The 93,849-nt window shown below is 59.0% G+C and carries 90 protein-coding genes, 10 tRNA genes and 1 pseudogene; 73 read left to right on the forward strand and 28 right to left on the reverse strand.

Features of this window, described 5'->3' with window-relative positions:
* The 3 genes from KGA83_RS11295 to KGA83_RS11305 all read left to right on the forward strand — a co-directional run.
* A partial coding sequence (locus tag KGA83_RS11295; protein ID WP_223529744.1) for a nucleobase:cation symporter-2 family protein occupies window positions 1-1,203 on the forward strand: 1,203 nt, incomplete at its 5' end.
* A gap of 139 nt (window positions 1,204-1,342) precedes the next feature.
* Window positions 1,343-1,969: a TetR/AcrR family transcriptional regulator gene (locus KGA83_RS11300; protein WP_115947690.1), complete on the forward strand. Its 627-nt coding sequence runs from the start codon at window positions 1,343-1,345 to the stop codon at window positions 1,967-1,969.
* A gap of 199 nt (window positions 1,970-2,168) precedes the next feature.
* Complete coding sequence (locus KGA83_RS11305) at window positions 2,169-3,440, forward strand: OmpP1/FadL family transporter (protein WP_223529747.1); 1,272 nt, start codon at window positions 2,169-2,171, stop codon at window positions 3,438-3,440.
* An 89-nt stretch (window positions 3,441-3,529) separates the two neighbouring features.
* Here the strand turns inward: KGA83_RS11305 and KGA83_RS11310 are convergent, their stop codons facing one another.
* Window positions 3,530-4,990, reverse strand: coding sequence for an efflux transporter outer membrane subunit (locus KGA83_RS11310; protein ID WP_223529769.1), 1,461 nt, complete (start codon window positions 4,988-4,990; stop codon window positions 3,530-3,532).
* A 219-nt stretch (window positions 4,991-5,209) separates the two neighbouring features.
* Here KGA83_RS11310 and KGA83_RS11315 point away from each other — a divergent pair, with 219 nt between their 5' ends.
* The 7 genes from KGA83_RS11315 (at window position 5,210) to KGA83_RS11345 (ending at window position 13,361) form a co-directional block, all read left to right on the forward strand.
* Window positions 5,210-6,319, forward strand: coding sequence for an efflux RND transporter periplasmic adaptor subunit (locus tag KGA83_RS11315; protein WP_223529749.1), 1,110 nt, complete (start codon window positions 5,210-5,212; stop codon window positions 6,317-6,319).
* Complete coding sequence (locus KGA83_RS11320; protein ID WP_223529750.1) at window positions 6,316-9,459, forward strand: efflux RND transporter permease subunit; 3,144 nt, start codon at window positions 6,316-6,318, stop codon at window positions 9,457-9,459. The genes KGA83_RS11315 and KGA83_RS11320 overlap by 4 nt, the downstream gene beginning before the upstream one ends.
* 231 nt (window positions 9,460-9,690) lie before the next feature.
* On the forward strand, window positions 9,691-10,266 hold the full coding sequence (locus tag KGA83_RS11325) for a TetR/AcrR family transcriptional regulator (RefSeq protein WP_108217815.1): 576 nt from the start codon (window positions 9,691-9,693) through the stop codon (window positions 10,264-10,266).
* Window positions 10,267-10,622: 356 nt separating this feature from the next.
* Entirely contained in the window at window positions 10,623-11,177 is a 555-nt protein-coding gene (locus tag KGA83_RS11330; RefSeq protein WP_223529751.1) for an OsmC family protein, read from the forward strand.
* A gap of 98 nt (window positions 11,178-11,275) precedes the next feature.
* The gene (locus tag KGA83_RS11335) at window positions 11,276-12,049 is read left to right on the forward strand and encodes an SDR family NAD(P)-dependent oxidoreductase (RefSeq protein WP_115947695.1); all 774 of its coding nucleotides are present in this window, start codon (window positions 11,276-11,278) and stop codon (window positions 12,047-12,049) included.
* Window positions 12,050-12,269: 220 nt separating this feature from the next.
* Window positions 12,270-12,968, forward strand: coding sequence for a DsbA family oxidoreductase (locus tag KGA83_RS11340; protein ID WP_115947696.1), 699 nt, complete (start codon window positions 12,270-12,272; stop codon window positions 12,966-12,968).
* A 63-nt stretch (window positions 12,969-13,031) separates the two neighbouring features.
* Window positions 13,032-13,361, forward strand: a complete 330-nt coding sequence (locus tag KGA83_RS11345) for a thioredoxin family protein (RefSeq protein WP_108217811.1) — start codon at window positions 13,032-13,034, stop codon at window positions 13,359-13,361.
* A 108-nt stretch (window positions 13,362-13,469) separates the two neighbouring features.
* Here the strand turns inward: KGA83_RS11345 and KGA83_RS11350 are convergent, their stop codons facing one another.
* Window positions 13,470-14,006, reverse strand: a complete 537-nt coding sequence (locus tag KGA83_RS11350; RefSeq protein ID WP_108217810.1) for a helix-turn-helix domain-containing protein — start codon at window positions 14,004-14,006, stop codon at window positions 13,470-13,472.
* Between the two features lie 134 nt (window positions 14,007-14,140).
* On the opposite strand from KGA83_RS11350, the gene KGA83_RS11355 reads away from it, so the two are divergent.
* The 3 genes from KGA83_RS11355 to KGA83_RS11365 all read left to right on the forward strand — a co-directional run bounded on the left by KGA83_RS11355 (window position 14,141) and on the right by KGA83_RS11365 (window position 16,693).
* The gene (locus KGA83_RS11355; protein WP_223529753.1) at window positions 14,141-14,923 is read left to right on the forward strand and encodes an aldolase; all 783 of its coding nucleotides are present in this window, start codon (window positions 14,141-14,143) and stop codon (window positions 14,921-14,923) included.
* A gap of 41 nt (window positions 14,924-14,964) precedes the next feature.
* Window positions 14,965-15,852, forward strand: coding sequence for a dihydrodipicolinate synthase family protein (locus KGA83_RS11360; protein ID WP_223529754.1), 888 nt, complete (start codon window positions 14,965-14,967; stop codon window positions 15,850-15,852).
* 67 nt (window positions 15,853-15,919) lie between these two features.
* Window positions 15,920-16,693 carry a type 1 glutamine amidotransferase gene (locus KGA83_RS11365; protein WP_263292587.1) on the forward strand — a complete coding sequence of 258 codons (774 nt, stop codon included), beginning with the start codon at window positions 15,920-15,922 and terminating at the stop codon, window positions 16,691-16,693.
* A 105-nt stretch (window positions 16,694-16,798) separates the two neighbouring features.
* Here the strand turns inward: KGA83_RS11365 and KGA83_RS11370 are convergent, their stop codons facing one another.
* From KGA83_RS11370 to KGA83_RS11380, 3 genes are all read right to left on the reverse strand, one after another.
* The gene (locus tag KGA83_RS11370; RefSeq protein ID WP_115947699.1) at window positions 16,799-17,905 is read right to left on the reverse strand and encodes an alkene reductase; all 1,107 of its coding nucleotides are present in this window, start codon (window positions 17,903-17,905) and stop codon (window positions 16,799-16,801) included.
* A gap of 44 nt (window positions 17,906-17,949) precedes the next feature.
* Entirely contained in the window at window positions 17,950-18,282 is a 333-nt protein-coding gene (locus tag KGA83_RS11375) for a carboxymuconolactone decarboxylase family protein (RefSeq protein ID WP_223529756.1), read from the reverse strand.
* 545 nt (window positions 18,283-18,827) lie between these two features.
* Window positions 18,828-18,903 (reverse strand) — tRNA-Asn (locus KGA83_RS11380).
* A gap of 227 nt (window positions 18,904-19,130) precedes the next feature.
* Here KGA83_RS11380 and KGA83_RS11385 point away from each other — a divergent pair.
* Complete coding sequence (locus KGA83_RS11385) at window positions 19,131-19,361, forward strand: hypothetical protein (protein ID WP_116582050.1); 231 nt, start codon at window positions 19,131-19,133, stop codon at window positions 19,359-19,361.
* On the opposite strand, the gene KGA83_RS11390 is transcribed toward KGA83_RS11385, so the two are convergent.
* The 3 genes from KGA83_RS11390 to KGA83_RS11400 all read right to left on the reverse strand — a co-directional run bounded on the left by KGA83_RS11390 (window position 19,358) and on the right by KGA83_RS11400 (window position 21,333).
* On the reverse strand, window positions 19,358-19,567 hold the full coding sequence (locus KGA83_RS11390) for a hypothetical protein (protein ID WP_108230030.1): 210 nt from the start codon (window positions 19,565-19,567) through the stop codon (window positions 19,358-19,360). The two genes, KGA83_RS11385 and KGA83_RS11390, sit on opposite strands and share 4 nt — an antisense overlap.
* 232 nt (window positions 19,568-19,799) lie before the next feature.
* Window positions 19,800-20,996, reverse strand: a complete 1,197-nt coding sequence (locus KGA83_RS11395) for an amino acid aminotransferase (protein WP_108217801.1) — start codon at window positions 20,994-20,996, stop codon at window positions 19,800-19,802.
* Window positions 20,997-21,183: 187 nt separating this feature from the next.
* Window positions 21,184-21,333, reverse strand: coding sequence for a hypothetical protein (locus tag KGA83_RS11400; protein ID WP_158273955.1), 150 nt, complete (start codon window positions 21,331-21,333; stop codon window positions 21,184-21,186).
* Between KGA83_RS11400 and uvrB the strand changes: the two genes are divergently transcribed.
* Entirely contained in the window at window positions 21,332-23,347 is a 2,016-nt protein-coding gene (uvrB, locus tag KGA83_RS11405) for an excinuclease ABC subunit UvrB (RefSeq protein WP_115947703.1), read from the forward strand. The genes KGA83_RS11400 and uvrB overlap by 2 nt on opposite strands.
* Window positions 23,348-23,450: 103 nt before the next feature.
* Here the strand turns inward: uvrB and KGA83_RS11410 are convergent, their stop codons facing one another.
* Both KGA83_RS11410 and KGA83_RS11415 read right to left on the reverse strand, forming a co-directional pair.
* Window positions 23,451-24,941: an MDR family MFS transporter gene (locus KGA83_RS11410; protein WP_177413254.1), complete on the reverse strand. Its 1,491-nt coding sequence runs from the start codon at window positions 24,939-24,941 to the stop codon at window positions 23,451-23,453.
* A 49-nt stretch (window positions 24,942-24,990) separates the two neighbouring features.
* A complete protein-coding gene (locus KGA83_RS11415) occupies window positions 24,991-26,079 on the reverse strand; it encodes an HlyD family secretion protein (RefSeq protein ID WP_115947704.1) in 1,089 nt (362 codons plus the stop codon).
* A 219-nt stretch (window positions 26,080-26,298) separates the two neighbouring features.
* Between KGA83_RS11415 and gltX the strand changes: the two genes are divergently transcribed.
* The 10 genes from gltX to KGA83_RS11465 all read left to right on the forward strand — a co-directional run bounded on the left by gltX (window position 26,299) and on the right by KGA83_RS11465 (window position 32,357).
* Window positions 26,299-27,780 carry a glutamate--tRNA ligase gene (gltX, locus tag KGA83_RS11420; RefSeq protein ID WP_108217797.1) on the forward strand — a complete coding sequence of 494 codons (1,482 nt, stop codon included), beginning with the start codon at window positions 26,299-26,301 and terminating at the stop codon, window positions 27,778-27,780.
* 258 nt (window positions 27,781-28,038) lie between these two features.
* Window positions 28,039-28,114: transfer RNA gene (locus tag KGA83_RS11425), tRNA-Ala, on the forward strand.
* Window positions 28,115-28,193: 79 nt separating this feature from the next.
* Window positions 28,194-28,269: transfer RNA gene (locus KGA83_RS11430), tRNA-Glu, on the forward strand.
* Window positions 28,270-28,322: 53 nt separating this feature from the next.
* Window positions 28,323-28,398: transfer RNA gene (locus KGA83_RS11435), tRNA-Ala, on the forward strand.
* An 80-nt stretch (window positions 28,399-28,478) separates the two neighbouring features.
* A tRNA-Glu gene (locus KGA83_RS11440) sits at window positions 28,479-28,554 on the forward strand.
* Window positions 28,555-28,739: 185 nt separating this feature from the next.
* Window positions 28,740-29,279, forward strand: coding sequence for a TetR/AcrR family transcriptional regulator (locus KGA83_RS11445; RefSeq protein WP_108217796.1), 540 nt, complete (start codon window positions 28,740-28,742; stop codon window positions 29,277-29,279).
* Window positions 29,280-29,308: 29 nt separating this feature from the next.
* Window positions 29,309-30,142 carry an alpha/beta fold hydrolase gene (locus tag KGA83_RS11450; RefSeq protein WP_223529757.1) on the forward strand — a complete coding sequence of 278 codons (834 nt, stop codon included), beginning with the start codon at window positions 29,309-29,311 and terminating at the stop codon, window positions 30,140-30,142.
* A gap of 49 nt (window positions 30,143-30,191) precedes the next feature.
* On the forward strand, window positions 30,192-30,626 hold the full coding sequence (locus KGA83_RS11455) for an acyl-CoA thioesterase (RefSeq protein ID WP_223529759.1): 435 nt from the start codon (window positions 30,192-30,194) through the stop codon (window positions 30,624-30,626).
* Window positions 30,627-30,820: 194 nt separating this feature from the next.
* Window positions 30,821-31,780: a tRNA dihydrouridine synthase gene (locus KGA83_RS11460; protein WP_108217793.1), complete on the forward strand. Its 960-nt coding sequence runs from the start codon at window positions 30,821-30,823 to the stop codon at window positions 31,778-31,780.
* Window positions 31,781-31,910: 130 nt separating this feature from the next.
* The gene (locus KGA83_RS11465; protein WP_108217792.1) at window positions 31,911-32,357 is read left to right on the forward strand and encodes an Hsp20 family protein; all 447 of its coding nucleotides are present in this window, start codon (window positions 31,911-31,913) and stop codon (window positions 32,355-32,357) included.
* Window positions 32,358-32,471: 114 nt separating this feature from the next.
* Here the strand turns inward: KGA83_RS11465 and KGA83_RS11470 are convergent, their stop codons facing one another.
* The 6 genes from KGA83_RS11470 to KGA83_RS11495 form a co-directional block, all read right to left on the reverse strand.
* Window positions 32,472-33,086, reverse strand: coding sequence for a hypothetical protein (locus KGA83_RS11470; protein WP_223529760.1), 615 nt, complete (start codon window positions 33,084-33,086; stop codon window positions 32,472-32,474).
* The gene (locus KGA83_RS11475) at window positions 33,083-33,277 is read right to left on the reverse strand and encodes a hypothetical protein (RefSeq protein WP_223529761.1); all 195 of its coding nucleotides are present in this window, start codon (window positions 33,275-33,277) and stop codon (window positions 33,083-33,085) included. Before KGA83_RS11475 ends, KGA83_RS11470 begins: the two co-directional genes overlap by 4 nt.
* Complete coding sequence (locus KGA83_RS11480; protein ID WP_223529762.1) at window positions 33,274-33,891, reverse strand: hypothetical protein; 618 nt, start codon at window positions 33,889-33,891, stop codon at window positions 33,274-33,276. The genes KGA83_RS11475 and KGA83_RS11480 overlap by 4 nt, the downstream gene beginning before the upstream one ends.
* Complete coding sequence (locus KGA83_RS11485; RefSeq protein ID WP_115947709.1) at window positions 33,888-35,357, reverse strand: PAAR domain-containing protein; 1,470 nt, start codon at window positions 35,355-35,357, stop codon at window positions 33,888-33,890. Before KGA83_RS11485 ends, KGA83_RS11480 begins: the two co-directional genes overlap by 4 nt.
* Window positions 35,358-35,505: 148 nt before the next feature.
* The gene (locus KGA83_RS11490; protein WP_115947710.1) at window positions 35,506-38,784 is read right to left on the reverse strand and encodes a PAS domain S-box protein; all 3,279 of its coding nucleotides are present in this window, start codon (window positions 38,782-38,784) and stop codon (window positions 35,506-35,508) included.
* A gap of 67 nt (window positions 38,785-38,851) precedes the next feature.
* Entirely contained in the window at window positions 38,852-39,742 is an 891-nt protein-coding gene (locus KGA83_RS11495) for a LysR family transcriptional regulator (protein WP_046038174.1), read from the reverse strand.
* Window positions 39,743-39,890: 148 nt separating this feature from the next.
* Here KGA83_RS11495 and leuC point away from each other — a divergent pair, with 148 nt between their 5' ends.
* The 23 genes from leuC (at window position 39,891) to KGA83_RS11610 (ending at window position 65,000) form a co-directional block, all read left to right on the forward strand.
* Window positions 39,891-41,321 carry a 3-isopropylmalate dehydratase large subunit gene (gene leuC / locus KGA83_RS11500; protein ID WP_115947711.1) on the forward strand — a complete coding sequence of 477 codons (1,431 nt, stop codon included), beginning with the start codon at window positions 39,891-39,893 and terminating at the stop codon, window positions 41,319-41,321.
* A 2-nt stretch (window positions 41,322-41,323) separates the two neighbouring features.
* A complete protein-coding gene (gene leuD, locus KGA83_RS11505; protein ID WP_108217789.1) occupies window positions 41,324-41,968 on the forward strand; it encodes a 3-isopropylmalate dehydratase small subunit in 645 nt (214 codons plus the stop codon).
* Between the two features lie 156 nt (window positions 41,969-42,124).
* The gene (locus KGA83_RS11510) at window positions 42,125-42,892 is read left to right on the forward strand and encodes a class I SAM-dependent methyltransferase (protein WP_115947712.1); all 768 of its coding nucleotides are present in this window, start codon (window positions 42,125-42,127) and stop codon (window positions 42,890-42,892) included.
* A gap of 65 nt (window positions 42,893-42,957) precedes the next feature.
* Window positions 42,958-44,040, forward strand: coding sequence for a 3-isopropylmalate dehydrogenase (leuB, locus tag KGA83_RS11515; RefSeq protein ID WP_108217787.1), 1,083 nt, complete (start codon window positions 42,958-42,960; stop codon window positions 44,038-44,040).
* Window positions 44,041-44,106: 66 nt separating this feature from the next.
* Window positions 44,107-45,219 (forward strand): aspartate-semialdehyde dehydrogenase, encoded by a 1,113-nt coding sequence (gene asd, locus KGA83_RS11520; RefSeq protein ID WP_095052129.1) that lies wholly within the window; start codon window positions 44,107-44,109, stop codon window positions 45,217-45,219.
* Window positions 45,220-45,471: 252 nt separating this feature from the next.
* Window positions 45,472-46,482 (forward strand): aspartate-semialdehyde dehydrogenase, encoded by a 1,011-nt coding sequence (locus KGA83_RS11525; protein ID WP_108217785.1) that lies wholly within the window; start codon window positions 45,472-45,474, stop codon window positions 46,480-46,482.
* A gap of 128 nt (window positions 46,483-46,610) precedes the next feature.
* Window positions 46,611-49,184, forward strand: coding sequence for a FimV/HubP family polar landmark protein (locus KGA83_RS11530; protein ID WP_108217784.1), 2,574 nt, complete (start codon window positions 46,611-46,613; stop codon window positions 49,182-49,184).
* A 281-nt stretch (window positions 49,185-49,465) separates the two neighbouring features.
* Window positions 49,466-50,290 (forward strand): tRNA pseudouridine(38-40) synthase TruA, encoded by an 825-nt coding sequence (gene truA, locus KGA83_RS11535; RefSeq protein ID WP_108217783.1) that lies wholly within the window; start codon window positions 49,466-49,468, stop codon window positions 50,288-50,290.
* 63 nt (window positions 50,291-50,353) lie between these two features.
* On the forward strand, window positions 50,354-50,980 hold the full coding sequence (locus tag KGA83_RS11540; protein ID WP_115947714.1) for a phosphoribosylanthranilate isomerase: 627 nt from the start codon (window positions 50,354-50,356) through the stop codon (window positions 50,978-50,980).
* 217 nt (window positions 50,981-51,197) lie between these two features.
* A complete protein-coding gene (accD, locus tag KGA83_RS11545) occupies window positions 51,198-52,118 on the forward strand; it encodes an acetyl-CoA carboxylase, carboxyltransferase subunit beta (RefSeq protein WP_108217781.1) in 921 nt (306 codons plus the stop codon).
* On the forward strand, window positions 52,115-53,422 hold the full coding sequence (folC, locus tag KGA83_RS11550; protein ID WP_108217780.1) for a bifunctional tetrahydrofolate synthase/dihydrofolate synthase: 1,308 nt from the start codon (window positions 52,115-52,117) through the stop codon (window positions 53,420-53,422). The genes accD and folC overlap by 4 nt, the downstream gene beginning before the upstream one ends.
* Entirely contained in the window at window positions 53,406-54,065 is a 660-nt protein-coding gene (locus KGA83_RS11555; protein ID WP_108217779.1) for an SPOR domain-containing protein, read from the forward strand. The genes folC and KGA83_RS11555 overlap by 17 nt, the downstream gene beginning before the upstream one ends.
* 98 nt (window positions 54,066-54,163) lie before the next feature.
* Entirely contained in the window at window positions 54,164-54,724 is a 561-nt protein-coding gene (locus KGA83_RS11560) for a CvpA family protein (RefSeq protein ID WP_108217778.1), read from the forward strand.
* A gap of 41 nt (window positions 54,725-54,765) precedes the next feature.
* Window positions 54,766-56,271 (forward strand): amidophosphoribosyltransferase, encoded by a 1,506-nt coding sequence (gene purF / locus KGA83_RS11565; RefSeq protein WP_108217777.1) that lies wholly within the window; start codon window positions 54,766-54,768, stop codon window positions 56,269-56,271.
* A gap of 81 nt (window positions 56,272-56,352) precedes the next feature.
* Window positions 56,353-57,564, forward strand: a complete 1,212-nt coding sequence (locus KGA83_RS11570) for an O-succinylhomoserine sulfhydrylase (RefSeq protein WP_007995100.1) — start codon at window positions 56,353-56,355, stop codon at window positions 57,562-57,564.
* Window positions 57,561-58,337 carry an SDR family oxidoreductase gene (locus KGA83_RS11575; protein ID WP_108217776.1) on the forward strand — a complete coding sequence of 259 codons (777 nt, stop codon included), beginning with the start codon at window positions 57,561-57,563 and terminating at the stop codon, window positions 58,335-58,337. The genes KGA83_RS11570 and KGA83_RS11575 overlap by 4 nt, the downstream gene beginning before the upstream one ends.
* A gap of 253 nt (window positions 58,338-58,590) precedes the next feature.
* Window positions 58,591-58,666: transfer RNA gene (locus tag KGA83_RS11580), tRNA-Val, on the forward strand.
* 54 nt (window positions 58,667-58,720) lie between these two features.
* Window positions 58,721-58,797, forward strand: a tRNA-Asp gene (locus KGA83_RS11585).
* A 92-nt stretch (window positions 58,798-58,889) separates the two neighbouring features.
* Window positions 58,890-58,966, forward strand: a tRNA-Asp gene (locus tag KGA83_RS11590).
* Between the two features lie 459 nt (window positions 58,967-59,425).
* The gene (locus tag KGA83_RS11595) at window positions 59,426-62,257 is read left to right on the forward strand and encodes a xanthine dehydrogenase family protein molybdopterin-binding subunit (protein WP_223529763.1); all 2,832 of its coding nucleotides are present in this window, start codon (window positions 59,426-59,428) and stop codon (window positions 62,255-62,257) included.
* A complete protein-coding gene (locus KGA83_RS11600) occupies window positions 62,250-62,789 on the forward strand; it encodes a (2Fe-2S)-binding protein (protein WP_007982256.1) in 540 nt (179 codons plus the stop codon). The genes KGA83_RS11595 and KGA83_RS11600 overlap by 8 nt, the downstream gene beginning before the upstream one ends.
* Window positions 62,790-62,791: 2 nt before the next feature.
* Window positions 62,792-64,027, forward strand: a complete 1,236-nt coding sequence (locus KGA83_RS11605) for a c-type cytochrome (protein ID WP_223529764.1) — start codon at window positions 62,792-62,794, stop codon at window positions 64,025-64,027.
* A 1-nt stretch (window position 64,028) separates the two neighbouring features.
* Window positions 64,029-65,000, forward strand: a complete 972-nt coding sequence (locus KGA83_RS11610; protein WP_108217773.1) for an XdhC family protein — start codon at window positions 64,029-64,031, stop codon at window positions 64,998-65,000.
* A gap of 210 nt (window positions 65,001-65,210) precedes the next feature.
* Here KGA83_RS11610 and KGA83_RS11615 read toward each other — a convergent pair whose 3' ends face one another.
* Window positions 65,211-66,494 carry an NAD(P)/FAD-dependent oxidoreductase gene (locus KGA83_RS11615; RefSeq protein ID WP_108217771.1) on the reverse strand — a complete coding sequence of 428 codons (1,284 nt, stop codon included), beginning with the start codon at window positions 66,492-66,494 and terminating at the stop codon, window positions 65,211-65,213.
* A 184-nt stretch (window positions 66,495-66,678) separates the two neighbouring features.
* Between KGA83_RS11615 and KGA83_RS11620 the strand changes: the two genes are divergently transcribed.
* Window positions 66,679-66,755: transfer RNA gene (locus KGA83_RS11620), tRNA-Val, on the forward strand.
* A 430-nt stretch (window positions 66,756-67,185) separates the two neighbouring features.
* On the opposite strand, the gene KGA83_RS29820 is transcribed toward KGA83_RS11620, so the two are convergent.
* A complete protein-coding gene (locus KGA83_RS29820; protein WP_263292589.1) occupies window positions 67,186-67,314 on the reverse strand; it encodes a hypothetical protein in 129 nt (42 codons plus the stop codon).
* A gap of 737 nt (window positions 67,315-68,051) precedes the next feature.
* On the opposite strand from KGA83_RS29820, the gene KGA83_RS11625 reads away from it, so the two are divergent.
* Window positions 68,052-68,708, forward strand: a complete 657-nt coding sequence (locus tag KGA83_RS11625) for a trypsin-like peptidase domain-containing protein (RefSeq protein WP_108217770.1) — start codon at window positions 68,052-68,054, stop codon at window positions 68,706-68,708.
* Between the two features lie 223 nt (window positions 68,709-68,931).
* Here KGA83_RS11625 and KGA83_RS11630 read toward each other — a convergent pair whose 3' ends face one another.
* Window positions 68,932-69,138 carry a hypothetical protein gene (locus tag KGA83_RS11630; protein ID WP_108217769.1) on the reverse strand — a complete coding sequence of 69 codons (207 nt, stop codon included), beginning with the start codon at window positions 69,136-69,138 and terminating at the stop codon, window positions 68,932-68,934.
* 252 nt (window positions 69,139-69,390) lie between these two features.
* Here KGA83_RS11630 and KGA83_RS11635 point away from each other — a divergent pair, with 252 nt between their 5' ends.
* Window positions 69,391-69,585: a hypothetical protein gene (locus KGA83_RS11635; RefSeq protein ID WP_108217768.1), complete on the forward strand. Its 195-nt coding sequence runs from the start codon at window positions 69,391-69,393 to the stop codon at window positions 69,583-69,585.
* Window positions 69,586-69,660: 75 nt separating this feature from the next.
* Here KGA83_RS11635 and KGA83_RS11640 read toward each other — a convergent pair whose 3' ends face one another.
* Window positions 69,661-70,413 (reverse strand): carbonic anhydrase, encoded by a 753-nt coding sequence (locus KGA83_RS11640; RefSeq protein WP_108217767.1) that lies wholly within the window; start codon window positions 70,411-70,413, stop codon window positions 69,661-69,663.
* Window positions 70,414-70,616: 203 nt separating this feature from the next.
* Here KGA83_RS11640 and KGA83_RS11645 point away from each other — a divergent pair, with 203 nt between their 5' ends.
* Complete coding sequence (locus tag KGA83_RS11645) at window positions 70,617-71,072, forward strand: DUF2214 family protein (protein ID WP_108217766.1); 456 nt, start codon at window positions 70,617-70,619, stop codon at window positions 71,070-71,072.
* 184 nt (window positions 71,073-71,256) lie between these two features.
* Here the strand turns inward: KGA83_RS11645 and csrA are convergent, their stop codons facing one another.
* Window positions 71,257-71,448 (reverse strand): carbon storage regulator CsrA, encoded by a 192-nt coding sequence (gene csrA / locus KGA83_RS11650; protein ID WP_053161267.1) that lies wholly within the window; start codon window positions 71,446-71,448, stop codon window positions 71,257-71,259.
* Between the two features lie 250 nt (window positions 71,449-71,698).
* Here csrA and KGA83_RS11655 point away from each other — a divergent pair, with 250 nt between their 5' ends.
* The gene (locus tag KGA83_RS11655) at window positions 71,699-72,064 is read left to right on the forward strand and encodes a penicillin-binding protein activator LpoB (protein ID WP_108217765.1); all 366 of its coding nucleotides are present in this window, start codon (window positions 71,699-71,701) and stop codon (window positions 72,062-72,064) included.
* 86 nt (window positions 72,065-72,150) lie between these two features.
* On the opposite strand, the gene KGA83_RS11660 is transcribed toward KGA83_RS11655, so the two are convergent.
* The 3 genes from KGA83_RS11660 to KGA83_RS11670 all read right to left on the reverse strand — a co-directional run bounded on the left by KGA83_RS11660 (window position 72,151) and on the right by KGA83_RS11670 (window position 74,384).
* The gene (locus tag KGA83_RS11660) at window positions 72,151-72,840 is read right to left on the reverse strand and encodes an endonuclease (protein ID WP_108217764.1); all 690 of its coding nucleotides are present in this window, start codon (window positions 72,838-72,840) and stop codon (window positions 72,151-72,153) included.
* 4 nt (window positions 72,841-72,844) lie between these two features.
* Window positions 72,845-73,084 carry a DUF1654 domain-containing protein gene (locus KGA83_RS11665; protein ID WP_007975694.1) on the reverse strand — a complete coding sequence of 80 codons (240 nt, stop codon included), beginning with the start codon at window positions 73,082-73,084 and terminating at the stop codon, window positions 72,845-72,847.
* A 211-nt stretch (window positions 73,085-73,295) separates the two neighbouring features.
* Window positions 73,296-74,384 carry an asparaginase gene (locus tag KGA83_RS11670; protein WP_108217763.1) on the reverse strand — a complete coding sequence of 363 codons (1,089 nt, stop codon included), beginning with the start codon at window positions 74,382-74,384 and terminating at the stop codon, window positions 73,296-73,298.
* Window positions 74,385-74,731: 347 nt separating this feature from the next.
* On the opposite strand from KGA83_RS11670, the gene KGA83_RS11675 reads away from it, so the two are divergent.
* The 8 genes from KGA83_RS11675 (at window position 74,732) to KGA83_RS11710 (ending at window position 82,415) form a co-directional block, all read left to right on the forward strand.
* A complete protein-coding gene (locus KGA83_RS11675; protein WP_115947720.1) occupies window positions 74,732-75,193 on the forward strand; it encodes a hypothetical protein in 462 nt (153 codons plus the stop codon).
* A 192-nt stretch (window positions 75,194-75,385) separates the two neighbouring features.
* A complete protein-coding gene (locus tag KGA83_RS11680) occupies window positions 75,386-76,342 on the forward strand; it encodes a sugar ABC transporter substrate-binding protein (protein ID WP_108217761.1) in 957 nt (318 codons plus the stop codon).
* 55 nt (window positions 76,343-76,397) lie between these two features.
* Window positions 76,398-77,951 carry a sugar ABC transporter ATP-binding protein gene (locus KGA83_RS11685; protein WP_223529765.1) on the forward strand — a complete coding sequence of 518 codons (1,554 nt, stop codon included), beginning with the start codon at window positions 76,398-76,400 and terminating at the stop codon, window positions 77,949-77,951.
* On the forward strand, window positions 77,948-78,925 hold the full coding sequence (locus tag KGA83_RS11690) for an ABC transporter permease (RefSeq protein ID WP_108217759.1): 978 nt from the start codon (window positions 77,948-77,950) through the stop codon (window positions 78,923-78,925). Before KGA83_RS11685 ends, KGA83_RS11690 begins: the two co-directional genes overlap by 4 nt.
* A gap of 3 nt (window positions 78,926-78,928) precedes the next feature.
* Window positions 78,929-79,948: a LacI family DNA-binding transcriptional regulator gene (locus KGA83_RS11695; RefSeq protein ID WP_108217758.1), complete on the forward strand. Its 1,020-nt coding sequence runs from the start codon at window positions 78,929-78,931 to the stop codon at window positions 79,946-79,948.
* Between the two features lie 75 nt (window positions 79,949-80,023).
* Window positions 80,024-80,941, forward strand: coding sequence for a ribokinase (gene rbsK / locus KGA83_RS11700; protein WP_223529767.1), 918 nt, complete (start codon window positions 80,024-80,026; stop codon window positions 80,939-80,941).
* Window positions 80,938-81,342 carry a D-ribose pyranase gene (gene rbsD / locus KGA83_RS11705; protein WP_108217756.1) on the forward strand — a complete coding sequence of 135 codons (405 nt, stop codon included), beginning with the start codon at window positions 80,938-80,940 and terminating at the stop codon, window positions 81,340-81,342. The genes rbsK and rbsD overlap by 4 nt, the downstream gene beginning before the upstream one ends.
* A 65-nt stretch (window positions 81,343-81,407) precedes the next feature.
* Window positions 81,408-82,415, forward strand: coding sequence for a nucleoside hydrolase (locus KGA83_RS11710; RefSeq protein WP_223529772.1), 1,008 nt, complete (start codon window positions 81,408-81,410; stop codon window positions 82,413-82,415).
* Between the two features lie 50 nt (window positions 82,416-82,465).
* Here KGA83_RS11710 and KGA83_RS11715 read toward each other — a convergent pair whose 3' ends face one another.
* On the reverse strand, window positions 82,466-82,657 hold the full coding sequence (locus tag KGA83_RS11715) for a hypothetical protein (RefSeq protein WP_108217754.1): 192 nt from the start codon (window positions 82,655-82,657) through the stop codon (window positions 82,466-82,468).
* 132 nt (window positions 82,658-82,789) lie between these two features.
* Between KGA83_RS11715 and KGA83_RS11720 the strand changes: the two genes are divergently transcribed.
* Window positions 82,790-83,095 carry a hypothetical protein gene (locus tag KGA83_RS11720; RefSeq protein WP_108217753.1) on the forward strand — a complete coding sequence of 102 codons (306 nt, stop codon included), beginning with the start codon at window positions 82,790-82,792 and terminating at the stop codon, window positions 83,093-83,095.
* Window positions 83,096-83,260: 165 nt separating this feature from the next.
* Window positions 83,261-83,581, forward strand: coding sequence for an I78 family peptidase inhibitor (locus tag KGA83_RS11725; RefSeq protein ID WP_108217752.1), 321 nt, complete (start codon window positions 83,261-83,263; stop codon window positions 83,579-83,581).
* A 70-nt stretch (window positions 83,582-83,651) separates the two neighbouring features.
* On the opposite strand, the gene KGA83_RS11730 is transcribed toward KGA83_RS11725, so the two are convergent.
* Together KGA83_RS11730 and KGA83_RS11735 are read right to left on the reverse strand one after the other, a co-directional pair.
* Window positions 83,652-83,864 carry a cold-shock protein gene (locus KGA83_RS11730; RefSeq protein ID WP_003179963.1) on the reverse strand — a complete coding sequence of 71 codons (213 nt, stop codon included), beginning with the start codon at window positions 83,862-83,864 and terminating at the stop codon, window positions 83,652-83,654.
* A 291-nt stretch (window positions 83,865-84,155) separates the two neighbouring features.
* Window positions 84,156-84,458 carry a hypothetical protein gene (locus KGA83_RS11735; RefSeq protein ID WP_108217751.1) on the reverse strand — a complete coding sequence of 101 codons (303 nt, stop codon included), beginning with the start codon at window positions 84,456-84,458 and terminating at the stop codon, window positions 84,156-84,158.
* 374 nt (window positions 84,459-84,832) lie between these two features.
* Here KGA83_RS11735 and thrS point away from each other — a divergent pair, with 374 nt between their 5' ends.
* The 10 genes and pseudogenes from thrS to KGA83_RS11785 all read left to right on the forward strand — a co-directional run.
* Window positions 84,833-86,755, forward strand: a complete 1,923-nt coding sequence (gene thrS / locus KGA83_RS11740; protein ID WP_108217750.1) for a threonine--tRNA ligase — start codon at window positions 84,833-84,835, stop codon at window positions 86,753-86,755.
* Window positions 86,755-87,306: a translation initiation factor IF-3 gene (gene infC, locus KGA83_RS11745; RefSeq protein WP_172668659.1), complete on the forward strand. Its 552-nt coding sequence runs from the start codon at window positions 86,755-86,757 to the stop codon at window positions 87,304-87,306. Before thrS ends, infC begins: the two co-directional genes overlap by 1 nt.
* A 60-nt stretch (window positions 87,307-87,366) precedes the next feature.
* A complete protein-coding gene (gene rpmI / locus KGA83_RS11750; protein ID WP_002553160.1) occupies window positions 87,367-87,561 on the forward strand; it encodes a 50S ribosomal protein L35 in 195 nt (64 codons plus the stop codon).
* Between the two features lie 28 nt (window positions 87,562-87,589).
* Window positions 87,590-87,946 (forward strand): 50S ribosomal protein L20, encoded by a 357-nt coding sequence (gene rplT, locus KGA83_RS11755; protein WP_007905879.1) that lies wholly within the window; start codon window positions 87,590-87,592, stop codon window positions 87,944-87,946.
* Window positions 87,947-88,055: 109 nt separating this feature from the next.
* Window positions 88,056-89,072 (forward strand): phenylalanine--tRNA ligase subunit alpha, encoded by a 1,017-nt coding sequence (gene pheS / locus KGA83_RS11760; protein ID WP_007975711.1) that lies wholly within the window; start codon window positions 88,056-88,058, stop codon window positions 89,070-89,072.
* 26 nt (window positions 89,073-89,098) lie between these two features.
* Window positions 89,099-91,477, forward strand: coding sequence for a phenylalanine--tRNA ligase subunit beta (gene pheT, locus KGA83_RS11765; protein WP_108217749.1), 2,379 nt, complete (start codon window positions 89,099-89,101; stop codon window positions 91,475-91,477).
* A 3-nt stretch (window positions 91,478-91,480) separates the two neighbouring features.
* On the forward strand, window positions 91,481-91,783 hold the full coding sequence (ihfA, locus tag KGA83_RS11770) for an integration host factor subunit alpha (protein WP_002553164.1): 303 nt from the start codon (window positions 91,481-91,483) through the stop codon (window positions 91,781-91,783).
* The gene (locus tag KGA83_RS11775; RefSeq protein WP_003179985.1) at window positions 91,764-92,120 is read left to right on the forward strand and encodes a MerR family transcriptional regulator; all 357 of its coding nucleotides are present in this window, start codon (window positions 91,764-91,766) and stop codon (window positions 92,118-92,120) included. Before ihfA ends, KGA83_RS11775 begins: the two co-directional genes overlap by 20 nt.
* A gap of 89 nt (window positions 92,121-92,209) precedes the next feature.
* Window positions 92,210-92,286 (forward strand) — tRNA-Pro (locus KGA83_RS11780).
* Window positions 92,287-92,697: 411 nt separating this feature from the next.
* Window positions 92,698-92,997: pseudogene (locus KGA83_RS11785) on the forward strand (tyrosine-type recombinase/integrase); the annotation flags it as partial.
* Between the two features lie 119 nt (window positions 92,998-93,116).
* Here KGA83_RS11785 and KGA83_RS11790 read toward each other — a convergent pair.
* The gene (locus KGA83_RS11790; protein WP_056722256.1) at window positions 93,117-93,335 is read right to left on the reverse strand and encodes a hypothetical protein; all 219 of its coding nucleotides are present in this window, start codon (window positions 93,333-93,335) and stop codon (window positions 93,117-93,119) included.
* Window positions 93,336-93,849: the final 514 nt, after the last annotated feature.

Below are 93,849 nucleotides of genomic sequence, written 5' to 3' on the forward strand. Positions count from 1 at the left end.
GAGGGCGGGTTTCAGTCGGTGTTGGGGGCGGTGATAGCGGCGTCCCTGATCGGGTTGCTGATAACCCCGGTGTTCTCGCGTATCACCAGGTTCTTCCCGCCGCTGGTGACCGGCATCGTGATTACCACCATCGGCCTGACGCTGATGCCGGTGGCCGCGCGCTGGGCCATGGGCGGCAACAGCCACGCACCGGAATTCGGCAGCATGGCGAACATCGGCCTGGCGGCGGTAACGCTGGTGCTGGTGCTGCTGCTGAGCAAAATCGGCAGTGCGACCATTTCCCGCCTGTCGATTCTGCTGGCCATGGTGATCGGCACGATCATCGCGGTGTTCCTCGGCATGGCGGATTTCTCGTCCGTGACCCAGGGCCCGATGTTCGGCTTCCCGACGCCGTTCCACTTCGGCATGCCGACCTTCCACTTCGCTGCGATCCTGTCGATGTGCATCGTGGTGATGGTGACGCTGGTGGAGACTTCGGCGGACATTCTGGCCGTCGGTGAGATCATCGGCACCAAGGTCGATTCCAAGCGCCTGGGCAACGGTCTGCGCGCCGACATGCTGTCGAGCATGTTCGCGCCGATTTTCGGTTCCTTCACCCAGAGCGCTTTTGCCCAGAACGTCGGCCTGGTGGCGGTCACCGGCATCAAGAGTCGTTACGTGGTGGCCACTGGCGGTCTGTTCCTGGTGATCCTCGGCCTGCTGCCCTTCATGGGCCGGGTTATCGCCGCCGTGCCGACCTCTGTACTCGGTGGCGCCGGCATCGTGCTGTTCGGTACCGTCGCAGCCAGCGGCATTCGGACGCTGTCCAAGGTCGACTATCGCAACAACGTGAACCTGATCATCGTCGCGACCTCCATTGGCTTCGGCATGATCCCGATCGCGGCGCCGAACTTCTACGATCACTTCCCGAGCTGGTTCGCGACCATTTTCCATTCGGGCATCAGTTCTTCGGCGATCATGGCTATCGTGCTGAACCTGACCTTCAACCATCTCACCGCCGGTAACTCTGACCAGCAATCGGTATTTGCGGCCGGCACCGAGCGGGTGCTGCATTATCAGGATCTGGCGGCGTTGCGCGAAGGGGATTACTTCAGCGACGGTAAGCTGCACGATTGCGACGGCAAGGAGATTCCGGTGCTGGAATCGGAACACGGCGTGGCAGAGCCGCGGGCGGTGCATTCGAAAAGCAGTGAGCATGTCTAAAGGCTGGTAGATCAAAAGATCGCAGCCTGCGGCAGCTCCTACCATGGAGCTTTCGCAGGCTGCGATATGGTCGATTTGTGACTATAAAACTAATCGGTCACAAGTTGTCAGTCTTCGATAGGGTGAGTAAGCTGTACTCATGAATCAGCCATCGATATCTCCATCTTCGCCCAGCCCCCGTGGCCCTGCCGATCACGACATTCGAGACCAGATTGTCGCGGCGGCCAATGAACATTTCAGTCAGTACGGCTACGGCAAAACCACGGTTTCCGACCTGGCCAAGGCCATCGGGTTTTCAAAGGCCTACATCTACAAATTTTTTGATTCCAAGCAGGCGATCGGTGAAGCCATCTGCGCAAATTGTCTGGCAGAAATCGTCGCGACTGTGGAGCAGGCTATCAATGTGGAAGGCCTGTCGCCGACGGAGCGCTTTCGACGCTTGGTCAAGACGGTGATCGCCACAGGTGTGAATCTGTTCTTCAACGATCGAAAACTCTATGACATTGCAGCGTTCGCGGCGTCGGAAAGCTGGCCCAGTACGCAGGCTTATGACGCACAGATCAAACGCTTCGTGTCGCAAATAGTGCGAGAAGGGCGAGAGATTGGTGAATTTGAACGCAAGACTCCGCTGGACGAGACAGTAGAAGCGATACATCTCGCGCTGCGACCATTCGTCAACCCTTTGCTGCTGCAGTACAACCTCGATTTCGTCGAGCAAGCGCCCACGCTCACCTCCAGCCTCATCTTGCGTAGCCTCATGCCTTGACCTTCGGCTAAACGGTCACGGCATACCCGCGTCAGCACCAGATTATCAAAACGGCTTCTCACTTTGCCCTTCTTCCCATCCGTCGAAGGGCATTTTATTTATCTGCTTTGTGACTATTGACTGAATTGGTCACATGAATAAATATGGGGATCCGTCGCTTCTACTGCTTCATCTCAGTGATACCCATAGAGTTCAAACAATGAAAACAATATTGCTCAAGAGCCCATTGGGCCTTGCTGTCGTGCTCGCTTCCTCAAACGTTTTTGCCAGCGGCTTCGCTCTCAATGAACAAAGCATCAGCGGGATGGGATCCGGGTTTGCCGGTCGCTCCTCCTCCGCTGAAGATGCGAGCACGGTCTTCGGTAATCCCGCGGGAATGTCTCGCTTGAAAAGAGAGCAGATCAGCGTGGGGGCGGCGACGCTTTTCGCCAAGTCCGACATAAGCCAGACCCGCAGTACCTTCGGCGGCCAGGAAGACGGCGACATGGTGCCAACCACCACGGTACCTATGGGTTACTACGTCAAACCTGTCGATGAGCATTGGGCGTTTGGTGTGGGTTTTTATGTACCTTTCGGTCTGATGACTGACTATGGCAGCGGTTATGCCGGGCGTTACTACGCCAACAAAAGCGAGGTAACGACTTTTACGTTCCAGCCCACCATCAGCTATGCCTTTAACGACAAGGTTTCGATCGGGTTCGGTCCGACCATCAACCGTATCAGCGGTGAGATTTCCGGGATGGTGCCCAACCCACTCAGTCCTGGTCGCAACGACGGAAAACTCAAAAGCACTGGCGACGACACGGCCCTCGGTTTCAACGCCGGTATCCTGGTGCAGGCTACAGACCGAACCCGTTTGGGCATGACCTACCATTCCAAAGTCAGTTATCAACTGGATGCCAAGACCAAGGTCACTGACGGCATCTTTAGCGTGTTGGGGGTCAGCGGCCGGAGTTATGACGCTTCGCTGGATGTGAATACACCAGAGTCAGTGGATTTCTCGGTGACTCATCAGCTTGATAACGACTGGACCCTCTACTTGGGGAGCACCTGGACTCGCTGGAGTCGCTTCAAGGAGCTGACCATCGAGAACACAGGTTTACCCCCTGCGTTGAGCGGCGCGCTGGGCACCATTACCGAAGAACAGAATTGGCACGATACCTGGGCACACGCTATCGGTACGGCGTATCAACTGAACAACCAATGGGTACTTCGCGCAGGTTTTTCGGTTGATCAGTCGCCCACCAACAACACCAACCGGGGACCACGCATTCCTACAGGCGACCGGAAGGTTGTCAGCTTCGGTGCTGGCTGGACTCCGGCGGACAACGTCACGATCGATGTTGCTTATTCCTACCTGTGGGAGGAGAGCGTGCAGGTCAACGAAACCTCGCCGACCAGAGGTGCATACAGTGCCAAATACAAGAACAGTGCGAGCGGGCTCGGTACTTCTGTCAGTTACCGTTTCTAGTTGAGTGCTGTTACACGATGACTGTCCGGTCGGGAGCACGCGTTGCCTTCTGACCTTTAGGAGCACATCTGCTACGTCACCTGATCAGCTCATCGTGTCGCAACAGGCTGGGCTTCAGGCGGTTGCCAGCCACCACCCAGTGACTTGAACGCCGCAACCGCTGCTCGTGCCGATTCCGTTCGTGCTTGGGCTCGGGCATCAGAAGCCTGCAGCAGCGTCTCGTCAGCGTGCAGGACATCGATCAGGCTGGCCGTGCCTTGCTCATAGGCAATGAACGACGATTGGCGAGCCTGTGTCAGCGACGCCTCTCCAGCGGTGAGAATGGTTGCTTGAGCTTCCCGATTCACCAGTGAGGACAACGCGTTCTCGACATCCTCGGTGGCACGCAGCACTGACTGACGGTAAGCAGCCAGGGTTTCGGCTTCCTGTCCCTTGGCCTGGTCGATTTGGGCGTTTATGCGACCGAAGTCGAAGAGTCTCCAGCGCAGTCCCAATACGCCCGCCGACTGGCTGGCGCCGCCGGTAAAAAGGTTGCCTGCGGATACGGCCGTGGCACTGCCCAGCAATGCGCTAAGGGAGAATTTCGGGTAGTACTCGGCAATCGCCTCGCCGATGCGTGCGTTTGAGGCTGCAAGACGGCGCTCAGCCACAATGAGATCCGGCCTGCGGCGCAGCAAATCGGCCGGCGTTCCCATCGCCCTTATCTGCGGCGCTACAGGAATGCTCCCCGCACTTGCCAGTTGCGTGCGGTGAGTGCCTGGCGGTGTGCCGAGCATGACATCCAGCGCATTCATGGCAGCATCCAGACCGGTCTGCAGGACCGGCACTGTCGCTTGGACCTGCGATAGCTCCCCCTCGGTCTGGCGAACCTGATAATTGGCGGCGAGCCCCTTGCTGTAGAGCAATTGGACTTTCTCTAACAAATCCTGCTGCGTTTTGACTTGCCGATTCGCAATGTCCAGCCGGGACTGCAGTCCGCGGATAGTGATGTAGATATCAGCGGTCTGCGCGGCGATGGCCAGTCGTGTGGCAGCGACGCCCGCCCGGGAAGCCTGGTACTCGGCCAGAGCAGCCTCGCGTCCACGGCGCAATCCGCCAAAGACATCTGCCTCCCAGCTGGCATCGAGGTTGGCCTCGTAGGAACTTGCGTACCGATCATTGCCTGGCGTTGAGTTCAACACCTGGCCGAGCGGCGTCTCGATTGACTGGTAGGAGCGCGCGGCCTGTGCGCTGATGTTCCCTGAGGGGAGTAAAGCGGCATTTGCAGCACCTAGTCCGGCCCGCGCCTGCGTGACTCGGGCCGAAGCTTGCGCCAGGTCCAGATTCTGCTCGAGCGCCTTGGAGATGAAGTCGGATAGCACTGGATCACCAAAGCCTTCCCACCAGGCGACAAGGCTGGTCGGCGTTGCTCCACGCCGCTGTTCGACAGAAGGCTGACCCAAGTAACGATCCGAAAGCGGAGCGTCTGGACGATGGTAGTCCGGACCGACCGCGCAACCTGCCAATAAGCCGGTGCAGACCAAAAGAGCAATGGGGCGGAGGGGAGGCATTGAGAGTCCTTCAACAGAGGATGTTTGTGACCATATTACGCAATAGTCACACTCTGTCAATTGAAGTGATTTGAGCAAATTCTTGGCTTTGCTCAATGAAAATTGCGATTTCTGTGTTGAGCTTGAGAAGCTGGATGTTTCATGGCTGGTGACTATTGACACTTATGGTCACTCGATTGAGAATATGACGCTCGTCCTATTTTCAAGTGAAGGGAACCTATGCGCCGGCTTCGACCTTTCCCCATTGCCGCTTGCTTGTTGCCTCTCGTCCTGACGGCATGTGGCGACTCATCCACCGTTGAGGATCCACGCACGCATGCCCCATTGGTGAGGTCCGCTGCTGTTCAGGCTTCGTCCGACGTCTCGCGCTCTTTCACGGGTGTTGTGGTGGCCCGCGTCCAGGGCGACCTTGGCTTTCGGGTATCAGGCAAGGTGCTTGAGCGTCTGGTTGACACCGGTCAGACCGTTAAACGTGGTCAGCCACTCATGCGCCTTGACCCAATCGACCTGGGGTTGCAGGCGCGAGCACAGCAAGAGTCAGTCATAGCCGCTCGGGCCCGAGCCAGGCAGACAGCAGATGACGAGGCGCGATACCGCAGTCTGGTCGCCGCAGGCGCTATTTCCGCATCGGCCTATGACCAGATCAAAGCCGCAGCGGATACCGCAAAGGCGCAGCTTGGCGCCGCTGAAGCGCAGGCTGATGTAGCCCGCAATGCTTCTGGTTATGCGGAGCTGTTGGCGGATTCCGACGGCGTGGTGGTGGAGACGCTCGCCGAGCCCGGACAAGTCGTCAGCCCGGGACAGCCCGTGGTTCGGTTGGCGCGGGCAGGGCAGCGCGAAGCGATCGTGCACCTGCCCGAGACGTTGCGCCCCGCAGCAGGATCCACCGCGCAGGCGACGCTTTATGGCAATGCCGCGGATGCTGTTACAGCGAAGCTGAGGCTGCTTTCTGACTCGGCCGACCGAATGACACGTACCTTCGAGGCGCGGTATGTGCTTGAGGGCGCGCTGGCCAATGCACCGATAGGTTCGACCGTCACGCTTCGGATCGCTGAAGGCACCCCGCAAGGGCAGGGGCTGCAAGTACCGATCGCTGCCGTTTATGACCCAGGCCAAGGCGCTGGCGTGTGGGTCATCGCCGGTACGCCGGCGAAGGTGGCCTGGCGACCTGTCCAAGTCCTGGGCTTGAGCGACGACACAGTGCGAGTCGCGGGCGACCTCAAGGTCGGCGAACAGATCGTAGCGTTAGGCGCACATCTGCTGCGCGAAGGTGAAGAGGTGAGATTGTCTCAACAGGATGACGTCAAGTTTGCCGGGGGTCGTCCATGAGCGAGGGGCGCTTCAATCTTTCCGCGATCGCCGTTCGTGAGCGCTCTGTCACGGTGTTTCTGATCTTCCTGATTGCCGTTGCGGGCATCCTGGCGTTCTTTCAGCTGGGGCGTGCGGAAGATCCTCCGTTTACGGTCAAGCAGTTGACGGTCATTACCGCGTGGCCGGGCGCCACGGCGCAGGAGATGCAGGATCAGGTAGCAGAGCCACTTGAAAAACGCCTGCAAGAACTGAAATGGTACGACCGCACGGAAACCTACACCCGTCCTGGCCTTGCTTTCACGATGGTGTCACTGCTCGATAGTACGCCGCCCTCGCAAGTGCAGGAGGAGTTCTATCAGGCGCGTAAAAAACTCGACGACGAGGCCAGGAAGCTGCCGGCGGGTGTCATCGGGCCAATGGTCAACGACGAGTTTTCGGACGTGACATTTGCGCTTTTCGCCCTGAAAGCCAAAGGCGAGCCGCAGCGACTGTTGGTGCGTGATGCGGAGTCGTTGCGCCAACAACTGTTGCATGTGCCGGGCGTGAAGAAGGTCAACATTATTGGGGAGCAGCCCGAACGTATCTTTGTTTCCTTTTCCCATGATCGGTTGGCCACCTTGGGTGTATCTCCCCAGGACATCTTTGCCGCGCTGAATAATCAAAACGTGCTCACGCCCGCAGGTTCGATCGAAACCAATGGGCCACAGGTCTTTCTCCGGCTGGATGGCGCCTTCGATAAGGTGCAGAAGATTCGTGACACGCCCATTGCGGTTCAGGGGCGCACGCTCAAGCTCGCCGACGTGGCGACGATCGAACGTGGGTATGAAGATCCGGCAACCTTTCTCGTGCGCAATAACGGTGAAGAAGCCTTGTTGCTGGGGGTCGTGATGCGTGAGGGCTGGAACGGCCTTGACCTCGGCGAGGCGCTGGACGCGGAGACGGTCAAGATAAATGAAGGCATGCCATTGGGCATGACGCTCTCCAAGGTCACCGATCAATCTGTGAATATCGGTTCGGCCGTCGGCGAGTTCATGGTCAAATTCTTCGTCGCGCTGCTTGTGGTGATGCTTGTCTGCTTTCTCAGCATGGGCTGGCGGGTAGGCGTTGTGGTCGCTGCGGCTGTGCCGTTGACGTTGGCCGTGGTGTTTGTGGTGATGGCGGCCACTGGAAAGAACTTTGACCGTATTACCCTCGGCTCGTTGATTCTGGCGCTCGGACTGCTGGTGGACGACGCCATCATCGCTATCGAAATGATGGTGGTGAAAATGGAGGAGGGCTACGACCGCATCAAAGCCTCCGCGTACGCCTGGAGTCATACGGCCGCGCCGATGCTTTCCGGTACGCTGGTGACGGCTATCGGCTTCATGCCCAACGGCTTCGCGCAATCGACGGCCGGCGAGTACACCAGCAACATGTTCTGGATCGTGGGCATTGCCCTGATTGCCTCCTGGATGGTTGCGGTCGCTTTTACCCCGTACCTGGGGGTGAAGCTGATGCCGGACATCAAGAAAGTCGAGGGTGGTCACGCGGCCATCTACAACACCCCTGGCTACAACCGCTTCCGCCAGGTGTTGACGCGAGTCATCGCTCGCAAATGGCTGGTGGCCGGCACTGTCATCGCTGCGTTTGTCGTGGCGATCCTCGGCATGAGCCTGGTCAAGAAGCAGTTCTTCCCGACCTCTGACCGTCCCGAGGTATTGATTGAAGTGCAAATGCCTTATGGGGCCTCCATTGAGCAGACCAGCGCGACCACCGCCAGGATAGAGGCCTGGCTGCAAAGGCAGGATGAGGCAAAGATCGTCACGGCCTATATCGGGCAAGGCGCACCGCGCTTCTATCTGGCAATGGCGCCGGAACTCCCTGATCCGTCGTTCGCGAAGATTGTGGTGCTGACGGACAGCCAGGAGGCGCGCGAGGCCCTCAAGTTCCGTATCCGCGAAGCGACGGCTGAGGGACTTGCCCCGCAAGCGCGGGTCAGGGTGACCCAGCTTGTGTTTGGTCCGTACTCGCCATTCCCTGTTGCCTACCGGGTGATGGGACCTGATCCGTCAAAGTTGCGCGAGATTGCGGGCCAGGTACAGGACGTGTTGCAGTCGAGCCCGATGATGAGAACTGTCAACACCGATTGGGGGCCGCTGACGCCGACGCTGCATTTCGCTCTGGATCAGGATCGCCTGGAGGCGGTGGGGTTGACGTCGAATTCAGTCGCGCAGCAACTGCAGTTCCTGCTGGCCGGAGTACCGATCACCGCGGTTCGTGAGGACATTCGTTCGGTGCAGGTGGTGGGTCGCGCAGCGGGTGATATCCGGCTCGATCCCGCCAGGATAGAAGGCTTTACGCTGGTAGGTGCGGCGGGTCAGCGGATTCCGTTGTCTCAGGTGGGAGCGGTCGATGTGCGTATGGAGGATCCGGTCCTGCGGCGTCGTGACCGCACGCCGACCATCACCGTGCGTGGCGACATTGCCGAAGGCTTGCAGCCGCCAGATGTATCGAGCGTGATCATGAAGGAGCTACAGCCGGTCATCGACAAGCTGCCTGGCGGATACCGGATCGAGCAGGCGGGTGCAATCGAGGAGTCGGGCAAGGCCGGTAAAGCGATGTTGCCATTATTCCCGATCATGATTGCCATGACGCTGCTGGTCATCATTGTGCAGGTCCGTTCGATCTCGGCGATGATCATGGTGTTCCTCACCTCGCCACTGGGATTGATTGGCGTGGTGCCTACACTGCTCATCTTCCAGCAGCCGTTTGGTATCAACGCTCTGGTCGGTCTGATCGCGCTGTCGGGCATTTTGATGCGCAATACGCTGATTCTGATTGGGCAAATCCATCACAACGCGCAAGAAGGGCTGGACCCGTTTCACGCAGTGGTCGAAGCCACGGTACAACGTGCCCGCCCGGTACTGCTGACAGCGCTGGCGGCAATCCTGGCATTCATTCCGCTGACACACTCCGTCTTCTGGGGGACGCTGGCCTACACGCTGATCGGAGGCACCTTCGTCGGAACCATCATGACGCTGGTGTTCCTGCCAGCGATGTACGCCATCTGGTTCAAGATCCGTCCTGACCATACGGGTCAAACTGAAGCAGCGAATAAGCAGGCAAGCCTGGTGGACAGGGCGCCACCCCGTCCTCTCGCCGCTCACCAGACTCTGTAGGAGCAGCCGGTCGACGCTCGATTGCTCGCGATGGACTCAAGAGCGCCGCGTTTAGCCAGTAAATTCGCGCTATCGTTAACGACCATCGCGAGCAGGCTCGCTCCTACACGGAACAGCATTGCGCCAGAAGGCGGGTTTTTCGGGGGGGGGGCATAGGTGCGCAACCTGAGCGCTGTCTTATGAATAAGTACTAATTTATGATGCCGCATTGATAAATCTGGAAACGGCATCATGAGTACACGTTCCGACCTCCTGACCAGCGCTGAGATTCTGTTGCGTACCAAGGGCTACGCAGCCTTCAGTTATGCCGATCTGGCGGAAGACATCGGTATCAAGAAGGCGAGTATTCACCACCACTTTCCCACCAAGGAAAGTCTGGCGATTGCCATCGTTGAGAGTTATCTGTTCCGGTTCAAGATTCAGCTGGAATGCATCAATGATGAAAATACCGGCATTATCGATCGGCTCAATGCCTTCGCCTTGATGTTCGCACAAAGCAGTAAAAACGCGATGCTTCCACTCTGCGGCGCTCTGGCGGCGGAATTGCTGGCTTTGCCTGAAAGCCTGAAGGAATTGACGCGGGACTTTTTCGAAATCCATCTCAATTGGCTTCAGGCCAATATCGCACTGGGCCAAGCGGCAGGGGAACTCAAAGCCGAGCTGGACGGCGTGAAGGTTGCCAGGTTCATCTTGAATACGTTGGAAGGCGGCAGCTTTGTATCCTGGGCGCTGAACGACAATTACGAACAGTCTTCCGGATTTGATTTCATTTTAGATGGACTTCGGGTTACCGAAACGCATCACTGAGGTTCGACCGGCCTTTTTCTGCGTCATGAAACGACCGATTCTGCCCCTGCTGGCTCGGTCCGCTTTCCCGCCCCGTAAGTGGTTTCAACCACTTGGCTCACACTCTCTGAATTCTTTTTGCGCGCACTCAATCTGACGAGCGGACGCCTGGTCTCGCATTTGGGTTGCGGATACCTGCCCATGTCTAAACTTGCGGTGTGTGACCCGCAGATATCCCTGTTCAGAAAACGCTGTCGAAGCTGTTTTTTGGACGATGGGTTATAAGAAGAATAATCTGTTGATAGACAACCTACTAGTTGGTAGGCTTGTTTCTCTTTCGGGCCGAACGCCCGGTCCATCCGAAGAGGAACGAACACATGAGCAACAACCTGAATGGTATCGATGTCGCCGCACTCCAGCAGTTTGCCCAAGGCGTTGCTGAGGATGCGACCAAGCGCCACGCGAGCTTCAACGTCAAGACTCAGTGGCAAGGCCAGACTCGCTCTGTGGCCAAAGTCAATCGCTACAGTCTGGCCGGTGAAACCTATTCGCGGGATTTCGAAATCGTCGCCGATGAGCCTGATGAATTGCTGGGCCAAAACACTGCGCCTAACCCTCAAGAGCTGCTGATGGCCGCTCTCAACGCCTGCATGTCGGTCGGTTATGCCGCCAACGCCGCGATGATGAATATCAAGATTCACAGCCTGGAAATCGAAACGGACGGCACCCTCGACCTGCGAGGCTTTCTGGGCCTCGACGAGAGCGTCAACCCAGGTTACGACGAAGTGAATGTGGTGATTCGACTGCACACCGACGCCTCCCGTGAGCGCGTGGAAGAGCTGCACAACGTGGTGCTCAAAACCTCGGTCAACTACGCCAACTTCTCGAAAGCCATCCGCATGGTGCCAACCCTGGAAGTGCGTGAGGGCTGATTCGCTCGTTTCAAAGAGATTCAAATCTTGCGTGCACCAGCAGGCAGGCAACCGCCTTGGTGCCGACCCTGATCAGTTCTGGATAACCGGAGTCTGCAATGAACGATTTTTTCAAAGGTAAAAAACTGCTGGTTGTCGGTGGCACCAGTGGCATGGGCCTGGAAACGGCCCGCATGGTGCTCAAGGCAGGCGGCAGCGTGGTGCTCACCGGCAGCAAACAAGACAAGGCCGATGCGGTGCGTAACGAGCTGAGCCCGCTGGGCCCTGTGTCGGTGATTGTCGCCAACCTGATGACTGAAGAGGGCATGAATTTCGTTCGCAAGGAAATCAATGCCAACCATCGCGATATCAGCCTGATGGTGAACTCCGCCGGGATCTTTATTCCCAAGCCGTTCACCGAGCACGATGAGGCCGAGTACGACATGTACCTGTCTCTCAATCGTGCGACCTTCTTCATCACTCAGGCCGTGGTCAAGAACATGCTGGCCGCCAAGCTTGAAGGGGCAATTGTCAACGTCGGCTCCATCGGCGCACAGGCCGCATTGGCAGGTTCGCCGGCCTCTGCCTACTCCATGGCAAAGGCAGGTTTGCATGCGCTGACACGCAACCTGGCAATTGAGTTGGCTCACTCGGGAATTCGGGTCAACGCTGTCTCGCCAGGGATCGTTCACACCTCGATCTATGAGGGGTTCATGGACAAAGAGGCGATCCCGGAAGCGATGAAGTCGCTGAACGATTTCCACCCGTTGGGACGAGTCGGCGTTCCCGAAGATGTCGCCAACACCATCCTGTTCCTGCTGTCGGACAAGACGTCCTGGGTGACCGGCGCAATCTGGGACGTGGATGCTGGAATTATGGCTGTCCGGGCCTGATGGTAGGAGCGAGCTTGCTCGCGATGGTCGTTAACGATAACGCGTATTGACTGGCTAAACGCGGCGCTCTTGAGTCCATCGCGAGCAAGCTCGCTCCTACAACGTCCTTAACTGAACAACATTACCCATCGCGGGAGCCTTCACACCTTCACTCAGTACAGGTGAAAGCAGGCTGAACGCTGGTAACGCAATCTTGATTTCTTTGGGTACAGGACGAGTCATGCAAACTTCTTCGAAAAAATATGCAGTGGATATCTGGTCTGATTTTGTTTGCCCTTGGTGCTGGATAGCCAAGCGTCGATTCGAGCGGGCGCTCGATAAATTTGCTGAAAAAGACAATGTACAAATCAACGTCAGGGCCTATCGTCTGGCGGCGAATCACGCGCCAGAGCCTATGATCGCTGCCCTTGAACGCAAGCTCGGCAATCCGGATTCCGCTGTCGCGATGATGAACACCGTCAGTAAATATGGCCGGGTCGATGGGCTTGATTATCGCTTTGACAGCATGCTGTTTGGCGATACCGCAGACGCCCATGTACTGGTCAAGGCAGTTGCGGACGACGCCGTTAAAAAACGCTTGGTCGAGGCGCTGTATGAGCAAAGCACCTCCCATGGTCAGTCGCTGTTTGATCGTGGCAGCCTGGAGGCCATAGCCAGGGCTGTAGGTGTTTCGGACGCGTCAATCCAACGGGCGTGGTCATCCGCTGAATTGCACGTAGAGATGGAGGAGGACGAACATATCGCCGCGCAACTGGGTTCGGGCGTGCCTTTGTTTGTATTCGACAATGCCTTCTCATTGTCCGGTGCTCAGCCTGAGGCTGCTTTTCTTGAAGCGCTGAACAAGATGCAGGAGAAGTCGAAAGTCGAAGATGACGCATTCAGCAGTCAAGTCTGCGGTATGGATGGCTGCAAAATTTGATCGACAGAAGCGGTGCGGCACCGGGTTGTGCCGCCCTTCATCCATATTGAGAGCGAGATCCAGGTGAGCCGTATCGTTGAGTTGAGTGCTCGGCAGTTCGCCCGCTTTGTGGCCAAAGGCAGCAGCGTCGTGCTGTTTTCAGCGTCCTGGTGCAAGCCTTGTCAGGAGATGAAGCCGGTCTTTCATGCTTTGGAAGAAAAGCTTCACTCCCTGGCGGCTTTTGCAAAGATTGATGTGGCGGTGTCGCCGACGATCGCGCAAATGTACGGTATCCGGGCGGTGCCATCCCTGGCGGTGTTCCATGAGGGGCGGTTGCTGCGGGTCATGCCCGGATCCCGTTCAGTTGGAGCCATGAAAAAAGCCATTCTTGCGGAGTTGGAAGAGGCGATTTAACCGAACCTCTTATCTGCGCTGCTGGCAGATCAGGACGCTCTACGATGAAACCACTTATTTGAATGCCTTGAGGACGCGTGGCACCCGGATCTGATCGAACCCTGGCGCCTAATCCGAGCTATGTACGACTACGAGCAACTCTGCTTGCTCGTCAGAAACCGTGCGCAAACGGTGAGATTTCTGCGCATTGAAATGCAGGGCGTCACCTTCATCCAGGGTCTGCCGTTCGTTACCGAAATCGACCTCGACACGGCCACGAACCACGTAGATGAACTCCTCTCCCAAGTGTTCCTTGAAGGCGGACTGGCCAAACGAGCGTGGCGGATAGACCAGAAATGGTAACAACGCCCGATGACCAATATGGCGCGCCAGCGGTACGTGAGCCGCTGGTACACCACCTTCATTGGCCTCGCGCTGCTGGCGTCGCACCAGGCTGTAGCCTTCGGCGGGCACCGCTTCGGTGCTGAACAACTCTTCAGCCTGGGCATTCAATGCCTTGGCCAGCTTGAGCGCCACCGCAATGGAGGGCGAACTCACACCTCGCTCCACCTTCGACAGGTAGCTCTTGGTCAATCCGGTTTGCCCGGCCAGCTGCTCCAGGGTTATCCCCATCTTCTTACGCAAAATTCTCAGCTGTACCGCCATCCAACGCTGTTCCTTGAAAATAATGACACTTGGCTTGATTATGACACAAGGTGTCATTAGGATCACTCTGTGTCCTTGAGGGTCGTTGCAGCGACTCCTTGGCAACTTGAACTGTTTTCGACCAGGTGCTGACCGTGACCACGACCATGCAGACCCCGAAGGATCAACTCGTCACCCTCGCTGAGAAGCAAATGGTGACTGCGCTGATCGATAACGAATATACCCCGAGACAGAAGCTTGCACTCACCTGCCGAATTCTTTTTGACGGCGGCCATGATTCAGGGCTGGCCGGGCAGATCACCGCCCGTGCCGAAACGCCGGGCACCTATTATACCCAGCGCCTGGGCCTGGGCTTTGACGAGATTTGCGGGTCGAACCTGCTGGTGGTCGATGAAGACCTCAAAGTGCTTAAGGGTCAAGGCATGGCGAACCCTGCCAATCGCTTTCACAGCTGGCTCTACCGGGCCCGCCCGGACGTGAATTGCGTCATCCATACGCACCCACTGCACAGCGCCACGCTGTCGATGCTGGAAGTTCCGCTCGCGGTTTCCCATATGGACATCTGCCCGCTTTTCGACGACTGCGCCTTTCTCAAGGATTGGCCAGGTGTCCCGGTGGGCAATGAAGAAGGCGAGCTTATTTCCAAGGCTATCGGTGACAAGCGCGCCATCTTGCTCTCCCACCATGGCTTGCTGATTGCGGGTGGTTCGATTGAAGAGGCCTGCGTGCTGGCGCTGTTGTTCGAACGTGCGGCCAGGATGCAATTGTTGGCCATGAGCGCAGGGGAGATTCGCCCCATTCCTGAAGCGTTAGGCAAAGAAGCTCACGACTGGATCTCCACCCCGAAACGTCACGGTGCTGCATTCAACTACTACGCACGGCGCGCACTGCGTGCCCATGGCGACTGCCTGGCCTGACCATGCATCCACTCATTCATAGAAACGGCAAAGGTGCCTGTATGTCTACTTCTGTAATTCGCGGCGTTATCGGCTACACCATCACTCCATTCGCAGTCGACGGCTCACTGGATCTGGTCGCCTTGGGGCAATCCATCGATAGGCTGATCGCTTCCGGCGTGCATGCCATCGCCCCTCTGGGGAGTACCGGAGAGGGCGCTTATCTTTCCGATAGCGAATGGGAGTCGGTTGTCCGCTTCAGCCAGGAACAGATTGCTGGTCGAGTTGCGACTGTAGTCAGCGTTTCAGACCTGACCACTGCCCGTACCGTACAGCGTGCCCAACTGGCTGAATCTTGTGGTGCCACGGCTGTGATGGTGCTTCCGGTCTCTTACTGGAAGCTGACTGATACGGAAATCGTCGATCATTTCAAGGCTGTAGGTGCAGCCATCAACATCCCGATCATGCTCTACAACAACCCAGGCACCAGCGGCACTGACCTGTCGGTCGATCTGATCCTGCGCATTCTGAGCGAAGTGAAGAATGTCACCATGGTCAAGGAAAGCACTGGCGACATTCAACGCATGCACCGCCTGTTCAAGGCAACAGATGGCAAGGTGGCCTTCTACAACGGCTGCAACCCGTTGGCCCTGGAGGCCTTGGTTGCCGGTGCCACGGGTTGGTGTACCGCCGCCCCCAACCTCATTCCCGAGCTGAACCTGGCGCTCTGGGATGCCGTGCAGTGTGGAAAGCTGGAAGAAGCCCGTACGCTGTTTTATCGACAGTACGAAATGCTGGAATACATCACTCGTCGTGGCCTGCCGACCACTATCAAGGCAGGTTTGAAGATGCAGGGGCTTGACGTCGGCGGCCCCCGCCTTCCACTTCAGCCGCTCGATACTCAAGGTTGCATCTTCCTGAAAGGGCTGCTGGACGAGTTGGCATCGTAGTCGCTGGTCGACGCAGCGTATGAGGTGCTCGCTGCCTACAGGGCAGCGAGCGTTGTTATTTTGGTGATTGCGCAAGCGCGATCACCATAGACCTGAATATCTGGAAGCCGAGGGTAAAACGTTGAAAGTCCATTTCGTGATGCACGAGTCCTTCGAAGCACCCGGTGCATTTGAGGACTGGGTAAACGCTCGCGGTTATCAAGCCACCTATTCCCGCGTCTACCAACATGATGTCCTGCCAGATACCGCAGAATCGTTCGACCTTCTGGTGGTGTTGGGTGGCCCGCAAGATCCGGCGACTACGCTGGAGCAATGCCCGCATTTCAATGCCTTGGCCGAGCGGGAACTCATTGGCAAAGCCATCTCGGCCCGACGGGCTGTGGTTGGAGTTTGTCTGGGGTCGCAATTGATCGGGGAAGCACTGGGTGCCACGTTCAACCACAGCCCCGAAAAGGAAATTGGCAAATTCCCGATTTATTTAACCCAAGAGGGTTTGGCTAATCCGAAGTTTTCGCACTTCGGGGAAACCCTGGAAGTCGGCCATTGGCACAACGACATGCCGGGGCTCACCCTGGACGCCAGGGTGATTGCGTACAGCCAGGGCTGCCCGCGTCAAATCGTTGAATACACCCCACTGGTGTACGGCTTTCAATGCCATATGGAACTCACCAAAGACGTCGTGGAACTGCTGATCCAGGCATCGGAGGCGGAACTGATAACGCTCACTGACCGGCGTTTTGTTCAGCAACCCGCCGCGTTGCGGGCTAACGATTACGATGAGATGAACCAGCAGCTATTCGTATTTCTGGACAAGCTCGTTGCCGATTACCAGGCCGAGTAACGACTCAAGACAACGTCGCTGTTTGGGAGGCAGTGGCGTTTGTGTGCCAGCTACGACAGGCCGCTATATTGGGTCGTTCTCAGCCGGTCATGGCCGTGCAAATAATCAGGCTTTGGCTGCAACGTATTCCGGGTAGTCGGTGTAACCCTTGGCAATGCGATCGCTGACACCGTAGTAAGTCGCGCGGTCGCCCTCTGCCAGTGGCCAGCCGTTCTGCATGCGCTCCACCAGATCCGGGTTGGCGATGTAGGCAGTACCGAAGGCGATCAAGTCGAGTTCACCTTTAACCAGTTCCGACTCAGCGAGGGCTTGGTTAAACCCACCGGCGGCCATCAAGGTGCCCTTGTAGGCTTCACGGAATGCGGCGCCGAACCCCGGCGGCGTTTCAGCGGCGACGATGGTCGGTTGGTAGTTCAGGTGGACGTAGGCCAGCTCGCGTTCATTAAGCGCTGCCGCCATGCTCATCCAGGTTTGTGCTTCACCTTCGTACACACCAAAGTCATACAGGCGGCCAAACGGCGAGAACCGTACGCCAATCTTCGAGCCGCCGATTTCGGCAGAAATCGCGTCAATGGTTTCCAGCAGAAAGCGCTGGCGATTGGCGATCGAGCCACCGTACTGGTCGGTACGGGTGTTCAAGGCGCTGCTGAGGAACTGATCGAACAGGAACCCGTTGGCGGCCATGATTTCAACACCGTCAAAACCGGCCTCCATCGCCATACGCGCAGACTTCACAAAGTCAGCGATGACACGTTTCACTTCATCCGTTTCCAGCGCACGGGGCACGCTGGGTTGCACAGGACCGGATTCGCCAGGCTCGATCCAGGCATATACCGTGGTATCGACCGCCGGCTGAGTACCCGAAGAAACCGGAACCATGCCATGCACCGAAATATGGGACATACGGCCAACGTGCCATAACTGCGCGAAGATCTTCCCGCCCTTGGCGTGCACCGCGTCGGTGACCTGACGCCAGCCTGGCAAGTGTTCGTCGGCATAAATACCCGGGGTGTACAGGTAGCCACGGGCTTCGTCGGAAATCGGCAGGCCTTCGGTGATCAGCAGACCAGCAGAAGCACGCTGTGCGTAATACAGCGCGGTGAACTCGTCAGGGATGTTGTCTAGCGTCCGGGTGCGGGTCATGGGGGCCATGACGACCCGGTTTTTCAGCGCAGTACCGGACAGATCGTAAGGGGTGAGCAGCTTATTCATGATGAGTCTCGAAGTCGTTGACAGGTTGAAAGTCAGCGTTTGATTTACGACTTATCGAATGCGTCCAGCACATGTGTGCTGTACACCAACGCGGCACCGGCGTTCATGTTGATTGCCACGCCCAGTGCTTCGGCGACTTCTTCACTGGTGGCGCCAAGTTTCCTGGCTTCGGCGGCGTGGAAGGCGATGCAACCGTCGCAGCGGGTGGTCACGGCCACGGCGAGGGAGATCAGTTCCCGGGTCTTCGCGTCCAGGTGATTGGTCTTGCCACCGGCAGCGCCGAGCGCCGCCATGCCTTTCATTGTTTCCGGAGACAGGCCGTTTAGTTCTACCAGGCGAGTATTGATGTCTTTGCGGGTTTGCTTCCAATCTTGCATGGGATTCTCACAGGGATGGTGTTGATTGCAGTTATCTAAAACTTGCTAATAAACTACCATCCAGTTGGTAGGCAAACAAAGTGCTCGTGCTGATGTTCACTATCAACGCAATCGAAGGTATTGATAATTTGCTCCCGAATAATGGGGAAATCGCTTCATGGAGGTGACGATTGCTGGACTGTTGAGTGTTATCAGGGATCAAGGCCCCTGCGACCTGTGAGGGTTGTCCACTAACGCGGGACTTTCGGCTCCTTACGACCGGGAGCTTGGGCATCTCATGATCTGGCCTCCTGAACACTTCCGAAGACGTGGGCGGGTGGAGGCTGCGCAGGTTGGCGCAAGGAAATGGCCACGTTTGGATAGGTTGCTGCAGGGCAGTTGGGTAGGGGGAAGGCAATGATCTGAAGTGGGCATCGATCAAAGCGTCGCGGGTCGTACCATCGCCCACCGGGATTCCACGGAACGCCAAAACGAAAAAACCCGCCTGAGAAGGCGGGTTTTTCGGTGGTTTCAGAGATTTTGGAAGCCTTCTCTGGAACCTTGTATGGCTCCACGACCTGGACTCGAACCAGGGACCCAGTGATTAACAGTCACTTGCTCTACCAACTGAGCTATCGCGGAATGGCGCGTATCTTACTGATTCAAAAAGGGAAGTCAAGCATCTAATAACAATGGGAGCGAATCATCGGGACGGGCGGTGGTTTAGCGGCGATTGGCGGTTACCAGGATCGCCCCAGGGGTCTACCATGGCCGCCCGGAAGTGGTGACACGCGCTGCCGGCCATTCGCCGAAAAGGTATGCGCCATGAATCATTTGACCCTCACACCTCGACACCACGGGGTGCACCCATGAGCATCTCTCAGATCAGCCTGCCCAAAGGTGTCGGCCCCCACGCCGAAAAGTTGTTCGACGCCATCACTCAGGCCGGCACCGCTGAAGCATTGAACCGCGCTGGCGGCAAGGCGGAAGGTTTCGTCCTGGGGCTGGAAAGCACCAAGGCGATCAAGAGTCAGATCGCCGAATCGCTGTATGTCGCCTATGACGACGCTGCCAGCCAGCGTGCGAGCGAACTGGCTTAACCGCCGAAGGTAATCGTGGCAACCATCAGCTTGGCGTAGAGCGCCGTGGCACCCAATTGCACCAGCCACAGGGCCAGGCCGCCGAGAAACACACCGGCGGCCACTTGCATCACCAGGTTGTTGCCGCGTTTTGTCGGGGCGCGGGGGGTGAAGTGATCCAGGTCATCCAGGTCATCGCGGTCAGCGCGAAGGTCATCGTTTTTCATGTGGGTTCTCGAAACATCCGGGTGAAGACAACCTGTAGGAGCTGGCTTGCCAGCGAAGAGGCCATAACGGTCAACATTGCTGTTGGTGGATCGACCGCCATCGCCGGCAAGCCGGCTCCTACAGGGTAGATGTGTGCAGTTTAGAGGGGTGGGACAAGGCTTTGAGATTTATCTGCGACAAATAAAAAACGGGAAGCCCCATGGCTTCCCGTTTTTCGTATCACGACGCGATTCAGATCACCTGAACGATGGCATCCGTAACGGCCTTGATGTTGCTCTGGTTCAGCGCGGCCACGCAGATGCGGCCGGTGTCCAGGGCGTAGATGCCGAACTCGTTGCGCAAGCGGTGAACCTGCTCAACGCTCAAGCCGGAGTACGAGAACATGCCGCACTGACGACCGACGAAGCTGAAGTCGCGCTGAGGCGCTTTTTGTGCCAGCAGATCGACCATCTGGGTGCGCATGCCACGAATGCGCAGACGCATTTCGGCCAGTTCGGCCTCCCATTGGGCGCGCAGTTCCGGGCTGTTCAGCACTGCAGCGACAACGCTGGCACCGTGGGTCGGCGGGTTGGAGTAGTTGGTGCGGATCACGCGTTTGACTTGCGACAGCACGCGCGCGCTTTCTTCTTTCGATTCGCTGACGATCGACAGGGCACCTACGCGCTCGCCGTACAGCGAGAACGATTTGGAGAACGAGCTGGAAGCGAAGAAGGTCAGGCCCGACTCGGCGAACAGACGCACGGCAGCGGCGTCCTCGTCGATGCCATCGCCGAAACCTTGATACGCCATGTCGAGGAATGGCACGTGGCCTTTGGCTTTAACGACTTCCAGGACGTTTTTCCAGTCGGCCGGGCTCAGGTCCACGCCAGTCGGGTTATGGCAGCAGGCGTGCAGCACGATGATCGAGCCGTTTGGCAGCGCCTTCAGGTCTTCCAGCATGCCGGTGCGATTCACGTCGTGGGTCGCGGCGTCGTAGTAGCGGTAGTTCTGCACCGGGAAACCCGCGGTTTCGAACAGCGCGCGGTGGTTTTCCCAGCTCGGATCGCTGATTGCCACAACGGCGTTCGGCAGCAGTTGCTTGAGGAAGTCGGCACCGATTTTCAGAGCACCCGTACCGCCAACGGCCTGGGTGGTGATGACGCGGCCAGCGGCGATCAGCGGCGAGTCATTGCCGAACAGCAATTTCTGCACGGCGTGGTCGTAGGCGGCGATACCGTCGATTGGCAGGTAGCCACGGGAAACGTGTTGAGCGGCGCGAATGGTTTCGGCTTCGACAACGGCGCGCAGGAGTGGAATTTTCCCCTCCTCGTTGCAGTAAACACCGACTCCCAGGTTGACCTTGTTGGTACGGGTATCGGCGTTGAATGCTTCGTTGAGGCCCAGGATTGGATCGCGTGGTGCCATTTCGACAGCGGAGAACAGGCTCATTTTTGCGGCGGCTCTGAATGGAGAGTGGAGGGACGTGTCGCGCTCCAGCCGAATGCACTAGAGCGGTGCACAAACGGGGAGCTAGTATAGAGGCCATCCGCGAGTGATGGCGACAGACGAATCGGCTTTTCGGTTAAGTTTTTCCGATTATTTTTCGACCGTTAGTCGAATGCCAGCGTCAAAGACTTCAAGGGATGTAGGACGTTTGCCTTGAAAGCGCGGGCAATCGGCTCCACATTGAGCACAATCCAGTATTTTCCTCGGGCGACATCGGTCGTTTGCGGTCTTTCTCGTTCGTGCCGGTTTTGCCGGCAAGAGTGATCCAGAGGTTTTTCATGTCTGAATTCCAGCTAGTCACCCGTTTCGAGCCCGCCGGCGATCAGCCGGAAGCCATCCGCCTGATGGTCGAGGGCATCGAAGCCGGGCTGGCGCACCAGACGCTGCTCGGTGTGACCGGCTCGGGCAAGACCTTCAGCATCGCCAACGTGATCGCCCAGGTGCAGCGCCCGACCCTGGTGCTGGCGCCGAACAAGACCCTGGCGGCGCAGTTGTACGGTGAGTTCAAGGCGTTCTTCCCGAACAACGCGGTGGAGTATTTCGTTTCCTACTACGACTACTACCAGCCGGAAGCCTACGTGCCGTCCTCGGACACCTTCATTGAGAAGGATGCGTCGATCAACGACCACATCGAACAGATGCGTCTGTCGGCGACCAAGGCATTGCTGGAGCGCAAGGACGCGATCATCGTCACCACGGTGTCTTGCATCTACGGTCTGGGCAGCCCGGAAACCTATTTGAAAATGGTGTTGCACGTGGATCGCGGCGACCGGCTTGACCAGCGTGAATTGCTGCGACGCCTGGCCGACCTGCAATACACCCGCAACGACATGGACTTTGCCCGCGCGACCTTCCGCGTGCGTGGCGATGTGATCGATATCCACCCGGCGGAATCCGATTTCGAAGCGATCCGCATCGAGCTCTTCGACGATGAAGTGGAAAGCCTTTCGGCGTTCGATCCGCTCACCGGCGAAGTCATTCGCAAACTGCCGCGCTTCACCTTCTACCCCAAGAGCCACTACGTGACGCCACGGGAAACCCTGATGGGCGCGGTCGAAGGGATCAAGGTCGAGTTGCAGGAGCGCCTGGAATACTTGCGTTCCAACAACAAACTGGTGGAAGCCCAACGCCTGGAGCAGCGCACCCGTTTCGACCTGGAGATGATCCTCGAACTGGGTTACTGCAACGGCATCGAAAACTACTCGCGCTATCTGTCCGGCCGCGAAGCCGGCGCGGCGCCACCAACCCTTTACGATTACCTGCCGGCCGATGCCTTGCTGGTGATCGACGAATCCCACGTCAGCGTTCCGCAGGTTGGCGCCATGTACAAGGGCGACCGCTCGCGTAAAGAGACGCTGGTGGAATACGGTTTCCGCCTGCCTTCGGCCCTGGACAACCGGCCGATGCGTTTTGACGAATGGGAAAGCATCAGCCCGCAGACGATTTTCGTCTCGGCGACGCCGGGGAACTACGAAGCCGAACACGCCGGGCGCGTCATTGACATGGTGGTGCGCCCGACCGGGCTGGTGGACCCACAAATCGAGATCCGCCCGGCACTGACCCAGGTCGATGACTTGCTGTCGGAAATCACCAAGCGCGTCGCAGTCGAGGAGCGGGTGCTGGTCACTACGCTGACCAAGCGCATGGCCGAAGACTTGACCGATTACCTGGCCGACCACGGCGTGCGCGTGCGTTATCTGCACTCGGACATCGACACCGTGGAGCGGGTCGAGATCATCCGCGACCTGCGTCTCGGTACTTTCGATGTGCTGGTGGGCATCAACCTGTTGCGTGAAGGTCTGGACATGCCGGAAGTCTCGCTGGTAGCGATCCTCGACGCCGACAAGGAAGGCTTCCTGCGGTCCGAGCGCTCGCTGATCCAGACCATTGGCCGGGCGGCACGTAACCTCAATGGCCGGGCGATTCTCTATGCCGACCGCATTACCGGTTCCATGGAGCGGGCGATCGGTGAAACCGAGCGTCGTCGCGACAAGCAGATCGCCTTCAACCTGGCCAATGGCATCACGCCCAAAGGCGTGTTCAAGGACGTTGCCGACATCATGGAAGGCGCCACCGTGCCCGGTTCGCGCAGCAAGAAGCGCAAAGGCATGGCCAAGGCTGCCGAGGAAAACGCCAGGTACGAAGCGGAATTGCGCTCGCCGGGCGAGATCGCCAAGCGTATCAAAGCCCTGGAAGAGAAAATGTATCAGCTTGCCCGGGACCTGGAGTTCGAAGCGGCGGCGCAGATGCGTGACGAGATTACCAAGTTGCGCGAGCGGTTGATCACTGTTTGATTTGTAGTGTCTGAACTGGCCTCATCGCGAGCAGGCTCGCTCCTACAGGGTTCAATGTGATCCCTGTAGGAGTGAGCCTGCTCGCGATTGGGGCAACTCGGTCTCAGTGCGCTTCCCCAGCCTTCAACCCCACCGGCAACTTCCTGGTCAGCAACACCGCCAGCATGCTGATCCCCAGCGCAATCCCGACAAAATGAAACGCATCGTTATAGGCCATGATCGACGCCTGTTGATGCGCAATTTCGCTGAGTTTGCCCAGTGCCGCCGTTTCACTGCCCAGTCGGTCGGTCAACGAGGCAATGCGCTCGGCCACCTGCGGATTGCTCGGCACGATCGATTCACGCAGGTAGTCAAAGTAAACCTTGGTCCGCGCATCCAGTAGCGTGGCGAGCAGGGCGATGCCGATGGCGCCGCCGAGGTTGCGCAGGATGTTGAACAGGCTCGATGCCGATCCCGCATCCTGGGGCAGGATGTAGGCAGTAGCGATCAGCGAGATGGTGACCATGATCAGCGGCTGGCCCAGGGCGCGGATGATCTGGATCTGATTGAACTGCGGCCCGGCAAAGTCCGGGTTCAGCACGCCCGACGAGAAACTCGCCAACCCGAACAGCCCGAAGCCCAGCGTGCATAGCCATTTCGGCGAGACGAACTTCATCAGCTTGGGCACCAGCGGGATCAGAAACAGCTGCGGCACGCCCATCCACATGATCACTTCGCCAATCTGCAGGGCGTTGTAGTTCTGGATCTGCGCCAGGTACAGCGGCAGCAGGTAGATCGAACCGTACAGCCCGACCCCCATTCCGACGCTGGAAATGCTGGATAAACCGAAGTTGCGGTTGCCGAGGATGCCAAGGTTGATCAGCGGATTGGGTTTGGAAAACTGTACGATCACAAAGGTGATCAGGCTGACCAGCGCGATGCTGCCCAGGGTCACGATCAGGTTCGACTCCAGCCAGTCCTTGCGATGGCCTTCCTCCAGAAACACTTGCAAGCAACCAAGCCCGACGCCAAGGGTGAGAATGCCGGTGTAGTCGGTGCTTTTCAGCAATTCCCAGTGCGCTTCTTTCTTCTCCAGGCCGTACATCAGGCCGGCGATCATGATCAGGCCGGGCGGGATGTTGATGTAGAAGATGTATTCCCAGCCCCAGTTTTCCGTCAGCCAGCCGCCGAGGGTCGGACCGATGGAGGGGGCGAAGGTGGCGGTCATGGCGAACATGGCCATGCCCTTGGCGCGGTGGTGTTCCGGGAGTTTGATCAGGGTCAGGGTGAACGCCAGCGGAATCAGCGCGCCGCCGGTAAAGCCCTGCAAGGCGCGAAACATGATCATGCTTTCCAGGCTCCAGGCCATGGAGCAGAGCAGGGAGGCCGCTAGAAACCCGAGGGACACCCACACGGCCAGGCGTCGCGCCGACAGCAACTGCACGAGCCAGGCGGTGAGCGGAATCATGATGATTTCCGCCACCAGGTACGAGGTGGAAATCCACGAGCCTTCTTCCAGGGTCGCCGACAGCGCACCCTGGATGTCCTTGAGCGAGGAGTTGGTGATCTGGATGTCGAGCACCGCCATAAAGGCGCCGAGCATCACGCTCATCACCGCGATCCAGTCCCGCCGGGTCGGTTCGCCGACCGGGCGGATCAGTTGATCACCGGCCATTGTCAGTGGCGTCTTTGCTGCTCACTTTGCTGGTGACATCTTCAGGGGCGTCCTTGATGTTCACCTTGGCGGTCACCGACATGCCCGGACGAATCTTGCCGCGCAGCGGGTTGTCCGCGGCGAAGGTCAGTTTTACCGGAATCCGCTGCACGACCTTGGTGAAGTTGCCCGTGGCATTGTCCGGCGGCAACAGGCTGAACTGCGCGCCCGAGGCGGCGAACAGGCTGTCGACCCGGGCTTCGATCGGAGTGTCGCTGTAGGCGTCGAAGGTCAGCTCGGCTTTCTGGCCGGGCTGCATGTGGCCGATCTGGGTTTCCTTGAAATTGGCCTGAATCCAGATGTCTTCGTCCGGCACGATCGACAACAGGTAAGCGCCGGCCTGCACGTATTGGCCGTTGCGTGCAGCGCGCTGGCCGATCAGGCCGCTGATGGGCGCATGGATTTCGCTGCGGGTGAGGTTCAGCTCGGCCTGGGCCCGATCGGTTTCGGCGTTGGCAATCTGTGCGTCGAGACGTTTGATCTCGGCGGTCAGTGCATTGACCTGCTGGCGCTGACTTTGCGCGTCGGCCTGGGCCTTGGCCAGTTGCGAGCGGGCGATGTGGGATTCGGCGGAGAGGGTGGTCACCCGCTCTTCCGAGACATAGCCGGGTTTGCGCAAGGTCTCGGCGCGAGTCAGGTCGATCTGCGAGCGACCCAGGCTGGCCTGGCTGGACGCGACTTGTGCTTCGCTGGCGGCAATCAGGCTGGCCTGCTGGGTCAGTTTGCTCTGGGCTTGCAGGCGCTCGGCCTGGCGAGTGGCCAGGACGGCATTGGCGCGGTCGACAGCGAGGCGGAAGTCGTCGCCTTCGAGTTTGACCAGCAACTGGCCTTTCTCGACATGCTGGTTGTCCTGCACCAGCACTTGGTCGATGCGCGCGCCCAATTGGCTCGACACACGGGTGATCTCGCCCTGGACATAAGCGTTGTCGGTGCTTTCATAAAAGCGCCCCTTGAAGAACCAGTGGGCAAACAGGCCCCCCGCAATCAACAGGACCATCAGCAGGAAGGTGAAGAGGCGACGCTTGAGTTGGGCAGGCATGAGGAAAACTGTAGTCGAGAAATTGTAAGAGAAGTTATCGGCAGGTGAATCTGGCATACAGCCGATAAACGGTAAATGCCGTCGGCCGATATCCGCGGCATACGGGCGTTACAGCCGCAACCTTGGCTTAAATGCCCTGTTCGCTGGAGCCGGGCGGGTGTCGCCTGTTACCATTCGCGCCTTGTTTGAACTTTGCTTTTTTTCTTTTCGAGACATGCCATGACCACCGTCCGCACTCGCATCGCGCCATCGCCTACCGGGGATCCCCACGTAGGTACCGCTTACATCGCCTTGTTCAACTACTGCTTTGCCAAGCAGCACGGCGGTGAGTTCATCCTGCGGATCGAAGACACCGACCAACTGCGTTCGACCCGCGAGTCCGAACAGCAGATTTTCGACGCCTTGCGCTGGCTCGGCATCGAATGGAGCGAAGGCCCTGACGTCGGCGGCCCGCACGGTCCATACCGTCAAAGCGAGCGCGGCGATATTTATCAGAAGTATTGCCAGCAACTGGTCGACCTGGGCCATGCGTTCCCGTGCTTCTGCACCGCCGAAGAACTGGACCAGATGCGCGCCGAGCAGATGGCCCGTGGCGAAACCCCGCGCTACGACGGCCGCGCGCTGCTGCTGTCCAAGGAAGAAGTCGCCCGTCGCCTGGCGGCTGGTGAGCCGCACGTTATCCGCATGAAGGTGCCGAGCGAAGGCGTCTGCGTGGTGCCGGACATGCTGCGTGGCGACGTTGAAATCCCGTGGGACCGCATGGACATGCAAGTCCTGATGAAGACCGACGGCCTGCCGACGTACTTCCTGGCCAACGTGGTCGACGATCACCTGATGGGCATCACCCATGTATTGCGCGGCGAAGAGTGGCTGCCATCGGCGCCGAAGCTGATCCTGCTTTACGAGTACTTCGGCTGGGAACAACCGGAGCTGTGCTACATGCCGCTGCTGCGTAACCCGGACAAGAGCAAGCTGTCCAAGCGCAAGAACCCGACTTCGGTGACGTTCTACGAGCGCATGGGCTTCATGCCCGAAGCGATGCTCAACTACCTGGGGCGCATGGGCTGGTCGATGCCGGACGAGCGCGAGAAGTTCTCGTTGCAGGAAATGGTCGACAACTTCGATCTGAAGCGCGTGTCCCTCGGCGGGCCGATCTTCGATATCGAGAAACTGTCCTGGCTCAACGGTCAGTGGCTGCGTGACCTGCCGGTGGAAGAGTTCGCCGCCCGCGTGCAGAAGTGGGCGTTCAATTCCGAATACATGATGAAGATCGCACCGCACGTGCAGGGCCGCGTCGAAACCTTCAGCCAGGTGGCACCGCTGGCCGGGTTCTTCTTTGCCGGTGGCGTGAACCCCGATGTCAAACTGTTCGAATCGAAGAAGCTGTCGGGCGATCAGGTCCGCCAGTTGATGCAGTTGATCCTGTGGAAACTCGAAAGCCTGCGTCAGTGGGAGAAGGACAGCATCACCGCGACCATTCAAGCGGTGGTCGAGTCCCTGGAGTTGAAGTTGCGTGATGCCATGCCGCTGATGTTCGCTGCGATCACTGGCCAGGCCAGCTCGGTGTCGGTGCTCGATGCGATGGAAATCCTCGGGCCGGACCTGACCCGTTTCCGTCTGCGCCAGGCGATCGATCTGCTGGGCGGCGTGTCGAAGAAAGAAAACAAGGAGTGGGAAAAGCTGTTGGGCGCTATCGCCTAAGAGCATTTGACCTTGTGTAGGAGCTGTCGCAGGCTGCGATCTTTTGACGTTGGCTTTCAGAAGCAAGATCAAAAGATCGCAGCCTGCGGCAGCTCCTACAGGTCCGCGTTCTGCGAAAACCTCCCGATTTTTCGGGGCGAGGGCGGTAAGTGATTGTTATGTCGGCAAAAAACTTTAAATTTTTTGAAAAATAAGTTTGACAGACTTTCGATACGCCCTTAAGATTCGCCCCGTCCTCAGCGATGACATCAACGATGAGGGGCTATAGCTCAGCTGGGAGAGCGCTTGCATGGCATGCAAGAGGTCGACGGTTCGATCCCGTCTAGCTCCACCAATTTACACTTCAAGGTCTGGCCACACCGGCCTTGGAGCGATCAACACTCAGCGTTGATCAGTTGTACAGAAGGGTTTGCGTCCCCTTCGTCTAGTGGCCTAGGACACCGCCCTTTCACGGCGGTAACAGGGGTTCGAGTCCCCTAGGGGACGCCAGTTTTACAGAAGCGATGTTGCAAGATGTCGCTCCGCCGCGAGGCGAAAAATCCGGGGCTATAGCTCAGCTGGGAGAGCGCCTGCATGGCATGCAGGAGGTCAGCGGTTCGATCCCGCTTAGCTCCACCAATTTTACAGTTCAAGGTCTGGCCACACCGGCCTTGAATCGATCAGCTCTCAGCACTGATCAGTTGTATAGAAGGGTTTGTGTCCCCTTCGTCTAGTGGCCTAGGACACCGCCCTTTCACGGCGGTAACAGGGGTTCGAGTCCCCTAGGGGACGCCACGATTACCCGCTCTGCGGGATTTTATAAGGGTCATTCAATTATTGAATGGCCCTTTTGTTTGTCTGGCGTTTGGCCAAATTCCTCCATTTCCAAAAAAACTGTTCTTCAGACCAGCGGTCACACCCATGGCTTGCTAAAATTTATTATGAGAATAATATTTCAATCGTAATATTCGGAGGCAACGATGAACGATAAAAAAGCTCAAACCCGCGAACGCATCCTCAAGGCTGCCAGCGCAGCGCTGATTCAGCGCGGCCCGGCCGAGCCAAGCGTGGGCGAAGTGATGGGCGCGGCGGGCCTGACGGTCGGCGGCTTCTACGCACACTTCGAAAGCAAGGACGCGATGATGCTGGAGGCGTTCAAGCAATTGCTCGGTCACCGCCGCGACCTGATTGCCGACATGGACAAGGAATTGACCGGCGAAGAGCGCCGCACTCTGGTGGCAGCGTTTTACCTGTCGCGCAAGCACCGTGATTCCTCCGAATCGGCGTGCCCGATCCCGGCATCGGTCGGTGAACTGGGACGGCTGCCGGAAGCGTTTCGTATTGCATTGAATGAACACGTCGAAATGATGGTTGCGCAGTTGGCGGCCAGTCCTGAAGAAACCGAAAAAGCCCTGGCCGACTTGGCCTTGATGGTGGGTGGGCTGGCTCTGGCGCGGGCGCTGGGGCCGGGAGAGTTGTCCGATCGATTACTGCGTGCCGCCAAATCGGCAGTGCGTTGACCTGAGGGCTGCGGCCTGAGGAGAATGCGATGAGCGCGTTAAAGTGGGTTCGTGGCGTTAATGGCACCTTGGGCTGGTTTGCCCCGAAACTGGTCGCTAGCAAAATGCGACTGGCCTTCATGACACCGCGGGATCTGCCGCCCCGTGACTGGGAGCTGCCGCTGTTGGCGAAGTCCGAGCGGATCACCTTGCGTTTCGGCCTCTCGGCGTTGCGTTGGGGGCAAGGCCCGGCCGTGTTGCTGATGCACGGTTGGGAAGGGCGGCCAACGCAGTTTGCCAGCCTGATCACGGCATTGGTCGATGCCGGTTACTCCGTGGTCGCGCTGGATGGTCCGGCTCACGGCCGCTCGCCGGGCAGCGAGGCGAATGTGGTGCTCTTTGCTCGTGCCATGCTCGAAGCCGCCGCCGAATTGCCGCCACTGCAAGCGGTCATCGGCCACTCCATGGGGGGCGCCAGCGCCATGCTGGCGGTGCAGTTGGGCCTGCGCACGGAAACCCTGGTCAGCATCGCCGCCCCGGCGCGGATTCTGGGCGTGTTGCGTGGATTCGCCCGCTACGTCGGACTGCCACCGAAAGCCCGTTCGGCGTTCATTCGCCAGGTCGAGCAAGACGTCAGCATGCGCGCCGCGACGCTGGATGTCGCTCACTATCAGCTGGATATGCCTGGCCTGATCGTCCACGCCGAAGATGACAGCATGGTCTCGGTCAAGGAGTCTCAGCTGATCCATGAAGCCTGGTTCGACAGCCGTTTGCTGCGCCTGCAAGAGGGTGGGCATCAGCGGGTGCTGGCTGACCCTCGGGTGATTGATGGCGTGTTATCACTGCTGGCCGGTCGCCGTCTGCAATCGCGCCAATCCGCTTGAGCATCCGTTACACTGCCCCGGTCGAAATTATCTGACCAGGGAGTCGGGCATGGGCTGGGATCGGGAAACGCCATTTATCATTGATCTGCAGGTGGACGCCGAGGACATTGACGGGTTGGGGCACGCGAACAACGCGGCCTACGTGACCTGGCTCGAACGCTGTGCCTGGCGCCACTCACAGCGCCTTGGCCTGGACCTGGTCGAATACCGGCGGCTGGACCGGGCGATGGCAGTGGTGCGCCACGAGATCGATTACCTGGCGGCAGCCTATGAAGGCGATGAGCTGCAATTGGCGACCTGGATTGTCGATTGGGATCAGCGTCTGAGAATGACCCGGCATTTCCAGTTGAAGCGACCCAGCGACAATTCGACCTTGCTGCGCGCGCAAACCACCTTCGTCTGTATCGAGCTGTCGAGCGGCAAACCCAAGCGCATGCCGGCGGAGTTCGTCGAGGGCTATGGCCCGGCATTGCTATCGCTCTAACCAATGTAGGAGCGAGCTCGCTCGCGATGGTCGTCAACGATAACGCGACCGGCCTGGCTCCCCACGGTGGTCTCAGGTTTTTCGCGAGCAATCGAGCGTCGACCGGCTGCTCCTACAGGGGGGATCTGCGATGTTCTGCAGAGTCCTGCTGAAACCAGTAAACTGCCGCACGTTTTTCCTCGAGTGTGTTTTTCATGCAAATTGCCTTGGCGCCCATGGAGGGGTTGGTCGACGACATCCTGCGCGATGTGCTGACCCGCGTGGGTGGTATTGACTGGTGCGTGACCGAGTTCATTCGGGTCAACGACCAGTTGCTGACACCTGCCTATTTCCATAAGTTCGGCCCGGAGTTGCTCAACGGCGCCCGGACGGCCTCCGGTGTGCCGCTGCGTGTGCAACTGCTCGGTTCCGATCCGGTGTGCCTGGCGGAAAATGCCGCGCTGGCCTGCGAGCTGGGTTCTGAAGTGATTGACCTGAACTTCGGCTGCCCGGCCAAGACCGTCAACAAGTCCCGTGGTGGCGCGGTGCTGCTCAAGGAACCCGAGCTGCTCAACCAGATCGTCGAACACGTCCGCCGCGCCGTCCCCGCACACATTCCGGTCACCGCCAAGATGCGCCTGGGCTTCGACAGCCCGGACGGTTCGCTGGTGTGTGCCACGGCCCTGGCCGAAGGCGGCGCCGAGCACATCGTGGTGCACGCGCGGACCAAGGTCGACGGCTACAAGCCGCCAGCGCACTGGGAGTGGATCCCTCGCGTGCAGGACGTGGTCAAGGTGCCGGTGTTCGCCAATGGCGACATCTGGAGCGTCGAAGACTGGCGGCGTTGCCGCGAGATCAGCGGCGTGGAAGACATCATGCTCGGTCGTGGCCTGGTGTCGCGCCCGGATCTCGCCCGGCAGATCGCGGCAGCGCGGGCCGGGGAGGAGGTAGTCGAGATGACCTGGGCCGAGTTGCTGCCACTGATCCAGGACTTCTGGCTGCAAGCCAAGGCGCAGATGACGCCGCGTCAATCGCCGGGTCGCTTGAAGCAATGGCTGGCGATGCTGACCCGCAATTATCCCGAGGCGGTAGAGCTGTTCACCGTGCTGCGCCGTGAGACCGAGCTGGATAATGTCTCGCATTTGCTAGGTCTGCCCGTGGCGGAAGCGGCCTGAATTTTTTTAAAAAAAGCTGAAAAAAATCTCTTGAAATGCAATCAGCGGTCCCTATCTAAGGATTACGCGATGCCGAATTCGGGTCGCGGAGACAAAAAACCTTGCTGATTGTTTTCAGGAGATTTGAATCATGGCTACTACATTTTCCCTGGCCCCACTGTTCCGTTCCTCGGTAGGTTTCGACCGTTTCAACGATCTGTTCGAGACCGCCCTGCGCAACGAGCCAGGCAGCAGCTATCCACCCTATAACGTGGAAAAACACGGCGACGATCTATACCGCATCGTCATTGCCGCGGCAGGTTTCCAGGAAGAAGATCTGGAGCTCGAAGTCGAGAAGGGTGTGCTGACGATCAGTGGCGGTAAACGCGATGCGAACGAAGACGTCACTTATCTGTATCAGGGCATTGCGCAACGTGCCTTCAAACTGTCCTTCCGGCTGGCGGACCACATCGAGATCAAGGCTGCCGGCCTGAGCAACGGTCTGTTGAGCATCGACCTGCTGCGAGTGGTACCGGAAGAGGCGAAAGCCAAGCGCATCCCGATCAACGGCACGCAGAAGAAGGCTCTGCAACACTGAGTCGAGCCCGAAGCCGGGTCGTGTGATTGATCAGGTAGCCGGCCGAAACGAAAAGACCCCGACTTGTCGGGGTCTTTTTTTGACTCAAGTCCAGCCCCATGCACTGCAAAATAATCATTGCACGCCCCGTGATCGGTGGATTCCCAACGTGATGAGGTAGCGCTCCTCCGTGGGACGCTTGTTGTCCCTGAAGCGACTGACCACCAGCATCAGTTGGTACTTGTTACCGGCTCGCCAATAGGCTGTACCGCCTTTGTTGACGTCGCGCAGTTGGGCTCGCCATTGCGGGGTGTCGGCGAACGATGGGTAGTCCTTGAGCCGGATGGGTACCCAGCCGGCTTTACGCCATTGCTCTTGCAGATCAAGTACGACCTTGAGGGTGTCGTCGAGCAGTAGTGGCTCGATTTGCGGGGACATGCGGACGCTGTTGATCACCTCTTGGTTATAAATAATCGTAAAAAAGCTGGCTAGCGGGGTTATAAAGCCGTACTCGGGATCCATGAAACGCAGACGGGCATCGGTCTTTGGAATGTTGAACGACACCTGCCCGGGAATAGCCGGACCGATGGCCGCGCTGGAGCGCTGACGCATAGCCTCGTAAGGCTCGCCAATGAGTAGGGCGATTTCCGGTTCATCCGACAGGACTTGAATTGCCGCTGCTGTCAGGAGGGCCGCGACTGCCAGCAACGAGAAGCTGCGGCGCCAGCCCACACGATGCAACAGACTCATCGCACTCCTCCACTTAGAGCGATCTCCCGAATCGACTGCTCAATCTGGTCGTGCTGGTCGCTATGCAGCAAATCGTCAAACTGCGCCGCGGCTTTGAGCACGAAGGCCATGCGCCGCTCGACGTCAGCCAGGTCGGCGAAGGGAAAGTTGCTAAACCCAATGGTGCGCCCGTCCTCAATACACAGGTTCAAGGATTCGTCCACGGCGTGGCCAGTGACAGCTTGATGAGATAGCGTTCCTCGGTGGGATGCCTGTAATCCTTGAAGCGATTAACCACCAGCATTACTTGATACTGGTTGCCCGCATGCCAATAGGTTTTGCCGCCTTGGTTCACGTCCCGTAATTTGACACGCCATTGCGGGGTGTCGGCGAACGATGGGAACTCCTCGATCCGTATGGGTACCCAGCCGGCATTGCGCCATTGCTCCTGCAAATCCAGCACGACCTTGAGGGTGTCGTCGAGCAGCAGCGGCTCGATTTGCGGGGACATGCGGACGCCGTCGATCCGCTGATCGCGACCGAACCCCACTGTGAAGAAGCGGGCCAGTGGGGTTACAAAGCCGTACTTGGGATCAATGAAGCGCAGACGAGCATCGGATTTCGGAATACGGAACCATGCGTGACCAGGAATAGCTGAGCCAATGCTTGCGCTAGAGCGCTGGCGCATGGCTTCGTACGGTTCGCCAATCATCAAGGCGATTTCCGGTTCATCCGACAGGGATTGAATCGCCGCTGTTGTCAGGAGGGCCGCGACTGCCAGCATCAATAAGCAGCGGCACCAGCCCACACGATGCAGCAGGCTCATCGCACGCCACCACCGACGGCAATCTCCCGAATCGACTGCACAATGTGGTCGCGCTGGTCGCTTTGCAGCAAATCATCAAACTGCGCCGCGGCTTTGAGCACGAAGGCCATGCGCCGCTCGACGTCAGCCAGGTCGGCGAAGGGAAAGTTGCTAAACCCAATGGTGCGCCCGTCCTCGACGGGACGGCACTGACTGGCCAGGGTCAGTTCAATGGCCTGAGCCGCCCCGGAAGGAAAGTTGGTGACGTAGGAGAAATGGTTACCGCGCAACAACCATTTCAGTCCAGTGTCATCGTACATCGCCGGTTGCAGGATGTTGACCTGTTCGTGCTTGGCAAGATGTTCAACACTTTCGGCAATATTGCCAGCATCGATCGCCTCGAAGGCCAGGAGGATTTCCCTCTGTTCAGTACCGAACTCCAGCGTTTCCTGCCCCACCGGCCATAGCACCGGGTGTTCACCTTGCCCGTAAATCTTGCTACGCGAAGGCAGACAAGCCTTCAACGCCGCCAACCCCCGCTCCGCATAAAACACATGCAACGGATACACATCCAGGAACAGCGTGGTATTGCCCATGGCCAGCATCTCGTGCACGAACCGGTACATCCGTTGCGCGAGGGGCAGCGCACTGTCGACACCCCAATGGGTGAAGCCCCACACCGGGTTGTCACGGTTGGCCTGTTCGTAGTCGCGTTGACGCTGTTCATACGCCTTTATCGTCGCCCGCTTTTCGCGCTCAGTGCCGCTGAGCAACCCCACCAGTCCTTGCCTGGCGCTGTCCCTCAACTGCTGCATCGCCTCTGTTTCAGCCTGCATCTTCTCGACCGACTCGGCCGCGTGCAGCAGGCCGCAGCCCACCTGCTTGGAGGCAAAGGCCGCCAGGCCCGCCCACTGAAAACGCGGATCGTGGCGCCACAGCTGGGCGTAGGCGGCATTGATCGCCTTGTTGCGTGTTTTCGGATCGGTGATCAGCTGGCCGCCCGGCGCCACGACCTTTTCGACCCTTTGCTGGTAGCTGCGCCAGAGATTCTCGCAGGCCTGTCCCGGCCGTTCGCTGGCGCTCGTTGCAGGACGGCTCGGGGGCGACGTGAGGCTGGAAGGGCGAGGTTCGGCTGTCGAAGGGCGAGGCGTGACCGGCGTCGTGGGTTGAGCGGTGGATCGGGCACGCGGCGCGAAGCCTCCCTCGATCTGTTGACACCTGAGGGTCTGGTTGGCAATCAGCCGCGGCGGTGGGTCGCACTTACACTTGCACAGATCACCGTCCAGAGCGGCGTTACGCTCCTCCAACAGGTCCACCAGACGCGGGCCGTCGCAGACAATCGTCCCGGTGCTGTCGCATTTCGGGCAATCGACCTCATCGCCTTCGCGGGCCATGGCCTGGCCATTGATCGTGCTGCAGTCCCAGCCGGTACGCACGGTGCCGTCGGCAGTGGTTTTGGCCCCGACGGTGATGTGATAGCGCCTCATGCCTGATTTGTCCTTGTGTTATCTGCAGGGACGAGCACGCTAGGTGAGGCGATAAGGGAGATAAATCAGACGTTTCTTTATCTGGTGTAGGTTTTTTCTGTATTCAAGTCACCTGATGATTGGCGAGTGAGAATGATCCCCCCGCCGCCTATTTGAGCAACAACTGAAACTCCTCCACCGGCAACGGCTGACTGTGCAAATACCCTTGGTAGAAGTGACAGTCCAACCCCTGCAAGAACTCCAGCTGCTCCGCTGTTTCCACCCCTTCGGCAATCACTTTCAAGTCCAGGCTGTGGGCCATGGCGACGATGGCGCGGATGATCTCGGCGTCGTTCGGGTCGCTGGTGGCGTCGCGGATGAACGACTGGTCGATTTTCAGGGTGTCGACCGGCAAGCGCTTGAGGTAGGTCAGCGAGGAATAGCCGGTGCCGAAGTCGTCCATGGCGAAGCTCACACCGAGTTTTTTCAGGCGGCGCATTTTGCTGATGGTGTCTTCCAGGTTCTGGATGACGATGCCTTCGGTGATTTCCAGCTTCAACAGGGAGCAGGGCAGGCCATAGCTGGCCAGGCTGCTTTCGACGCGCTCGACGAAGTCGTTCTGGCGGAACTGGCGCGGGCTGATGTTCACGCACAAGCTGAATTTGTAAGGGTCTATCAAGCCTTTGTCGATCAGTTGCTTGAAGGCCTGGCAGGCTTCGTCGAGGATCCAGGTGCCGACCTCCAGAATCAGTCCGCTGTCTTCCAGCACCTTGATGAACTCGGTGGGTGACTGTTTGCCGAGCTCCGGATGATTCCAGCGCACCAAGGCCTCGGCACCGACGATGCGGTCGCCCCGGGCGTCGACCTGGGGTTGGTAATGCACGCGAAATTCGCCCCGGGAAAGCGCCAGGCGCAAGTCGGTTTCCATGCGCAGGCGTTCGCTCGCGGCCTTTTGCATGGTGTTGTGGTACATCTGCGCGGTATTGCGCCCCGAGTCCTTGGCACGATAGAGCGCGATGTCGGCGCGCTTGAGCAGGTCGGTCGGGGTCGAGCCGTGATCGGGGATCAGCGCAATGCCGATGCTTGGCGTCACTTGCAGGCGCTGGCCATCGAGGAACATCGGTTCGGACAGCAGTTCGCGGAGGGTGTCGGCCAGTTCGCGAACCTGGTCGCTGACCTCGCTGCGCGAGCCTTCGAGGCCGCTGAGCAGTACCACGAATTCGTCACCGCCCAGGCGCGCAACGGTGTCTTCCATGCGCACGCTGGCCTCCAGGCGCGCGGTGATGATTTTCAGCACGGTATCGCCCACCGGATGCCCGAGGGAGTCATTGATGTGCTTGAAATGGTCGAGGTCGAGGAACATCAGCGCGCCGCGCAGGTTATGCCGTTTGAGCAGGGCGATCTGCTGGCTCAGGCGGTCCATCAGTAATGCCCGATTGGGCAGGTTGGTCAGTGAATCGTGGTAGGCCAGGTGGCGAATCTGCGCTTCGGCGTTTTTCAGCAGGCTGACGTCTCGCGCGGTCAACAGCAGGCAGGCGGTTTCATTGAGGGTGATCGGCTCCACCGAGACTTCGACGGTGAGCAGTTCGCCGCGCTTGTTGCGCCCGAGCATTTCCTGGTGATGAACCCGGCCCTTGATCTGCAGTTCCGCCAGCAGCGCCGAGCGTTGTTTTTCTTCAGCCCAAATCCCCACCTGATACACCGTGCGGCCCACCACTTCTTCGGCGCGGTAGCCGGTCAGGCGGCAGAAGCCGTCGTTGACCTCCAGGTAGCGCCCGGTGTCGCGCTCGGTGATGGTGATGGCGTCGGGGCTGGAGTGGAACGCCTTGGCGAATTTCTCTTCACTGGCCTTGAGCGCCGCTTCCGAGCGCTGTTGCTGGGTGATATCGCGCAGCGTAGTGACGATGCAGGGCTGGTCGCCGACGCTGATCTGGCGGCTGGAAATCACGCAGGTCAGGACCTGTCCGTCCTTGTGCTGGACGAGAATGGCGACGTTGTTCAGGCCTTGTTCGCGGATCACTTGTTCGATCCGTCGCAGACTTTTCGCTGACGCGTCCCACAGGCCTATTTCGTCGGCGCTGCGGCCGATCACATCGGCGGTGCTCCAGCCGAAGGTCTGGGTGAAGCTGGAGTTGATTTCAATGAACAGGCCACTGTCCTGGTGGGTGACGCAGATCGGATCGGGGCTGACCTGGAACAGCGTGGCGAATTTCTCTTCAGAGGCCACCAGCCGTTGTTCGCGCTCCACCTGGTCGGTGATGTCGAGCAATGTGCCGGCCATGCGCACCGGCACGCCGTTGTCATCGCGGTAGAGGCGGGCGCGGCTTTCCAGGTAGCGCGAGCTGCCGTCAGGCAATTGCACGCGGTAGGTCAATTGATAGTTGCCGGCCGGGCCTTCACGCAGGCTGCGGTAAGCGTCGCGCATGGTGTCGCGTTCTTCGCCGGGCACGCCTTCGAAAAACTCGTCGAAGGACTCGTGAAAGGGTTTGGCCTCCAGGCCGTGCAGTTGGGCGGCCCGTGCCGATCCGTAGAGCATGCCGCTGGGGATGTGCCAGTCCCAGGTGCCGAGCTGCGCGGAGTCCAGGGCCAGGTCGAGGCGTTCCTGGCTGTCCTTGAGGGCGTGTTCGGCGGCTTTGCGTTCGGTGGTGTCCAGGAACGTGCTCAGTAGATAGGGCTGGCCTTCGAGCTCGACTTTTTGCGCGCTGAGGATACCGTCATGGATCTGGCCATTGCTGGCGCGAAACTGCACTTCCATGCTCACCAGTTCGCCTTTGGCCTTGGTGGCCCTGACCAGGTCGGCCCGTTGCTCGGGATACACCCACAGCCCCAGCTCCAGCGTGGTGCGGCCGATTGCGTTTTGCACCGGCCAACCGAACAGGCTTTCGAAATGCTGGTTGGCTTCGGAGATCAGGCCGTCCTCCTGGCGGGTCAGCAGGACCATGTTCGGGCACAGGTGAAACAGGGTGGCGAAGCGTTTTTCCGAGCTGCTCAACGCCTGTTCGCGCTGGCGCTGGTGGGTAATCTCGCGGATCACGCCGATCATCCGTGGCCTGCCGTGTTTGTCCGGCAACAGGCTGCCGTTGATTTCCAGCCAGTGCAGGCTGCCATCGGGCCAGCGGATGCGGTGATGCATCGCTTGCTCCAGCGGCGCGCCAGCGATGACCGCGTGGAAGGCGCGAAGGGTTTTCGCGCGATCCTCCGGGGGCAGCAGGTCGAGGTATTCCAGATCCGATGGCAACGGTTTGCGGGGGTCGAAGCCGAACAGCGCCTGCGTGCCCCGGGACCAGCTGATCTGCCCGCGCTCGATGTCCCAATACCAGGCGCCCAGGCGGGCGCCGTTGAGCGCGGCCAGTAATTGCGAGGCACTTTCCCAGCTCTGTTCGGAGCTTTTCGGATCAAGTGCCTGAATTCGCGGCATCGGCGGAATACGGTCTACAGATTTCGGCATTGGCAAGCCTTGAGCTGAGTTTGGGCTTTTGTTGCAGGAATTCTCGGCTCTATAGGAGTAGCACAAGTTAGCCTTGAGTCCCTGGCGGATCGAGTTGAGCGTCCAGCAAGGCCATGAAGGCCCGCGCAGCATTCGACAGCGTCCTTTCTGTGTGCAGGATATAGCCTAGCTGGCGAGTGAGCTGTATGCCCGGCAAAGGTATGCGTGCTACCTGGTCATCGAGCATGGTGCGCGGCAAAACGCTCCAGGCCAGGCCAATCGAGACCATCATCTTGATGGTTTCCAGATAGTTGGTGCTCATGGCGATGTTTGGCGTCAGGCCCTGGGCTTCGAACAGCCGTTGCACAATGTGGTGCGTAAAGGTATTGCCGCCGGGGAAGACCGCCGGGTGCCGGGCGATGTCCGCCAGGCTGACCTTGCCGTTATTGAGCAGTGAATGCTCCGGGGCGACCACGAAATCCAGCGGGTCGTCCCACACCGGGGTGGCCTTGACTAGCGCATGGGGTTCCGGTGCCAGGGTGATGACCGCCAGTTCGGCGCGTCCATGGAGAATTTCCTCGTAGGCCACTTCCGAATCGAGAAACTGAATATCCAGCGCCACTTGTGGGTAGCGTCGGGTGAACTCCCTTAATAAAGGCGGCAAACGGTGCAGGCCGATATGGTGACTGGTGGCCAGGGTCAGTCGGCCGGTCACCTCGCCTGTGAGGTTGGTCAAGGCGCGGCGCGTATCATCGAGGACATTCAGAATCTGGTAGGCCCGCGGCAGCAGGGCGCGCCCGGCCTCGGTCAGGCTCACCTCACGACCCAGGCGATCGAACAGCCGCACCTTCAATTGCTGCTCCAGCCCGGCGATGCGTTTGCTGATGGCCGGCTGGGTCAGGTGCAGCCGTTCGCCGGCACCGGAGAAACTTCCGGTCTCGGCGATGGCAATAAAGGCATTGAGGTTGGCCAGGTCCATGGTTGCATTCCAGTTGGTTATCCAAAGCATAAAAAATATGAATTTGAGTTATTTAATGTAACCCCATAGGATCAGCCTCACAAGCCAAAGGGTTATTGAAAACTTTCAAGATCCGGGGCATAGAAACAAGCTGATGAGGAACCGTCTGATGGCCGGCAAAACGCTCTACGACAAGCTCTGGGATTCGCATTTGGTCAAGCAGCGCGACGATGGCTCTGCGCTGATCTACATCGATCGTCACATCATCCACGAAGTGACCTCGCCGCAAGCCTTTGAAGGTCTGCGTCTGGCCGGGCGCAAGCCATGGCGCATCGATGCCAACATCGCGACCCCGGACCACAACGTACCGACCACGCCGGAGCGCAAGGGCGGCATCGACGCCATCGTTGACCAGGTCTCGCGCCTGCAAGTGCAGACCCTCGATGACAACTGCGATGAATACGGCATCGTCGAGTTCAAGATGAACGACGTTCGCCAGGGCATCGTCCACGTCATCGGCCCGGAGCAGGGCGCAACCTTGCCGGGCATGACCGTGGTCTGCGGCGACTCCCACACCTCGACCCACGGCGCATTCGGCGCATTGGCTCACGGTATTGGCACTTCCGAGGTCGAGCATGTGCTCGCCACCCAGTGCCTGGTCGCCAAGAAAATGAAAAATATGCGGGTAACGGTCGAAGGCCAGTTGCCGTTCGGCGTGACCGCCAAGGACATCGTGCTTGCCGTGATCGGCAAGATCGGCACCGCTGGCGGTAACGGCCACGCCATCGAATTCGCCGGCAGCGCAATACGCGACCTGTCCGTCGAAGGCCGCATGACCATCTGCAACATGTCCATCGAGGCCGGCGCTCGCGTAGGCCTGGTGGCTGCGGACGAAAAAACCGTGGCTTACGTCAAGGGCCGTCCTTTCGCCCCGAAAGGCGCGGAATGGGACCTGGCCGTTGAAGCCTGGAAAGACCTGGTTTCCGATGCCGACGCCGTCTTTGACACCGTTGTCGAACTCAATGCAGCCGACATCAAGCCACAAGTCAGCTGGGGCACCTCGCCGGAAATGGTGTTGGCGGTTGATCAGAACGTGCCGGATCCTGCGAAGGAAATGGACCTGGTCAAGCGCGACTCCATCGTCCGGGCCTTGAAATACATGGGTTTGACCGCCAACCAGGCGATCACCGACATTCAGCTCGACCGTGTGTTCATCGGTTCCTGCACCAACTCGCGGATCGAAGACCTGCGTGCGGCGGCCGTGATCGCCAAGGGCCGCAAAGTGGCCTCGACCATCAAGCAGGCCATCGTGGTGCCGGGCTCGGGTCTGGTGAAGGCCCAGGCCGAATCGGAAGGCCTGGACAAGATTTTCCTCGAAGCCGGTTTCGAATGGCGCGAGCCGGGTTGCTCGATGTGCCTGGCGATGAACCCGGACCGTTTGGAATCCGGCGAGCATTGCGCGTCGACCTCCAACCGTAACTTCGAAGGCCGTCAGGGCGCCGGTGGCCGTACGCACCTCGTCAGCCCGGCCATGGCCGCGGCCGCCGCGGTGAACGGTCGTTTCATCGACGTCCGTGAATTGATCCAGGGAGCGCAGTAAGCATGAGAGCATTTACCCAACATACTGGTCTTGTCGCGCCTTTGGATCGTGCCAACGTCGACACCGACCAGATCATTCCGAAACAGTTTCTGAAGTCGATCAAGCGCACGGGTTTCGGCCCGAACCTGTTCGATGAGTGGCGTTACCTGGATGTGGGCCAGCCTTATCAGGACAACTCCAAGCGTCCGCTGAACAAGGACTTTGTCCTCAATGCCGAACGCTACCAGGGCGCCAGCGTGTTGCTGGCCCGTGAGAACTTCGGTTGCGGCTCCAGCCGCGAGCACGCGCCGTGGGCGCTGGAAGAGTACGGTTTCCGCAGCATCATCGCGCCGAGCTATGCCGACATCTTCTTCAACAACAGTTTCAAGAACGGCTTGCTGCCGATCATCTTGAGCGATGCCGAAGTCGATGAGCTGTTCCAGCAGGTCGAGGCCACTCCGGGCTATCAATTGCAGGTCGATCTGCAAGCCCAGACCGTGACCCGCCCTGATGGCAAGGTGCTGAGCTTCGAAATCGATGCCTTCCGCAAGCATTGCCTGCTCAACGGCCTGGACGATATCGGCCTGACGTTGCAGGACCATGAGGCAATTGCGACGTTTGAGGCCAAGCACCGGGCTAGCCAGCCTTGGTTGTTTCGCGACGCGTGACTGATCCGACATTTCGGTAGGTAGGGCCGGCCTCTTCGCGAGCAGGCTCGCTCCCACAGGGATTTTGTAAACACTGAAAATCCAATGTGGGAGCGAGCCTGCTCGCGAAGGCGGCAGCCCAAACACCCCAAGACTCACCCCCAAAAGGAAGTCCCCATGACCAGCACCGCCCAGCACACCCAGGTAGTCCAGAAGCAATTCGGTGAACAGGCCTCGGCCTACCTGAGCAGCGCCGTCCACGCTCAAGGCACCGAATTCGCGCTGCTGCAGGCTGAGCTGGCCGGGCAGGGCGATGCGAAAGTTCTGGACCTGGGTTGCGGTGCCGGTCACGTGAGTTTTCACGTAGCCTCATTGGTGAAAGAAGTGGTGGCCTACGACCTGTCGCAGCAGATGCTCGACGTGGTGACCGCTGCCGCCGTCGATCGTGGTTTGAGCAACGTGTCCACGGTCAACGGTGCCGCCGAGCGCCTGCCGTTCGCCGATGGCGAATTCGATTTCGTCTTCAGCCGTTATTCGGCGCACCATTGGAGCGATCTGGGCGTGGCGTTGCGGGAAGTGCGCCGGGTGTTGAAACCGGGCGGTGTGGCGGCGTTCGTCGACGTATTGTCACCGGGTAGCCCGCTGTTCGACACTTACCTGCAAAGCGTCGAAGTGCTGCGCGACACCAGTCATGTGCGCGATTATTCTGCTGGCGAGTGGTTGCGCCAGGTCAGCGAGGCGGGGCTGCACACGCGCAGTACCACTCGTCAGCGCCTGCGTCTGGAGTACAACAGCTGGGTCGAGCGCATGCGCACACCTGAAGTGATGCGCGCGGCGATCCGCGCGTTGCAGCAGTCGATGGGCAACGAAGTACGCGAATATTTCGAGATTGAGGCCGATGGTTCGTTCAGTACGGATGTGCTGGTACTGATGGCAGAACGATAGGCGCTGAGCGATAGAATTTTTCCGGGAGCGCCCCAGGGCGCACCGACTGATGACATGAGGAAAGCATGAGCAAGCAGATTCTGATTCTCCCAGGTGACGGTATTGGCCCGGAAATCATGGCCGAAGCGGTCAAGGTGCTGGAACTGGCCAGCGACAAGTTCGCCCTGGGCTTCGAACTGAGCCACGACGTGATCGGCGGTGCGGCCATCGACAAGCATGGCGTGCCCCTGGCCGACGAAACCCTGGAACGTGCCCGTGCGGCCGACGCCGTGTTGCTGGGCGCCGTTGGCGGCCCGAAATGGGATGCCATCGAGCGTGACATCCGCCCTGAGCGCGGCCTGTTGAAGATCCGTGCGCAACTGGGCCTGTTCGGCAACCTGCGCCCGGCGATCCTGTACCCGCAACTGGCCGAGGCTTCCAGCTTGAAGCCGGAAATCGTTTCCGGGCTGGACATCCTGATCGTGCGTGAGCTGACCGGCGGTATCTACTTCGGCGCGCCTCGTGGCACTCGTACCCTGGAAAACGGCGAACGTCAGTCCTACGACACCCTGCCGTACAGCGAAAGCGAAATCCGTCGTATCGCCCGTGTCGGTTTCGACATGGCCATGGTCCGCGGCAAGAAGCTGTGCTCGGTGGACAAGGCCAACGTACTGGCCTCCAGCCAGTTGTGGCGTGAAGTGGTCGAGCAAGTGGCCAAGGATTATCCTGAAGTCGAACTGAGCCACATGTACGTCGACAACGCCGCCATGCAGCTGGTACGCGCGCCGAAGCAGTTCGATGTGATCGTCACCGATAACATGTTCGGCGACATCCTGTCCGACCAGGCCTCGATGCTCACCGGTTCCATCGGCATGCTGCCGTCGGCGTCCCTGGACACCCACAACAAAGGCATGTACGAACCGTGCCACGGTTCGGCGCCGGACATCGCGGGCAAAGGCATTGCCAACCCGCTGGCGACCATTCTGTCGGTGTCGATGATGCTGCGTTACAGCTTCAACCAGCAGGCCGCAGCCGATGCCATCGAGAAAGCGGTGAGCCTGGTGCTGGATCAGGGCTTGCGCACGGGCGACATCTGGTCGGCCGGTTGCACTAAAGTCGGTACGCAGGAAATGGGTGACGCAGTAGTCGCCGCGCTGCGGAATCTGTAATCTCTCGGGCCCGCTGCCAAATTCAAGACAAGGCAGCGGTCCACATTTCAAGAAGGTGTAGTTGCGATGAAACGTGTAGGTCTGATCGGTTGGCGCGGTATGGTCGGTTCCGTGCTCATGCAGCGGATGCTGGAAGAGCAGGATTTCGATCTTATCGAGCCGGTGTTTTTCACCACTTCCAATGTCGGTGGCCAAGGCCCGTCCGTGGGTAAGGACATTGCTCCGCTCAAGGACGCTTACAGCATTGAAGAGCTGAAAACCCTCGACGTGATTCTGACCTGCCAGGGTGGCGACTACACCAGCGAAGTCTTCCCCAAGCTGCGTGAAGCCGGCTGGCAGGGTTACTGGATCGACGCCGCTTCCAGCCTGCGCATGCAGGATGACGCGGTGATCGTTCTGGACCCGGTCAACCGCAAGGTGATCGACCAGCAGCTGGACGCGGGCACCAAGAACTACATCGGCGGCAACTGCACCGTCAGCCTGATGCTGATGGGGCTGGGTGGCCTGTTCGAAGCCGGTCTGGTGGAGTGGATGAGCGCCATGACCTATCAGGCGGCCTCCGGTGGCGGGGCGCAGCACATGCGTGAACTGATCAAGCAGATGGGCGTGACCCACGCCGCTGTCGCCGATCAACTGGCCGATCCGGCCAGCGCGATCCTCGACATCGACCGTCGTGTTGCCGACGCCATGCGCAGTGACGCGTACCCGACCGAAAACTTCGGCGTACCGCTGGCCGGCAGCCTGATCCCGTGGATCGACAAGGAACTGCCGAACGGCCAGAGCCGCGAAGAGTGGAAGGCCCAGGCCGAGACCAACAAGATCCTCGGTCGCTTCAAGAGCCCGATCCCGGTCGATGGCATCTGCGTGCGCATCGGCGCCATGCGCTGCCACAGCCAGGCGCTGACCATCAAGCTGAACAAAGACGTACCGATCGCTGATATCGAAGGGTTGATCAGCCAGCATAACCCTTGGGTCAAGCTGGTGCCGAACAACCGCGAAATCAGCATGCAGGAGCTGAGCCCGACGAAAGTCACCGGCACCCTGAACGTGCCAGTCGGCCGTCTGCGCAAGCTGAACATGGGTTCGCAGTTCGTCGGCGCGTTCACCGTCGGCGACCAGTTGCTGTGGGGCGCGGCCGAACCGCTGCGCCGCATGCTGCGGATCTTGCTCGAGCGTTGATCGGTTGATGCAATGAAAGAACCCGTGCCTTGCAAGAGGTACGGGTTTTTTTATGGTTATCTGCTTTGGTTGATGTGTTGTCTGATCTGGCCCCATCGCGAGCAGGCTCGCTCCTACAATGGTTGGTGTTGCCATCAACCCCTGTAGGAGCGAGCCTGCTCGCGATGGGGCCGGGCCGGGCACCACGGAATTGCCTGCATGCCACTCTCCCGGTAAAGTGCCGCTCCCCCCGTTTCGCCAGAGGTAAAACCCATGAGCCAGTCCATTGATATTGCCGTGATCGGCGCCACCGGTACTGTCGGCGAAACGCTCGTGCAGATTCTCGAAGAGCGCGATTTCCCGATCGGCACCCTTCATTTGTTGGCCAGCAGCGAATCGGCCGGCAGTTCCGTACCGTTTCGCGGCAAGAACGTGCGGGTGCGGGAAGTCGATGAGTTCGACTTCAGCAAGGTGCAGTTGGCTTTCTTTGCGGCCGGCCCGGCGGTTTCGTTGAGTTTTGCTTCCCGCGCGACCGATGCCGGATGCTCGGTGATCGATCTCTCCGGTGCCTTGCCGGCCGAAAAGGCGCCGCAGGTCGTGCCTGAGGCCAACGCTCAGGTGTTGGCCGGCTTGAAAAAACCGTTTCAGGTCAGCAGTCCAAGTCCGTCGGCCACCACGCTGGCGGTAGTGCTCGCGCCGCTCATGGATTTGCTCGATTTGCAGCGCATCAGCCTGACCGCCAGCCTCGCGGTATCGGCCCAGGGCCGCGAGGCCGTGAGCGAGCTGGCGCGGCAGACTGCCGAGCTGCTGAATGTGCGGCCGCTGGAGCCGAAATTCTTTGATCGGCAGATGGCCTTCAACCTGTTGGCCCAGGTCGGAAAACCGGATGAGCAAGGTCATACGTTGCTGGAAAAGCGCCTGGTGCGTGAGCTGCGCCAGGTCATGGCGCGGCCGTCATTGAAGATTTCCGTCACATGCATTCAAGCCCCGGTGTTTTTTGGCGATAGCTATAGCGTGACCCTGCAGTCCGCGAGTGAAATCGACCTGGCGAAAGTCAATGCGGCCCTGGAAGACGCACCCGGCATCGAGCTGGTGGAGGCCGGTGATTACCCGACCCCGGTGGGCGATGCGGTAGGGCAGGATGTGGTCTACGTCGGTCGGGTTCGCCAGGGTATCGACGACCCGTCGGAACTTAATCTGTGGCTGACGTCAGATAACGTACGCAAAGGCGCCGCGCTCAATGCTGTGCAGCTGGCCGAGTTGTTGCTTAAAGACCTGCTGTAAAAGATACTTTGCAACAATTTGTCGAATGATTACGCGCGACGACCCTCGCCGTTGCGCGCAATGCCTTACGGCAGCGACTATCAATATCTTCTCGCTGGCCGAGGAATGTTCAAACTAAGGAAGAGCTAATGGTTCAAGTTCGCAAACTGGTGTTAGCAATAGCGGCCGCCTCGGCGCTGTCCTCCGGTATGGCGCATGCCCTCGGGCTCGGGGAGTTGACCCTGAAATCGACGCTCAACCAGCCATTGGTAGCGGAAATCGAGCTGCTCGATGTCAAGGATCTCACCGCTGCCGAAGTGGTGCCGAGCCTGGCCTCACCAGACGACTTCGCCAAGGCCGGTGTCGACCGCCAGGCGTTTCTGAACGACTTGACCTTCACTCCGGTGCTAAACGCCAGCGGCAAAAGCATCCTGCGCGTGACCTCCAGCAAGCCACTCTCCGAACCCATGGTGAAGTTCCTGGTTCAGGTCATGTGGCCGAACGGTCGTTTGCTGCGCGATTACAGTGTGCTGCTCGATCCGTCCAAATTCTCGCCGCAAACCGCTGAAGCGGCAGCGCAACCAACGTCAACGGTTGCCGCGCCCGTCACCGGTGCGACCAAAGCGTCCCAATACACCACCACACCGCGCGATACCCTGTGGGAAATCGCCGCGAAGGCGCGTAATGGCGGTTCGATCCAGCAAACCATGCTGGCCATCCAGGCGCTGAACCCGGACGCCTTCATTGACGGCAATATCAACCGCTTGAAAACCGGCCAGGTGCTGCGCCTGCCGGACCAGGCGCAAAGCGCCGGCCTGCCGCAACCCAAGGCCATTGCCGAAGTGGCCGCGCAAAACAAGGCTTGGCGTCAGGGTCGTCGTTATGTGGCGAAACCCGGGGCAGGAGAGCAACAGCTCGACGCCACCAATCGCGCACGCACCGATGGTGCTCCGGTTCAAGCGGCCACTGACAAGCTGAGCCTGGTTTCTGCCGAGTCCGGCAAGAACCGTGGCAAAGGACCTGCCGGCGATGCCAGGGCCCTCAGCAACAAGCTGGCGGTGACCCAGGAAAGCCTCGACACCAGTCGTCGTGATAACGCCGAGCTGAAGAGCCGCATGGCCGACCTGCAAAGCCAGGTGGACAAGCTGCAGCGCCTGATCGAGCTGAAGAACAACCAATTGGCCAAGTTGCAGGCCGAGGGCGCAAATGGCGCCCCGGCTGCTGCGACGGCTCCGGCAATGTCGGCCGAACTGGCTGCCAACCCGGCCACGGCACCTGCTCCGGCTGAAACTGCGCCAGTGGTTACACCGCCCGAGGCAGCTCCAGCGACGTCCGACGATCAGAAGTTCAATGAGTTGCTGACCAATCCGGTGCTGCTGGGCCTGGTGGGTGGCGGCGCGGTGATTCTGCTGCTCTTGCTGCTGTTGCTGGCGCGCCGCCGCAAAGCCCGGCAAGCAGCCGAGAAGCATTTGCGCATGGCCCGTGCCTTGGCCGAAGAGCAGCCGTTCTCGGCCGATTTCGACTTGCCGGAAAGCAGCTTCGAAGGCCTGGAAGTTCCACTGCCGAGCGCGAAGCTGGCGACTGCTCCGGCGCCTGCTCCCGCGCCAGCGCCGGTAGTCGCTCCAGTCGTGATGACCACGCCGATCGCCGCGCCATTGGTGGCGCCGGCTGCCGAGCGTTCCGATGATGTGTTGAGCCAGGCTCAGTCGCACATCAATGCCGGTCGCTTGAATCAGGCTGCCGCGTTGCTGGAGGATGGCGTCAAGCAAGAGCCTCAGCGCAGCGATTTGCGCTTGAAACTGATGGAGGTCTACGGACAGCAAGGCGATCGCGATGCGTTCGTCGGCCAGGAGCGTCAGTTGGTGGCCAATGGCGACAACTTCGCCAAGGTTGAAAAACTCAAAAGCCGTTTCCCGGCCATGGCGCTGGTGGCTGCCGGTGGCATCGCCGCAGCCGCCGTTGCCGCCGAGCTGGATGCGCAATACGTCAAGGATCTGTTGCTCGATGAGCCGCAAGCACCGGTACCGGAGCCAGCGCCGTTCGAGGATGACCTCGACAGCGCCTTCGACCTGAGCCTGGATGATCTGGACGCGATCACGCCTGTGGCGCCTGTACCTGCGCCGGAGCCTGAAGTGGCGGCGCTGGCAGACCTGGATGAATTCCCGCTGGACGACGATCTGAGTTTTGAGTCGGTGTTGCAGCAACAGACTGAAATCAAGGAAAACCTCGACGATCTGTCGGACTTCGACCTCGACCTGGATCTCGGTGCAGAACCGTTGCCGGCGATGCTGGCTGAAGACGATTTCCTGCTGGATCTGGACGAAGGCGTAAAGGACTTTCCAGTTGCCGAAACCCCGGCCGTTCCCGAGGTCGCACTGGATGATCTGGAATTGCCGGCCGATTTCGACCTGTCGCTGGCCGACGAAATGGACGCACCGGATGCCTTCGCGGCAGAGCTGGATGATGTCAACGCCGAGTTGGAGAGCTTGTCCAGCAGCATCGGCGAGCCGACCTTCACCGAAGCAGATGCCGCGCTGGGCGACGATGATGACTTCGACTTCCTCTCGGGCACTGACGAAGCCGCCACCAAGCTCGATCTGGCTCAGGCCTATATCGACATGGGCGACAGCGATGGCGCTCGCGACATCCTCAATGAGGTGGTGAGCGAAGGCAGTGCCGAACAGAAGAGTGAAGCCGAGGAAATGCTTTCGCGCCTGGCTTGAGTGATTGGTAGGTTGTAAAAAGAGCGGCAGCCCATTGAGGCTGCCGTTTTTGTTTGGTCCATGAATTGATGTCGTTTGTTCCGGCCCTTTCGCGGGCAAGCCCGCTCCTACAGGTTTTGCGAACGCCACAGAGCACTGTAGGAGCGGGCTTGCCCGCGAAAGGGCCGGTGCAGTCAATGGAGATCCCTCTGGCATCCCCGCCCGGCGGCCTTATAATGCCCGCCTTTGGTACATCAGCAGGCTGTCCCACCTTGGCAAATATAGATAACCCGGCCGCCGAAATGGCAGCCGACGGCTTTTTCCGCATCGCGCTGGGCGTCGAATACAAGGGCTCGCGCTACCGCGGCTGGCAGCGCCAGGCGTCCGGGGTGCTCACCGTGCAGGAAACCCTCGAAAACGCCCTGTCCAAAGTCGCCGATTCACCCGTTTCGCTGATGTGCGCCGGGCGTACCGATGCCGGGGTGCATGCCTGCGGACAGGTGGTGCATTTCGACACCCGGGTCGAGCGTTCGATGAAGGCCTGGACCATGGGCGCCAACATCAACTTGCCCCACGACGTCAGTGTCAGTTGGGCCAAGGTCATGCCGGCGCATTTCCATGCACGGTTCAAGGCCATCGCCCGGCGTTATCGCTATGTTATCTACAACGATCAGATCCGCCCCGCACACCTGAACGAAGAAGTGACCTGGAACCACCGTCCGCTGGACGTCGAGCGCATGGCCGAGGCCGCCCAGTACCTGCTCGGCACCCATGATTTCAGCGCTTTTCGCGCCGGTCAGTGCCAGGCCAAGTCGCCGATCAAGGAGCTGCACCACCTGCGCGTCACCCGTCACGGCAAGATGATCGTGCTGGATATTCGCGCCAGCGCCTTCCTGCATCACATGGTGCGCAACATCGCCGGCGTGCTGATGACCATCGGCGCCGGAGAGCGCCCGGTGGAGTGGATGAAAGAGGTGCTGGAGAGCCGGATTCGGCGGTCCGGCGGCGTGACGGCGCATCCGTTCGGGTTGTATCTGGTTCAGGTTGAATACCGCGACGAGTTCCAATTGCCCGAGCGTTACATCGGTCCACACTTCCTGACAGGTTTCTCGGAACTTGGCGGCTGACGCCCTCGAATGCTTTTGTTAACATCCGGGACTTTCCCGGATTTGTCTTGGAGTTGTGTCGACATGTCAGCCGTTCGCAGCAAGATCTGTGGGATTACCCGCATAGAGGATGCGTTGGCAGCCGTCGAGGCCGGGGCGGATGCCATCGGATTCGTGTTTTACGCCAAAAGCCCTCGTGCGGTGACGTTCCAGCAGGCGCGCTCGATCATCAAGGCGCTGCCGCCGTTCGTAACCACCGTGGGCTTGTTCGTCAATGCGAGCCGTTGCGAATTGGGTGAAATTCTCGACGCAGTGCCTCTGGACCTGCTGCAATTTCACGGCGATGAAAGCGCGGCCGAGTGCGAAGGTTGGCATCGTCCGTACATCAAGGCGCTGCGGGTCAAGGCGGGTGATGACATCGCCGCAGCCTGTGATGCCTATGCCAGTGCCAGCGGGATCTTGCTCGATACCTATGTCGAAGGCGTTCCCGGAGGAACCGGCGAGGCATTTGACTGGTCACTGATACCGCAAGGCTTGAGCAAGCCGATCATTCTGGCGGGCGGTCTGACGCCGGATAACGTCGCCGAAGCGGTTGCGCGCGTCCAGCCTTATGCCGTGGATGTCAGCGGCGGGGTAGAGGCGAGCAAGGGCATCAAGGATCACGCAAAGATTCAGGCATTTATCAAAGCGGTACGTGGTAGCACCTGTTGATGTGACGGCTGGCAGACTGCCGCCGTCCACTGCACTGTACAAAGCGGATGCACTGCTCACAGCAGGCAGTTCCGAGGGTTTGTGGTTGCACGCAGGTCATGTTTCGCGCTGACCGTGGCAGTCCATCACCCCTCTTCGCACACATGAATTTAGCGCTAGGGCATACACGGGGCCGCGAACCAGAGCGTTCGGGCCGCCGGTACTGGAGAAAGAAAGCATGAGCAACTGGTTAGTAGACAAACTGATCCCTTCGATCATGCGTTCCGAGGTCAAGAAGAGCTCGGTGCCTGAAGGTCTTTGGCACAAATGCCCGTCTTGCGAGGCTGTGCTGTATCGTCCGGAGTTGGAAAAGACCCTGGACGTTTGCCCCAAGTGCAACCATCACATGCGTATCGGCGCCCGCGCCCGTATCGACATCTTCCTCGACGTTGAAGGTCGTACCGAGCTGGGTGCTGACCTGGAGCCGGTTGACCGTCTGAAATTCCGCGACGGCAAGAAGTACAAGGACCGCCTGACCGCTGCACAAAAGCAGACCGGTGAGAAAGATGCGCTGGTTTCCATGAGTGGTACCTTGCTCGGCATGCCGGTCGTGGTTTCTGCGTTCGAGTTTTCCTTCATGGGCGGTTCGATGGGCGCCATCGTCGGCGAGCGTTTCGTGCGCGCCGCCAATTACGCCCTGGAAAAACGCTGCCCGATGATCTGCTTCGCGGCTTCCGGCGGTGCGCGGATGCAGGAAGCGCTGATTTCCCTGATGCAAATGGCCAAGACCTCCGCGGTGCTGGCGCGTTTGCGTGAAGAAGGCATCCCGTTCATCTCCGTGCTGACCGATCCGGTCTATGGCGGCGTTTCCGCCAGTCTGGCAATGCTGGGCGACGTGATTGTCGGTGAGCCGAAGGCGTTGATCGGTTTTGCCGGTCCGCGTGTAATCGAGCAAACCGTGCGTGAAAAACTGCCGGAAGGCTTCCAGCGCAGCGAGTTCCTGCTGGAGCACGGTGCCATCGACATGATCATCGATCGTCAGGAGCTGCGTCCGCGTCTGGGCAACCTGCTGGCGCAAATGATGGGTCTGCCAACGCCGCAGTTCGTGGCTGCACCTATCGAGCCGATCGTGGTTCCACCGGTACCCGCCAGCCTATGACCCAACGTACCCTCGGCGAATGGCTCGCCTACCTCGAACAGTTGCACCCTTCGGCCATCGACATGGGCCTGGAGCGGTCGCAGCAGGTAGCGTCCCGCATGGGATTGGGCAAGCCGGCGCCGCGGGTGATTACGGTCACCGGGACCAACGGCAAGGGGTCCACCTGTGCGTTCGTGGCGTCCTTGCTGCGGGCCCAGGGCTTGAAAGTGGGGGTTTACAACTCCCCACACCTGCTGCGTTACAACGAGCGGGTACAGCTTAATGGCGTCGAGGCCACGGATGCCGAGCTGTGCGAGGCCTTTGCTGCGGTAGAGGCCGGGCGCGGCGATACTTCCCTGACTTACTTCGAAATGGGCACCCTGGCGGCGTTCTGGCTGTTCCAGCGCTCGGGGCTCGATGCCGTGGTGCTGGAAGTCGGTCTGGGCGGTCGCCTGGATACGGTCAACGTGGTGGACGCCGACGTGGCGCTGGTCACCAGTATCGGCGTCGATCATGCGGATTACCTCGGCGATACCCGAGAGTCCGTGGCCTTCGAGAAGGCAGGTATTTTCCGTCAGGGCGCGCCTGCGCTCTGCGGCGATCTGAATCCTCCACAACCTCTGCTGGACAAGGCGCGCGAGCTCAAGTGCCCGTTTTTCCTGCGTGGGCGCGATTTTGATCTCGGTATGACCGATCACAACTGGCAGTGGCGCGGTGTCGATGCGCAAGGGCGCACGGTTGAACTGCGCGACCTGCCACTGCTCGATCTGCCGATGGAAAATGCTGCGCTGGCGTTGCAGGCGTACCTGCTGCTCGGCTTGCCTTGGGTGGATGCGCAGATTATCGAGGCGTTGCGGGCAACGAAGGTGGTCGGTCGCCTGGATCGCCGTGAGTTCGAGTGGCAAGGCAAGCGCTTGAATCTAATGCTGGATGTGGGGCATAACCCGCATGCGGCGGAGTATCTGGCGCGTCGTCTGGCCAGTCGCCCGCCGGTCGGCAAGCGTCTGGCGGTCTTCGGCCTGCTGGCGGACAAGGATCTGGATGGTGTTGTCGGCGAATTGAATGCTAGTGTCCAGCACTGGGCCGTTGCACCTCTGGATTCGCCTCGGGCGCGTTCGGTTGCGGATCTGCACGATGCGTTGCAAGGTCTTGGTGCGTCGGTCACGTCATACGACAGTGTCGCGGCCGCCCTGGAAGGGCAGTGCGCGCAGGCCACGAGCAACGACGAAATCCTGTTGTTCGGATCATTTTATTGTGTCGCCGAGGCCCTTCAATGGCTGGCCCGGCGCTCCACGGAGGACGCGGCAAATGGCATTGCTGGATAAGGCATACAAGCAGCGCATGGTTGGCGCCCTGGTGTTGGTCGCGCTGGCGGTGATTTTTCTGCCGATGCTGTTTTCCCGCCAGGACGAACAGCGCCAGGTGACGGTCCAGGCGCCCGCGGCTCCGCAGGCGCCTGCGATGCCTCAGGTACAGGTCGAGCCGGTGGTGGTGCCCGAGCCGCAAGCCTTGCCTCAGGAACCCGTGCCGAGCGATGACGAAATCGCCCAGCAGGAATCGGCGGTGCCAACTGCGCCGGTAGCCCCAGCGCCAGCGCCAGCAGCCAAGCCGGCTGCGCCTGCGCCGGTCCCGGCTTTGGCGGCCAAACCTGCGACAGCGCCTGCCCAGCCGATCACCGCGGCACCGGGCAAGCCGGACACCACGCAAAGCCGTGTCGATGCCAATGGCTTGTCTGTCAGCTGGTCGGTGCAACTGGCCAGCCTGTCGAGTCGTGAAAGCGCGGAAAAACTTCAGAAAACCCTGCGCAGCCAGGGTTACAACGCCTACATTCGTACCGCCGACGGCAAAAACCGGGTGTTTGTCGGGCCGCTGATCGAGCGCGCCGAAGCCGACCGGCTGCGTGACTTGTTGAACCGCCAGCAGAATCTCAAGGGGTTTGTGGTGCGTTTTCAACCGGAACGTGGCTAAAACTATCGCCCCGATATGAAATGCACTGGCAATAGCAGCTTACCGATAAGCACGGGCTCTGCTAAAATGCGCCGCCTTATCCGTCTGTAGGCTGCACTGTGCCATTTACCTGGGTTGACTGGGCGATCGTAGCGATCGTCGCCATCTCCGCATTGATCAGTCTGAGCCGCGGCTTCGTCACAGAAGCATTGTCGCTGCTGACCTGGATCATCGCAGGAGTCGTTGCCTGGATGTTCGGTGGCTCACTGTCCGAGTACCTCGGCGGGTACATTCAAACGCCATCGGCTCGTATAATCACGGGCTGTGCCATCATGTTTGTCGCCACTTTAATCGTAGGCGCAATGATCAATTATCTTATCGGCGAACTGGTGCGCGTCACCGGGCTCTCCGGGACCGACCGATTCCTCGGCATGGCCTTCGGCGCCGCGCGTGGCGGGTTGCTGGTGGTCATCGCCGTCGGGCTGTTGAGCCTGGGGCCGGTACAGCAGGACGGGTGGTGGAAAGAGTCACAGCTCGTGCCAAAATTTTTATTGGTCGCCGACTGGTCCAAAAACCTGATCCTCGGGTGGAGCAGTCAGTGGCTTGCCAGCGGAATCAGCGTACCCGCTGATATCCCGTTCAAGGAGCACCTCTTGCCGATGGCCAAAACGCCTCAGTGAGTTGTGTTCAGTTCAGATCCATTAAGTAGGGGTTGCGTCGCATGTGTGGCATCGTCGGTATCGTCGGTAAGTCGAACGTCAATCAGGCGCTGTATGACGCGCTAACCGTCCTCCAGCACCGCGGCCAGGACGCTGCCGGTATCGTGACCAGCCATGATGGCCGGTTATTCCTGCGCAAGGACAACGGCCTGGTGCGTGACGTGTTCCATCAGCGTCACATGCAGCGCCTGGTCGGTCACATGGGTATTGGCCATGTGCGCTACCCGACCGCGGGCAGCTCGACCTCGGCCGAAGCTCAACCGTTTTACGTCAACTCGCCTTACGGCATCACCCTGGCGCACAACGGTAACCTGACCAACGTTGAACAACTGGCCAAGGAGATTTACGAATCTGACCTGCGCCACGTCAACACCAGCTCCGATTCGGAAGTGCTGCTCAACGTGTTCGCGCACGAACTGGCCCAGCGCGGCAAGTTGCAGCCGACTGAAGAAGACGTGTTCGCCGCCGTGACTGACGTGCACAACCGTTGTGTCGGTGGCTACGCCGTCGTGGCGATGGTGACCGGCTACGGCATCGTCGGTTTCCGCGACCCGCACGGCATCCGTCCGATCGTGTTCGGCCAGCGTCACACCGACGAAGGCGTCGAGTACATGATCGCCTCCGAAAGCGTTTCCCTGGACGTGCTCGGCTTCACCCTGATTCGCGACCTGGCTCCGGGCGAAGCGGTCTACATCACTGAAGACGGCAAGCTGCACACCCGTCAGTGCGCGACCAACCCGTCGTTGACGCCGTGCATTTTCGAACATGTGTACCTGGCGCGTCCGGATTCGATCATCGACGGCGTGTCGGTCTACAAGGCCCGCCTGCGCATGGGTGAGAAACTGGCCGAGAAGATCCTGCGCGAGCGTCCGGATCACGATATCGACGTGGTCATCCCGATCCCGGACACCAGCCGCACTGCGGCCCTGGAGCTGGCGAACCATTTGGGCGTGAAGTTCCGCGAAGGCTTCGTGAAGAACCGCTACATCGGCCGGACCTTCATCATGCCGGGTCAGGCCGCGCGGAAAAAATCCGTACGCCAGAAGCTCAATGCCATCGAACTGGAATTCCGCGGCAAGAACGTGATGCTGGTGGACGACTCCATCGTTCGCGGCACCACCTGCAAGCAGATCATCCAGATGGCTCGCGAAGCTGGCGCCAAGAACGTCTACTTCTGCTCTGCGGCCCCAGCAGTTCGCTACCCGAACGTTTACGGCATCGACATGCCGAGCGCTCACGAACTGATCGCCCACAACCGTTCGACCCAGGACGTGGCAGACCTGATCGGCGCTGACTGGTTGATCTATCAGGACTTGCCTGACTTGATCGAAGCGGTCGGTGGCGGCAAGATCAAGATCGACAAGTTCGATTGTGCGGTGTTCGACGGCCAGTACGTCACCGGCGACGTCGACGAGGCTTACCTGAACAAGATCGAGCAGGCACGCAACGATGCCTCCAAGGTCAAGACACAGGCAGTCAGTGCGATCATCGATCTGTACAACAACTGAGTTACTACCGGCCCTGAGGGGCCGGTTTTGTATCTGGCAAAAAGACTTTCATCTATCAAGAGCACGGCAAGGAGTGACAGCATGAGTCAGGAATGGGATGCCGGTCGGCTGGACAGCGACCTCGAAGGTGTAGCGTTCGATACCCTGGCCGTACGCGCCGGTCAGCACCGTACGCCGGAAGGCGAACACGGTGATCCGATGTTCTTCACCTCCAGCTATGTATTCCGTACCGCCGCCGACGCCGCTGCGCGCTTCGCTGGCGAAGTGCCGGGCAACGTTTATTCGCGCTACACCAATCCGACCGTACGCGCGTTCGAAGAGCGCATCGCTGCGCTTGAAAGCGCCGAGCAGGCCGTGGCCACCGCCACCGGCATGGCGGCCATCATGGCCGTGGTGATGAGCCTGTGCAGTGCCGGTGATCACGTGCTGGTGTCGCGCAGCGTATTCGGCTCGACCATCAGCCTGTTCGAAAAGTACTTCAAGCGCTTCGGCATCGAAGTCGATTACGTGGCCCTGGCGGATTTGTCCGGCTGGGACGCGGCGATCAAGCCCAACACCAAATTGCTGTTCGTCGAATCACCGTCCAACCCGTTGGCTGAATTGGTCGACATCGCCGAACTGGCGAAAATCGCCCACGCCAAAGGCGCGATGCTGGTGGTCGACAACTGCTTCTGCACCCCTGCCTTGCAGCAGCCGCTGAAAATGGGCGCGGACATTGTCGTGCACTCGGCCACCAAGTTCATCGATGGCCAGGGCCGTTGCATGGGTGGCGTGGTCGCCGGTCGCAGTGAGCAGATGAAGGAAGTGGTGGGTTTCCTGCGTACCGCCGGGCCGACCTTGAGTCCGTTCAACGCCTGGATTTTCCTCAAGGGCCTCGAAACCCTGAACCTGCGGATGAAGGCCCATTGTGCCAACGCCCAGCAACTGGCCGAGTGGCTGGAGCAGCAGGAAGGCATCGAGAAAGTCCATTACGCCGGCCTCAAGAGCCATCCGCAGCACGAACTGGCGCTGCGCCAGCAGAAGGGCTTCGGTGCGGTCGTCAGTTTTGAAGTGAAGGGCGGCAAAGAGGGCGCATGGCGCTTTATCGATGCCACACGCCTGATTTCGATCACCGCCAACCTGGGCGACAGCAAGACCACCATCACCCATCCGAGCACCACCTCCCATGGCCGCCTGGCGCCGCAAGAGCGTGAAGCGGCAGGCATTCGTGACAGCCTGATCCGCGTTGCGGTCGGTCTGGAAGACGTGGCGGACCTGCAAGCCGATCTGGCGCGCGGCCTGGCTGCGTTGTGATCGACTTGTCTGCACCGGCCACCGGCTCGAATGGTCGCGTAGCGCTGGTGACCGGTGCTGCGCGGGGCATTGGCCTGGGGATCTCGGCCTGGCTGATCAGCGAAGGCTGGCAAGTCGTGTTGACGGACCTGGACCGCGAGCGCGGCTCGAAAGTGGCGAAGGTGCTGGGTGACAGCGCCTGGTTCATCACCATGGATGTCTCCAACGAGGGGCAGGTCGCGCTGGGGGTGGCCGAGGTGCTCGGCCAGTTCGGGCGCCTGGATGCGCTGGTCTGCAATGCCGCGGTTGCCGATCCGCACAACATCACCCTGGAAAGCCTCGATCTGGCTCACTGGAATCGGGTGTTGGCGGTGAACCTCAGTGGGCCGATGTTGCTGGCCAAGCACTGTGCGCCGTACCTGCGCGCTCACAGCGGTGCCATCGTCAATCTGGCCTCGACCCGCGCCGGGCAGTCGGAACCCGACACAGAGGCCTATGCGGCGAGCAAGGGCGGTTTGTTGGCCCTGACCCATGCACTTGCGATCAGTCTTGGCCCGGAGATCCGGGTCAATGCCGTCAGCCCTGGCTGGATCGACGCGCGCGATCCTTCGGTGCGGCGTGCCGAACCCTTGACCGAAGCCGATCATGCCCAGCATCCGGCGGGCAGGGTAGGGACGGTCGAGGATGTCGCGGCGATGGTGGCCTGGCTGCTGTCGAGAAATGCCGGGTTTGTCACCGGCCAGGAATTTGTGGTCGATGGCGGCATGACCAAGAAGATGATTTACAGCGAGTGACAGGCCAGGGGCCGTCTTCAACATTGATGTTGTATGTGAAGTCCTCATCGCGAGCAGGCTCGCTCCCACAGTTGATCGCGTTTCTTCAGAGAACATGCTTTCTATTGTGGGAGCGAGCCTGCTCGCGATGAGGACTGATGGTTGCCGACACTGGCCGGAATGAAATGATTTTGTCTTTTTTAGAAAAACTTCAATCCTGCTATTGACTTAGGTTCGCTACCTGCGTAAATTTCGCGGCCTCGGAGATGCAAACGGGTGATTAGCTCAGCTGGGAGAGCGTCTGCCTTACAAGCAGAATGTCGGCGGTTCGATCCCGTCATCACCCACCACTCCCCGAGATACTTGCGAAAGCAAGAGGTAGGCTGAAATGCCTCCACCGACGCGCAGCGGTAGTTCAGTCGGTTAGAATACCGGCCTGTCACGCCGGGGGTCGCGGGTTCGAGTCCCGTCCGCTGCGCCATATTTTCCGAGTCAGGCATGCCTGGCTCGAGATTGAAAAGCTACTGAGTTTTCAATCAGACGAGTTACTTGGACGCAAGTCCAAAGCGATACGCAGCGGTAGTTCAGTCGGTTAGAATACCGGCCTGTCACGCCGGGGGTCGCGGGTTCGAGTCCCGTCCGCTGCGCCATATCTGCCCCGAGGCCCGCTGAACGCCTTGGAGCTACGAAGAAACCACTGGTTACTTCGAGTCGATAGCAAAGACCCTGGTCGAAAGACCGGGGTTTTTTGTGTCTGAAATTCAGGTTTTCTCCTCTCGCCTTTTTCCAGGCGGACCTCCCTGCATGCCTCCTTGCCGGAATGGCCTATCGGGCGCTAGCGACGCTGTCGTTCAGCGCCGCCCCTCCAGCCTCGCGCTACCGAGATTCACGGCTACTGTTAACGTGCTGCGTCGAATAGTCGCGTTTTTTTGATTTGTCGGTCAGTTTTCGGTTTTCCGTAAGGTCATAAGCCTATAAACATAACCTTTCGGTCAGCTTTGCACTGTCAACAACAGCCCTTTGCATCGTCGAAAAGGGCTTCTGCAAGACTCGAGATTTCCAGTACATAACCAGAAGGGCGGACCCCATAACCGCCCAGAGGATGATCCATGTCCAACCGTGATATATCCCGGCGCTCGTTCCTTCAGGGCGGGCTGGTAGCGGGTGTGAGCGTGACGCTCACACCATTGAGCAGCCAGGCGCTGGCCGCCTTGATGGAAAACAGCGTGACCGTGCCGTCCGAGCAGTGGCTCGGCAACAACGGCAAGGCGCGCGCCCGTAACGATGCCTTGTCCAAGGTCTGCGGCAGCAAGGTCTTTGCCCGCGACATCCGCGCCAAGGACATGCCGGGCTGGCCGCAGCAGCAGGGTCACGCCATGCTGCTCAAAACCATCAAGGCGGACCGCATCTACGCGGGTCTGGACCTTTCATGGCTCGGTACCGGGTTGCAGCCTGACCGCATCGTCACCGCCGAAGACCTGGTCAAGGACGGCATCGTGTTCCCTGAGGAGCACGCCCCGGATCCGCTGTTGCCGGCCGGCAAGGTGCCGATGTTCATCGGGCACCCGGTGGCGATCCTGATCTGGAACGACTTCGAGCGCTTCCGACAGGCCAAGAACCAACTCAAATTCAATGACAAGGCGATTCGTTACGGTGCGCAGGTGCCGTTCTACGAAGGCGACCCTTACGGCAGCTTCCGCTATGTGCGCGTTGGCGGCGTGACCTCGGCGGACGAAGACGAGTTCGCCAGCCTCAAGGATTCGATCCTGTTCCCGATGCTGCGCAATCGCCGTCCGGTGTGGAATGCCCAGCCGAACCTGCACGGCAACCTGACCGAGCGCGGCCTGTTCTACGCCGAACGAATGAAGCAGCAGATCGATACGCCGCCGGACAATTGGCTGGTGTTCGACGAGCGCTACAAGACCCCGTCGATCGAGCCGGCCGCCCTGGAGCCGGACAACGGCAACGGCTGGTACGACCCTGCCACCAAGACCCTGCATTTCGTCGTCGCCACCCAGTGCCCGCTGGAAACAGCGACCGAAACCGCGAAGATGATCGCGCCGTCGCGTTTCGGCCTGGCCAACCTGAACATGCACCCGGGTTACACCGTCGGTTATGGCTCGAAAGACCACAACATTTTCGTCTACTACGCAGCGCTGGCCGCGTTGTACGGCGCCGGTGTGCCGGTACGCCTGGCCAACGACCGCTACGAGCAGTTCCAGAGCGGCATCAAGCGTCACCCGTTCGACATTCGCTATCAATTGGCGGTGGACAAGAACGACTACAGCTTCAAGATTTTCCGCTCCGAGATGAGCGTCGACGGTGGCGGGCGAATCAACTACAGCCCGTCCGTGGCGGCGGTGGGCGCCACGGCCGCACAGTCGATCTACTACATGCCGCAGAACGATCTGCAGGTCACGGCCTATCACTCCCGCGCCGTTGAAGCCGGGTCGATGCGTGGCTACGGCACCCTGCAGAGCATGGCGGCGACCGAGATGATGGTCGATGAAATCGCCGGCCGCCTCGGTGTCGATGCCATCGAACTGCGCCGCAAGAACGCACTGCGCTCGGGCATGAAAAACACCCAGGGCGCGATCCCGGCCGGTGCCTTGCGCCTGCACGAGATTCTCGACAAGGCGGCGGTCCACGACACCTGGAAAAACCGCGACGCGATCAAGAAACAACGCGAAGCCGCCGACCCCGATAACTGGTACGGCGTCGGTTTCGCCATTTGCCAGAAAGACTTCGGTACCGGTTCCGAAGCCCCAATGGCCAGCATTGAATTCACTGCCGAAGGCCGCATCAGCCTGCGCCACATCGGTATCGAAATCGGCACCGGCATGTCCACTTCGCAGGCCATGGTCGTGGCTGACTTCCTTGGTCTCCCGGCGCACGAAGTGAAGACCGGCGAAACCGAATGGAAAGAGTTGCAGCTGATCAGTGGCGGCAACCCGTACATCATGAGCCAGGCCGAGCAGGACAATTTTCTGCGCAATCCACGCTGGGTCGGCAAGGTCGCTTCGGCCTCGTCGGCGACCAACTCGGCGTACTACTTCAGCCACGCCACCCGTGAAGCGGCGCGCGTGCTGTTCAACCACGGCCTGTGGCCGGCGGCGCTGGAGATCTGGCGCCAAGGCCCTTACGGCGGTCAGGCCAACCCTTACGTGGTGCGCCGCGAAGACGCCCATTGGGTCGATGGCAAGCTCACGGCCAACGGCATGGAGCCACTGCCATTCGCCATGCTCGCCAAGCGTGTTCACGAGCGTGGCCTGGTGAGCGGCGCCACCGTGCACGGTTTCAACCGCTGGAGCTGGGCCGAGGCCGAGTTCAGCATCGACGGCGTGCGTGAGCGCTTGCCGCTCGACGGCCTGGCCGTGAAGTACGGCGACGGCGCACCGAAGGCGAAGAAGGCGCAGATGAACAGCGCCGGTTTCCATCTGCTGGATCGGCAGGGCATCGCCTACCCGGCGACCCAGCTGAACAATGCGGCGGTGACTTACTACAGCCCGGTGGCGACGCTGGTGGAAGTGAAGGTCAACAAGGGTTCGAACGAAGTGTCGGTGCTCAATCATCACTCGTGGGTCGAGTGCGGTCGGGTGCTGGTGGAAGAACTGGTCAGGGGCCAGCTCGAAGGCGGGATCGCCATGGGCATCGGCCATGCGCTGATGGAAGAAATGCCGTTGTACGAAGGCGGGCCCGGGGAGGGTGACTGGAACTTCAACCGTTACCGCCTGCCGATGGCGCGTCACGTTGCGGTGTGGAAACAGACGGCGGACATCCTGCCGCCACTGTCGCCGAGCGACCCGTCCAAGGGCATCGCCGAGGTGGTGATGATCCCGGTAGTCGGTGCCATCGGCAACGCCGTGGCCCATGCCATCGGTAAACGTGTCCGCGACCTGCCTATCACTTCTGCACGCATCAAGGAGGCCCTCAATGGCTAACCGTCCGCTTCAACTGACCCTCAACGGTCAATCCGTCGGCCCGGTGGACATCCCTGATGACCTGCCGATGATCGACTACCTGCACGAATACAAGAACCTCACCGGTTCGCGCCTGGGCTGCGGTCAGGGCATTTGCCACGCCTGCGTGGTGATCGTCGACAACCCGGACGGCACCAGCGAAGAAGTACGCACCTGCATCACCGGCGCGCACTATTTCGAAGGCAAGAAGGTACGGACCATCGAAGGCCATGCGACCCGCGACGAGCAGGGCAAGGTCACCGAGCTGAACCCGATCCAGCAGCGCTTCGTCGATGAGTTCGCCTTCCAGTGCAGCTACTGCGCGCCGGGCTTCGTCAATGCCGCGACCGTGCTGGTGGAAAAGCTGCAGCGTCAGCCCATCGTCAAAAGCCAGCTGGAAAAAGTCATCGAGGACAGCCTCGGTCATCACATCTGCCGTTGCACCGGGTATGTGCGCTACTACAGCGCCACCCGCAACGTGCTGACCGATCTCGGCCTGGTCAAGGAGGGTTAAGCATGAAGTTTCTACTTAGCCGCCTGGCGTTGGCGGTTGGTCTGGCTGCGCCTGTACTGGCGGCTCACGCCGATGATGTGCAGGTCAGGCAAGGCGAATACCTCGCCCGCGCCGCCGACTGCATGGCGTGCCACACCGCACCGGGTGGTGCGCCCTATGCGGGCGGCCTGCCGATCGTGTCGCCGTTCGGTACGATCTACGGCACCAACATCACCCCAAGCAAAGAGCACGGCATCGGCTTGTACAGCGATGACGAGTTCTTCGCCGCGCTGACCGAAGGTAAGCGCGGCGACGGGGCGAACCTGTATCCGGCGATGCCCTACACCTCGTATCACCTGATGCCGCGAGCAGATTCCGACGCGATTCATGCCTACCTGAAAACCGTCGAGCCGATCGAGCGTGCCGCACCGGTCACCAGCCTGAGCTTCCCGTTCAACGTGCGCCTGGGCCTGATGGGCTGGAACATGATGTACGGCAAGGACGTGAAGCTTGCGCCGGCCGAGGGCAAGAGCGAAGCCTGGAAGCGCGGCCAGTACATGGTCGACGTGCTGGGGCACTGTGGCGAGTGCCACACCCCGCGCGGCCTGCCCGGTGCGATGCAGCAGGACAAGCGCATGACCGGAGGCATTCTCAATGGCTATCTGGCGCCAAGCCTGCTGGCTAATGACCTGGCGGCCCGTGGCTGGAATCATCAGGACCTGAGCTCGTTCCTCAAGCACGGCATGAGCGCCCAGGGCACGATGTTCAACGAGATGTTCCCGGTGTTCCACAACAGCACCCAGGGCCTCAGCGATCCGGATCTGGCGGCGATGGCGACTTTCCTGCTCGGCGATCAGCCGCCTGCGGCGAAAGTGCTCACCGAAGTGCCGTTGGACAAACTGAGCCCAAGTGCACAGCGCGGCCGTCAGGAATATTTGAATGTCTGCGCCGGGTGCCATGCGCCGGGTGGTGAGGGCAAGCCGCACATCGCCGTGGCCATGCGCGGCAACACCACGTTGCGCCTGGAAGATCCGCGCAACCTGGTACGGGTGATCGACGACGGTATCGGTGAACAGAAGTTCTCCGGATTCGAACACATGCAACCGATGCCAGGGTTCGCCGGGAAGTTGAGCGACGAGCAACTCACGGATCTGCTGAACTACCTGCGTCAGGGTTGGGGCGGTCAGCCGAATGATCTGGCGGTGAACGACGTGCAGAAGCTGCGGGCCGATGCGCCGCTCGAGCACAAGGCCCACTGATATGCAGCATCTCGATCTGCAAGTGGTGCGCCGGGCGCTGGAGTGGTCGGCGGCCGGTCAGCGCATCTGGTTGTGTACGGTGCTGGCCACTTACGGCTCGGCACCGCGTGCACCGGGTTCGCTGCTGGCGGTGAACACTGATGGGCACTGGATTGGCTCGCTGTCCGGTGGCTGTGTCGAGGAAGACTTTCTCGAACGAGTCGCCGAGGGCGCGTTTGTGCAGCCGGTCAGCGTTGTTCGTTACGGCGAAGGCGATGACCCACGCTCGCGCGTCAGCCTGCCGTGTGGCGGGGTGCTCGATGTGCTGGTCGAGAAGCTGGATGCCGATTGCGAGGTGCAAGCGCATTTGCGCGAGCTGGAGTCGGCGCTGTCGGGCCGGCGTCGGTTGATCCGTGAAGTTGATTTGCAGAGCGGTGCGCGCAGTCTGTTCGATGATCGTGAGCAGGGTGTACGTATCGAGCGAGAAATCGACCGGGTGCGCGTGCGCGTCGGCGCGGCTCAGCGTTTGCTGCTGGCCGGGTATTCCAGTGTGGCCCAGGCCTGTGCAGAGTTTGCCGTGGGTCTGGGGTTCGAGGTGATTCTGTGTGATCCGCGAGACGAAGTGCTGGAAGGCGTCGTGCTGGAAAACGTGGAGATTCGTCGCCAACTGCCATCGCTGTTCATCGCCAGCGGCGGCTGTCACAGCGACACTGCGGTGGTGGCATTGACCCACGATCCACGTATCGATGACCTGGCGATGATGGAGGCTGTTCGCACCGAGGCGTTTTACATCGGTGTGATGGGCTCCCTGCAGACCTCGCAAAAGCGCTTCGAGCGGTTGCGGCGTATTGGTGGGCTGGGGGATATCGAGTTGGCGCGGATTCATGCGCCGATCGGCTTGAACCTGGGCAGCAAGACGCCGGCGGAGATTGCCTTGGCGGTGCTGGCGGACATTTTGCGGATTCGCAGCGGTATCCCACGGAATCGTCTTTAAGATCAAAAGAACGCAGCCTGCGGCAGCTCCTACGCCGAACGCATTCCCATGTAGGAGCGAGCTTGCTCGCGATGGACTCGAGAGCGCCGCGTTTAGCCAGTAAATACGCGTTATCGTTAACGATCATCGCGAGCAAGCTCGCTCCTACAGAGACCACATTCGCTTAACTGAACAGCATTACGCATCGCAGCGGGCCTTTTGATTTAGCAGTCAGTACCCGAACCTGTCCCGCAATCCGTAATACCACGCGCCCAATGCCGCAAACGGGGTACGCAGCATTTGTCCGCCGGGGAACGGGTAGTGGGGCAGGTCGGCAAAGGCGTCAAAACGTTCTGCCTGGCCGCGTAAAGCTTCGGCCAGTACCTTGCCCGCCAAATGCGTGTAAGTCACGCCATGGCCGCTACAGCCCTGGGAGTAGTAGATGTTGTCGCCCAGGCGTCCGACCTGGGGCAGGCGCGACAGGGTCAGCAGGAAGTTGCCAGTCCACGCGTAATCGATTTTCACGTCCTTGAGTTGCGGGAACGCCTTGAGCATCTTCGGTCGAATGATCGCTTCGATGTTCGCCGGATCCCGCGCGCCGTACACCACGCCGCCACCGAAGATCAGACGCTTGTCGCCGCTGAGGCGGTAGTAGTCGAGCAAGTAGTTGCAGTCTTCGACGCAGTAATCCTGAGGCAGCAGGGTCTTCGCCAGTTCTTCGCCCAGTGGCTCGGTGGTAATCACTTGAGTGCCGCAAGGCATCGATTTGGCAGCCAGTTCCGGCACCAGATTGCCCAGATAAGCGTTGCCGGCGACGATGATGAATTTAGCCCGGACCTTGCCCTGCGGCGTGTGCACAACAGGGTTGGCGCCGCGCACAATGCGTACCGCCGGCGACTGCTCATAAATCGTCCCGCCCAGGGACTCGACGGCTGCCGCTTCACCCAGCGCCAGGTTAAGCGGATGGATGTGGCCGCCACTCATGTCGAGCATCCCGCCGACGTATTGATCGCAGGCGACCACTTCGCGGATGCGGCGTTGATCCATCAGCTCGAGCTGGGTATGGCCGAATCGTTCCCACAGGCGCTTCTGCGATTCGAGATGACCCATCTGCCTGGCGGTCATCGCGGCGAACACGCCACCGTCTTTCAAGTCGCACTGAATGTTGTATTTGGCGACGCGCTCACGAATGATTCGCCCACCCTCGAATGCCATCTGCCCCAGCAACTGGGCCTGCTTGGGACCGACCGTGCGCTCGATGACATCGATATCGCGGCTATAGCTGTTAACGATCTGCCCACCATTACGCCCGGACGCCCCGAAACCCACCCTGGCGGCTTCGAGCACCGTGACCTTGAAGCCGCTCTCCAGCAGAAACAGGGCAGAGGACAGCCCCGTATAACCGGCGCCAATCACACAGACATCGGTCTCGACATCATCCTGCAATGCCGGGCGCGGCGGAACCGCATTGGCCGATGCGGCGTAGTAGGACTCTGGGTAGGGGGTGTTAGCCATCCTGCAGCCTCTGTTTAATATATTTTACGAGTGCGCCGATCGTACCCGAGTTGAAAATCGCCCGCCAGCCACCCGGAAAATCTTCTTTGGACCGGCAAAATTAAATATTTTGCATATTCATAGGGTTAGCTCGAAAAAAGGTGTTGACACCCTTCCGGAATTCCGTAGAATGCCGCCTCACAGCAGGCACGTAGCTCAGTTGGTTAGAGCACCACCTTGACATGGTGGGGGTCGTTGGTTCGAGTCCAATCGCGCCTACCAAACAAAATCCGCTCTGCTGGGCGGTCTGGAAGGGCTCACCGAAAGGTGGGCCCTTTTTTGTTGTTTTGGGTTTGGGCGCATCACGGTATCTTCCCGTCGCTGCGACCAATGTGCGGGAGCTTGAGATAGTTTTCCGGGTGGGGAGAGGAACGCAGGCTAAACGAGGTCATCTTCATCATCTCGCAGGTGGCGATACCAACCATAAAACGCTATAGCAAGGGTGGCGAAGATGATGGCTGCGAGGGTGAAGGCTGAACTACGCATTTTACTCGGTGCCTTGGGCGTGAGTGTTTGTTTGAAATGCGTCCTTGCCGGTGAGCGAATGTAAGCCCCTGGAAAACAGCTGTCTTTAGGGCAATGCCTTAGTGGGCTGCTTTTTTCCCTTAGATGAGACGAGGGCCTCACACCGACGCTGACCGTAAAAGGTGTTTCACTCCGGCGCTATCATCAGCGCGAGCGTCATCTTGATGAATTCTTCATTCCTGTCGATCACTTCCGGGGCACTGCGCGCATTGTCGGCGACATCGGCCGATCCGCGCCGCTCGATCCAGTTCGACATTTCCGGGATGGCGGCCTCCGTTGCTGTGCCGTCGCTTGTGCGGCGATACTCATGATCCCCCCTATAGCCGGTGTTATCACCCGATATTCAATCGTGATATTCGTAGTGTCCACTGCATAACGGCGCATGAAGCCAGGCTTCAATGTTTTACCGTTAACCCTGTCAGTGACGGCTTAATATCCTGGCGCCTGGACGTATAAATAAAACAGTGAGAAATAACCATGCCTTTAACTCCGGCAGAGTTTCTATGGGTGACTGCTCTTTAGAATGGTTGGTTGACTTGGTACTACCGCTAAAACCCGTTCCGTCGATATTGAAACGGTCCGGGTTTGCTATTGGTGAGTTACCTGTTGTATAGGCACCCGATATAAATGTTCTTGCGCTTGCGTTTGCGACTGTTTGCACTTGTCGCTCTTGTGGGTGACGGGCATGGCGATTGATTCAGGCAGGCGCCACTTTCCATGATCGTTGGTGCCATTAACGAAAGCGTCGATAGCAACGCCTGGTTTTTTTTCTCGTCTTTAACAATTTTCAGGCGCCAAATATTTGAACTTTTGAAGTTGATCGAAAAGCAATTGGCATTAGCACGATTTATTCATACGCGTCATTGCAAACTCAGCCATAAGTAAGAAAACGTCCAACTAGAGCAAGTGGCGAGGAGTACTGCAATCTGACAAAAGCCAAAATAATGACAACAAAAAACAGTCACATTCTCCCAATTAAGTCGGTGATATATCATGATCAAGATCATGGCCTACTTTTTAATTGGAGCTGTAACTGCAGGATGCAACGGCATCGTAAAGCCTGACTTTTCGGGTCCTGCCAATGATTCATACTTTTTAGTCCACTCGGGGTTTCCCGCACCGTATCTATACATGGCCTCGGCCGTGCAATGGAACGATGACTATGCGGTAACCACCCGCCACACTCCGTTCATTCCCAACGTGAAGTACAGCTGCAGCACAGGCTGCGATCTCGTCTTCATCCAGCACAAGGCCAGCGGCCGCTACCCACCATGGCGCGCACCGCGAGTGGGCGAGAGCATCACTGCCGTTGGGACGAGTCCTTACCTCATGACCACTACCGGGAAAGGCAAGGTGTATCAAACGCCTTTCGTCAATGCCGACGAACACAGCGGTGATCTCTATGCCATCCATGATGCCCCGCTGGTCAAGGGCATGTCGGGTGGGCCGGTCCTCACCAGTGACGGCTGTATTGTCGGCATCAATATCGGTTTCTACTCAACCACTCTGAACGATGTGAGCAATAACTCCGGCGTAAAGGGGGCTGAGAGGATCAGCATTTTTATTCCTTATTCGATCATTCAGCGCGAGTGGGGGATATTGCAGGCAAAACTCAACGATCCACACGGCGCGAGGTATGTCGCGAAGTAGCTTTTGGCTACCGATCAATTGGTCATTGAGCCTAACGAGCAAAATCCGCTCTACCGGGCGGTCTGGAAGGGCTCACCGAAAGTTGGGCCTTTTTTTGTTGGTGAGTGAGTCCCGTGTGGCTCCGAGACGCGTGTGAACCGGATAAACGCGGCGTACTTGAGTCCATCGCCAGCAAGCTGGCTCCTACAGTTTCCCGGGATTGCGTGAAGAACCTCAAAAAAGGTCAGAGCGCGAAACCCGTCGCATGGGCAAGATGTCCCTCCTGCACTCCCGCGATCAGGTGCAGTGGGATGTTTTGCTGTACTTCAATGGACGGTACCTCGATGCTTCCTACGATCTGGAGCTGCCGCTCGCTCGGTTCGGTCGATTCTGCTGCCTTTTCCCTGGCCATTCTTGCGTGGTTCATTGCGATTTCGTTGAGCGTTGACACGTTACATCTCCTGGTGACTGACCAAGCGTATCGCTGGAGTCCTTAAGCATTGGTTGAATGGCTACTGCGTCAGAATCATGTCGTTCCGGCCGCTGCTATGCGCGATCTTAGCAATCCTCAAGCCACGGATATGGGTAAATTCTTCGTTGTGTTTTCGTAGGCGACGAATGGCGGGCCGCCGTGGATGATAGTCCGGATTCTTTGCCATTCAGGCGTAAACTAATGGGGCTGCGTCATCGAAAGGAGCCGCCTATGAACGTCGATCAAATCAGCAAGCAGGCATCTGTGGACAAGGCTGTTTGGGATCAATATTTCTGCACTGCATTAATTGCGGAAAGCAATTTGACTGCCCCGGTTGTGGGCGGTGCTACGCACGAAGACAGGCAGAACCTGTTGATCGAGAGGGCTATAACCCTCGCCGACAAAATGATGGAAAATCGAAAATAAACAGAGCCCAGCCATCGCGCTGGGCTCTTTGCACGCGCGGTTGTGTTCCGATGCGGGCGATGTGCGTGTTGCGGTTCAAACGATCAACTCTACCTTGCCGCTTGCCAGGCGATAAATGCCTCCCACTATCTTCAACTTGCCCTTGCTCTGCGCATCTGTCAGCAATGGCGAGGCCTGTTTCAGGCTGTTGACAGAGTTTTTGACGTTCTGCGCGGTGGCGTTTTCCATCAAGCTCCCGGGTTGCTTCAGCACTGTCTCGATTGCCGACTTGAGTGCGTCAGTCAGTTTCGGGATATGGCCCGGGAAAATCGTCCGATCCTTGACGGCCTTGATGCCTGCCTCGATGGCGCCACAGCTCTCATGACCGAGTACGAGAATCAGCGGTGCGCCCAGTACGGCAACCCCATATTCAAGACTGCCCAGGCCTTCCGGGGTCACGAAGTTGCCCGCGACACGGATGGAGAAAAGATCGCCTCGCGCGGTATCAAACGCGTATTCCGGAGCGATCCGCGAGTCAGAGCAGCTCAGTACTGCCACGAACGGATTTTGACCGGACACCAGGGCCTCTCGCTCAGCCTTGAAATCGTGTGTCGTGGATGTACCGCTTACATATCGTTCATTGCCCTCCATCAGTCTTTTCAACGCCATATCGGGACTGATTACGTTTTGAGGTTTTGGTGGGGCTGACGCTTTTTCGGCTGCCTGGATGAGCTTGCCGGGCAGTGTGCCGGTCAGCAGCAGGGCGCCTGCGCTCAACCCGGCAAATTGAAGAAATCGACGACGGCCTGTTGAGTTTGAAGCAGAGCTTGAATCACATGATTCACACATGATTTTGTTTACTCAGTTCAATGCGGTGAGAGTGAGTTGTCGTTGGGGCTGGTACTGTCACGGACACTCAATGCCAGCGCAGTGGAGTCTAGTTGGTCTGTCATATTGTGTTCCGGGCATTGTCCGCAGATGCCGTGCAAGCAGCCATTTCATGGGCTACTACTGACAGGCTCATACAACTTCGACCTGGCAGGAGTTTCTCGATGCTGACTCACTGGTTTCTAGCGGCGGTTCATCTTTTGGCATTTGCCTTGGGATTTTGGGCGGTGTTGGTTCGAGGTACCGCTTTTCGGCGTTTGGCCGATGGGGCCGCGCAAGTGCGCAGTGTTCTGATGGCGGACAATATCTGGGGTATTTCAGCTGTCGTTTTACTGATCAGCGGGGGGGTGCGAGCCTTTGGCGGGTACGAGAAAGGCACGGACTATTACCTGCACCAGCCGCTGTTTCATCTGAAGATGACGCTGTTCATCCTGATCTTGCTGCTGGAGATTGCGCCAATGGTGACGCTGATCAAATGGCGGATAGCGCTTGCCCGTAAAGTGGCGATCGATACAGGCCGTGCGAAGCTATTTGCGCGGATCAGTCATGTCGAGGCGCTGCTGGTGCTGCTGATGGTGGTGGCGGCGACGGGTATGGCGCGTGGCGTGATGTTTGGTTGATCACGCAGCTAACGCGTACTTCCGTAGGGCGAACCGGAAATGTCTGACAGCCAGAGCGTTGAGCTTGTCGCTAGTATCGGACCTTGGAGGCTTGTGTGGAACGCAGGCGGAAGCGATGCAATGCCGAATCTTTAGCCAGCCGTGATTCCGGACTGAACGGGCTGGCTACTGACTGCAACAGGATTCAGGGTTGTGGCTTTTCCGGGGCGGTCAGGCCTGCCTGAATGCGCTGATAAATTTCTTCTCGATGCACTGCAACGTCCTTCGGGGCGTTGATGCCGATCCTGACTTGCTGGCCGCTTACGCCCAGGATGGTGATCGTAATGTCATCACCAATGTTTATGCTTTCACCGACTTTGCGGGTGAGTATCAGCATGGTCTTCTCCTTGATTGCTTTGTGGGGCACCTGATTCGGACAGTGCAGAGGTCGGTGGTATGTATAGATTAGTGCGAAGTCTCGTGGTTTGGGTGCCTCTTTCTGACGTGCAGATGTGGCATTAATTCCCAAGGCGTAACTATACAGAGGCCGCAACCATCATTCTCGTTGTTTTGAGCCCATTTTACGGCACTCGTGAAGTATTCATGGATGTTAAAATCCCTGCTTTATGGATTTAGAGGGAAACGCCGTGCGCAAAATGGTTTTGGTAATCGCGATATTGGCGCTGGCGGGATGTGGCGAGGGCAGTAGTGTGGATGCGCCGAAGCCTGAACCGGCCATGGCTGCCGTACCCGCGGCGGTGTCCGGTCCGCAATGGGATCTTGAAGTGCGAGGTGAAACCCCTCAGGCAGTCAGCGATTTGAGTGGCTGGCTGATCGAGCACAGCTTCATGTCCAGCGTCGTCAAGGAAAATGGCAATACGCGAATCCTGATGGGGCCGTTCAATTCGAAAGCCGAGGCCGAAGCCAAACAGGATGAAGTCCGTGCCGCGCTCACTCGCGCGAAGAAACAGAACATCGAATTGCTGGTGCTTGAGCGTCCGGCCGCTCTGTAACGTTCTGTATTGCGGATGCTCAAGAAATAAAAAAGGTCTCGGGTGCTCAGCCCCGAGGCCTTTTCATTTTCGGGTATTGCCTGGATTCAGCCGCAGGCTTTCATGTCTACCGGGCCGACAAACTCGTTGCCGCGCCCCATGACGCACGCCACGCTCTGGTTGCGTTGCCGTTCCCAGGCCTGAACCGGATAGGTTTTGTCCCACGCTTCGTACAGTTGCCGATCCCGTTTCGACAGACGTAAACCATACTGCTTGCTCATGTAGAAGTACGTTCGGGCGATCATGCCGCGGATGGAAGGGCGGGGCATGACTTTCTTGGCCTTGAAGTCGACTTGGGTCAGGCACGAACCATATTGCCCCGACTGCACGGGCAGCCAGCCAAAACTGAAGTTGCTGCGATCGCCGTTGACCTCGCCAATGCTGGGCACCAGGTTGTGCAGATCGGACTCGGCCTTTTGGTAAACCGGATCGTAGCGGGTGCAGTTCTTGCGGCCGCCTTCTTGCCAGCACTGGCGTTGATGGCCGATCTGCCAGGCCGGAACGATATGCTCCCATTCGATGCGGGATGCGCGTTTGGCATTTTTACGTGGCACGTAACCGCAAGCGGCAAGGTTCACCCGGTTGCCGGTGTACTTGCAACCACAGTAAAACTCGGTGGATTGGGGCGCGTAGAGCTTCCACGCCACCTTTTTCGCTTCGGTGAAGGTGCGCGGTGCGTCGGCTTGCGCACCCACGACAAAAAACAGGAACAGCAAAGCAAGCCAGCGGACACTCATCGACTCAATCTTCCTTCGGCACAACCCAGAAAATCTGCACGCCGCCATCGTCGCGGTAGGCGAGGGTGACGTTGTCGTTCTCGTCGATTTCTTCCAGCAAGCGTTCCCACTCATCCACCGGCTCGTCAGGAAGGCGGAAGATCAGTGCTGCCCTGGCCTTTTGTGCGGTGGGAGAGTTGATGATTTTCTGAACGCGCAGGCCCATGCGTACATAGGTGTCAGGAGAGGCAGAGGTGGTGTCCATGGAATTATCCTTATTAAGCTGTACGTGCATACAGTATTTAACTGTAGGCCATTTCGCAACTGCTTAAAATTCAAGAAAATCCTCTGACAGCGGTTTGTTCCGTTTGGCGTAAGACGAAGGGAGTTTTTTTGTCAGATCCAGCGGCAGCCACTCGCCAAGGCTGGCGAATGGCGCACGGGGTGCCCGACCGGATCGGTCGGGCGAGGGCGAATCAGTATTCCCAGAACATCCGTTGCAGCTCTTTGCTGTCATTGGTTTTGGTCAGCGCGACCATTGCCAGGATCCGGGCCTTTTGCGGGTTCAGATCGTGAGCCACGACCCAGTCGTATTTATCGTCAGGCTGTTCGGCGTTGCGCAATACGAAGCCGCCGGCGTTGACGTGGGAGGAACGAATGATCTGCACGCCATCCTTGCGCAAGGCTTGCAGGGATGGAACTACCCGCGACGATACCGAGCCGTTGCCGGTGCCAGCGTGGATGATGGCTTTGGCGCCGGATTGAGCCAGGGCCTTGTAAGCAGTGTCGCTGACGTTGCCGTAGGAATAGGCGATCTCGACGTCAGGCAGGCTCTTGATGGTCTTGATGTCGAATTCGGAATCCATGGTGTGGCGCTTGGCCGGCAGGCGGAACCAGTAGGATTTGCCCTCTACCACCATGCCCAGCGGACCCCAGGGGCTTTTAAACGCTTCGGTCTTGATGTTGATCATCTTGCTGACGTCGCGACCCGACTGGATTTCATCGTTCATGGTCACCAGCACGCCTTTGCCCCGCGCGTCTTTGCTGCTGGCCACGGCCACCGCGTTGTACAGGTTCAGCATGCCATCGGCGGACATCGCGGTGCCCGGGCGCATCGAGCCCACGACAATGATTGGCTTCTCGGTTTTTTCCACCAGGTTCAGGAAGTACGCGGTTTCTTCCAGGGTGTCGGTGCCGTGAGTGATCACGATGCCATCGACGTCTTTGCTGTCGGCCAGTTCAGCCACACGGCGACCCAGCTGCAGCAGGTTTTCGTTGGTAATGCTTTCAGAGGCGATCTGCATGACCTGTTCGCCGCGAACGTTAGCCAGTTGGCTCAGCTCGGGAACGCCAGCGATCAACTGTTCAATGCCGACTTTCGCCGCTTGATAGGTTGCGCTGTTGGCGGAGCTGGCCCCTGCGCCGGCAATGGTGCCGCCGGTGGCCAGGATCACCACGTTGGCCAGTTTCTGTTGGGTTTCGGCTTCTTTGGCCTGAAGGGCGGTGGGCAGAAGCAGCAGGAGGGCCAAGGCGCCCGGAACAAAGTTCTTGAGTGCAGATGTCATTATTTTTCTCTTCTGGTTGTGAGGCGGTGCAGATGCAAGTTCATCTAGCCCCAGGCGAATCTGAACGCTGGGGGTGCGAGGGGAAGAGCAGGATCTGTACCAGTAATACCCGGAATCGAAAAAACAGCTTAAGTTAATGATTTGTAACGATATTGTTGTTTGTGTTCGGACCGGTTTCGGGGGCGGGGCGTCCGGAATGCCGAACATGTTTAACTTTCGCGTTCGGCTCTCCGAAACGGATCGCGGTCTTGTTTAAGATTTCAACGGGTCAAATCATCACTAACGACTAAAGAAGCGCCCGCGTCGGTCGATGCTCCTTCAAGGGATCTTTTTCTTCAGGAGTTCACATGTCGTTATCTATTGGCTTCCCGAATGCCGCGGGCATCACCATCGGGGGGAAGTCTGCTGCGACCATTCGCGCTTTGGGCGATGCGACTGAGGATGCGGCTGCCAAAGCGCTGGGTGTAAAGGACGGCGACGGCACCCAGGTTAAAACCGGTCCGGTAGGTCTGGGGGAGAGTGCCGGCACACAGGCCGAGTCGCAAACCAGCGATAAGACCAGCGTTGCGGTGAAGATCCTGCTCAAGCGTTTGCAGGAGCTTCAGCAGCAATTGCGCGAGCAACAGCAGCAACTGGCGCAGGCCCAGGCGGCGTCCTATCCGACTCCGCAAGCCAAGACCACGGCAGTAGCGGCCATTCAGGGGCAGGTTGCCGACACCAACGGCGCCATCCTGCAAGTGAGTGCGAGTCTGATCAAAGAGCTGGCCAAGGGTTCTGGCACGGGATCGCTAGTCAACACCACGGCGTGAACTGGATGCCGTTTTTCGCTGAACATCTCTGAAAGCACTTTTCGGGTCGTTGACAAATACCGGCAGGGTTCGCATAGTTTGCTTCACGCAAACGTTTGCGCGACTCCAGTGATGGCTTTCCATCGAGGTGGGTCGTGAAGCTTACGTCGGCGCAAGCGTTGCTCACAATAATCATAAGATCGGAGTGAACCCATGAAGCTGCCATTCGCTGGACGTCTTCTCGCTGTCGCTATGCTGGCCGCCGCATCCGCAGCATTGCCTGTCTCCTCGGCTTTTGCTGAAGCCGCTGAAAAACCGAAAGTCGCACTGGTCATGAAATCCCTGGCCAATGAGTTCTTCCTGACAATGGAAGACGGCGCCAAGGCTTACCAGAAAGATCACTCCGGCGAATTCGAGCTCATCTCCAACGGCATCAAGGATGAAACCGACACCGCTGGCCAGACGCGCATCGTCGAGCAGATGATCCTGGCCAAGGTCAATGCACTGGTGATTGCACCGGCAGACTCCAAAGCCATGGTCCCGGTGATCAAGAAAGCCATCGATGCCGGTATCACCGTGATCAACATCGACAACCAGCTGGACCCCGCCGTCGTCAAAAGCAAAAACATCAATGTTCCGTTCGTAGGCCCGGACAACCGCAAGGGCGCACGGCTGGTGGGCGATTACCTGGCCAAACAGCTGAAGGCCGGTGACGAAGTCGGCATCATCGAAGGTGTGTCCACCACCACCAATGCCCAGCAGCGGACCGCAGGTTTCAAGGATGCGATGGAGGCGGCGCAAATCAAGGTCGTGTCCGTGCAATCCGGTGACTGGGAGATCGACAAGGGCAACAAGGTCGCCGCGTCGATTCTCAGCGAATACCCGCAAACCAAGGCCCTGTTGGCCGGCAACGACAGCATGGCGGTCGGTGCGGTGTCTGCTGTGCGCGCCGCGGGCAAGGCCGGCAAGGTGCAAGTGGTCGGCTACGACAACATCAATGCCATCCAGCCAATGCTCAAAGATGGTCGCGTGCTGGCCACGGCGGACCAGTTTGCGGCTAAACAGGCGGTGTTCGGCATCGAGACTGCATTGAAGATTCTCAAGGGCGAGAAGGTCGACGACGGTGCCAATGGCGTGATCGAAACGCCGGTAGAACTGGTCACCAAATAGCCTTCTGGCGACGCAGCGGCGCTCGTCCAACCGGACGAGCGCATGGAGAGTTTTTATGTCAGTTTCCGTCCCGAACGCTGTCCTCTCGGTCAGCGGTATCGGCAAGACCTACGCCCAACCGGTGCTGACCGGCATCGACCTGACGCTCATGCGCGGTGAAGTGCTGGCGTTGACCGGCGAGAACGGCGCAGGCAAAAGCACGCTTTCGAAGATTATTGGCGGGCTGGTCACGCCGACCACCGGCCAGATGCAGTTTCAGGGGCAGGACTATCGTCCGGGTAGCCGGGCTCAGGCTGAAGCGCTGGGTATCCGCATGGTCATGCAGGAACTCAATCTGCTGCCGACCTTGTCGGTGGCGGAAAACCTGTTTCTTGACAACCTGCCCAGCAAAGGTGGCTGGATCAGCCGCAAGCAGTTGCGCAAGGCTGCCATCGAGGCCATGGCGCATGTCGGGCTCGACGCCATTGACCCGGACACCCTGGTCGGCGAACTGGGCATTGGGCACCAGCAAATGGTGGAGATTGCCCGCAACCTGATTGGTGATTGTCATGTGCTGATTCTCGACGAGCCGACGGCGATGCTCACTGCGCGCGAAGTCGAAATGCTGTTCGAGCAGATCACCCGTCTGCAGGCTCGCGGCGTATCGATCATCTACATCTCCCACCGCCTCGAAGAGCTGGCGCGGGTCGCGCAGCGCATTGCCGTACTGCGCGACGGCAACCTGGTTTGCGTCGAGCCTATGGCCAACTACAACAGCGAGCAACTGGTCACCCTGATGGTCGGGCGCGAGCTCGGCGAACACATCGATATGGGGGCGCGCAAGATCGGCGCTCCGGTGTTGACGGTCAACGGCCTGAGCCGTGCCGACAAGGTTCGCGACGTGTCGTTCGAGGTCCGTGCCGGAGAGATTTTCGGGATTTCCGGTTTGATCGGCGCGGGGCGTACCGAGTTGCTGCGCCTGATCTTCGGTGCCGATATCGCCGACAGCGGCGCGATTGCCCTGGGGTCGCCGGCACAGGTCGTCGGTATCCGTTCGCCAGTGGATGCGGTCGGGCATGGCATCGCATTGATCACTGAAGATCGCAAGGGCGAAGGCCTTCTGTTGACCCAGTCGATCGGCGCCAACATCGCCTTGGGCAACATGCCCGGTATCTCCAGCGCTGGCTTGGTCGACAACGATCGCGAAAACGCCCTGGCCCAGCGTCAGATCGATGCCATGCGTATCCGCAGCTCCGGGCCGGCACAGCTGGTGTCCGAGTTGTCCGGCGGCAATCAGCAGAAAGTCGTCATCGGCCGTTGGCTGGAGCGCGACTGTTCGGTGTTGCTGTTCGACGAGCCGACCCGCGGCATCGACGTCGGCGCCAAGTTCGATATCTACAACCTGCTTGGTGAATTGACCCGCCAGGGCAAGGCGCTGGTGGTGGTCTCCAGCGACTTGCGCGAGCTGATGCTGATCTGCGACCGGATCGGCGTGCTGTCGGCGGGGAGGCTGATCAATACATTCGATCGCGACAGCTGGACCCAGGATGAGTTGCTCGCCGCTGCTTTTGCCGGCTACCAAAAACGTGATGCGCAGCTCTTTGAAGCCGCGCCTAGGGATCTTCCATGAAAACCGCTTCTTTCGCCGGCACACGCAGTGGCAACTTCTACGGGCTGGGCACTTACCTGGGGTTGGCGGGTGCCTTGTTGGCGATGATCGTGCTGTTCTCGGTGTTGAGCAGTCATTTCCTGTCCTACGATACTTTCAGCACCCTGGCCAACCAGATTCCGGACCTGATGGTGCTGGCGGTCGGCATGACCTTTGTGTTGATCATCGGTGGCATCGACCTGTCGGTGGGCTCGGTGCTGGCGCTGGCGGCCTCGACTGTGAGCGTGGCGATGCTTGGCTGGGGCTGGGGCGTTCTGCCGGCGGCGCTGCTGGGCATGGCCGTCGCGGCGCTCGCCGGTACCATCACCGGCTCGATCACGGTGGCCTGGCGGATTCCGTCGTTCATCGTGTCCCTGGGCGTGCTGGAAATGGCTCGCGGGGTGGCGTACCAGATGACCGGCTCGCGTACGGCCTACATTGGCGATGCGTTCGCCTGGTTGTCCAACCCGATCGCTTTCGGCATTTCACCGTCGTTCATCATCGCGCTGCTGATCATTTTCATCGCCCAGGCCGTGTTGACCCGCACGGTGTTCGGTCGCTACCTGATCGGTATCGGCACCAACGAAGAGGCGGTGCGGTTGGCGGGGATCAATCCCAAGCCCTATAAAATCCTGGTTTTCAGCCTGATGGGGTTGCTGGCCGGTATTGCCGCGTTGTTCCAGATTTCCCGCCTGGAAGCCGCCGACCCGAATGCCGGCTCCGGTCTTGAGTTGCAAGTGATCGCGGCTGTCGTGATCGGCGGCACCAGCCTGATGGGCGGGCGCGGCTCGGTGATCAGCACGTTTTTTGGTGTGCTGATCATTTCCGTGCTGGCCGCGGGGCTGGCGCAGATCGGCGCAACCGAGCCAACCAAGCGCATCATTACCGGCGCGGTGATCGTGGTGGCGGTGGTGCTGGACACCTATCGCAGTCAACGCGCAAGCCGGCGGACCTGAGTCATGGCGACGATCAAAGATGTGGCAGCCCTTGCCGGCATTTCCTACACCACGGTTTCCCATGTGGTGAACAAGACCCGCCCGGTCAGTGAAGAAGTCCGGATCAAGGTCGAGGCGGCCATCCAGACCCTCGACTATGTTCCCAGTGCGGTAGCCCGTTCGCTCAAGGCCAAGACCACGGCGACCATCGGCCTGTTGGTGCCCAACAGCCTCAACCCGTATTTCGCCGAACTGGCCCGGGGCATCGAGGATTACTGCGAGCGAAACGGTTACTGCGTCATCCTGTGCAACTCCGACGACAATCCGGACAAGCAGCGCAGCTATCTGCGTGTACTGCTGGAAAAGCGTATCGACGGCCTGATTGTCGCCTCGGCCGGCGGCGACAGTCGCCTGGTGCAAGGTCTTAAAGGCGTCCGTACGCCCATGGTGATCGTCGACCGCGGACTGGACGGTATCGATGCGGACCTGGTGCGCATCGACCATGAATACGGCGCGTATCTGGCGACCCGGCATCTGCTGGAACTGGGGCACCGGGATATCGCCACGATCAGCGGGCCGGAAAACACCAGCGTGGCGCAGATGCGTCTGGCGGGTTATCGCCGGGCCTTGAAGGAGGCGGGCGTCGAAGTCTCTCCCGAGCGCATGCTGGAAAGCGATTTCACCAGCACCGGCGGTTACAGTGCCGCCGCAATTTTGCTGGAAAACAACCCGCCTACCGCCATTTTTGCGGCCAACGACATGATCGGCATCGGCGTGCTCCGGGCCGCCGCCGAGCGCAATATTCGCGTACCGAGTGAGTTGTCGGTGATCGGCTTCGACGATATCCAGATGAGTCGGTATGTCTATCCGTCGTTGACCACGGTGGGGCAATCGATCGTGCAACTCGGCGAAATGGCCGCCGAAGTGCTTTTACGGCGAATTGCCACGCCGGGCCTGGCGACCGATCAGCGGATCGTGACGCCGAGTATCGTCATACGTGAATCGACGGCGCCGCTGGCCGGCGTGTTTGCCCAGTGCCGTTGAAAACAGAGAGCCGTTGACAACAGAAAGCCGCTGAACCCACAGCGTCGCCGAAACAGAATCGATGAGTAGCAATGTATGCCAGCAAAAGTAGTGGTAATAGGTAGTTTGAACATGGACCTGGTGACCCGGGCACCACGCTTGCCCAAGGGCGGTGAAACACTGATTGGTCAGTCGTTCTGCACCGTCTCCGGCGGCAAGGGCGCGAATCAGGCCGTGGCTGCGGCGCGGCTGGGAGCCCAGGTGTCGATGATCGGGTGCGTGGGCAGTGACGCTTATGGTGAGGCGCTGCGTGGGGCGCTGTTGGCCGAGCAGATCGATTGCCAGGCGGTGAGCGCCGTTGACGGTTCCAGCGGCGTGGCGTTGATTGTGGTCGACGACAGTAGTCAGAACACCATCGTGATCGTCCCCGGCGCCAACGGTGCATTGACCACAGAAGCCATTGACCGTTTTGAATCGGTGATACACGCGGCGGACGTGCTCATCTGTCAGCTGGAGGTGCCCGATGCTTCTGTTGGTCATGCGCTCAAGCGCGGTCGCGAGCTGGGCAAGACCGTCATCCTCAATCCGGCGCCGGCCAGTCGTCCGTTGCCATCGGACTGGTACGCGTCCATCGATTACCTGATTCCCAACGAGAGCGAGGCGTCGGCCCTGAGCGGTCTGTCGGTGGACTCCCTGGACACCGCGCAAGCCGCGGCGACCCGCCTGATAGCCCTGGGCGCCGGCAAGGTGATCATCACCCTCGGTGCGCAAGGTTCGCTGTTTGCCGATGGCCAACGCTTCGAACATTTCCCTGCGCCCGTGGTAAAGGCTGTCGATACCACGGCGGCCGGCGATACGTTCGTCGGCGGTTTCGCTGCGGCGCTGGCCGCGGGTCAAGATGAGGTGTCGGCGATTCGCTTCGGGCAGGTGGCTGCGGCGTTGTCGGTCACCCGTGCCGGCGCGCAACCTTCGATTCCTGCCTTGAGCGATGTGCAGGCGTTTAAAATTCCATGAAAAAGACACCCCTGCTAAACATTGCGCTGTCACGGCTGATAGCCTCATTGGGGCATGGCGACAGGGTCGTCATCGGGGATGCGGGGCTGCCGGTTCCGCCGGGCGTTGAATTGATCGACCTGGCCCTGACCCATGGCATTCCGGATTTTGTCAGCACCTTGAAGGTCGTGCTCAGTGAGATGCAGGTCGAAAGCCATGTGCTGGCTCAGGAAATCTTCGATAAAAAGCCGTCGGCCCTGGTTGCGCTGAATGAGTTGGACGGCGAAGGCGCACTGGGTCGGCGTGAGGTGCTCGCCCATGAACAATTCAAGGTTCTGAGCCGGCAGGCCAGGGCGATTGTTCGGACAGGCGAGTGTCAGCCGTACTGCAACATTGTGCTGGTCGCCGGCGTTACGTTTTGACTGGCTGTCCGCGTGTTTGATGTCCCCGGCACAAGGAGTGTGTCCCGTATCGCTATGCTCAGAAACTGAACCCACTGCTCTGGAGCTTGCTGCTTTTGACCTTGAAGACCGCCACGAACGCCCTCGAGGCAGCAAAGATCGACCTGATCATCGACACCGATCCAGGGGCTGACGATGTCGTTGCCCTGTTGTTCGCCCTGGCATCGCCGGACGAGCTGAATGTTCGGGCATTGACCACCGTTGCAGGCAACGTTCGCCTGGACAAGACCTCACGCAATGCGCGACTGGCCCGGGAATGGGCGGGGCGTGAGGAGGTGCCGGTTTATGCCGGTGCACTCAGGCCGCTGATGCGCACGCCGATCTATGCCGAGGATATTCATGGTAAGGAAGGTCTGTCGGGCGTCGCCGTGCATGAGCCGAAGAAGGGCCTGGAAAAGGGCAGTGCGGTGACTTACCTGATCGATGCGCTGAAATCGGCCGAGCCCCACAGCATTACCATCGCCATGCTAGGCCCACAGACCAACCTGGCCCTGGCGCTGATCCAGGAGCCGGGTATCGTTCAGGGCATCAAGGAAGTGGTGGTCATGGGCGGTGCGCACTTCAACGGCGGCAACATCACACCGGTGGCCGAGTTCAACCTGTTCGCCGACCCGCAAGCGGCCGAAGTGGTACTCAACAGCGGCGTAAAGCTGACCTACCTGCCGCTGGATGTGACCCACAAGATCCTTACCAGCGAAGCGCGCCTCAAACAGATTGCCGCGCTGAACAACAACGCCAGCCGGCTGGTGAGCGACATTCTCAATGAGTACGTCAAAGGCGACATGGAACACTACGGCATTCCGGGCGGCCCGGTGCATGACGCCACGGTTGTCGCTTACCTGCTCAAGCCGCAGTTGTTCAGCGGTCGTTCGGTCAACGTGGTGGTCGACAGCCGCGAAGGGCCGACCTTTGGACAAACCATCGTTGACTGGTATGACGGTCTGAAGGCGCCAAAGAACGCCTTCTGGGTAGAAAGCGGCGATGCCCAGGGCTTCTTCGATCTGCTGACCGAGCGCCTGGCCCGCCTGAAGTAAGCATCATCTCCCGCAGGTGGTTTCACTCCCTCGCGCTAACCGCTAACCGCTTAGCTCTTTTGGTCCGACAAGTGTTTCTCGAAAATCTGCTCGATGAACGATTGGGCGGCTTCGGTTCCAAGGTCCCTGACCAGAAGGTCGATACCGATAATGGCGAGCTCTTCCGTGCTGCCTGGGCTGTAGGAGCTGTGGCCGTCTTGCCACTTGGCCTTGATGTCAGCGTCGATGCTTACGGTGGTCATGATGGCGCTCGTGGGGTCGGGGAAGTCTGAGTGCCGAGTTAACCATTTTACGGGGCTTTTGACACGTCGACTTAGGCAGCAAAGGAGGGCTGTGCGACACTTGGTCTCTGACGAATATTCAAGGAATGCGCTGTGCAGATCGATTTGAACTCCCCGGATGGCCTGACCCTGGAGGCGGTGCGTCGGTTGCTGGCCAGCGCCAGTGACGATGAGCACACTCAGTTGCGGGTCACCAAAGGGGGCATTGCCTACATCTCCTCAGGTGTCGTGGGCGGTACCGATATCGACGGGTTGTTGTTCCGGCTCGAAACCTGGGCCAAGGGCTCCGGTTATGTCGGGCGGGTCGCGGCCAGCGATGAAGTCTGGGTCATGCAAATCTTCAATGCCTTGAAAGAGAACTGGCCCAATCCGCCTTACGACTACATCGACGTCTATTGAGCGTCGTTCATATTCAGTCACGATTCAGTGATTAAGGGGAGCGCGGCGCTCAGGCAGAATCGCGGCTCGTCCGGATCATGGGCAGGGTGCTAGTGCTCCCTGTGAAACCAAACGCCAGTCTGGTTGTCGCACGATCTCAGCTTAATCATTGAATAAGGAGGCTTCATGCCTTGGAAGCTCGCGTCATTGGGTACTTTGTTGGCCGTTGCCACGCTGGCCGGTTGCAGCACTACCTCTACGGAGTCGGCAACAACGGATGTTGCGACGACTGACACGGGTCACAGCCGCTGTGAAGCAAAGGCTGCCGAGTTCACCATCGGCAAACAGGCATCGCCGCAATTGCTTGAGCAAGCGCGTACCCGCGCAGGAGCGCAAAACGCGCGGTTCCTGTTGCCAACCGACATGGTGACGCTGGAGTACCGTTCAGACCGCCTGAACCTGAACACCGATGCCAATAAAGTGGTCACTCGCGTCAACTGCGGCTGATCGCTCGGCTTTTGTTTCATCCATAAAAAACCCCGTCACATGGACGGGGTTTTTTTAGTGCGCCTGGAAATTACTCTGGGCGAACTTGAGCAGCTTGCATACCCTTTTGGCCTTTCTCAGCCACGAAGGAAACAGTCTGGCCTTCTTTCAGGCTTTTGAAACCGTCGCTTTCGATAGCTTTGAAGTGTACGAACAGGTCGTCACCGCCACCTTGAGGAGTGATGAAGCCGAAGCCTTTTTCATCGTTGAACCATTTAACGGTGCCGGTTTGGCGATTAGACATGGTGTATCTCCAAGAAACATATATTTTCAGTAGTACTGTGCTGCTCAGGCCAACTGGGCACACCCGGATATCATAGTCGAAATGTTCGCTTTGGGAGCCCCCCGGGCGAGCTGTTTGCCGATCAGTCGTGGTTTCTTTATGTCCTGAAATGGCTGAAAGCCCCGGTTTATAAGGCTTTCAGCCGAAAGAAAAGACGAAAAAAAAGCTGTAAAACCTTCAAAAAATGTCAGGCAAAGCGACATTCGGCCTGTTTTTTCGGTTATTGCAGGTGAAAAAATCAATGCGAGAAGCTTATTTCTTCGCCCCGGGATCGACCCTGCAAGTGGCGATTTTCTTCATCGCCTGATTTCCCAGTTCTTGACTTGCCGTGCCGTCCATCAATGCCTGAAGGTCTTTGGCAGGATAGGATTTGATCTGGTCGGCGCCGCAACCACAGACGGCTTTTGCCTTCGCATCACCGATCTTTTGTGCCGCTGCAGGGACGCATTGCGCCATGTATTTCTCGCGCTCACCCTTTGGCCAATCGGCGTGGGCGGCCAATGGCAGCAGCAGAACGATGGGTGCGACTACGGCGAACAAACGGTTCAGACGCATGCTGGGATGCTCCTTGTGGGTCAATGACGTGTTATCTGAGGGGCGAAGCGGTGTTCAAGTTCAGCACTCTGGCATAAAAATGCCCGATTTGCCCCCGCACAAAGTCTGCGTGCATCGACGACCGTTCATCTGTGCTAGCATGCCTCGCTCGGGCGTTTGCAGGCTCCGACGGACCTTCAGTCCCGGCGGCGGCAGATGCGCGATTAACCCTGATTTGAATCCCAGTCACTCTGGTTCGGTTTTCCGGTTGGCCGCAAGGCTCCTGCCGCTGTAAGGCAGGCGTTCGTCATTGAATGGCCTGGACCGGATCTTGTACTGGCTCATCCCAACCCACGTGACCTTTGGTAGGGGTCACCACTAGGAGAGGAGGCGCCATGCCAACTATTACTCTTCCCGACGGCAGTCAACGTTCATTCGATCACCCGGTTTCCGTAGCCGAGGTCGCCGCATCCATTGGTGCAGGCCTGGCCAAGGCCACCGTGGCCGGCAAGGTCAATGGCAAGCTGGTCGACGCCAGCGACATCATCGACAGCGACGCGTCGCTGCAAATCATCACGCCAAAGGATGAAGAGGGGCTGGAGATCATTCGCCACTCTTGCGCCCACCTGGTTGGCCATGCGGTCAAGCAGTTGTACCCGACCGCCAAAATGGTCATCGGTCCGGTCATCGATGAAGGTTTCTATTACGACATCGCTTTCGAGCGTCCTTTCACTCCGGACGACCTGGCCGCCATCGAACAGCGCATGCAGCAGCTGATCGAGAAAGATTACGACGTGATCAAGAAAGTCACTCCGCGCGCCGAAGTGATCGAAGTGTTCAAGGCCCGTGGCGAAGACTACAAGTTGCGCCTGGTCGAGGACATGCCGAACGAGCAGGCCATGGGCCTGTACTATCACGAAGAATACGTCGACATGTGCCGCGGTCCGCACGTGCCGAACACGCGCTTCCTGAAATCCTTCAAGCTGACCAAGCTGTCCGGTGCCTACTGGCGCGGCGATGCCAAGAACGAGCAATTGCAGCGCGTCTACGGCACCGCCTGGGCGGACAAGAAGCAACTGGCCGCCTACATCCAGCGCATTGAAGAAGCCGAAAAGCGCGACCACCGCAAGATCGGCAAGCGCCTGGGCCTGTTCCACACCCAGGAAGAAGCGCCGGGCATGGTGTTCTGGCACCCCAATGGCTGGACTTTGTACCAGGTGCTCGAGCAGTACATGCGCAAGGTGCAGCGCGACAACGGTTACCTGGAAATCAAGACACCCCAGGTCGTTGACCGCAGCCTGTGGGAAAAGTCCGGGCACTGGGCCAACTACGCCGACAACATGTTCACCACCCAGTCGGAAAGCCGCGACTACGCGATCAAGCCGATGAACTGCCCGTGCCACGTGCAGGTGTTCAACCAGGGCCTGAAAAGCTACCGCGAGTTGCCGATGCGCCTGGCCGAATTCGGTGCCTGCCACCGTAACGAGCCATCGGGTGCCTTGCACGGCATCATGCGCGTGCGTGGATTCACCCAGGACGACGCGCACATTTTCTGCACCGAAGAACAGATGCAGGCTGAATCCGCTGCGTTCATCAAGCTGACCATGGATGTCTACGCCGACTTCGGCTTCACCGATGTCGAGATGAAGCTGTCCACTCGTCCGGAAAAACGCGTCGGTTCCGACGAGCTTTGGGATCGCGCCGAAGCTGCGCTGGCCGCAGCCCTTGATAGTGCGGGCCTGCCGTACGATCTGCAGCCGGGCGAGGGTGCGTTCTACGGTCCGAAGATCGAGTTCTCGCTGAAAGATTGCCTCGGTCGCGTCTGGCAATGTGGTACCCTGCAGCTCGATTTTAACCTGCCTGTCCGTCTGGGAGCCGAATACGTCTCCGAAGACAACAGCCGCAAGCACCCGGTCATGTTGCACCGGGCGATCCTGGGGTCCTTCGAGCGTTTCGTCGGAATTCTGATCGAGCACTACGAGGGCGCATTCCCCGCGTGGCTGGCTCCGACCCAGGCAGTGGTGATGAATATCACTGATAAACAGGCTGATTTTGCCGCCGAAGTGGAAAAAACTCTCAACGAAAGCGGGTTTCGTGCCAAGTCTGACTTGAGAAATGAAAAGATCGGCTTTAAAATCCGCGAGCATACTTTGCTCAAGGTTCCTTTTCTCTTGGTTATCGGAGATCGGGAAGTCGAGATGCAGACTGTCGCTGTGCGTACTCGTGAAGGTGCTGACCTGGGCTCGATGCCCGTCGCCCAGTTCGCTGAGTTTCTCGCGCAAGCGGTTTCCCGGCGTGGTCGCCCAGATTCGGAGTAATTATTATTAAGCGTGAAATGAGACAAGATAAACGAGCTGCACCGAAAGCCCCGATCAACGAGAATATCTCGGCACGCGAGGTTCGGTTAATTGGAGCTGAAGGTGAACAGCTTGGGATTGTGTCAATTGAAGACGCGCTTCTTAAGGCTGAAGAGGCCAAGCTGGATCTGGTGGAGATTTCCGCCGATGCAGTACCACCTGTTTGCAAACTGATGGACTACGGCAAATCGATCTTCGAAAAGAAGAAACAGGTTGCTGCGGCCAAGAAAAACCAGAAGCAGATTCAGGTTAAAGAAATCAAGTTTCGTCCAGGGACGGAGGAAGGGGATTACCAGGTAAAACTGCGCAACCTGGTACGTTTCCTGAGTGATGGGGACAGGGCCAAGGTATCCTTGCGATTCCGCGGCCGTGAGATGGCCCACCAGGAGCTGGGGATGGAACTCCTCAAGCGAGTTGAAGGTGACTTGCTCGAGTACGGTTCGGTCGAACAGCATCCTAAGATGGAAGGACGCCAGCTGATCATGGTCATCGCCCCGAAAAAGAAGAAGTAATCAACAGGGCACGGCAGGCCTTCTGATTATGTTTATCAACTGAATGCGGAGTATCCGAACATGCCAAAAATGAAGACCAAAAGTGGTGCTGCTAAGCGGTTTCTGAAAACTGCTAACGGTATCAAGCACAAGCACGCTTTCAAGAGCCACATCCTGACCAAAATGTCGACCAAGCGTAAGCGTCAACTGCGCGGTAGCAGCTTGCTGCATCCGTCTGACGTGGCAAAAGTCGAGCGCATGCTGCGCCTTCGTTAATTTTAGTCAAGAATAGAGGAAGTAACTCATGGCTCGTGTAAAGCGTGGCGTCATTGCCCGTAAGCGTCACAAAAAAATTCTGAAACTTGCTAAAGGCTACTACGGCGCACGCTCCCGCGTATTCCGTGTTGCCAAGCAAGCGGTAATCAAGGCAGGCCAGTACGCCTACCGTGACCGTCGTCAGAAAAAACGTCAGTTCCGCGCTCTGTGGATCGCTCGTATCAACGCTGGTGCTCGTATCAACGGTCTGTCCTACAGCCGTTTCATCGCCGGCCTGAAAAAAGCGTCCATCGAGATCGACCGTAAGGTTCTGGCTGATCTGGCAGTGAACGAAAAAGCGGCGTTTGCTGCGATTGTCGAGAAAGCTAAAGCCACCTTGGCTTAAGTACCCCCGACAGTCACCCGGCCTCACATCTGTGGGGTCAGGTGTTAAACGTCATAAATAGGGGAAGAGCCTTCAAGCTCTTCCCCTATTTTGTATCTGGAGTCTGTACATGGAAAACCTGGATGCGCTCGTCTCTCAAGCACTAGAGGCTGTGCAAAGCGCTGAAGATATCAATGCCCTGGAGCAAATCCGGGTTCACTACCTTGGCAAGAAGGGTGAATTGACTCAGGTGATGAAGACCCTGGGGAATTTGCCGGCAGAAGAGCGTCCGCAGGTCGGTGCGCTGATCAACGTTGCCAAGGAGCGTGTCACAGAGGTCCTTAATGCGCGCAAGGCATTGTTTGAAGAAGCCGATCTGGCTGCCAAACTCTCTGCCGAGTCCATTGACGTGACCCTGCCTGGCCGTGGTCAGACCTCCGGTGGTCTGCATCCGGTTACCCGCACTCTGGAACGCGTCGAACAGTTCTTCACCCGTATTGGCTACGGCATCGCCGAAGGCCCTGAGGTCGAAGACGACTATCACAACTTCGAAGCGCTCAACATCCCAGGCCACCATCCGGCCCGGTCGATGCATGACACCTTCTATTTCAATGCGAACATGCTGTTGCGCACCCATACCTCGCCGGTACAGGTCCGCACCATGGAGTCGAAACAGCCGCCGATCCGCATCGTCTGCCCAGGCCGTGTATATCGCAGCGACTCCGATATCACCCACTCGCCGATGTTCCACCAGGTCGAAGGCCTGCTGATCGATCGCGACATCAATTTCGCCGACCTCAAAGGCACCATCGAAGAGTTCCTGCGGGTGTTCTTCGAAAAGGAACTGGCGGTGCGTTTCCGTCCTTCCTACTTCCCGTTCACCGAGCCATCCGCCGAAGTCGACATGGAGTGCGTGATGTGCAGCGGTAAAGGCTGCCGCGTCTGCAAGCAGACTGGCTGGCTGGAAGTGATGGGTTGCGGCATGGTGCACCCGAACGTGCTGCGCATGTCCGGGATCGACCCGGAAGAGTTCTCGGGCTTTGCCTTCGGCATGGGTGTCGAGCGTCTGGCCATGCTGCGTTACGGCGTGAACGACTTGCGTCTGTTCTTCGACAACGACTTGCGGTTCCTCGCGCAATTTCGCTAGTCGTAACGAATTCTTAGGAGAGCAGGATGAAATTCAGTGAACAATGGCTGCGCGGCTGGGTTAGCCCGCAGGTAAGTCGCGACGAGCTGGTTGCTCGTCTGTCGATGGCCGGTCTTGAGGTCGATAGCGTTACGCCGGCCGCCGGTGTTTTCAGTGGCGTGGTGGTTGGCGAGGTGCTGAGCACCGAGCCGCACCCGGACGCCGACAAGCTGCGCGTGTGCCAGGTCAGCAGCGGTTCGGAAACCTTCCAGGTCGTTTGCGGTGCGCCAAACGTGCGCCCGGGCCTGAAGATTCCTTTCGCCATGATCGGTGCCGAGCTGCCAGGCGACTTCAAGATCAAGAAGGCCAAGCTGCGTGGCGTTGAGTCCAACGGCATGCTGTGCTCGCAATCCGAGCTGCAGGTTGGTGAAGGTAATGACGGTCTGATGGAGCTGCCGGCCGATGCGCCGGTCGGTCAGGACATTCGTGAATACCTCAACCTGGAAGATGCCAGCATCGAGGTCGATCTGACCCCGAACCGTGGCGACTGCCTGTCCCTGGCCGGTCTGGCCCGTGAAGTCGGCGCACTGTACGCCGCTCCGGTGGTTCGTCCGGTAGTGGCTTCGGTGCCTGCCGCCCACGACGAAGTGCGTTCGGTCGAAGTGCTGGCGCCCGCCGCGTGCCCACGCTACCTCGGTCGAGTGATTCGTAACGTCGACCTGTCCAGGCCTACGCCGCTGTGGATGGTCGAGCGCCTGCGTCGTGCCGATGTGCGCAGCATCGATGCTGCCGTCGACATCACCAACTACGTGATGCTGGAGCTGGGTCAGCCGCTGCACGCCTTCGATCTCGCCGAAATCAACGGTGGCATCCGTGTACGCATGGCCGAAGAGGGCGAGAAGCTGGTGCTGCTCGACGGTCAGGAGGTCACCCTGCGTAGCGATACGCTGGTGATTGCCGACCACTCCCGCGCACTGGCCATCGCCGGCGTCATGGGTGGCGAGCACAGCGGTGTTTCCGCGACCACCCGTGATGTGTTCCTGGAAAGCGCCTTCTTCGACCAGATCGCCGTAGCAGGCAAGGCCCGTTCCTATGGCCTGCACACCGATGCATCGCATCGCTATGAGCGTGGTGTGGACTGGCAACTGGCCCGCGAAGCCATGGAGCGCGCGACTGGCCTGCTGCTGGACATCACCGGTGGTGAAGCGGGTCCGATCATCGAGACCGTCAGCGAACAGCACCTGCCGAAAATTGCTCCGGTCACCCTGCGTGCCCAGCGCATTACCCAGATGCTGGGTATGGAAATGGATTCGGCTGAAGTGGAGCGCCTGCTCAATGCCTTGGGCCTGACCATTACTGCCGACGGGGCAGGGCAGTGGCGTGTAGAAGTGCCAAGCCATCGCTTCGATATCAGCCTGGAAGTCGACCTGATCGAAGAACTGGCACGCCTGTACGGCTACAACCGTTTGCCGGTTCGTTATCCGCAAGCGCGTCTGGCGCCGCAAGCCAAGGCAGAAGCCCGTAGCGATTTGCCGGAACTGCGCCGCCTGCTGGTTGCCCGTGGATATCAGGAAGCCATTACCTACAGCTTCATCGATCCAAAACAGTTCGAGCTGTTTAATCCGGGTGTGGAGCCGTTGCTGCTGGCTAATCCGATCTCCAATGACATGGCTGCCATGCGTTCGTCGCTGTGGCCAGGTCTGGTCAAGGCGCTTCAGCACAACCTGAACCGTCAGCAGGATCGCGTGCGTCTGTTCGAAAGCGGCCTGCGTTTCGTTGGTCAGCTCGAAGGTCTGAAGCAAGAGCCGATGTTGGCGGGTGTTGTTTGCGGTAGTCGCCTGCCGGAAGGCTGGGCGCAGGGTCGCGATACCGTCGACTTCTTCGACGTCAAGGCTGACGTGGAAGCGGTGCTGGGCTTCGCCGGTGCCCTGGATGCATTCACTTTCGTGCCGGGCAAGCACCCAGCGCTGCACCCGGGTCAAACCGCACGCATCGAGCGTGACGGTCGTCTGGTCGGCTTCATTGGCGCGATCCACCCTGAATTGTCGAAAACCCTCGGTCTCGACCGTCCGGTCTTCGTCTTCGAGCTGGTTCTGGCGGAAGTGGCGTCGGGCAAAATGCCTGCATTCCACGAGTTATCGCGCTTTCCTGAAGTGCGTCGTGACCTTGCACTGATTGCACACAAAGACGTCGCAGCCACGGCTGTACTGGACGTAATCCGTGAAAATGCAGGCGAATGGCTGACAGACCTCAGGCTATTTGACGTGTATCAGGGTAAAGGCATTGATCCTGATAGAAAAAGCCTCGCAGTCGGCTTGACCTGGCAGCATCCATCGCGCACTCTTAATGACGATGAGGTGAATACCGCAACGCAAAACATCCTCACCTCGCTCGAAAAAAGGTTGAACGCCACGTTAAGGAAGTGACGTATGGGGGCTCTGACGAAAGCTGAGATGGCGGAACGTCTGTATGAAGAGCTGGGCCTGAACAAACGGGAGGCCAAGGAATTGGTCGAACTGTTTTTTGAAGAAATCAGGCACGCTCTTGAAGACAACGAACAAGTCAAATTGTCCGGTTTCGGCAATTTCGACCTTCGGGACAAACGCCAGCGGCCTGGCCGCAATCCGAAAACGGGGGAAGAAATCCCGATCACGGCTCGCCGTGTGGTCACCTTTCGTCCAGGGCAGAAGTTGAAGGCCCGAGTTGAGGCTTATGCTGGAACCAAGTCATAACGACGAGCTCCCCGTCATCCCGGGCAAACGCTACTTCACCATTGGTGAAGTCAGCGAGCTGTGTGCGGTAAAACCGCACGTGCTGCGCTACTGGGAGCAGGAGTTTCCTCAACTCAACCCTGTCAAACGTCGCGGAAACCGCCGGTATTATCAGCGCCAGGATGTGCTGATGATTCGGCAGATCCGCGCGCTTCTTTATGACCAGGGGTTCACAATCGGCGGAGCGCGCCTGCGCTTGTCCGGTGATGAGGCCAAAGACGACACCACCCAATACAAACAAATGATCCGCCAGATGATCGCCGAGCTCGAAGATGTTCTGGTGGTGCTCAAGAAATAAAATCCTGCTTTTAAATACTTCCAGTTTTCAAAAGCTTGCGATATATTCTTGAACGTTCCTCGAGGTGAGGAACGGGTTTCACGCCTAGTCGGGGCGTAGCGCAGTCCGGTAGCGCACTAGCATGGGGTGCTAGGGGTCGAGTGTTCGAATCACTCCGTCCCGACCATTTATTCTTAAAAAAATCCAGTCACTTAGCGGTGACTGGATTTTTTTATGATTTATTGTTTTTGCGCGGAGCTGATTTTTGCCCCACTTTTTGCCCCACTGAGGATTTCGATTATCCGCTGGTCGAGAGGGAGGGGAATTAACGTAGAGTGCTCCAACGCGGGGTGTTCAAGAGCATCGGGTGCGAGGCGTGCACGATTGCATCGTTAATAGGGAGGAACGTTTTCCTCTTCGGGTATGAACCTCCACGTATCCGCCACATATCTCCAAGCAGAGCCCGTAAGAGACTGGCTCTAAATCTCTACCGCGGGTGGCAGTGAGCGCTCTTTCAGGTGGCTGAAGGCATAACGGGTACGCAGGGCAGGGTCATAGGCGGGGAACGGCACGATTGCCCCTGCACTGATTTCCTGCTCAAAAGTGCCTTCGCAGCGAGGATTTCTTGTGCCCGAGCTGGTTGCACGCCTCAGACCATCTTTCCACCAGGCAATACGCTCGAATAGTCAAAGCGTGGGTGACCGCCATTGGCCTTGATCCAACCATGTACGGTACTCACACGCTTCGGAGAACCAAGGCTTCTTTGATCTATCGCAGGGCAAAGAACCTGAGGTCCGTCCAACTCCTGCTTGGTCATACGAAGCTTGAAAGCACTGTTAGGTACCTGGGAGTCGAGGTCGATGATGCCTTGGAAATGGCGGAGCAGACGGAAGTCTGACCATTCATTGTGACGGTCGTGCTAGACCGTCGCTACTCGTCCCACTATCGGTCAAATGTGCCTATAAAATCAGAGTGCCGATTCAGATCAGAGGGCAGCCTTAGACTGCACTGAGTGATCTAAGACTGGCGTATCCTCATTATGGAATCTGTGATGGCTTGAGCATTTGTGTCCAGCGTTTCCATGGCCGATATCGCATTAGCGGCAACACTGCCAACCCCATTTTCTAAAAGCCACTTGGTTATTTCTTCTATTGCTGCACCTAGGGCGTGTTGATTGTGGAGGAGCAATGTCAGAGCGTCAGCCGTCGCGATCTTGCAGTCTGAGCTATCTGGCATGACGGTCATCCTTGAGAAATGTTGCCGGAAGCCTAGCTCATCTCACGCTGGCTGAGACTGGTGGCTAATTACCTAGTTCTATCTAGCTGTTTGCATTCAACATTCACCTGAATTGCGCTTGCTCACGCTCCTGATTTTTGACCGGTAGAGGACGACCTAAAGTTGACTGTGGCGACAGGCAGAAATCAGCCAAAAGCGGTCATCTATTCCTACAAAATGATGTTCGCCACCAAGATCGAGCTTGGCGAACCCGTGCCGGCATGACCCGTTTGTTGACGCCTCTGCGTACGATAAAACAGCGCATCAGCTCCTCTTGCACTTAGAAACCGACAAAATCACTGATCCGTCGCATCAGACTTCGTGTTTACTTCGGGCCAATGTGTAATATGCGGATTCCACGACACTTGGACACTCAATCCACGATCATCTGGACAGTCATTCCACGCTCACTTGGACACCTGATCCACATCCACTTGGACAGGCAGTCGGAGCGCAGCGACGCAGGTTTGCATAG

Origin of the sequence: Pseudomonas sp. GL-R-19, from assembly GCF_019956375.1 — a bacterium.
Lineage (GTDB): Bacteria > Pseudomonadota > Gammaproteobacteria > Pseudomonadales > Pseudomonadaceae > Aquipseudomonas.

Bases quoted from the DNA above. Each gene is read 5' to 3' on its own strand.
- KGA83_RS11300 (WP_115947690.1), top strand. From the start codon at position 1,343: ATGAATCAGCCATCGATATCTCCATCTTCGCCCAGCCCCCGTGGCCCT.
- KGA83_RS11305 (WP_223529747.1), top strand. From the start codon at position 2,169: ATGAAAACAATATTGCTCAAGAGCCCATTGGGCCTTGCTGTCGTGCTC.
- KGA83_RS11310 (WP_223529769.1), bottom strand. From the start codon at position 4,990: ATGCCTCCCCTCCGCCCCATTGCTCTTTTGGTCTGCACCGGCTTATTG.
- KGA83_RS11315 (WP_223529749.1), top strand. From the start codon at position 5,210: ATGCGCCGGCTTCGACCTTTCCCCATTGCCGCTTGCTTGTTGCCTCTC.
- KGA83_RS11320 (WP_223529750.1), top strand. From the start codon at position 6,316: ATGAGCGAGGGGCGCTTCAATCTTTCCGCGATCGCCGTTCGTGAGCGC.
- KGA83_RS11325 (WP_108217815.1), top strand. From the start codon at position 9,691: ATGAGTACACGTTCCGACCTCCTGACCAGCGCTGAGATTCTGTTGCGT.
- KGA83_RS11330 (WP_223529751.1), top strand. From the start codon at position 10,623: ATGAGCAACAACCTGAATGGTATCGATGTCGCCGCACTCCAGCAGTTT.
- KGA83_RS11335 (WP_115947695.1), top strand. From the start codon at position 11,276: ATGAACGATTTTTTCAAAGGTAAAAAACTGCTGGTTGTCGGTGGCACC.
- KGA83_RS11340 (WP_115947696.1), top strand. From the start codon at position 12,270: ATGCAAACTTCTTCGAAAAAATATGCAGTGGATATCTGGTCTGATTTT.
- KGA83_RS11350 (WP_108217810.1), bottom strand. From the start codon at position 14,006: ATGGCGGTACAGCTGAGAATTTTGCGTAAGAAGATGGGGATAACCCTG.
- KGA83_RS11360 (WP_223529754.1), top strand. From the start codon at position 14,965: ATGTCTACTTCTGTAATTCGCGGCGTTATCGGCTACACCATCACTCCA.
- KGA83_RS11370 (WP_115947699.1), bottom strand. From the start codon at position 17,905: ATGAATAAGCTGCTCACCCCTTACGATCTGTCCGGTACTGCGCTGAAA.
- KGA83_RS11375 (WP_223529756.1), bottom strand. From the start codon at position 18,282: ATGCAAGATTGGAAGCAAACCCGCAAAGACATCAATACTCGCCTGGTA.
- KGA83_RS11385 (WP_116582050.1), top strand. From the start codon at position 19,131: ATGAGCATCTCTCAGATCAGCCTGCCCAAAGGTGTCGGCCCCCACGCC.
- KGA83_RS11390 (WP_108230030.1), bottom strand. From the start codon at position 19,567: ATGAAAAACGATGACCTTCGCGCTGACCGCGATGACCTGGATGACCTG.
- KGA83_RS11395 (WP_108217801.1), bottom strand. From the start codon at position 20,996: ATGAGCCTGTTCTCCGCTGTCGAAATGGCACCACGCGATCCAATCCTG.
- uvrB (WP_115947703.1), top strand. From the start codon at position 21,332: ATGTCTGAATTCCAGCTAGTCACCCGTTTCGAGCCCGCCGGCGATCAG.
- KGA83_RS11400 (WP_158273955.1), bottom strand. From the start codon at position 21,333: ATGAAAAACCTCTGGATCACTCTTGCCGGCAAAACCGGCACGAACGAG.
- KGA83_RS11415 (WP_115947704.1), bottom strand. From the start codon at position 26,079: ATGCCTGCCCAACTCAAGCGTCGCCTCTTCACCTTCCTGCTGATGGTC.
- gltX (WP_108217797.1), top strand. From the start codon at position 26,299: ATGACCACCGTCCGCACTCGCATCGCGCCATCGCCTACCGGGGATCCC.
- KGA83_RS11445 (WP_108217796.1), top strand. From the start codon at position 28,740: ATGAACGATAAAAAAGCTCAAACCCGCGAACGCATCCTCAAGGCTGCC.
- KGA83_RS11450 (WP_223529757.1), top strand. From the start codon at position 29,309: ATGAGCGCGTTAAAGTGGGTTCGTGGCGTTAATGGCACCTTGGGCTGG.
- KGA83_RS11455 (WP_223529759.1), top strand. From the start codon at position 30,192: ATGGGCTGGGATCGGGAAACGCCATTTATCATTGATCTGCAGGTGGAC.
- KGA83_RS11460 (WP_108217793.1), top strand. From the start codon at position 30,821: ATGCAAATTGCCTTGGCGCCCATGGAGGGGTTGGTCGACGACATCCTG.
- KGA83_RS11465 (WP_108217792.1), top strand. From the start codon at position 31,911: ATGGCTACTACATTTTCCCTGGCCCCACTGTTCCGTTCCTCGGTAGGT.
- KGA83_RS11470 (WP_223529760.1), bottom strand. From the start codon at position 33,086: ATGAGTCTGTTGCATCGTGTGGGCTGGCGCCGCAGCTTCTCGTTGCTG.
- KGA83_RS11480 (WP_223529762.1), bottom strand. From the start codon at position 33,891: ATGAGCCTGCTGCATCGTGTGGGCTGGTGCCGCTGCTTATTGATGCTG.
- KGA83_RS11485 (WP_115947709.1), bottom strand. From the start codon at position 35,357: ATGAGGCGCTATCACATCACCGTCGGGGCCAAAACCACTGCCGACGGC.
- KGA83_RS11490 (WP_115947710.1), bottom strand. From the start codon at position 38,784: ATGCCGAAATCTGTAGACCGTATTCCGCCGATGCCGCGAATTCAGGCA.
- KGA83_RS11495 (WP_046038174.1), bottom strand. From the start codon at position 39,742: ATGGACCTGGCCAACCTCAATGCCTTTATTGCCATCGCCGAGACCGGA.
- leuC (WP_115947711.1), top strand. From the start codon at position 39,891: ATGGCCGGCAAAACGCTCTACGACAAGCTCTGGGATTCGCATTTGGTC.
- leuD (WP_108217789.1), top strand. From the start codon at position 41,324: ATGAGAGCATTTACCCAACATACTGGTCTTGTCGCGCCTTTGGATCGT.
- KGA83_RS11510 (WP_115947712.1), top strand. From the start codon at position 42,125: ATGACCAGCACCGCCCAGCACACCCAGGTAGTCCAGAAGCAATTCGGT.
- leuB (WP_108217787.1), top strand. From the start codon at position 42,958: ATGAGCAAGCAGATTCTGATTCTCCCAGGTGACGGTATTGGCCCGGAA.
- asd (WP_095052129.1), top strand. From the start codon at position 44,107: ATGAAACGTGTAGGTCTGATCGGTTGGCGCGGTATGGTCGGTTCCGTG.
- KGA83_RS11525 (WP_108217785.1), top strand. From the start codon at position 45,472: ATGAGCCAGTCCATTGATATTGCCGTGATCGGCGCCACCGGTACTGTC.
- KGA83_RS11530 (WP_108217784.1), top strand. From the start codon at position 46,611: ATGGTTCAAGTTCGCAAACTGGTGTTAGCAATAGCGGCCGCCTCGGCG.
- truA (WP_108217783.1), top strand. From the start codon at position 49,466: ATGGCAGCCGACGGCTTTTTCCGCATCGCGCTGGGCGTCGAATACAAG.
- KGA83_RS11540 (WP_115947714.1), top strand. From the start codon at position 50,354: ATGTCAGCCGTTCGCAGCAAGATCTGTGGGATTACCCGCATAGAGGAT.
- accD (WP_108217781.1), top strand. From the start codon at position 51,198: ATGAGCAACTGGTTAGTAGACAAACTGATCCCTTCGATCATGCGTTCC.
- folC (WP_108217780.1), top strand. From the start codon at position 52,115: ATGACCCAACGTACCCTCGGCGAATGGCTCGCCTACCTCGAACAGTTG.
- KGA83_RS11555 (WP_108217779.1), top strand. From the start codon at position 53,406: ATGGCATTGCTGGATAAGGCATACAAGCAGCGCATGGTTGGCGCCCTG.
- purF (WP_108217777.1), top strand. From the start codon at position 54,766: ATGTGTGGCATCGTCGGTATCGTCGGTAAGTCGAACGTCAATCAGGCG.
- KGA83_RS11570 (WP_007995100.1), top strand. From the start codon at position 56,353: ATGAGTCAGGAATGGGATGCCGGTCGGCTGGACAGCGACCTCGAAGGT.
- KGA83_RS11595 (WP_223529763.1), top strand. From the start codon at position 59,426: ATGTCCAACCGTGATATATCCCGGCGCTCGTTCCTTCAGGGCGGGCTG.
- KGA83_RS11600 (WP_007982256.1), top strand. From the start codon at position 62,250: ATGGCTAACCGTCCGCTTCAACTGACCCTCAACGGTCAATCCGTCGGC.
- KGA83_RS11605 (WP_223529764.1), top strand. From the start codon at position 62,792: ATGAAGTTTCTACTTAGCCGCCTGGCGTTGGCGGTTGGTCTGGCTGCG.
- KGA83_RS11610 (WP_108217773.1), top strand. From the start codon at position 64,029: ATGCAGCATCTCGATCTGCAAGTGGTGCGCCGGGCGCTGGAGTGGTCG.
- KGA83_RS11615 (WP_108217771.1), bottom strand. From the start codon at position 66,494: ATGGCTAACACCCCCTACCCAGAGTCCTACTACGCCGCATCGGCCAAT.
- KGA83_RS29820 (WP_263292589.1), bottom strand. From the start codon at position 67,314: ATGTCGAACTGGATCGAGCGGCGCGGATCGGCCGATGTCGCCGACAAT.
- KGA83_RS11625 (WP_108217770.1), top strand. From the start codon at position 68,052: ATGATCAAGATCATGGCCTACTTTTTAATTGGAGCTGTAACTGCAGGA.
- KGA83_RS11635 (WP_108217768.1), top strand. From the start codon at position 69,391: ATGAACGTCGATCAAATCAGCAAGCAGGCATCTGTGGACAAGGCTGTT.
- KGA83_RS11640 (WP_108217767.1), bottom strand. From the start codon at position 70,413: ATGTGTGAATCATGTGATTCAAGCTCTGCTTCAAACTCAACAGGCCGT.
- KGA83_RS11645 (WP_108217766.1), top strand. From the start codon at position 70,617: ATGCTGACTCACTGGTTTCTAGCGGCGGTTCATCTTTTGGCATTTGCC.
- csrA (WP_053161267.1), bottom strand. From the start codon at position 71,448: ATGCTGATACTCACCCGCAAAGTCGGTGAAAGCATAAACATTGGTGAT.
- KGA83_RS11660 (WP_108217764.1), bottom strand. From the start codon at position 72,840: ATGAGTGTCCGCTGGCTTGCTTTGCTGTTCCTGTTTTTTGTCGTGGGT.
- KGA83_RS11665 (WP_007975694.1), bottom strand. From the start codon at position 73,084: ATGGACACCACCTCTGCCTCTCCTGACACCTATGTACGCATGGGCCTG.
- KGA83_RS11670 (WP_108217763.1), bottom strand. From the start codon at position 74,384: ATGACATCTGCACTCAAGAACTTTGTTCCGGGCGCCTTGGCCCTCCTG.
- KGA83_RS11675 (WP_115947720.1), top strand. From the start codon at position 74,732: ATGTCGTTATCTATTGGCTTCCCGAATGCCGCGGGCATCACCATCGGG.
- KGA83_RS11680 (WP_108217761.1), top strand. From the start codon at position 75,386: ATGAAGCTGCCATTCGCTGGACGTCTTCTCGCTGTCGCTATGCTGGCC.
- KGA83_RS11685 (WP_223529765.1), top strand. From the start codon at position 76,398: ATGTCAGTTTCCGTCCCGAACGCTGTCCTCTCGGTCAGCGGTATCGGC.
- KGA83_RS11690 (WP_108217759.1), top strand. From the start codon at position 77,948: ATGAAAACCGCTTCTTTCGCCGGCACACGCAGTGGCAACTTCTACGGG.
- KGA83_RS11695 (WP_108217758.1), top strand. From the start codon at position 78,929: ATGGCGACGATCAAAGATGTGGCAGCCCTTGCCGGCATTTCCTACACC.
- rbsK (WP_223529767.1), top strand. From the start codon at position 80,024: ATGCCAGCAAAAGTAGTGGTAATAGGTAGTTTGAACATGGACCTGGTG.
- rbsD (WP_108217756.1), top strand. From the start codon at position 80,938: ATGAAAAAGACACCCCTGCTAAACATTGCGCTGTCACGGCTGATAGCC.
- KGA83_RS11715 (WP_108217754.1), bottom strand. From the start codon at position 82,657: ATGACCACCGTAAGCATCGACGCTGACATCAAGGCCAAGTGGCAAGAC.
- KGA83_RS11725 (WP_108217752.1), top strand. From the start codon at position 83,261: ATGCCTTGGAAGCTCGCGTCATTGGGTACTTTGTTGGCCGTTGCCACG.
- KGA83_RS11730 (WP_003179963.1), bottom strand. From the start codon at position 83,864: ATGTCTAATCGCCAAACCGGCACCGTTAAATGGTTCAACGATGAAAAA.
- KGA83_RS11735 (WP_108217751.1), bottom strand. From the start codon at position 84,458: ATGCGTCTGAACCGTTTGTTCGCCGTAGTCGCACCCATCGTTCTGCTG.
- thrS (WP_108217750.1), top strand. From the start codon at position 84,833: ATGCCAACTATTACTCTTCCCGACGGCAGTCAACGTTCATTCGATCAC.
- rpmI (WP_002553160.1), top strand. From the start codon at position 87,367: ATGCCAAAAATGAAGACCAAAAGTGGTGCTGCTAAGCGGTTTCTGAAA.
- rplT (WP_007905879.1), top strand. From the start codon at position 87,590: ATGGCTCGTGTAAAGCGTGGCGTCATTGCCCGTAAGCGTCACAAAAAA.
- pheS (WP_007975711.1), top strand. From the start codon at position 88,056: ATGGAAAACCTGGATGCGCTCGTCTCTCAAGCACTAGAGGCTGTGCAA.
- pheT (WP_108217749.1), top strand. From the start codon at position 89,099: ATGAAATTCAGTGAACAATGGCTGCGCGGCTGGGTTAGCCCGCAGGTA.
- ihfA (WP_002553164.1), top strand. From the start codon at position 91,481: ATGGGGGCTCTGACGAAAGCTGAGATGGCGGAACGTCTGTATGAAGAG.
- KGA83_RS11775 (WP_003179985.1), top strand. From the start codon at position 91,764: ATGCTGGAACCAAGTCATAACGACGAGCTCCCCGTCATCCCGGGCAAA.
- KGA83_RS11790 (WP_056722256.1), bottom strand. From the start codon at position 93,335: ATGCCAGATAGCTCAGACTGCAAGATCGCGACGGCTGACGCTCTGACA.